Source organism: Methylobacterium sp. Leaf118, from assembly GCF_920984675.1.
Lineage (GTDB): Bacteria > Pseudomonadota > Alphaproteobacteria > Rhizobiales > Beijerinckiaceae > Methylobacterium.
The window spans coordinates 1-112,051 of record NZ_CAKLBV010000008.1 but is presented as its reverse complement, the minus strand read 5'-3'; the positions used below and the strand labels follow the sequence as shown (position 1 = coordinate 112,051).

The 112,051-nt window shown below is 70.3% G+C and carries 101 protein-coding genes, 1 tRNA gene and 3 pseudogenes; 57 read left to right on the top strand and 48 right to left on the bottom strand.

Annotated elements, in window-relative coordinates:
• Positions 1 to 496: 496 nt before the first annotated feature.
• Positions 497 to 2,758 (top strand): calcium-binding protein, encoded by a 2,262-nt coding sequence (locus LW587_RS05880; protein ID WP_232628660.1) that lies wholly within the window; start codon positions 497 to 499, stop codon positions 2,756 to 2,758.
• A 65-nt stretch (positions 2,759 to 2,823) separates the two neighbouring features.
• Here LW587_RS05880 and LW587_RS05875 read toward each other — a convergent pair whose 3' ends face one another.
• The 14 genes and pseudogenes from LW587_RS05875 to LW587_RS05815 form a co-directional block, all read right to left on the bottom strand.
• Positions 2,824 to 3,117 carry a hypothetical protein gene (locus LW587_RS05875; protein ID WP_232628659.1) on the bottom strand — a complete coding sequence of 98 codons (294 nt, stop codon included), beginning with the start codon at positions 3,115 to 3,117 and terminating at the stop codon, positions 2,824 to 2,826.
• A gap of 447 nt (positions 3,118 to 3,564) precedes the next feature.
• Positions 3,565 to 3,837: a hypothetical protein gene (locus LW587_RS05870; RefSeq protein WP_232628658.1), complete on the bottom strand. Its 273-nt coding sequence runs from the start codon at positions 3,835 to 3,837 to the stop codon at positions 3,565 to 3,567.
• Entirely contained in the window at positions 3,834 to 4,205 is a 372-nt protein-coding gene (locus LW587_RS05865) for a hypothetical protein (protein WP_232628657.1), read from the bottom strand. The genes LW587_RS05870 and LW587_RS05865 overlap by 4 nt, the downstream gene beginning before the upstream one ends.
• Positions 4,205 to 4,729, bottom strand: a complete 525-nt coding sequence (locus tag LW587_RS05860) for a hypothetical protein (protein ID WP_232628656.1) — start codon at positions 4,727 to 4,729, stop codon at positions 4,205 to 4,207. The genes LW587_RS05865 and LW587_RS05860 overlap by 1 nt, the downstream gene beginning before the upstream one ends.
• A 12-nt stretch (positions 4,730 to 4,741) precedes the next feature.
• Positions 4,742 to 5,302, bottom strand: a complete 561-nt coding sequence (locus tag LW587_RS05855; protein WP_232628655.1) for a hypothetical protein — start codon at positions 5,300 to 5,302, stop codon at positions 4,742 to 4,744.
• A gap of 493 nt (positions 5,303 to 5,795) precedes the next feature.
• Positions 5,796 to 6,275, bottom strand: coding sequence for an N-acetylmuramidase domain-containing protein (locus LW587_RS23995; protein ID WP_269780298.1), 480 nt, complete (start codon positions 6,273 to 6,275; stop codon positions 5,796 to 5,798).
• Between the two features lie 67 nt (positions 6,276 to 6,342).
• Positions 6,343 to 6,420: pseudogene (locus LW587_RS23990) on the bottom strand (N-acetylmuramidase domain-containing protein); the annotation flags it as partial.
• Positions 6,421 to 6,541: 121 nt separating this feature from the next.
• Positions 6,542 to 6,619, bottom strand: a pseudogene (locus tag LW587_RS23985) (N-acetylmuramidase domain-containing protein); the annotation flags it as partial.
• Between the two features lie 219 nt (positions 6,620 to 6,838).
• Positions 6,839 to 7,387 carry a hypothetical protein gene (locus LW587_RS05845; RefSeq protein WP_232628654.1) on the bottom strand — a complete coding sequence of 183 codons (549 nt, stop codon included), beginning with the start codon at positions 7,385 to 7,387 and terminating at the stop codon, positions 6,839 to 6,841.
• A 40-nt stretch (positions 7,388 to 7,427) separates the two neighbouring features.
• Complete coding sequence (locus tag LW587_RS05840) at positions 7,428 to 7,595, bottom strand: hypothetical protein (RefSeq protein WP_232628653.1); 168 nt, start codon at positions 7,593 to 7,595, stop codon at positions 7,428 to 7,430.
• Positions 7,596 to 7,752: 157 nt separating this feature from the next.
• Positions 7,753 to 8,004 (bottom strand): hypothetical protein, encoded by a 252-nt coding sequence (locus LW587_RS05835; RefSeq protein WP_232628652.1) that lies wholly within the window; start codon positions 8,002 to 8,004, stop codon positions 7,753 to 7,755.
• A 70-nt stretch (positions 8,005 to 8,074) separates the two neighbouring features.
• Positions 8,075 to 8,596 carry a hypothetical protein gene (locus tag LW587_RS05830; RefSeq protein ID WP_232628651.1) on the bottom strand — a complete coding sequence of 174 codons (522 nt, stop codon included), beginning with the start codon at positions 8,594 to 8,596 and terminating at the stop codon, positions 8,075 to 8,077.
• 970 nt (positions 8,597 to 9,566) lie between these two features.
• Positions 9,567 to 9,719 (bottom strand): annotated as a pseudogene (locus LW587_RS05825) (transglutaminase N-terminal domain-containing protein); the annotation flags it as partial.
• Between the two features lie 440 nt (positions 9,720 to 10,159).
• Positions 10,160 to 10,234 (bottom strand) — tRNA-Val (locus LW587_RS05815).
• Between the two features lie 208 nt (positions 10,235 to 10,442).
• Here LW587_RS05815 and LW587_RS05810 point away from each other — a divergent pair.
• The 5 genes from LW587_RS05810 (at position 10,443) to LW587_RS05790 (ending at position 24,376) form a co-directional block, all read left to right on the top strand.
• Entirely contained in the window at positions 10,443 to 11,489 is a 1,047-nt protein-coding gene (locus LW587_RS05810) for a hypothetical protein (protein WP_332839822.1), read from the top strand.
• Positions 11,490 to 11,495: 6 nt separating this feature from the next.
• Positions 11,496 to 13,673, top strand: a complete 2,178-nt coding sequence (locus LW587_RS05805; protein ID WP_232628649.1) for a glycosyltransferase family 2 protein — start codon at positions 11,496 to 11,498, stop codon at positions 13,671 to 13,673.
• A gap of 139 nt (positions 13,674 to 13,812) precedes the next feature.
• Positions 13,813 to 15,117, top strand: a complete 1,305-nt coding sequence (locus LW587_RS05800; protein ID WP_232628648.1) for a UDP-glucose dehydrogenase family protein — start codon at positions 13,813 to 13,815, stop codon at positions 15,115 to 15,117.
• A gap of 476 nt (positions 15,118 to 15,593) precedes the next feature.
• Positions 15,594 to 23,006: a type I polyketide synthase gene (locus LW587_RS05795; RefSeq protein WP_232628647.1), complete on the top strand. Its 7,413-nt coding sequence runs from the start codon at positions 15,594 to 15,596 to the stop codon at positions 23,004 to 23,006.
• Entirely contained in the window at positions 23,003 to 24,376 is a 1,374-nt protein-coding gene (locus LW587_RS05790) for an aminotransferase class I/II-fold pyridoxal phosphate-dependent enzyme (protein WP_232628646.1), read from the top strand. The genes LW587_RS05795 and LW587_RS05790 overlap by 4 nt, the downstream gene beginning before the upstream one ends.
• A 45-nt stretch (positions 24,377 to 24,421) precedes the next feature.
• Here LW587_RS05790 and LW587_RS05785 read toward each other — a convergent pair whose 3' ends face one another.
• From LW587_RS05785 to groES, 3 genes are all read right to left on the bottom strand, one after another.
• A complete protein-coding gene (locus LW587_RS05785) occupies positions 24,422 to 25,093 on the bottom strand; it encodes a spermidine synthase (protein ID WP_232628645.1) in 672 nt (223 codons plus the stop codon).
• Positions 25,094 to 25,200: 107 nt separating this feature from the next.
• Positions 25,201 to 26,841, bottom strand: a complete 1,641-nt coding sequence (gene groL, locus LW587_RS05780; RefSeq protein ID WP_232628644.1) for a chaperonin GroEL — start codon at positions 26,839 to 26,841, stop codon at positions 25,201 to 25,203.
• Positions 26,842 to 26,922: 81 nt separating this feature from the next.
• The gene (groES, locus tag LW587_RS05775) at positions 26,923 to 27,213 is read right to left on the bottom strand and encodes a co-chaperone GroES (RefSeq protein ID WP_060772000.1); all 291 of its coding nucleotides are present in this window, start codon (positions 27,211 to 27,213) and stop codon (positions 26,923 to 26,925) included.
• A gap of 272 nt (positions 27,214 to 27,485) precedes the next feature.
• Here groES and LW587_RS05770 point away from each other — a divergent pair, with 272 nt between their 5' ends.
• Both LW587_RS05770 and LW587_RS05765 read left to right on the top strand, forming a co-directional pair.
• Entirely contained in the window at positions 27,486 to 28,487 is a 1,002-nt protein-coding gene (locus LW587_RS05770) for a magnesium transporter CorA family protein (RefSeq protein ID WP_232628643.1), read from the top strand.
• Positions 28,488 to 28,644: 157 nt separating this feature from the next.
• Positions 28,645 to 28,851 (top strand): hypothetical protein, encoded by a 207-nt coding sequence (locus LW587_RS05765; protein ID WP_232628642.1) that lies wholly within the window; start codon positions 28,645 to 28,647, stop codon positions 28,849 to 28,851.
• A 3-nt stretch (positions 28,852 to 28,854) separates the two neighbouring features.
• Here LW587_RS05765 and LW587_RS05760 read toward each other — a convergent pair whose 3' ends face one another.
• Entirely contained in the window at positions 28,855 to 29,127 is a 273-nt protein-coding gene (locus LW587_RS05760) for a hypothetical protein (RefSeq protein ID WP_232628641.1), read from the bottom strand.
• 290 nt (positions 29,128 to 29,417) lie between these two features.
• On the opposite strand from LW587_RS05760, the gene pstS reads away from it, so the two are divergent.
• From pstS to phoB, 6 genes are all read left to right on the top strand, one after another.
• Complete coding sequence (pstS, locus tag LW587_RS05755) at positions 29,418 to 30,458, top strand: phosphate ABC transporter substrate-binding protein PstS (RefSeq protein ID WP_232628640.1); 1,041 nt, start codon at positions 29,418 to 29,420, stop codon at positions 30,456 to 30,458.
• Between the two features lie 108 nt (positions 30,459 to 30,566).
• Positions 30,567 to 31,544, top strand: a complete 978-nt coding sequence (pstC, locus tag LW587_RS05750; RefSeq protein ID WP_232628639.1) for a phosphate ABC transporter permease subunit PstC — start codon at positions 30,567 to 30,569, stop codon at positions 31,542 to 31,544.
• Between the two features lie 25 nt (positions 31,545 to 31,569).
• Positions 31,570 to 32,463 (top strand): phosphate ABC transporter permease PstA, encoded by an 894-nt coding sequence (gene pstA / locus LW587_RS05745; RefSeq protein ID WP_232628638.1) that lies wholly within the window; start codon positions 31,570 to 31,572, stop codon positions 32,461 to 32,463.
• Positions 32,464 to 32,507: 44 nt separating this feature from the next.
• Positions 32,508 to 33,323 carry a phosphate ABC transporter ATP-binding protein PstB gene (gene pstB, locus LW587_RS05740; protein WP_232628637.1) on the top strand — a complete coding sequence of 272 codons (816 nt, stop codon included), beginning with the start codon at positions 32,508 to 32,510 and terminating at the stop codon, positions 33,321 to 33,323.
• Positions 33,324 to 33,648: 325 nt separating this feature from the next.
• Positions 33,649 to 34,362, top strand: a complete 714-nt coding sequence (gene phoU / locus LW587_RS05735) for a phosphate signaling complex protein PhoU (RefSeq protein ID WP_232628636.1) — start codon at positions 33,649 to 33,651, stop codon at positions 34,360 to 34,362.
• A 179-nt stretch (positions 34,363 to 34,541) separates the two neighbouring features.
• A complete protein-coding gene (gene phoB, locus LW587_RS05730; protein WP_232628635.1) occupies positions 34,542 to 35,246 on the top strand; it encodes a phosphate regulon transcriptional regulator PhoB in 705 nt (234 codons plus the stop codon).
• Positions 35,247 to 35,418: 172 nt separating this feature from the next.
• Here phoB and LW587_RS05725 read toward each other — a convergent pair whose 3' ends face one another.
• Entirely contained in the window at positions 35,419 to 35,964 is a 546-nt protein-coding gene (locus LW587_RS05725; RefSeq protein ID WP_232628634.1) for a GcrA family cell cycle regulator, read from the bottom strand.
• Between the two features lie 497 nt (positions 35,965 to 36,461).
• Between LW587_RS05725 and LW587_RS05720 the strand changes: the two genes are divergently transcribed.
• Positions 36,462 to 37,325 (top strand): cell envelope integrity EipB family protein, encoded by an 864-nt coding sequence (locus LW587_RS05720; protein ID WP_232628633.1) that lies wholly within the window; start codon positions 36,462 to 36,464, stop codon positions 37,323 to 37,325.
• Between the two features lie 117 nt (positions 37,326 to 37,442).
• Here the strand turns inward: LW587_RS05720 and LW587_RS05715 are convergent, their stop codons facing one another.
• A complete protein-coding gene (locus tag LW587_RS05715; RefSeq protein ID WP_232628663.1) occupies positions 37,443 to 38,756 on the bottom strand; it encodes a DNA polymerase IV in 1,314 nt (437 codons plus the stop codon).
• A 60-nt stretch (positions 38,757 to 38,816) separates the two neighbouring features.
• On the opposite strand from LW587_RS05715, the gene LW587_RS05710 reads away from it, so the two are divergent.
• Both LW587_RS05710 and LW587_RS05705 read left to right on the top strand, forming a co-directional pair.
• Positions 38,817 to 39,629, top strand: a complete 813-nt coding sequence (locus LW587_RS05710) for a cobalt-precorrin-6A reductase (RefSeq protein WP_232628632.1) — start codon at positions 38,817 to 38,819, stop codon at positions 39,627 to 39,629.
• Positions 39,630 to 39,709: 80 nt separating this feature from the next.
• Positions 39,710 to 41,164: a cobyric acid synthase gene (locus tag LW587_RS05705; RefSeq protein ID WP_232628631.1), complete on the top strand. Its 1,455-nt coding sequence runs from the start codon at positions 39,710 to 39,712 to the stop codon at positions 41,162 to 41,164.
• A gap of 85 nt (positions 41,165 to 41,249) precedes the next feature.
• Here LW587_RS05705 and LW587_RS05700 read toward each other — a convergent pair whose 3' ends face one another.
• The gene (locus tag LW587_RS05700; protein WP_232628630.1) at positions 41,250 to 44,699 is read right to left on the bottom strand and encodes an AsmA-like C-terminal region-containing protein; all 3,450 of its coding nucleotides are present in this window, start codon (positions 44,697 to 44,699) and stop codon (positions 41,250 to 41,252) included.
• A 142-nt stretch (positions 44,700 to 44,841) separates the two neighbouring features.
• On the opposite strand from LW587_RS05700, the gene LW587_RS05695 reads away from it, so the two are divergent.
• The 4 genes from LW587_RS05695 to glyS all read left to right on the top strand — a co-directional run bounded on the left by LW587_RS05695 (position 44,842) and on the right by glyS (position 50,703).
• Positions 44,842 to 45,309 (top strand): peroxiredoxin, encoded by a 468-nt coding sequence (locus LW587_RS05695; protein WP_232628629.1) that lies wholly within the window; start codon positions 44,842 to 44,844, stop codon positions 45,307 to 45,309.
• 87 nt (positions 45,310 to 45,396) lie between these two features.
• Positions 45,397 to 46,593 carry a M23 family metallopeptidase gene (locus LW587_RS05690; protein WP_232628628.1) on the top strand — a complete coding sequence of 399 codons (1,197 nt, stop codon included), beginning with the start codon at positions 45,397 to 45,399 and terminating at the stop codon, positions 46,591 to 46,593.
• Between the two features lie 84 nt (positions 46,594 to 46,677).
• Entirely contained in the window at positions 46,678 to 48,558 is a 1,881-nt protein-coding gene (locus tag LW587_RS05685) for a PhoX family protein (RefSeq protein WP_232628627.1), read from the top strand.
• A 54-nt stretch (positions 48,559 to 48,612) separates the two neighbouring features.
• Positions 48,613 to 50,703: a glycine--tRNA ligase subunit beta gene (gene glyS, locus LW587_RS05680; RefSeq protein WP_232628626.1), complete on the top strand. Its 2,091-nt coding sequence runs from the start codon at positions 48,613 to 48,615 to the stop codon at positions 50,701 to 50,703.
• Positions 50,704 to 50,971: 268 nt separating this feature from the next.
• On the opposite strand, the gene LW587_RS05675 is transcribed toward glyS, so the two are convergent.
• The 3 genes from LW587_RS05675 to LW587_RS05665 form a co-directional block, all read right to left on the bottom strand.
• Positions 50,972 to 51,223 (bottom strand): hypothetical protein, encoded by a 252-nt coding sequence (locus LW587_RS05675; protein ID WP_232628625.1) that lies wholly within the window; start codon positions 51,221 to 51,223, stop codon positions 50,972 to 50,974.
• A 285-nt stretch (positions 51,224 to 51,508) separates the two neighbouring features.
• Entirely contained in the window at positions 51,509 to 53,323 is a 1,815-nt protein-coding gene (gene ybaL, locus LW587_RS05670) for a YbaL family putative K(+) efflux transporter (protein ID WP_232628624.1), read from the bottom strand.
• Positions 53,324 to 53,817: 494 nt separating this feature from the next.
• Complete coding sequence (locus LW587_RS05665; protein ID WP_232628623.1) at positions 53,818 to 55,620, bottom strand: PHA/PHB synthase family protein; 1,803 nt, start codon at positions 55,618 to 55,620, stop codon at positions 53,818 to 53,820.
• A 125-nt stretch (positions 55,621 to 55,745) separates the two neighbouring features.
• Between LW587_RS05665 and LW587_RS05660 the strand changes: the two genes are divergently transcribed.
• The 4 genes from LW587_RS05660 (at position 55,746) to LW587_RS05645 (ending at position 58,341) form a co-directional block, all read left to right on the top strand.
• Complete coding sequence (locus LW587_RS05660; RefSeq protein ID WP_232628622.1) at positions 55,746 to 56,093, top strand: hypothetical protein; 348 nt, start codon at positions 55,746 to 55,748, stop codon at positions 56,091 to 56,093.
• A gap of 171 nt (positions 56,094 to 56,264) precedes the next feature.
• The gene (locus tag LW587_RS05655) at positions 56,265 to 57,485 is read left to right on the top strand and encodes an LL-diaminopimelate aminotransferase (RefSeq protein WP_232628621.1); all 1,221 of its coding nucleotides are present in this window, start codon (positions 56,265 to 56,267) and stop codon (positions 57,483 to 57,485) included.
• 174 nt (positions 57,486 to 57,659) lie between these two features.
• Positions 57,660 to 57,875, top strand: coding sequence for a hypothetical protein (locus LW587_RS05650; protein ID WP_232628620.1), 216 nt, complete (start codon positions 57,660 to 57,662; stop codon positions 57,873 to 57,875).
• Positions 57,876 to 57,993: 118 nt separating this feature from the next.
• Positions 57,994 to 58,341: a hypothetical protein gene (locus tag LW587_RS05645; protein WP_232628619.1), complete on the top strand. Its 348-nt coding sequence runs from the start codon at positions 57,994 to 57,996 to the stop codon at positions 58,339 to 58,341.
• Between the two features lie 124 nt (positions 58,342 to 58,465).
• Here LW587_RS05645 and LW587_RS05640 read toward each other — a convergent pair whose 3' ends face one another.
• Together LW587_RS05640 and miaB are read right to left on the bottom strand one after the other, a co-directional pair.
• Complete coding sequence (locus LW587_RS05640; RefSeq protein WP_232628618.1) at positions 58,466 to 59,569, bottom strand: PhoH family protein; 1,104 nt, start codon at positions 59,567 to 59,569, stop codon at positions 58,466 to 58,468.
• A 36-nt stretch (positions 59,570 to 59,605) separates the two neighbouring features.
• Positions 59,606 to 60,946 (bottom strand): tRNA (N6-isopentenyl adenosine(37)-C2)-methylthiotransferase MiaB, encoded by a 1,341-nt coding sequence (gene miaB / locus LW587_RS05635; RefSeq protein ID WP_232628617.1) that lies wholly within the window; start codon positions 60,944 to 60,946, stop codon positions 59,606 to 59,608.
• Positions 60,947 to 61,068: 122 nt separating this feature from the next.
• Here miaB and LW587_RS05630 point away from each other — a divergent pair, with 122 nt between their 5' ends.
• Positions 61,069 to 61,509, top strand: a complete 441-nt coding sequence (locus tag LW587_RS05630) for an MEKHLA domain-containing protein (protein WP_232628616.1) — start codon at positions 61,069 to 61,071, stop codon at positions 61,507 to 61,509.
• 3 nt (positions 61,510 to 61,512) lie between these two features.
• Here LW587_RS05630 and LW587_RS05625 read toward each other — a convergent pair whose 3' ends face one another.
• From LW587_RS05625 to LW587_RS05610, 4 genes are all read right to left on the bottom strand, one after another.
• A complete protein-coding gene (locus LW587_RS05625) occupies positions 61,513 to 62,400 on the bottom strand; it encodes a lysophospholipid acyltransferase family protein (RefSeq protein ID WP_232628615.1) in 888 nt (295 codons plus the stop codon).
• A gap of 19 nt (positions 62,401 to 62,419) precedes the next feature.
• Positions 62,420 to 62,941 (bottom strand): GNAT family N-acetyltransferase, encoded by a 522-nt coding sequence (locus tag LW587_RS05620; protein ID WP_232628614.1) that lies wholly within the window; start codon positions 62,939 to 62,941, stop codon positions 62,420 to 62,422.
• Entirely contained in the window at positions 62,938 to 63,618 is a 681-nt protein-coding gene (tsaB, locus tag LW587_RS05615) for a tRNA (adenosine(37)-N6)-threonylcarbamoyltransferase complex dimerization subunit type 1 TsaB (RefSeq protein WP_232628613.1), read from the bottom strand. The genes LW587_RS05620 and tsaB overlap by 4 nt, the downstream gene beginning before the upstream one ends.
• Positions 63,619 to 63,777: 159 nt before the next feature.
• The gene (locus LW587_RS05610; RefSeq protein WP_232628612.1) at positions 63,778 to 64,344 is read right to left on the bottom strand and encodes a NifU family protein; all 567 of its coding nucleotides are present in this window, start codon (positions 64,342 to 64,344) and stop codon (positions 63,778 to 63,780) included.
• 354 nt (positions 64,345 to 64,698) lie between these two features.
• Here LW587_RS05610 and rplS point away from each other — a divergent pair, with 354 nt between their 5' ends.
• From rplS to LW587_RS05585, 5 genes are all read left to right on the top strand, one after another.
• The gene (gene rplS / locus LW587_RS05605) at positions 64,699 to 65,109 is read left to right on the top strand and encodes a 50S ribosomal protein L19 (RefSeq protein ID WP_232628611.1); all 411 of its coding nucleotides are present in this window, start codon (positions 64,699 to 64,701) and stop codon (positions 65,107 to 65,109) included.
• Between the two features lie 581 nt (positions 65,110 to 65,690).
• The gene (gene rpoN, locus LW587_RS05600) at positions 65,691 to 67,226 is read left to right on the top strand and encodes an RNA polymerase factor sigma-54 (protein ID WP_232628610.1); all 1,536 of its coding nucleotides are present in this window, start codon (positions 65,691 to 65,693) and stop codon (positions 67,224 to 67,226) included.
• Between the two features lie 205 nt (positions 67,227 to 67,431).
• Positions 67,432 to 68,037, top strand: coding sequence for a ribosome hibernation-promoting factor, HPF/YfiA family (hpf, locus tag LW587_RS05595; protein ID WP_232628609.1), 606 nt, complete (start codon positions 67,432 to 67,434; stop codon positions 68,035 to 68,037).
• Between the two features lie 120 nt (positions 68,038 to 68,157).
• Positions 68,158 to 68,625, top strand: a complete 468-nt coding sequence (ptsN, locus tag LW587_RS05590) for a PTS IIA-like nitrogen regulatory protein PtsN (protein ID WP_232628608.1) — start codon at positions 68,158 to 68,160, stop codon at positions 68,623 to 68,625.
• A gap of 1 nt (position 68,626) precedes the next feature.
• Complete coding sequence (locus LW587_RS05585) at positions 68,627 to 68,953, top strand: hypothetical protein (RefSeq protein WP_232628607.1); 327 nt, start codon at positions 68,627 to 68,629, stop codon at positions 68,951 to 68,953.
• Between the two features lie 40 nt (positions 68,954 to 68,993).
• On the opposite strand, the gene LW587_RS05580 is transcribed toward LW587_RS05585, so the two are convergent.
• Positions 68,994 to 70,532 carry a sensor domain-containing diguanylate cyclase gene (locus LW587_RS05580; protein WP_232628606.1) on the bottom strand — a complete coding sequence of 513 codons (1,539 nt, stop codon included), beginning with the start codon at positions 70,530 to 70,532 and terminating at the stop codon, positions 68,994 to 68,996.
• A 307-nt stretch (positions 70,533 to 70,839) separates the two neighbouring features.
• On the opposite strand from LW587_RS05580, the gene LW587_RS05575 reads away from it, so the two are divergent.
• The 3 genes from LW587_RS05575 to LW587_RS05565 all read left to right on the top strand — a co-directional run bounded on the left by LW587_RS05575 (position 70,840) and on the right by LW587_RS05565 (position 74,533).
• Positions 70,840 to 72,153, top strand: a complete 1,314-nt coding sequence (locus LW587_RS05575; protein ID WP_232628605.1) for an MFS transporter — start codon at positions 70,840 to 70,842, stop codon at positions 72,151 to 72,153.
• Positions 72,154 to 72,314: 161 nt separating this feature from the next.
• Positions 72,315 to 73,598 (top strand): arsenic transporter, encoded by a 1,284-nt coding sequence (locus tag LW587_RS05570; protein ID WP_232628604.1) that lies wholly within the window; start codon positions 72,315 to 72,317, stop codon positions 73,596 to 73,598.
• Between the two features lie 11 nt (positions 73,599 to 73,609).
• Positions 73,610 to 74,533: a DMT family transporter gene (locus LW587_RS05565; protein WP_232628603.1), complete on the top strand. Its 924-nt coding sequence runs from the start codon at positions 73,610 to 73,612 to the stop codon at positions 74,531 to 74,533.
• 113 nt (positions 74,534 to 74,646) lie between these two features.
• Here LW587_RS05565 and LW587_RS05560 read toward each other — a convergent pair whose 3' ends face one another.
• Positions 74,647 to 75,078, bottom strand: a complete 432-nt coding sequence (locus LW587_RS05560; RefSeq protein ID WP_232628602.1) for a PaaI family thioesterase — start codon at positions 75,076 to 75,078, stop codon at positions 74,647 to 74,649.
• A 43-nt stretch (positions 75,079 to 75,121) separates the two neighbouring features.
• Between LW587_RS05560 and LW587_RS05555 the strand changes: the two genes are divergently transcribed.
• The 10 genes from LW587_RS05555 to glpD all read left to right on the top strand — a co-directional run bounded on the left by LW587_RS05555 (position 75,122) and on the right by glpD (position 83,605).
• Positions 75,122 to 75,685 (top strand): CoA-binding protein, encoded by a 564-nt coding sequence (locus LW587_RS05555; RefSeq protein WP_232628662.1) that lies wholly within the window; start codon positions 75,122 to 75,124, stop codon positions 75,683 to 75,685.
• A 90-nt stretch (positions 75,686 to 75,775) separates the two neighbouring features.
• Entirely contained in the window at positions 75,776 to 76,030 is a 255-nt protein-coding gene (locus tag LW587_RS05550) for a PilZ domain-containing protein (RefSeq protein ID WP_232628601.1), read from the top strand.
• Between the two features lie 257 nt (positions 76,031 to 76,287).
• On the top strand, positions 76,288 to 77,088 hold the full coding sequence (locus tag LW587_RS05545) for a class I SAM-dependent methyltransferase (protein ID WP_232628600.1): 801 nt from the start codon (positions 76,288 to 76,290) through the stop codon (positions 77,086 to 77,088).
• Positions 77,089 to 77,099: 11 nt separating this feature from the next.
• Positions 77,100 to 78,368, top strand: coding sequence for a glycosyltransferase family 4 protein (locus LW587_RS05540; RefSeq protein WP_232628599.1), 1,269 nt, complete (start codon positions 77,100 to 77,102; stop codon positions 78,366 to 78,368).
• Between the two features lie 204 nt (positions 78,369 to 78,572).
• Positions 78,573 to 80,009 carry a lipopolysaccharide biosynthesis protein gene (locus LW587_RS05535; RefSeq protein ID WP_232628598.1) on the top strand — a complete coding sequence of 479 codons (1,437 nt, stop codon included), beginning with the start codon at positions 78,573 to 78,575 and terminating at the stop codon, positions 80,007 to 80,009.
• 87 nt (positions 80,010 to 80,096) lie between these two features.
• Entirely contained in the window at positions 80,097 to 81,287 is a 1,191-nt protein-coding gene (locus tag LW587_RS05530) for an FAD-binding protein (RefSeq protein WP_232628597.1), read from the top strand.
• 12 nt (positions 81,288 to 81,299) lie between these two features.
• On the top strand, positions 81,300 to 81,509 hold the full coding sequence (locus LW587_RS05525) for a hypothetical protein (RefSeq protein ID WP_232628596.1): 210 nt from the start codon (positions 81,300 to 81,302) through the stop codon (positions 81,507 to 81,509).
• 89 nt (positions 81,510 to 81,598) lie between these two features.
• Positions 81,599 to 81,796 (top strand): DUF3426 domain-containing protein, encoded by a 198-nt coding sequence (locus LW587_RS05520; protein ID WP_232628595.1) that lies wholly within the window; start codon positions 81,599 to 81,601, stop codon positions 81,794 to 81,796.
• 7 nt (positions 81,797 to 81,803) lie between these two features.
• The gene (locus LW587_RS05515) at positions 81,804 to 82,100 is read left to right on the top strand and encodes a hypothetical protein (RefSeq protein WP_232628594.1); all 297 of its coding nucleotides are present in this window, start codon (positions 81,804 to 81,806) and stop codon (positions 82,098 to 82,100) included.
• Positions 82,097 to 83,605, top strand: a complete 1,509-nt coding sequence (gene glpD, locus LW587_RS05510; protein WP_232628593.1) for a glycerol-3-phosphate dehydrogenase — start codon at positions 82,097 to 82,099, stop codon at positions 83,603 to 83,605. Before LW587_RS05515 ends, glpD begins: the two co-directional genes overlap by 4 nt.
• Positions 83,606 to 83,620: 15 nt before the next feature.
• Here the strand turns inward: glpD and LW587_RS05505 are convergent, their stop codons facing one another.
• From LW587_RS05505 to LW587_RS05495, 3 genes are all read right to left on the bottom strand, one after another.
• Complete coding sequence (locus LW587_RS05505) at positions 83,621 to 85,048, bottom strand: mannose-1-phosphate guanylyltransferase/mannose-6-phosphate isomerase (RefSeq protein WP_232628592.1); 1,428 nt, start codon at positions 85,046 to 85,048, stop codon at positions 83,621 to 83,623.
• 281 nt (positions 85,049 to 85,329) lie between these two features.
• A complete protein-coding gene (scpA, locus tag LW587_RS05500; RefSeq protein WP_232628591.1) occupies positions 85,330 to 87,495 on the bottom strand; it encodes a methylmalonyl-CoA mutase in 2,166 nt (721 codons plus the stop codon).
• Between the two features lie 90 nt (positions 87,496 to 87,585).
• Entirely contained in the window at positions 87,586 to 88,050 is a 465-nt protein-coding gene (locus LW587_RS05495) for a hypothetical protein (protein WP_232628590.1), read from the bottom strand.
• A gap of 174 nt (positions 88,051 to 88,224) precedes the next feature.
• Between LW587_RS05495 and LW587_RS05490 the strand changes: the two genes are divergently transcribed.
• On the top strand, positions 88,225 to 89,154 hold the full coding sequence (locus tag LW587_RS05490; protein ID WP_232628589.1) for a DUF817 domain-containing protein: 930 nt from the start codon (positions 88,225 to 88,227) through the stop codon (positions 89,152 to 89,154).
• A 4-nt stretch (positions 89,155 to 89,158) separates the two neighbouring features.
• Here LW587_RS05490 and LW587_RS05485 read toward each other — a convergent pair whose 3' ends face one another.
• Positions 89,159 to 89,374: a hypothetical protein gene (locus LW587_RS05485; protein ID WP_232628588.1), complete on the bottom strand. Its 216-nt coding sequence runs from the start codon at positions 89,372 to 89,374 to the stop codon at positions 89,159 to 89,161.
• A gap of 425 nt (positions 89,375 to 89,799) precedes the next feature.
• Here LW587_RS05485 and LW587_RS05480 point away from each other — a divergent pair, with 425 nt between their 5' ends.
• Positions 89,800 to 90,996 (top strand): S1C family serine protease, encoded by a 1,197-nt coding sequence (locus tag LW587_RS05480; protein WP_232628587.1) that lies wholly within the window; start codon positions 89,800 to 89,802, stop codon positions 90,994 to 90,996.
• Between the two features lie 57 nt (positions 90,997 to 91,053).
• On the top strand, positions 91,054 to 91,749 hold the full coding sequence (locus LW587_RS05475) for a J domain-containing protein (RefSeq protein ID WP_232628586.1): 696 nt from the start codon (positions 91,054 to 91,056) through the stop codon (positions 91,747 to 91,749).
• Between the two features lie 179 nt (positions 91,750 to 91,928).
• Here LW587_RS05475 and LW587_RS05470 read toward each other — a convergent pair whose 3' ends face one another.
• The 3 genes from LW587_RS05470 to LW587_RS05460 all read right to left on the bottom strand — a co-directional run bounded on the left by LW587_RS05470 (position 91,929) and on the right by LW587_RS05460 (position 94,454).
• Positions 91,929 to 93,422 (bottom strand): serine hydrolase, encoded by a 1,494-nt coding sequence (locus tag LW587_RS05470; RefSeq protein ID WP_232628585.1) that lies wholly within the window; start codon positions 93,420 to 93,422, stop codon positions 91,929 to 91,931.
• A 417-nt stretch (positions 93,423 to 93,839) separates the two neighbouring features.
• Entirely contained in the window at positions 93,840 to 94,052 is a 213-nt protein-coding gene (locus LW587_RS05465; protein ID WP_232628584.1) for an HVO_A0114 family putative DNA-binding protein, read from the bottom strand.
• 132 nt (positions 94,053 to 94,184) lie between these two features.
• Complete coding sequence (locus tag LW587_RS05460) at positions 94,185 to 94,454, bottom strand: hypothetical protein (RefSeq protein WP_232628583.1); 270 nt, start codon at positions 94,452 to 94,454, stop codon at positions 94,185 to 94,187.
• 252 nt (positions 94,455 to 94,706) lie between these two features.
• Here LW587_RS05460 and clpS point away from each other — a divergent pair, with 252 nt between their 5' ends.
• From clpS to LW587_RS05435, 5 genes are all read left to right on the top strand, one after another.
• Positions 94,707 to 95,105, top strand: coding sequence for an ATP-dependent Clp protease adapter ClpS (clpS, locus tag LW587_RS05455; protein WP_232628582.1), 399 nt, complete (start codon positions 94,707 to 94,709; stop codon positions 95,103 to 95,105).
• Between the two features lie 22 nt (positions 95,106 to 95,127).
• A complete protein-coding gene (clpA, locus tag LW587_RS05450) occupies positions 95,128 to 97,632 on the top strand; it encodes an ATP-dependent Clp protease ATP-binding subunit ClpA (protein WP_232628581.1) in 2,505 nt (834 codons plus the stop codon).
• A gap of 137 nt (positions 97,633 to 97,769) precedes the next feature.
• Positions 97,770 to 98,045 (top strand): hypothetical protein, encoded by a 276-nt coding sequence (locus tag LW587_RS05445; RefSeq protein ID WP_232628580.1) that lies wholly within the window; start codon positions 97,770 to 97,772, stop codon positions 98,043 to 98,045.
• A 73-nt stretch (positions 98,046 to 98,118) separates the two neighbouring features.
• Complete coding sequence (locus tag LW587_RS05440; protein ID WP_232628579.1) at positions 98,119 to 99,501, top strand: MFS transporter; 1,383 nt, start codon at positions 98,119 to 98,121, stop codon at positions 99,499 to 99,501.
• A gap of 68 nt (positions 99,502 to 99,569) precedes the next feature.
• Positions 99,570 to 100,361, top strand: a complete 792-nt coding sequence (locus tag LW587_RS05435; protein ID WP_232628578.1) for an SDR family NAD(P)-dependent oxidoreductase — start codon at positions 99,570 to 99,572, stop codon at positions 100,359 to 100,361.
• A 40-nt stretch (positions 100,362 to 100,401) separates the two neighbouring features.
• Here the strand turns inward: LW587_RS05435 and LW587_RS05430 are convergent, their stop codons facing one another.
• Complete coding sequence (locus LW587_RS05430) at positions 100,402 to 100,746, bottom strand: SWIB/MDM2 domain-containing protein (protein ID WP_232628577.1); 345 nt, start codon at positions 100,744 to 100,746, stop codon at positions 100,402 to 100,404.
• A 157-nt stretch (positions 100,747 to 100,903) separates the two neighbouring features.
• Positions 100,904 to 101,338: a flagellar assembly protein FliX gene (locus tag LW587_RS05425; protein WP_232628576.1), complete on the bottom strand. Its 435-nt coding sequence runs from the start codon at positions 101,336 to 101,338 to the stop codon at positions 100,904 to 100,906.
• A gap of 236 nt (positions 101,339 to 101,574) precedes the next feature.
• Between LW587_RS05425 and LW587_RS05420 the strand changes: the two genes are divergently transcribed.
• The 4 genes from LW587_RS05420 to LW587_RS05405 all read left to right on the top strand — a co-directional run bounded on the left by LW587_RS05420 (position 101,575) and on the right by LW587_RS05405 (position 103,993).
• Positions 101,575 to 102,699: a flagellar basal body P-ring protein FlgI gene (locus tag LW587_RS05420; protein WP_232628575.1), complete on the top strand. Its 1,125-nt coding sequence runs from the start codon at positions 101,575 to 101,577 to the stop codon at positions 102,697 to 102,699.
• A 28-nt stretch (positions 102,700 to 102,727) separates the two neighbouring features.
• Positions 102,728 to 103,084, top strand: a complete 357-nt coding sequence (locus LW587_RS05415; RefSeq protein ID WP_232628661.1) for a rod-binding protein — start codon at positions 102,728 to 102,730, stop codon at positions 103,082 to 103,084.
• The gene (locus LW587_RS05410) at positions 103,071 to 103,559 is read left to right on the top strand and encodes a hypothetical protein (RefSeq protein ID WP_232628574.1); all 489 of its coding nucleotides are present in this window, start codon (positions 103,071 to 103,073) and stop codon (positions 103,557 to 103,559) included. Before LW587_RS05415 ends, LW587_RS05410 begins: the two co-directional genes overlap by 14 nt.
• Positions 103,560 to 103,816: 257 nt before the next feature.
• Positions 103,817 to 103,993, top strand: coding sequence for a hypothetical protein (locus LW587_RS05405; RefSeq protein ID WP_232628573.1), 177 nt, complete (start codon positions 103,817 to 103,819; stop codon positions 103,991 to 103,993).
• A 112-nt stretch (positions 103,994 to 104,105) separates the two neighbouring features.
• Here LW587_RS05405 and LW587_RS05400 read toward each other — a convergent pair whose 3' ends face one another.
• Entirely contained in the window at positions 104,106 to 104,981 is an 876-nt protein-coding gene (locus LW587_RS05400) for a 4-(cytidine 5'-diphospho)-2-C-methyl-D-erythritol kinase (RefSeq protein WP_232628572.1), read from the bottom strand.
• 138 nt (positions 104,982 to 105,119) lie between these two features.
• Positions 105,120 to 105,770, bottom strand: coding sequence for a hypothetical protein (locus LW587_RS05395; RefSeq protein WP_232628571.1), 651 nt, complete (start codon positions 105,768 to 105,770; stop codon positions 105,120 to 105,122).
• Positions 105,771 to 105,994: 224 nt separating this feature from the next.
• Here LW587_RS05395 and LW587_RS05390 point away from each other — a divergent pair, with 224 nt between their 5' ends.
• Positions 105,995 to 107,353: an 8-oxoguanine deaminase gene (locus LW587_RS05390; protein WP_232628570.1), complete on the top strand. Its 1,359-nt coding sequence runs from the start codon at positions 105,995 to 105,997 to the stop codon at positions 107,351 to 107,353.
• On the opposite strand, the gene LW587_RS05385 is transcribed toward LW587_RS05390, so the two are convergent.
• The 5 genes from LW587_RS05385 to bchO all read right to left on the bottom strand — a co-directional run bounded on the left by LW587_RS05385 (position 107,337) and on the right by bchO (position 111,868).
• Positions 107,337 to 107,864 (bottom strand): flavin reductase, encoded by a 528-nt coding sequence (locus LW587_RS05385; RefSeq protein WP_232628569.1) that lies wholly within the window; start codon positions 107,862 to 107,864, stop codon positions 107,337 to 107,339. The genes LW587_RS05390 and LW587_RS05385 overlap by 17 nt on opposite strands.
• Positions 107,865 to 108,224: 360 nt before the next feature.
• Entirely contained in the window at positions 108,225 to 108,365 is a 141-nt protein-coding gene (locus tag LW587_RS05380) for a hypothetical protein (protein ID WP_232628568.1), read from the bottom strand.
• A complete protein-coding gene (locus tag LW587_RS05375) occupies positions 108,362 to 109,426 on the bottom strand; it encodes a phytoene/squalene synthase family protein (protein WP_232628567.1) in 1,065 nt (354 codons plus the stop codon). Before LW587_RS05375 ends, LW587_RS05380 begins: the two co-directional genes overlap by 4 nt.
• Positions 109,407 to 110,933 carry a phytoene desaturase gene (locus LW587_RS05370; RefSeq protein ID WP_232628566.1) on the bottom strand — a complete coding sequence of 509 codons (1,527 nt, stop codon included), beginning with the start codon at positions 110,931 to 110,933 and terminating at the stop codon, positions 109,407 to 109,409. The genes LW587_RS05375 and LW587_RS05370 overlap by 20 nt, the downstream gene beginning before the upstream one ends.
• A gap of 44 nt (positions 110,934 to 110,977) precedes the next feature.
• Positions 110,978 to 111,868, bottom strand: coding sequence for an alpha/beta fold hydrolase BchO (gene bchO, locus LW587_RS05365; protein WP_232628565.1), 891 nt, complete (start codon positions 111,866 to 111,868; stop codon positions 110,978 to 110,980).
• Positions 111,869 to 112,051: the final 183 nt, after the last annotated feature.

The following is a 112,051-nucleotide window of genomic DNA, read 5'->3' as shown; positions in this document are numbered from 1 at the left end:
ATGCTGAGCGGATCCAAGGCCGCGGGCGTTGATGCCCGGCGCGTGATCTTCGGCAACACGTCCGCCTACCGTGATACCCTCGGTGCGCCGGTCGGATTGCCGACCTGGGAGTTCGCGGTGCGATGGAGCGGAAAGTGAAGCGCACCGAGGCCTGCTCCGACCCCAACCAGATACGCAGCACGGATCATGATCTGCGACTGCAATGGCATTGATTGCTTGAAATATTATAGCATTTAATATCGCCCAAACCCAGTCGTAACTAACTCCCCGCCAAGACGAAATCTAGACAATCCAGCATAGGCATCTGGCTGTCGCATGCGCGCCACACGGATGGAGTAAGTACTAATTTTCGTTACCTGCGACTGCTTTCGGTCCGCGAATCGATGCATAAGTACGCATGAGAGGCCGAGCGCATCGTGCCCCGTGAGAAGAGCTAAGTATTTACTACTTACTTGGTTGTTCGCAATTATAAATTCGCACCCGCAGGGGATTAGAGATGGGTACGTTTACAATCCACGCCGCACCAACGGGATTTAAGGGCGATGCGCCGTACGGCGGAAGTTGGGGATACCCGCTAGAATATGTTCATGAGCCACTGAACGATGTAGTTAAATTTCAAGACGTTTGGGCCTCTTCTATGCTGGGGGCATTCTTTACGCTGCAAGGTACCACTCAATTTGTGGGCGGCGTATCAAGCCTTACCTACACAATGGATGTCGCCGCGGCAACATTCTACAGGCCGATGGAGACAATTGACGGTATTCCTCAGGTCGCAATTGAAATCGGCACCGCGACATTTGATCCATTCACGTGGTCTGGTGGCGGCGGTTATGTTTATGGTTGGGATGGGGAAAAAATTGGCTATCGAGCCTACATACAAGGTGGAAACGAGCCGAACGAAGAGCCATCAGGCACGCCGCTCGCGGGCAACGCATTTGGCGGCCATATCGCCTCTATGGATCTGATTTTCAACGGATCAGAAGTGGAGGATTATATTGAGGCTAGCAATTTGAGTGGGGTAGGAAGAATAGCAACATTCAATGGAGGTGGCGGTGACGATACAATAATTGGTTCATATTTTGCTAATAATTACATATATGGTGGATCCGGAGCTGATCATCTCCGAATTTCATCTATGTTTGAGTCTGAATTAAGTCCGCGTTCGAATTTTATCGATGGTGGAGTAGGCAATGACTATATTGATTATAATGAGAGAACCGGCGGAGACGCCCTTCTTCTCGGTGGTGGCGACAATGACACGATCTATGCTGGCGGATCGGGTAATATAACAATCGACGGAGGATCTGGGAATGATGTTATATTCAAAAATGGGACAGAGCTGACTGTTACTGCAAAATATAGCTCAAATATCGTCAATTATGCGATACGGCTAGTGGAGTCGGCGAATGGCATTTACGAAGTTGTTGACATCCGCGCCGGCAGCCCAGAAGGGCGAGATACCCTGAACAGAGTTGATTATGTAAGCTTCGACGGTCAGGTTTATGCGCTGGGTGCCGCTGCTTCCGATAAGGTCGCAATTGTCGGGACCAACCAGCAGGACACCCTTGCCCCAGAAGCCTACGTAGATAATATGTCGTTCATGAGAGACAACATTATATACGCGCATGCGGGCGACGATATTATTGACGGTGGTTACGGCGCAGACGTCATGATTGGAGGGCAGGGTAGCGATATTTACTACGTTGACAACGTCGACGATCGCGTGTTTGAAGCGGCCGGCCAAGGCAACGATACGGTTTATTCATCCGTTAGCTTCAGTTTGGCGGGTCAAGACATAGAAAATCTAACGCTGACTGGCTCAGGCAACGTCAGCGCTACTGGCAACTCGCTAGCGAACACACTTATCGGCAACGCTGGGAATAACAGCTTTGACGGCGGCACCGGTATCGACATCATGAGGGGTTTAGGTGGCAACGATACCTACATCGTCGACAACGCGGGAGATCGGGTGATTGAGGCGGTGGGCGGAGGCCGAGATTCGGTGGTCACCTCGGTGAGTTACGCTTTGGCCGCTGGCCAGGAGATCGAAGAACTCCGGACGGTCGACAAGGCCGCCAAGACCACCATCGCCCTGACCGGCAACCAATTCGTCAACAAGATCGTGGGCGATGCCGGCAACAACCGGATCGACGGCGGCGGCGGGGCCGACAGCCTCCACGGCGGCGCCGGCAGTGACACTTACCTCGTCGATCATGCCGGAGACCAGATCGTCGAAAGCAAGGGCGGCGGCTGGGATTCGGTCGTGACGACCGTGGACTACACGCTGTCGTCCGGCCAGGAGATCGAGGAGCTGCGCATCCTTCAAGCGGCGGGCGACGCTCCGATCAACCTGACCGGCAACGCGCTCGCCCAAAACGTGATCTGCAATGGCGGCGCCAACACCCTCAACGGCGGCTGGGGCAACGACGTGCTGACGGGGCGGGGTGGAGCCGACACCTTCGTGTTCTCGAACGCTCCGGGCACCGGCAACATCGATCGCATCACCGACTTCGCCGCCGAGGACACGATCCAGCTCTCGAGCAGCATCTTCACGACGCTCGCCCCGGGCCAACTCGACCCGAACTCGTTCAAAAACATTACGACGGGCAAGGCCGATGCGGATGACCGCATCATGTACAAGCAATCGACCGGTGAGCTGTTCTACGACGCGGACGGCTCCGGTGCCGGCGCGAAGGTGAAGATCGCGATGCTCGACAACAAGGCCGCGCTCTTCGCTGACGATTTCTTCATTGTGTGAGGCGAGGCGGAACGTGAAAAAGGCCCCGCTCCGGTTTCCCGGGCGGAGCTGAGTCCATCTATCGATCAGTTGTTGCCGCCGCTGGCACCGCCGCCGCTTCCCTGCGGAACGGCTCGAGCTGGCTGGTTGGCATTGCCGCCTGCGGCCGAGTCGGTCTGGATTGTGTCGGCGCCCGTCGCCCCAAGGGGGATGGTCGCGTTCACGTCGCCGCCCGTGTTGTGCTGTCCGCTCGTGACCGCTCCTGTGGTCGCGGGATCAGTACGCAACATCGGCGGCTGCGTCGTGGGGAGGGCAGTCTGCGCAACGCAGGGCGAGGCAAACACCATGGCCCCCGCGAAGGCGAGGTAGAGCTTGTTCATTGCAGATCCTACTAAGGGAGATGCAACGTGAACTTCAGGAAACGAAGAAATATCCCTCGCCTGATCGCACAATATGTCGCATAGGGATGCAATGGGCAAAACGAAAATTCCATGATGACTCAAGCATATGACGCAGAAATTATTTCGAAGGCGTCATACCCGAGTTTGATGCGAACAAAAATTGTCCGATATCGCTTCGTAACGTCGATGCTTGGCGGGTCATTTTGTGGTGTCCTCGCGCTGGGATTGCTCTTGTCGCTCTGGCCTTCGCAGGCTGGCCTTCTCTCTCCCTTGCTGATCGGAGTGACAGCTGTTGTGGGATCGGCTAGCGGCGCATTTGGAGCACTTTTCGCCCTGAATAGGAACTGGCACAGCTGAGCCAGAACGCCTCCGCCGCGGCGAACCGGTCGGGGCTGAGTCTGTCGAGCCCTCTGGAAGGGCATAGGGTCAACGGGCGAGCGGGGGCGGTTCGTCCGTCATGCCGGTGGGGCCACGCTCAACGCACGGCGCCCGCACCACTTCCTCCGGGGTCTCCCTCGCGAAGGTGGTCAGCGGTCCGATGGTGATTTCTGAGCGCGCATGCGGCCGTTCGCTCGGCGCCGTGACCACCGGGCTGATGCGCGTGCTCGGCCCGAGGTAGAGGTAGGCCCGCGCCTCCTTGGCCGGCTTCCCGCTCGCCAGCAGGCCGGCCAGGGTGATCACCACGAAGCAGGGCGTCACGGTCGGTCCCGCTCATGCGCGCGGTTCTCGATAGCCTGCTCGCGCTCAATCTGGCCGAGCAGCACGGTCTGCCGCTTCGTCTCCTCGCGAATGATGCGCACGCACTCGGCGATCCGGCCGGTATCCTCGGTCTGCCGACGCGCCAGATCACGCAGCTCGCGCATCAGGTCGACCGTCTCGCGCGGGCCGTGGAGGAACGGGGGCGGCACATCGGCGATGCTGGCTGCCGCCGGCGGCGGAAGGTGCTCGCGGTCACCCCGCGCCCGGGTGACCATCCACCCGATCAGCATCATGGTGCAGCCGCCGACGAACACCTGGAGGAACTGCTGGGTCGCGATCACGTCTTTCAGGAAGGTGAGCCAATCCATCAGCCCCGAACCTCCTCGAGCGCCGCGAGGGCCTTGCCGATCCGGCTCTTGCGGGAAACGCCGTCCAGCACGGCGATATAGACGGAGATCGCCTCGAACCCGGCCAGCGTCCCGAAGACCGGGATGACGAAGCTCGGGGCATGCGCCACGGTGAAGGCGTCGTAGATCAGGGCCATGGCGAATTGGCCCATGATGATGCAGCCGATGCCGGCGCCGAACGCCCGGGCATAGGCCCCCTTCGGCCCCACCCGGACGTTGTTGATGTAGCCGTTGAGGAACAGCGCCATGATGCGCACGCTCCCGACGCATCCGAAGGTCAGCGCCATGTTGGCCTCGGAGAAGCCCATCTCGGCGATCGGCCTGAGCGCGTTCCGCTCCATGGTGTCGCCCGGCATGGCCAGGGTGAAGGCGATGAGCAGCATCATCGTCGCCATGCACCACTCGAACAGGCGATAGGTGCTGTACGGGCCGGCCGAATGCATGGGCAGGAGTGGCCGGCGCGGGCCGCCGTTCGAATTGGGCATGTGCCCTTCCTCCTATCGCCGGGTCATCTCGTCCATCCGGCGCAACTCGTCGGCATCGACCGTCCCTGCGCCGATCTGCACCCGGGCCGGCACCAGCACGTTCGCCGCGTTGGCGTGGTCGTCGAGATCGAGCTTCCGGAACGTGCGGGCCGCGATGCCATCCGCGCCACCGGCCGCCTTGATAACCGCGGGCGGGGCAGTGTCGATGACGTACTGCGCCCCCTTGGCAATCACGGGCACCGCGACGTTGGTCGACAGAGACTTGCCCTTGGCGGCGCCTTGGACCGCGTTGAGCCCGTAGCCGACGGCGGCCTCCAGCATCATCTCGACGCGCCGCTGCGACAGGAACAGGGCCGCCCACGGGTACACCCGGCGGATGGGCTGGATGATGTAGCCGGCGACGATCGGCAGGAGGATGGTCAGGATCGGCCCGCGCAGGGCGACCGCGAGGGCCGCGACGTAATCGCCCCAGGGCAGGACGACGACGGGCTGGCCGTTGACGGTTACGGTCTCGGCGAGGGCCGGAGAGCAGACGCAGGCGAGCGCCAGCGCCGCGAGAAGGATGCGGGTCATGGTCTCTCTTGATGTGGGAGGGGTGCGCGGCTGGCCCGGCCGGTGCGGATGAATTTTGCCGAACTCAACCTTGGTTAGTTCCCTGCCGAGCGGCACCACCTATGAGATTCTGTCACCGTCGGGTGCCGAATAGGCTTCGAAGGGTGGCCAGCGAGCCGGTCTCATGCCCCGATGGCCGGCTCGCTGTCGTTACGCCTCGTGGTTGTAACGAAAGCGCTGACCGTGAGTCGTGTTAGAGTGCCGGCCAGCGCGGCTGGCCCGGCGCGCTCGGGATCATGAAAATGTCATTTGCTGGTACGCTGGCTTGAGCATGGCCAAGCTTTCAGCCATGGGAGGCAGGCTGCTGCGCCAAGCCCAATGTGCTTCGGATTGGTGGCCGGCGGGCCGGCGTCTATTGCCCCCAAGCGCCCGGCTCGGTGCTTTCACGCCTCGCTGACCCCCGCCCCCGACCGCGCCCCGGCGATCTTCGCCGGCAGCTTGTGCGGAGCGCCCATCACCCGAACCACGGGCGCGACAGCCAGGACCGCAGACGGGCGCCGAGCGAGGGCGCGGCCGGTGCAGGCGCTGTCGGGAGCGCGTTGCCGTTCGCGTCGAAGTAGGTACCTGTCGAAGCTCGCGAGGATGCTCCTCCTTCCGGTGCTGCCGGCGAGATCGAACTGCCGGCGTTCGTCAGCGGAAGCTCGGACACCCACGTTCCCCCGTTGCGCGCCGCGGGGGCGAACACGGGCCCAGCGGACGGCGGCGGGACGGGCTCGATCGTGACGGGCGGAACCGAGACCGGCTTGCCGACGGCGTCCTGATCCGGAGACCACGGTGTGTCCTTGATCTTGCGCCACTTCGCGTAGGCCGCCGCGAGCTTCGTGTGGTAGCCGTGCTGGGCGTAGGCCGACCCGTTGTAGCCGCGGGCGAAGCCGGCCCAGTTGTGGGCGCGCAGCTCGTCGTCCAGCCGCTTGTCCACGATGAAGCGCATCATCGGCGGCCAGGTGCTCGCTCTCGCCGCCCTCCACGAACGCCAGCACCATCTGCTGGGGGCTCTCGTAGCCGGCCGCGACATAGTTCTCGCCGAGGATCTGTCCGAGCCCCCAGGAGGCCGCCTTCAGCGCCGCGGTCTCGTTGATCGCCAGCGCCGACTTGAGGTGGGGGTAGGTAGCTGTCCTTCGGGTAGCTGCCGGGCTTCCACGAGGCGTAGGCGAGACCCGCCTGCACGGCCTGGGCCCGGGCCGAGCCGGTCAGGTTGCGGTAGAAGACGTGGGGCTCGAACAGCATCTTCGGTCGACCGAGCGCGTCGAAGCCGCCGCCCGACGCCTCGACCTCGATGACGGCGTGGATCTCGTCCCCCCCGACGCCGATGGTGTGGCCTGTAGCTGCGCGAGCGTGTCGTACGTGACGCGGCCCGAGGCGATAGCGGCGTGAGCCTGGTCACGGGCAGAGACCGCCACGTCCTGCGCGGCTTGTGCAGTCGCAGCATTGTCCGCCACCTGCGCTGCCGCCACGGTCACAGTCGCGGTGTTGCCCGCGACCTGCGCGCGGGCCGTCTCAACGGCAGCCGATTGCGTCGCCACGAGAGTCGCCGCCGTCACTGTCGCCTCGGTCTTTTCGGCCACCGTGGTGGTGTTCTCGGCGACCTCTGCGCAGATCGATCAGGCCGGGGATCTCGTCGAGCGTCGAGGCACCGGCCTGGACGCGCCAAGCCTTGGCCTCGGCATCGAGGATGACGTGGTAGAACCGCCCTTCGACGATGCGCCCCTCGGCGAGGCGGATACCGCCGGCATCCGTCCCCGGCAGTGGACCGAGCCCATCGACGTTGAGCGTGGCCTGCGCCGTGTTCGTGCGGTCGGCCTGCACGATCAGATCGATGCCGGAGCGGATCTCCGTGATGCCAAGCGCGGCGTCGACCGTGTAGGCGTTGAGCTGGCCGCCGGTTCGCAGCGCGCCGCCGCGTGCATCGGAGTAGCGGCGCACGCCCGCCACCACGGAGCGCACAAGGCTCGGCAAGGCACGAGCCGAAGCGCCGTCAGCGGCGGGAATCGTGGGGTCGGCGACGCTGTTTCGCGCAGGCGTCGCCGACCAGTCGAGCAGTCCCATCGTCGGGCTCCCGGTAATGAGGTGGGTGGGGAAGGAGCAATCAGACCTTGATCGCGAAGTTCACAACCGCGCCGGGCGGCACGTTCAGGTGCGCGCGGCCGCCGACGGTGTTGTCGATCGTCAGGCTATGCGTGTGATCCGACGCAGCCGGGATCGGGTGTGTGGTCCGCCACACCTGAGATGGTATGGCCGTGAGGCTCGGCGTCATTGATTGTTAGCGCATGGATGTGGTCGCCGACCGCATTGAGGGCGACAGTGTGGGCATGGCTGCCCAACAGATCCGCGGCTCCGTTCGTGTCACCGACGCCGATGGAGCCCGAACGCTTCAGGCTCGATCCGTAACACCACATCCCGGGACCATACACCTAGTAGTAGCGCACCTGCCGGACGACGCAGCCGCAGTAGTGGAGGCGGTTGCCCCGTCGGACGTAGCGATGCTCGACGATCACGCCGCGCCGCGGTGCTGCCTGGGCCCGAGCGGCACTGAGCGCGAGGTCGCTCGCGAAAGCAGCAAACCCAAGGCTGCCGTATGGCATCGCCTGCGCCTGCCCGGGTGCAGCAATGGCGATGCCGAGAGTGAGGGCGGCAATTGCCTTTGTGCTCTTGCGAATGAACATGATGGTCTCCTGCGATACTGCTTTTACAGGCGGGTTGCCGGCTGTGGCGCAGGTTTAAAGGCCTTAAATTTCAGCCAAGATGCATTATGCATTTCAGAACGAATGCTTCGTGCAGAACCGCACGCGATCCAGGGGAGGCTTCGAGCGGCTTCCACACGCCCGCCAGCCGCCTCTGTCGGTCCTGCGCCGTCCACGCCGCTTGAGCCCGCTCCAGGGCTTCCTGCGAGCCTCGATCGCGGGCCGGACGGTGCTCGCCGGGGGCAGGGCCGGGTTCCAGCAGGGAGCCGTAGCGGCGCGGGCAGGCCCAGTGCAGGCTGTCGAGCGAGCCGGTGGCGACGCGCGCCTTGTCCGGATGCACCTCGGGACGCACCTCGCGGTTTTCGATCGCGAGCTGCCAGATGGCTTCGATGCGCGCCGCGGCGAGCAGGCGAGCCTCCGGAGGATGGGCCGGATCGCTAGCATAGGCCAGCAGCGCCCAGCCGCCGTAGAGGGCGAACACCGCTTCGATCGCCGGCTTGACCATTCGCTCGACCCGCTCGGCCGGCTGAAAGTCGTGGATACCGACGCCGCGGTACACTCCAACGGTCGGCATGCTGCCTGACGGCTCCCGGTCTCTCAATTCGCCCTCCCTCGGTTCATCAGCGCCAGGGTGCGGCGGTTCAAGGCTTCCTCAGGCGTGTCGGGCTTCGCCGCGCCCTGGCTGGCGACGCCCGCGATCAGTAGCGCCTTGCAGGCCGCGGCTCGGGCCTGAGCGGGCGCGTCCTCGTCGGCGGCGATGCTCGACAGAAGTGCAGTGGGTCCACGATGGCGGGCTCGGGGTGCGGCTGGGGCTTCGACGCCACGACGATCCCGGGCTCGGCCTTCGGCGGACGGCCGCTGGTCTACGGGGAGGGCTGCGAGGCTTCACGGCAAAAACCTCAGGCGGTTTGCCTTTATTTGACAATGGGTTCCAGCATTCACGATCACAAGAGGCACGCTGCCGAGGACGAAAACCTTGGGGTCTTTCATAAGCAATTACAACGACTTGCGGGACTCAACGACGGAGGGCCCGATAGTTGTCCGCCGCGCGCAGCAAATCTCTGGATGGCACCCCATGCGATGCCCGGCCCCTAGATCCGTAGAGTTTGCACCCCGCCCCGGTCAATTGAACGATACCAGTCAGAGACGGTTGAAGCGGCATCAATCTACGCAGTCATTGAGGACGACATGAGGCACGCAACCGCTGCCGTCTTGCTTTGGTTAGGAGGCTTGCATAGCGTCCTAGCCCAGCAGACCAATCCGGCTCCGCCGATCCCGGAGAAAGCACCTTCGGGCTCAAATTCGACAGCCGCCATAGGCGCGGCAATGGATGTAAATTGGATCTGGCTTAGCCTTGTAATAGGCATGGTCGTGTTCGGTTTATGGTATATCGTGAGACGCCGACAATCGTAGCCTTTACCAAGGTCTAGCTTTCTTGATCTGTTGCCGCAGGCCCAGTTGCCGTGCTCGGGCATCTGTCGTCTTTCTCGTGTGACACGATCCACACCGTAGGCGGATGTTGTTCGGATCCAGGCCCGCACCGCCGTCCTGCTTGCATCCGGCGTCACTCGGATGTCGCTCGACAGGAGCCTCAGATCGCGGCTCTCCCGCGGCCGCAGCATCAGCCGGTGCGGTCCCAGCATGACCGGCTGCCCGTAGCGGTACGTCGTCCGGTGGTGGATGAGCAGATCGACCAAGGGTGTGCTTCTCAGGATCCGGTTCGGCCCGGTTTGTCGGTCGTCAGTGCTGGCGCGCCCTGCTGCTCCGCGTGTGAGACAGGAAGAAGCGTAGCATCTCGCGGCTAGGATCCGAACCCGTCGGATCTGTGTGGGAGCCGGCCGGATGGCCGCCCGCCCAGGCATGACCGGCTCCATGCAGGCTTCCAAATCCCTACGCCGACCGCTCGAATCCCGACATCCCGCCCGCAACAGCTTGGAGCTGCCAACGTCGGGGTGAGACGGTAGATCCGTGACTGTCACGGCCGGGCCTCGCGCCCGTGACCCGTGTCGCCGACAACCCCGCCGGAACCGAGCCGTATGGGGGCTACGCACGTGGGTTTCCGACCCAGTTTCCGACCCAACGAAAAAGGCCCCGTCTCCGGGGCCTCAAATTCATCAATCATCCTTGGGGTTAAGGATGGTGGGCGCGACAGGGATCGAACCTGTGACCCCTACCATGTCAAGGTAGTGCTCTCCCGCTGAGCTACGCGCCCTGGCAGGTGACCCTCGGCTTGGCCGCCGGTCACTTGCGAGGCCGCGGCTATAACCGGTGCCGGGCGGCTCCGCAAGCGGGTCGGCCGCGCTTTCGTGAAGCGCTGCGCTGCACGGCCGAGAAAAATCGGGTAAGGCAGCCCGCGGCGCGCCCCGACGCTTCCGCGATCGGCGGCCGGGGCGTCGGAATCGGAAGGACGGCGAGCGCGGATGCGGTTCCTGCACATGTCCGATGAGGGATCCATCATCCGGGGATGGGTGGTCCCGGACGACCCGGAGGCGATCAGCCGGGTCTACGTCACGATCGAGGGGCAGCGGGTGGCCGAGGTCTCCGCCATCCATGCCGACCCGACCTTCATCCAGTACGGCTGGCACTCCACCGGACAGTGCCATTACGAGGTGCGCGAGGACCACATCCCGGGCCTTGCCGCGATCGAACGCCTCGAGATCTACGACGTGGACACCAACGTCCTCGTCTACCGGCGCCTGCCCAGCGACGGGCTCGCCGCCCCCAAGACCATCCTGATCAACGCTCACATCAATCCCGAGACGGTGATCCAGACGGCGTTGTTCCCCCATTTCCGGCAGTGCTATTTCGGGATCGGGCGGTTTCCCGAAGAAATCCTGCGGGCGATGTTCGACACCGACACCCTGACCTCGTGCTTGATGGCAGGGTCGATCATCCTCCCCCGCTACGAAGGCCATTTCGTCCAGGGCGGCGCGCTGACGATGATGCTCGTCCACGATCCCTACGTGGAGATGGCGAGCCGTCTGATGTGGCTGCGGGCGAGAGCGGGCATCGCCGCCGATCCCGTCCAGCACTGGCGGCTGGGCAACCTCGTCGAGGCCTGCGCCTTCACCCTCGATTACGACTACACCGACGCCAAGAGCCTCAAGCGGCTGTTCCGGATGATGCCGGAGCCGGCCTATCACCTGCTCTACAACCCGCTGACCCGCCAGCTCAGCACCCTGGTGGCCGACGACCGGATCGCACCGGGGCACTCGATCATCGCCGTGGAGATCCTGTCCCGCATGGGGCTGGTCGGCCATCGCGACTATTTCGAAGCCTTCATGGCTTCGGTGTTCCACCACCACGGCATCGAGGCGCCGATCCCCCTGCCGCTGCCGATTCCCAACGAGACGCTCGCGCTGGCCGAGCAGCTGCGCAAGCTCCGCTTCCTGCAGAGCTGGGTGGAGTTCGACGTGGTGCTCAGCGACGCGGTGCGCAGCTCCGTCGCCAAGAACTGGGAGGTCTGACCCGTCATGGCGCCGGAGGACCGGCCCCGCGGGGAAGAAACGCGTGCGACGTCGTTGGCACGGCTGGGTCGCCGGCCTCTTCCGGTCTCCGGGACCCCGGGCCTCGATCTGCGCATCGATCTGGCCACGAGTGGGCTCGCCGGACGCTGGGTCACCCTGACCTGGCGGGATGTCGGCAGCGGCGGCCTCCCGCGCGCCCTCGTCAGCGCGGTGACCGAGGCCGGGACGACCGCGCTCGCCGAGGAAGCGGTGGGCGGCGACGTGTTCGTCTGGACCGGGCGGTTGCCCGAGGGCACGACCGCCCTGCGCTTCACGGCGCATGTGCGCGGCAAGCCCTTCGCCCTCGACGGGCTGACCGTGCGCCGCCGCGGGCGGGTCGCGCTCGTCCTGCGGGCGGGCTGGCGCGCGCCCGGCCTGACCGCGCAGGCGGTCGGATGGCGTCTGCTCCGCCTGAAGGTGCGCGCCCGCGGGTACCTCTCCCGGGCCCTCGCCCAGCGGGCCGAGACGGGCTACGCGACCTGGATCGCGCGCTTCGACCGCCGCACGCCCGCCGACCGCGCCCGCATCCGGGCCGAGATCGCCGCCTGGGAGGCGCCGCCCCTCCTCTCCGTGCTGATGCCGGTGTTCGATCCCGACCCGCGGGTGCTCGACGCCGCCATCCGCTCGGTGCGCGGCGGGCTCTACCCGCACTGGGAGCTGTGCATCGTCGACGACGCCTCGACGAATCCGCAGATCGCCCGGCTGATCGCGCGCCACGCCGCGCAGGAGCCGCGCATCCGCACCCTGCGCCGGCCCGAGAACGGCCATATCGCCCGGGCGACCAACGATGCCCTCACGCTCGCGACCGGCGCCTACTGCGTCTTCCTCGACCACGACGATCTGCTGGCCGACATCGCGCTCTACGAGGTGGCGCGGGCCGTGCGGGCGGCGCCCCACCTGATCCTGGTCTATAGCGACGAGGACAAGGTCGACGCCCGGGACCGCCGTTTCGAGCCGCATTTCAAATCGGGCTTCGACCGGGAACTGCTCCAGGGCCAGAACTACGTGAACCACCTTTGTGCGGTCCGCACCGACCGGCTGCGGGCGCTCGGCGGCCTACGGCCCGGCTTCGAGGGCAGCCAGGATCACGACCTGCTCCTGCGTCTGACCGAGGCGATCGACGGCAGTGAGGTTCGCCACATCCCGAAGTTGCTCTATCATTGGCGGGCGGCCGCCGGCTCCGGCACCTTCTCGGACCGGGCCTTGGCGCGGGCCGAGGCGGCGCGCCTGCGGGCGCTGTCGGAGGTCGCGGCGCGGCGCGGCGCCCGGGCCGAACGAGGGGCGGAAGGCTTCAACCGCCTGGTCCGCCCCGTGCCGGTGCCCGCGCCGCTGGTCTCGGTGGTGATCCCGACCCGCGACCGGGCGGAACTCCTGGCGGTCGTGCTCGACGGGCTGTTCGCGCGCACGGACTACCCCGCGATCGAGGTGATCGTCGTCGACAACGACAGCCGCGAGGCGGCGACGCAGGCCCTGTTCGCGGGCTACGCCGAGGATGCGCGCCTGAGGGTGCTGCCCTCGCCCGGGCCGTTCAATTTCTCGCAGCTGTCGAACCAGGGGGCCGCCGCCGCCCGCGGCAGCGTGCTCCTGTTCCTCAACAACGACATCGAGGTGCTGGAGCCGGGCTGGCTCACGGAACTCGTCTCGATCGCCGTGGAACCGGGGATCGGCGCCGTCGGCGCCAAGCTGCTCTATCCGGACGGCACGATCCAGCATGGCGGCATCGTCCTCGGCATCGGCGGCATCGCCGGCCACAGCCATCTCGGACTGCCCGGCGACGCGCCCGGCTACTTCGCCCGCATGGTGCTGACGCAGGAGGTCTCCGCGGTGACCGGCGCCTGTCTGGCGATGCGGCGCGCGGTGTTCGAGGAGGTCGGCGGGTTCGACGCGGAGGCCCTCGCCGTCGCCTTCAACGACGTGGATCTGTGCCTGCGCGTGGGCGCAGCGGGCTACCGCGTCGTCTGGACCCCGCATGCGCGGCTGATCCACCACGAATCGAAGAGCCGCGGGGCGGAGGACACGCCAGAGAAGCGCGCCCGGTTCGAGGCCGAATCACAGGTGATGCGCGCGCGCTGGGAGCCGATCTTGCGGGCCGACCCCTATTACAACATCAACCTGTCCCGGACCGCGGCGCATTACCGCCTGTGAGGCGGGCGGATCGGGCTCCCTCCCCTGAATCGGGAGGGGCGGATGCGTCGCCCGCGATTTGCGGCCCGGCCGAATGCGGTTAGGAGAGTGCGGCGCAGCAAGACGCTTGCGGCTCTTCCAACGGCGTGCGGGAGCATCGATGCGGATCGCGATGATCGGTTCGGGCTATGTCGGCCTGGTCTCGGGCGCCTGCCTGGCGGATTTCGGCCACGCGGTGACCTGTGTCGACAAGGACCCCGACAAGATCGCGGCCCTCGAGGCCGGACGGATGCCGATCTACGAGCCCGGCCTCGACGCGCTGGTCGCCGAGAACGTGCGCCAGGGCCGCCTCTCCTTCTCCACGGATCTCGGTCCCGCCGTGGCCGGGGCCGAGGCCGTCTTCATCGCCGTCGGCACGCCCTCTCGCCGCGGCGACGGCTTCGCCGACCTCTCCTACGTCTACGCGGCGGCCAAGGAGATTGCCGGCGCGCTCACCGGCTCCACCGTGGTGGTCACCAAATCGACCGTGCCAGTGGGCACCGGCGACGAGGTCGAGCGCATCATCCGCGAGGCGCGCCCCGACGCCGAGGTCTCGGTCGCCTCCAATCCCGAATTCCTGCGCGAGGGCGCGGCGATCGGCGACTTCAAGATCCCCGACCGCATCGTCATCGGCGCCGAGGACGACCGGGCCCGCGAGGTGATGCAGGCGGTCTACCGTCCGCTCTATCTCAATCACTCGCCGATCCTGTTCACCGGACGGCGCACGGCCGAGCTGACCAAATACGCCGCCAACGCGTTTCTCGCGACCAAGATCACCTTCATCAACGAGATCGCCGACCTGTGCGAGCGGGTCGGCGCCAACGTGCAGGAGGTCGCTCGCGGCATCGGGCTCGACAACCGCATCGGCCGCAAGTTCCTGCATGCCGGCCCCGGCTACGGCGGCTCGTGCTTTCCCAAGGACACCCTGGCGCTGGTCAAGACGGCGCAGGACCACGGCGCGCCGGTGCGGATCGTGGAGACGGTGGTGTCGGTCAACGACCAGCGCAAGCGCGCGATGGCGCGCAAGGTGGTGGCGGCGGCCGGGGGCTCGGTGCGGGGCAAGACGGTGGCGCTGCTGGGGCTCACCTTCAAGCCGGACACCGACGACATGCGCGACGCGCCCTCGCTGTCGATCGTCGCGGGCCTCCAGGATGGCGGCGCGCGGGTGGTGGCCTACGATCCCGAGGGGATCGAGCAGGCGCGCCCGCTCCTGGACGGGGTCGCCTTCGCCGAGGACGCCTATGCCTGCGCGACCGAGGCGGACGTCCTGGTGATCGTGACGGAATGGGCGGCCTTCCGGGCGCTGGACCTCGCCCGGCTGAAGGACCTGATGCGGACGCCGGTGCTGGTCGATCTACGCAACATCTACGCTCCGTCCGAAGCCGAAAAGCACGGCTTCCGCTATGTCGGCGTGGGAGTTGCATGACGGGAGCCTGGCCGCGTCACGCCGCCATTCGGGCAGTGCGCCGCAGTCGTCGATTCACGCCAGAGGTGCAGCCAAGCCCGATCTCGGTCTCGAATGCGCGATGACAGGCGCTGCATCCAAGTCGGTTCGTGTCATCGCTTGCCCGATTCGGGCACTTCTTCGATCCCAAGAGAAATACATTCGTCAAGTCTTCGTTCTGCCATCGCTGTCATCGCGGCCGAATTGCGGCGGGGATCCCGCGCGCGTTGCTGACGACTGGCCATGTTTGGCAGTTCTACGCTGTCTCGATGGCGGGCAGTTTCGGCAAGCGACTGATGAATACGTGCCACACATTCTCCCAATCTCCGGGATTAAAAGGGGTCGGCACGACCGCTCGGGTTGGAGTGACCCGGCCTCCGTACTACTAGAACGGCGTCCGTGCGGCTGCCTTCGGGCAGGTGCGTGCTCCCGGACCCTACGAGCGTGAACGGATCGACGTGACTCACCGCAAAGACATCGCGATCGTCGGCCGCGCCTGCCGTCTCCCGGGAGCCCCGAGCGTCGAGGGGCTGTGGCAGCTCCTGACCGAGGCGCGCTGCGCCGTGTCGCGGGTCCCGGAAGACCGTTGGTCGCTGCCGGCCTACGCGCATCCGCGGGCGCAGGAACGCGGCAAGAGCTACACCTGGGCGGCGGGCGTGCTCGACGACATCTGGTCGTTCGATCCGGCGGTGTTCGGCATCTCCCCCCGCGAGGCCGAGCAGATGGACCCGCAGCAGCGGCTCCTGCTGGAACTGGCCTGGGAGGCCTTCGAGGATGCGGGTCTGCGCCCCTCCGCGGTCGCCGGCTCGCAGATCGGCGTCTTCGTCGGCGCATCCTCCCTCGATTACGGCAATCTGCGCGTTCTCGACCCGGCCTCCAGCGACGCCTATGCGGCCACCGGCAACACGCTCTCGATCATCTCGAACCGCATCTCCTACATCTACGATCTCAAGGGCCCGAGTTTCACCCTCGACACCGCCTGCTCGTCGTCCCTCGTCGCGCTCAACGCCGCGATCACGGCGATCGAGGCCGGTCAGGTCGACACCGCGATCGTGGCGGGCGCGAGCCTGCTCGCCAGCCCGTTCAACTTCATCTCCTTCTCCAACGCGCAGATGCTCTCGCGCACGGGTCTGTGCCAGGCCTTCTCGGCCAAGGCCGACGGCTACGTGCGCGCCGAGGGCGGCGTCGTCCTGATCCTGCAATCGGCCGAGGCGGCGGCCCGCAGCGGACGCACGGTGCGCGGCGTCATCGCGGCGAGCGGCGTCAATTCCGACGGCCGCACGACTGGCATCACCCTGCCCTCGGGCAACGCCCAGGGCGCGCTGCTGGAACAGGTCTACCGCGAGGCGGGAATCGATCTCGACCGGATCGCCTTCGTCGAGGCTCACGGCACCGGCACCCCGGTCGGCGACCCGATCGAGGCGAGCGCCATCGGCGAGAAGCTCGGCAAGCCCCGCCACGCGCCGCTGCCGATCGGTTCGATCAAGACCAATATCGGCCATACCGAGCCGGTCTCGGGCCTCGCCGGCCTGCTGAAGGCGAGCCTCGCCCTCGAGCACGACCTGCTGCCGCCCTCGCTCCACGCGGCGCAGCTGAACCCCGAGATCCCGTTCGAGGCCCTGAACCTGTCGGTGACCCGGTCGCCGCTGGCGCTGGAGCGAAGCGCGGAGCGTTTCGCGGGCGTCAATTCCTTCGGCTTCGGCGGCACCAATGCCCACGTCGTGCTGACCGACCCGGCGCCCGTCCCGGTTCCCGCCGCGGAGACGGGCCGTAGCCCCGAAATCCTGCTCCTGTCGGCCCAGAGCCGGGCCGCGCTGAACGATCTCGCCCTCGATTACGCCGCCCGCCTCGAGGGTGCCGCGCCGGACGAGGTCGCCCGCGTCGCGGCCGCGGCGGCCCATCGCCGCGAGCGTCTGCCCGTGCGCCTCGCCGTCCCGGTCGGGGCGGGCCTCGATCTTCCCGCGGCGCTCCGCGCCGTCGCCGAGGGCGAGGACATGGATGCCGCGATCGCCGGGACGGCGGTCGAGCGCGGCGCCGAGGTGGCCTTCGTCTATTCGGGCAACGGCAGCCAGTGGGTCGGGATGGGCCGCGAGGCCTATGCCGAGAACGCGGTGTTCCGCGCGCGCTTCGAGCGCACCGACACCTTGTTCGAGACGCTGTCCGGCTGGTCCCTGAAGGAGGCGATGTTCGCCCCCGATCTCGATCAGCGCCTGTCGCTGACCCGGGTCTCCCAGCCCCTGATCTTCGCCATCCAGAGCGCCTCGACGGCGGCCCTGCGGGCCCGGGGCCTCGCGCCCCGCTTCGTCCTCGGCCACAGCGTCGGCGAGATCGCCGCGGCGGAGGCCGCCGGCATCCTGAGCCTCGAACAGGCGGTCCGGGTCATCTTCCACCGCAGCAAGCACCAGGAATCGACCCGGGGCTTCGGCACCATGGCGGTGCTGCTCGGGCCGGTCGAGGAGATGGAGGCGTTCCTCGCCGATTATCCGACCCTCGACATCGCCGCCTACAACAGCCCCAAGGCGATCACGGTGGCCGGCCCCGAAGCCGTGATCGAGGCGGCGATGAAGGCGCTCGCGCGCAAGCGTCGCCGCGGGCGCAAGCTCGACCTCGAATACCCGTTCCACGGCCGGCTGATGGACCCGACCGAACGCCCGCTCCTGCGCGACCTCGACGGCCTGAAGGCTACGGCCGGGCACACCGCCATGGTCTCCACGGTAACCGGCACGGTGCTGCCGGGCGCCCGCTTCGGGGCCGGCTACTGGTGGCGCAACATTCGCGAGCCGGTGCGGTTCTGCGAGGCCCTGCAGGAGGCGACCCGCCAGGGCGCGCGGGTCTTCGTCGAAGTCGGCCCCCGGGCGACCCTGTTGCCGCATATCGGCGACGCGATCGAGCCGCTCGGCATCGAGGTCGCCTCGGTCGGCGTGATGCACCGCAAGCCTGTGGGCGCCGACCCGATCGCCCGGGCCGTCGCCGCCGCCCTCGTGGCCGGCGCGAAGGTCGAGGAGCCGACCGTGTTCGGCGACGATCCGGCCGGCGACGTGCGGCTGCCGCATTATCCCTGGCAGCGCCGCAGCTTCCGCCTGTCCGAGACCGCCGAGGTCACCGGGGCCGTGGTCCCGCGGCTCTACCATCCCCTCGTCGGCGCCCGCGCCTCGGCCGATGGGCTCGAATGGCACGGCCATCTCGACGCGGTCCTCGTGCCCGATCTCGACGATCACCGCATCGACGGCCAGGTGATCCTGCCCGGGGCCGCCTTCGTCGAGATGGCGCTGCATGTCGCCCGGCAGGCTCAGCGCTCCGAGACCGCGACGCTCGCCGATCTCGAGATCCACGCGCCGATGGTCTTCGCCGAGGAATCCCTGCGCGAGGTGACGGTGCGCCTCGCCGGCCACCAGATCCAGATCCTCAGCCGTCCGCGATTGACCCAGGCCCAGTGGCAGCTCCACGCCTCGGCCAAGATCATCGAGGGTGATTTCCTCCCGCTCCCCCGCCGGGACGTGGCCCTGCCCGCCGACCACGCGGTGGCGGGTGACGACCTTTATCGCCGGGCCCTCGCCTCGGGCCTCGGGTTCGGCGCGAGCTTCCGGCAGGTCGCGGCCTCGGCGCGGATCGATGACGTCACCATCGTCTCGGAGCTGACGGCCGCCGAGGCCGACGCCCGCTACGGCCTCGTGCCCGCGCGCCTCGATTCCTGCTTCCACGGCCTGATCCTGCTCTTCGCCGAGCTGATGGGCGAGGGCGCCACCAAGGCCTACGTGCCGGTCCGCTTCGGCGAGATCCGCCTGCTGCGCCCGGGCGCGGTGATCGCCCGGACCGAGATCCGCATCCGCCGCTGCAACGAGCGCTCGATCCTCGCCGATTTCACCCTGGTCGACGCGGAGGGCGAGGTCATCGCCGCGATCCGCGAGGGCCGGTTCCAGGCCCTGCGCGCCAAGGGCGGCAGCGAGCTCGACGCCTTTACGATCACGCAGGCGACGGAGCTCGCCAGCGAGCCGACCGCTCTGGCCCTCGAGCGCCGCCCCTCGCTGAGCGAGCGCCTGCGGCCCGCCCTCGCCGCCGCGACCGCCCCGGACACCGCCGAGCTCGGCCCGGGCCACCTCCTCCTGGAAGGCTGGGCGACGGCGCTCGCCTACCGCCTCGCCGAGGGGCTCACCCGCGGCGGGCGGATCGACCTTGCCGACCCGCGCCTGACCGATGCCCTGCGGCCTTGGGCGCTGAACGCCCTCTACGCCCTCGAGAGCAGCGGGCTCGCCTCGAACGATGGCCGCTCCGGCGCCTGGCGCCTGCGCCAGGACGTGGCGCTGCCCGCGCCCGAGGAGACCATGCGCTGGATCGCTTCGGACCATCCGGAGCTTTCCGCCGAGCTGGTCCTGCTCGCCGACACCACCGCTCTCGTCGGGCGCATCCTCACGGGCGAGGCGACGCACGCCGCCGAGCTGCCGCCGGCCGCCCTCGACGCGTTCCATCTGCGCGGCGCGACCGCCCGCGCCGCCGCCCAGGTCGTCGCCGACGCGATCGCTTCGAGCCACGAGCGCCTGCCCCGCGACCGGGCCCTGCGCATCCTCCAGGTCGGCTTCGGCCCGCTCTCGGCCCGCGCCGCCGCCCTGGCGCGCGCCATCGACGCCCGCCTGACCGTGCTGGAGACCGACCGGCGGCTCGCCGAGCGGGCGCGTCTCGGCCTGCCGACGCAGGTCGAGGTGGTGGAAGCCGCCGAGGCCCTGCCGGGCGGCGCCTTCGACCTCGTGCTGGCCAGCGACGTGCTGCACCGGGGCGGGCGCGGCCTGCCCGGCCAGCTCGCCGACGCCCTCGCCACCGGCGGCCTGCTGATCGCGGTCGAGCCCGGCGCCTCCCTGTTCCGCGATCTCGTCTTCGGCCTCACGCCGGACTGGTTCGAGACCGTCGCCGGCCTGCCCGTGTCGCGCCTCGACGACGTGGCGGGCTGGCAGCGGACGCTGAGCGCGGGCGGCCTCGTCCGCGTCTCCGCCGGCCGGGCGGCCTCCGCCAACGGCGACGACCTGCTCCTCGTCGCCGAGGCTCCCGCCCGTCCGATCGTCGGCCATGGCCAGAGCTTCGCCTTCGTCGTCGGGTCCGACGACGCGATCGGGGCCGAGACCGCCTCGTCGCTGGCGACGCTCCTCGTGGCGAGTGGCGTCCACGTCTCGATCATCCTCGATTCCGCGCAATCCCTGCTCGAACTGGAGCGGGAGACGCCGGACACCGTGGTGTTCCTGGCCGGTGCCTTCACGACCGACGGCGCGGCCGCCGGGCGCCTGCGCGACCGCTGCCTCAGCCTCAAACGCTGCGCCGAGCATCTCGGCAGCCGCCAGACCCGGCTCTGGGTGATCGCGCCCGGCGCGACCCGCGATGCCGGCGGGGACGCCGCCGCCGTCGAGGCCGGCGTCTGGGCCTTCAGCCGGACCCTCGCCAACGAGGCGGCCAACCTCGATGTCCGCCGGGTCGATCTGGCGCCGTCGCTGTCGCCCAAGCACGCCGCCGAGCGGCTGCGTGCCCTGATCCTGTCGGGCACGCTCGAGACCGAGATCGTGCTCGACCCGGACGCCACCCGCGTGGTGCGCTTCCATCCCGGCCGCGCCGTCCGTCCCGTCGGCACCGACGCCGCCCCGGCCGCCCGGCTGGAGCGCTCCAACACCGGCGGCCTCAACGAGATGGTCTGGGGGCCGGCCGAGCGCGTGGCCCCCGGCCCCGGTCAGGTCGAGATCGCGGTGGCCGCCACCGGCCTCAACTTCCGCGACGTGCTCTGGGCGCTCTCGATGCTGCCGGAGGAAATCCTGGAGGACGGCTTCGCCGGACCCCGCCTCGGTCTCGAGGTGTCGGGCCACGTCGCCGCCGTCGGCCCCGGCGTGGTCGATCTGCGCGTCGGCGACGCCGTCGTCGCCTTCGCGCAATCGGGCTTCGCCACCCACGTCGTCGTGCCCGAGACCGTCGTCGCCCCCGCGCCCGCCGGGCTCGATCTCTCCGCGGCCGCCACCGTGCCGGTCGCCTTCCTCACCGCCTATTACGCGCTCTGCACCTGCGCCCGCCTGCGCAAGGGCGAATGGCTGCTCGTGCATGGTGGCGCGGGCGGGGTCGGGCTCGCCGCCCTCCAGATCGCCAAGTGGAAGGGCGCTCGGGTCATCGCCACCGCCGGCTCTCGCGAGAAGCGGGCTCTGGTCAAGGCGCTCGGCGCCGAACACGTGCTCGATTCCCGCTCCCTCGCCTTCGTCGACGACGTGCGGCGGATCACCGGAGACGGCGTCGACGTGGTGCTCAACTCGCTGTTCGGCGAGATGATGGAGCGCTCGCTGAATGTCCTGCGGCCGTTCGGGCGCTTCGTGGAACTGGGCAAGCGCGACTACGTCGCCAACACCCATATCGGGCTGCGGCCCTTCCGGCGGAACCTGTCCTATTTCGGCGTCGACCTCGATCAGGTGCTCCAGCACCAGGGCGAAGACGGGGCGCGGATGTTCCGCGAGGTGATGGCGCTCTTCGCGGAAGAGGGCCTGCGCCCCCTGCCCTACCAGCCCTTCGCCGCCGACGAGACGTCCGACGCGTTCCGGCTGATGCAGCAATCGGGGCATGTGGGGAAGATCGTCGTCACGCCGCCCGCGCCCGGCACCGTGGCCCGGGTGCGGCGCACCGCCTTCGCGGTGAACCCGGACGGCGTCCACCTCGTCACCGGGGGGCTCGGCGGCTTCGGGATCGAGGTGGCGCGCTGGCTGGCCGACCGGGGGGCACGGCGCATTCTCCTCGTCGGCCGCTCCGGCACGCCGAGCCCGGACGGGCGCGCGGCCATCGCCGAGCTGGAGGCCCGCGGGGTGCGGGTCGAGACGCAGGCCTGCGACATCGTCCGCCGCGAGGCCGTCGAGGCTCTCCTCGACGGGATCGAGGCGGCGGGCGACCGGCTCGCCGGCGTGATCCACGGCGCCATGGTGCTGCAGGACGGCCTGATCACGGCGATCGAGCCCGAGACCCTCGCGGCGGTGATCGCCCCCAAGGTGATCGGGGCGGAGCATCTCGACGCGGCGACCCGCGCCCGCGCCCTCGACTATTTCGTGCTGTTCTCCTCGGCCACGACCTTCATCGGCAATCCGGGCCAGGGCTCCTACGTCGCCGCCAACGGCTTCATGGAAGGGCTCGCCCGCCAGCGGCGCCGGCTCGGCCTGCCGGCCCTAGCCGTGGCCTGGGGCGCGATCGGCGATGTCGGCGTCCTCGCCCGCAACAAGGCGGTGATGGAGACCCTGTCCTCCCGCGTCGGCGTGACGCCGATGGAGGCTCGCCGCTGCCTCGACTTCATGGCCGAGGCGCTGGAAGGCCAGGGCGCGAGCCCGGACGAGGGGGTGATCGCCATCGCGGCGATGCATTGGGGCAAGGCGCGCGAGCGCCTCGCCACGCTGCGCTCGCCGAGCTACGCCGCCCTCGCCGCCGACCAGCAGGCCGAATCCGGGGCGGTCGCGACGATCAACATCGTCGCCCTGCTGCGCGCGGGCGACATCGACGCGGTCCGCAAGACCGTGGCCGACGCCATCGTCGAGGACATCGCCCGCATCCTGCGCCTGCCCAAGGACGACATCAGCCGCGTGCGCCAACTCTCCGAGATCGGCCTCGACTCGCTGATGGGCGTCGAACTCGGCGCCAGCCTGCAGGAGCGCTTCGCCCTCGACGCGCCGCCCGCGGGCATCTCCTCGGGGCTCACGGTCAACGAACTGACTGAGACGCTGATCCAGGCGGTCGCGGCCCCGGTCGATGAGGCCGCGGGCGTGACGCTAAGCCTCGCCACGAAACACGTCGGAGACCTCGACGCGGCGACGCTGACGCCGTTCAACGCCCTCGTCGAGAAGAACGTCGCGGACATCAAAGAGATTCTTCCATGACCCAGCCGTCACGTCCGCAGGACGGCCGCGCCGCTCTGGCGAGCTTCGTCACCAACCGGCTCGGCCGCGTGAACGCCCCCCGGCCGGAGCCGACGGCGGAGGCCAAGGCGCCGACGCGGTCCGAGCACCAGAGCTTCGAGCGGCTCACCGGCTACCGCGAGCTGAAGCTCCAGCGTTCGGCCGCCGATCTGATCGGCCTCAACAACCCGTTCTTCCGGGTGCACGAGACCCGCGCCGCCGCGACCACCCGGATCGACGGCAAGGCCTTCACCAACTACTCGTCCTACGATTATCTCGGCCTCAACGGGCACCCGGCGGTGAATGGGGCGGCGCGCAAGGCGATCGAGGCCTTCGGCACCTCGGCCTCGGCGAGCCGGCTGGTGGCGGGGGAGCGGCCGGTCCATCTGCGGCTGGAGCGGGCGCTCGCGGCGCATTACGGCACCGAAGCCTGCGTCATCATGGTGAGCGGCCACGCCACCAACGTCACCGCCCTCGGCGCGATGCTGGAGCCGGCAGACGTGATCTTCCACGACGCGCTGATCCACAACAGCGTCGTCACCGGGGCGCAGCTCTCGGGAGCGCAGCGCCGCTCCTTCGCCCATAACGACCCCGCCGCCCTGGAGAAGCTCCTGGAGGCCACGCGGCACGAGCACCGCCGGGCCCTCATCGTGGTCGAGGGGCTCTACAGCATGGACGGCGACGCGCCGGATCTGGCCGCCTTCGTTGAGCTCAAGCGCCGCTACGATTGCTGGCTGATGGTGGACGACGCCCACGGGCTCGGCGTGCTGGGCCGCACCGGCGCCGGCCTGCACGAGCATTGCGGGGTCGCGGCCGCCGATGTCGATATCTGGATGGGAACGCTGTCGAAGACGCTCTCGTCCTGCGGCGGCTATATCTGCGGCCCTTCGGTGCTGGTCGAGTACCTGAAATGCACCGCCGGCGGCTTCCTCTACAGCGTCGGCATGTCCCCGCCCCTGGCGGCTGCGGCCGAGGCCGCCCTCTCGATCATGCAGGCCGAGCCCGAGCGGGTCGAGCGCCTCCGCCGGAACGGGGGGCTGTTCCTGGCCGCCGCCAAGAAGCGCGGCCTCAACACCGGCACCAGCCTCGGCCTCGCGGTGATTCCGGTCATCATCGGCGATTCGCTCAAGGCCGTGACGTTGTCCGACCGCCTGTTCAAGCGCGGCATCAACGTGCAGCCGATCATCCATCCGGCGGTGCCGGAGCGTGCCTCGCGGCTGCGCTTCTTCCTGACCTCGGAGCACACGCCCGAGCAGATCGCCGAGACGGTCGCGGCGGTGGCCGAGGAACTGGCGGAACTCGAGACCGGCGCGACGCTGATCGAGCAGCTGATGGCGCGACGGGGGGCGTGAGGCCCTCGGCCTCGCGTCATCGACCGAGCGGTGGACGCCTGTCGGTCACCGCTTCCCGGCCAGCCAGATGACGTGGCGCGCCCCGCGCTGGCCCCGCGCCCGGGTCGCCACCGCCTCGACGGAGAATCCCGCCTGTCCGAGCCGCCGGGTGAAGGCGGCGTCGGGATGGGCTGACCACACCGCCAGCACGCCGCGAGGCCGCAGGGCCGCCCGCGCCGTCGCGAGGCCGGCCGCGTCGTAGAGGCGGTCGTTGGCCGTCCGGGTCAGGCCGTCGGGGCCGTTGTCCACGTCCAGCAGGATCGCGTCGTAGGCTCCCGTCCGCTCGGCGATCACCGCCGCCACGTCGGCCCCGCGGAGCGTGACGCGGGGATCGTCGAGGCAGCCCTGGGTCAGCGCCGCCATCGGCCCGCGCGCCCAGGCGATCACCGCCGGCACGATCTCGGCCACGCTCACCTGCGCCGTCTCCGGCAGGCTGCCGAGGGCGGCCCGGAGGGTAAAGCCCATGCCGTAGCCGCCGATCAGCAGCCGCGGCGCGGCGACGCCCGCGATCCGCTCGGCGGCGAGCCGGGCCAGCGCCTCCTCCGAACCGCTGAGACGGCTGTTCATCAACTCGTTCCGGTCGAGCTGGATCGAGAACTCGCTTCCCCGCCGCAGCAGCCGCAGGGTTCCGGATTCGCCGGGGATCGGTGCGCTGTCGAGGTGTTCCCAGGGGATCATGCGGCGCCTGTTCGGGTCGTCTCTCGTCTTGCCGCGGACGTCCTGCAACGGAAAAGGGGCCGCCTTTCGGCGACCCCCTTCCGGTCTCTCGAGGGTGGCGTCGGACGTTAGAAGTCCATGCCGCCCATGCCGCCGCCGCCCGGCATCGCCGGAGCGCCGCTGTCCTTCTTCGGCGCGTCGGCGACCATGGCTTCCGTGGTCACCAGCAGGCCGGCGACGGAGGCCGCGTCCTGGAGGGCGGTGCGCACGACCTTGGCCGGGTCGACGATGCCGGCCTGGATCATGTCGACGTACTCTTCGGTCTGGGCGTTGAAGCCGTAGGTCTCGCCGCCGTTGTCGGTGATCTTGCCGACGACGATCGAGCCCTCGACGCCTGCGTTGCTGGCGATCTGACGGATCGGGGCCTCGAGCGCCTTGAGGACGATCTTGATGCCGGCCTGGACGTCCGGGATCTCGGACTTCAGCTGGGCGACCGCCTTCTTGGCCAGCAGCAGCGCGACGCCGCCGCCGGGAACGATGCCCTCTTCCACCGCAGCGCGGGTGGCGTTGAGCGCGTCGTCCACGCGATCCTTCTTCTCCTTGACCTCGACCTCGGTCGCGCCGCCGACGCGGATGACCGCGACGCCGCCGGCGAGCTTGGCCAGACGCTCCTGGAGCTTCTCACGATCGTAGTCCGAGGTGGTCTCCTCGATCTGCGCCTTGATCTGCCCGACGCGGGCCTCGATGTCGGCCTTCTCGCCGAGACCGTCGATGATCGTGGTGGTCTCCTTCTCGATGCGGACGCGCTTGGCGCGGCCGAGCATCGGCAGGGCGACGTTCTCGAGCTTGATGCCGAGATCCTCGGAGATGGTCTGGCCCTTGGTGAGGATCGCGATGTCCTCGAGCATCGCCTTGCGGCGATCGCCGAAACCCGGCGCCTTCACGGCTGCGACCTTGAGGCCGCCGCGCAGCTTGTTCACCACGAGCGTGGCGAGCGCCTCGCCCTCGATGTCCTCGGCGATGATGACAAGCGGCTTGCCGGTCTGCACCACGGCCTCGAGCACCGGCAGCATCGGCTGCAGGGAGGAGAGCTTCTTCTCGTGGATGAGGATGTAGGGATCCTCGAGCTCGGCGACCATCTTCTCGGCGTTGGTCACGAAGTACGGCGAGAGGTAGCCGCGGTCGAACTGCATGCCCTCGACGACGTCGAGTTCGGTCTCGGCGGTCTTGGCCTCCTCGACGGTGATGACGCCCTCGTTGCCCACCTTCTGCATGGCGTGGGCGATCATCTCGCCGATCTCCTTGTCGCCATTGGCGGAGATCGTGCCGACCTGGGCGACCTCTTCGGAGGAGGCGACCTTCTTGGCGCGGGCGGTGATGTCCTTCACCGCGGCGGCCGTGGCGAGGTCGATGCCGCGCTTCAGGTCCATCGGGTTGATGCCGGCGGCGACGTACTTGGCGCCTTCGCGGACGATGGCCTGGGCCAGCACGGTCGCGGTGGTGGTGCCGTCACCGGCGATGTCGTTGGTCTTCGAGGCCACTTCGCGCACCATCTGGGCGCCCATGTTCTCGAAGCGATCGGCGAGCTCGATCTCCTTGGCGACGGTGACGCCGTCCTTGGTGATGCGGGGCGCGCCGAAGCTCTTCTCGATCACGACGTTGCGGCCCTTGGGGCCGAGGGTGACCTTGACGGCATCCGCGAGGATGTCGACGCCGCGCAGCATCTTGTCGCGAGCATCGGCGGAGAAACGTACGTCTTTCGCTGCCATGTGAGTGAACCTCAAAATGCGGGATGGATGCCCTGAAGCCTGCCGGAGGCGGTCTCGAAGGGCGGTGAGGGGGGCGGCGCCTTAGAGGGCGACCACACCCATGATGTCGGACTCCTTCATGATGAGGAGATCCTGGCCGTCGATCTTGACCTCGGTGCCGGACCACTTGCCGAACAGGACGCGGTCGCCGACCTTGACGTCGAGGGCGTTGATACGGCCCTGCTCGTCGCGGGCGCCCGGACCGACGGCGACGATCTCGCCCTCCTGCGGCTTCTCCTTGGCGGTGTCCGGGATAATGATGCCGCCCTTCGTCTTCTCCTCGCTCTCGATGCGACGGACGACGACGCGGTCGTGCAGCGGACGGAACTTCATGAGCTGCCCTCTTGCTTCGAAATAGCGGTTGGTCTTCATGCGGCCGGCCAGCGACCGCGCCCCAACATGGTTGTTAGCACTCGTGCTCGATGAGTGCTAACGACGGCGGCGAGATAGGCGTGTGGCTTCGCGGAGTCAAGGCGCAGCTTTCTCGCCGCCGCCCGGTTCGGAGGCGAATCTTCGCCTTGCGCCGGGATCGGAACCACGTTCGGACCAACGCGCGGGGCCGAGGCAAGGCCGATTCGGGGCTGAGGACGGGACGCCTTTTTGCGATGATCAGCGTGCATGGACCGCAGGGAGCGGTCGAGGCCGACCACCTCCACGAGGGCGCGCCGCCCAAGCACGCCGTCTGGATCGACCTGAACGATCCGACCGCCGAGGAGGCGCGCCGGGTGGAGCAGGCGACCGGCCTGCGCATCCCGTCGCGCGCGGCCCTGAGCGAGGTCGAGCTGTCGAGCCGGCTGCGGCGCAACCGCGACGGCATCTCGCTCTCGACCCCGATGGTGACGTTCGACCGCTCCGACTTCAGCTTGAAGCCCCTCGGCTTCCTCCTGAACGACAACCATCTTGTGACGGTGCGCTTCCACGAGATGCGGGCCTTCGCGGCGGTGCGTGCGCGCGTGGATGCGGGCGACGGCGACGGCAGCACCGGCGCGCGCATGTTCCTGCTCATCGTCGAGGAGTTGGTGGACAACCTCGCGGACCTGCTCGAAGAGATGTCCGGCGATCTCGACGGCCTCTCCACCCGGGTCTTCGATTTCGACGCGGGCGCCCGGCCCGGCGCCCGCAAGGGTGACGCGAATGCCCCGAAGCGCCGCGATCTGGCGCTTCGCCGGCTGCTCCGCTCGGTCGGGCGGCACGGCAAATCGCTCTCGAAGGTCCGGGCGAGCCTGCTCGGTCTCGAGCGCATCGTCGCCTTCGCCAAGGGCGAGTGCGACGCCTATCTCGACGGCGACGACGCGCCCCGATTCGAGACCCTGGCCCGGGACATCGCCTCCCTCGACGAGTTCGAGACGAGGCTGTCGGAAACGCTGCAATTCCTGCTCGACGCGACCCTCGGGCTCATCAACATCGAGCAGAACAACGCCTTCCGCATCCTCACGGTGGTCTCGGTGGTGGGCGTGCCGCCGACGCTGGTCGCGTCCATGTACGGCATGAACTTCAAGCACATGCCGGAACTCGACTGGGTCTACGGCTACCCCTACGGTCTCGCGCTGATCGCGATTTCGGCCGTGGTGCCGCTGATCTTCTTCCGGAGCAAGGGCTGGCTCTGAGCGCATCCGGGTTCCGCGCCCGCATCGGCCCCGGAGCGACACCGCGGAAATAGGACCAGAGGTAAGGGTTCGTTAACCATCTTCGCGCAGGCTGATGCTCCGGTGCTTCCGTCGCATCGATGGCGATACGAAACCTTCACCCCTGGTCGGGTCCCCCATGGCACAGCTCGCGTCCAATTGCGCTGTCGACCGCCTTGCCGACGCCCCCCTCCCCGGTCTGACCGGCGAGACCCGGGACCGCCTCGGGCGGGCCCTGCGCGAGGTCTATGTCGAGACCTGCGAGAGCCGTCCGATCACCGACGTGCAGGTCGAGCTGCTGCTGCGCCTGCGCCAGAAGGAGCGGGACCGGCGCCGCGGCGCCTGAGCCTCACTGCCAGCGCCGCGCCTGGGGTTGGCTGCGCCGGATCTCGGCGGCCCGGATCAGGGTGAGGATCCGATCGAGATCCTTCAGGAGGGTGGCTTCCGTGGCCTGCGCCTCCTCGGCCGCCCGGGCGTCCGGGTCGAATCGCTGCCGTTGCTGGGCCAGGGTGAGTTCCTGTTCCAGCGCGGCCCGCTCGTCGTGGAGCGCGCGGTAGGCGATCTCCTGCGGATCGCTGATCGCCTCGACCGGCGGGTCGTCCCCGCGCACCGTCTCCGTCACTGCGACGGTCTCCCCGGATGACTGTCGTGAACGCGAGTCGGCCCCGAGGTCCCATCCCCTCGAGGCCACGCGGCATCACTCGTCTCCCTAACGTCCGAACCGCGCAGAGCGGTCCATCCTCAGCGAAAATCCGCGGGGGCCCGCCCCGGGGCGGGCGTTGTCATGCGTCCGTCATGTGCTCGTCATAGAGGCGGCGCGTCGGAGCGATAGGGCTGCCCCGTCGCAGCGGGACCGGCCGCAGGCCTCTTGGGCCGCCCGGCAGCCGCGCACGACCCGTTACGGAGATGCTCGTGAAACCCTTCGCTTACGCCCTGGCCGCCGGCCTCGCCGCCGCTCAGATCGCGACCTCGGCGCTCGCTGCCGACATCACCGGCGCCGGCGCCACCTTCCCCTTCCCGGTCTATTCCAAATGGGCCGAGGCCTACCGCAAGGACAGCGGCATGGGCCTGAACTACCAGTCGATCGGCTCCGGCGGCGGCATCAAGCAGATCCAGGCCAAGACGGTCGATTTCGGCGCCACCGACGCGCCGCTCAAGCCCGCCCAGCTCGAGAAGGACGGTCTCGTTCAGTTCCCGACCGTCATGGGCGGCGTGGTGACCGTGGTGAACATCGCCGGCCTCGAGCCCGGCAAGCTCAAGCTGACCGGCGAAATCGTCGCCGACATCTATGCCGGCAAGATCCAGAAGTGGTCGGACCCGAAGATCGCCAAGCTGAACGAGGGCCTCAAGCTCCCGGAGGCCAACATCACCCCGATCTACCGTTCGGACGCCTCCGGCACGACCAACATCTTCACGACCTACCTCTCGGGCGTCTCCGAGGGTTGGAAGAAGGAGTTCGGCGCGGCCACGACGATCAGCTGGCCGGTCGGCCAGGGCGGCAAGGGCAACGAGGGCGTCACCGCGACCGTCAAGCAGGTCCCGAACGCGATCGGCTACGTCGAGTCGGCCTATGCCAAGCAGAACAAGCTTGCCTACACGCTGATCCAGAACAAGGCCGGCAAGTTCCCGCGGCCCGACGACAAGGCCTTCCAGGCCGCTGCCGCCAGCGCCGACTGGAAATCGACCCCGGGCTTCGGCATCGCCCTGACCAACCAGGCCGGCGAGGATGCGTGGCCGATCACTGCCGCGACCTTCATCCTCGTCTACAAGGAGCCTGCCGACTCCGCGAAGGCCGGTGACGTGCTCAAGTTCTTCGACTGGGCTTACAAGAACGGCGACAAGCTCGCGACCGAACTCGACTACGTGCCGCTTCCCGACAACGTCGTCGGCCTGATCCACGAAGAGTGGAAGACCATCAAGGGCAAGGACGGCAAGGCCGTCTTCGGCATGTAAGCAGGTTACCGAGGCCCCCTTCCCCGAAGGGGGCCTTTTTGTGGGGCCTCGCTCGCCTCCCACGTCTCGGCACGCTACACGCCCCGCACTCGAAGAGCACTTCCGCGGATGACCGCTTTGACTCAGCAGATCGCCCTGGCCCGCGAGAGCGGCACGGCCCCCCGCATCGCCCCCAGCCGAATGGGCGACCGCCTGTTCCAGGGGGCGGCCTACGGCTCGGCCCTCCTGGTCCTCCTGGTCCTGGCCGGGATCCTCGGCTCGATCGTCTATGGCGCCTGGCCGGCCTTCGCCGAGTTCGGCTTCGGCTTCCTCACCTCGTCGGCCTGGAACATCGGCACCGAGCAGTTCGGCGCCCTGCCGGCGATCATCGGCACGGTGGCCGCCGCGCTCCTCGCCCTGCTCATCGGCGTGCCGATCTCCCTGGGGATCGCGGTCTACCTCACGCAGCTCTGCCCGGGCTGGGCCCGCAAGCCGGTCGCCATGACCATCGAGCTGCTCGCCTCGGTGCCGAGCATCATCTACGGCATGTGGGGCCTGTTCGTCTTCGCGCCGCTCTTCGCGCGCTTCGTGCAGGTGCCGGTCTCGAACGTGGTCGAGGGCCTGCCGATCGTCGGCACCATCCTCTACGCCCGCATCCCCTCGGGGGTGGGCGTGCTCACCGCCGGCATCATCCTCGCCATCATGATCGTGCCCTTCGTGGCCTCGATCACCCGCGACATGCTCGACCAGATCCCGACCGTGCTGCGTGAGAGCGCCTACGGCATCGGCTGCACCACCTGGGAGGTCGTGCGCCACGTGCTCGTGCCGCAGGCCTCGGTCTCGATCATCGGCGCCATCATGCTCGGCCTCGGCCGCGCGCTCGGCGAGACCATGGCGGTCACCTTCGTGATCGGCAATGCCAACCGCCTCTCCGCCTCGATCTTCGATCCGGGCTCGACCATCGCCTCGCGCATCGCCAACGAGTTCAACGAGGCCGACGGCCTGCAGCTCTCCTCGCTCATGGCGCTGGGCTGCCTGCTCTTCATCATCACCTTCATCGTCCTGATCGTCGCCCGCCTGCTGGTGCGGCGCGTGAAGGTCGCCTGAGCCGCATCCGGGAAGAGCGCCGACCATGGACGCCACCAACCCCCTCGCCACGACCGGCCGCGGCCCCAGCGCCAGCCGCGTGCGCTCCGGCCGCCGCATCGCCGACCGCATCCTGATCCTGGCCAGCACCGCCGCGACGATGCTCGGCATCGTCGTGCTCGGCTCGATCCTCCTCATGCTCATCGTCGAGGGCGTGAAAGGCTTCACCCCGGAGCTGTTCACGGCGCCGACCCCGGGCCCCGGATCGGAAGGCGGCGGCATCGCCAACGCGATCCTGGGCAGCCTCATCATGACCTTCATCGGCATCGTCATCGCGACGCCGATCGGGCTGATGGCCGGCACCTTCCTCGCCGAGTACGGCAAGACCTCCAAGATCGCCGACGTCATCCGCTTTCTCAACGACGTGCTGCTCTCGGCCCCCTCGATCCTGATCGGCCTGTTCGTCTACACCCTGATGGTGCGGCCGATGGGGACCTATTCGGGCTGGGCCGGCGCCGTGGCGCTCGCCATCATCGCCGTGCCGGTCATCGTGCGCACCACCGAGGACATGCTGCGCCTCGTGCCGAGCCCGATGCGCGAGGCCGCCGCCGCCCTGGGGGCGCCCCGCTCCCTCGTCATCCGCGCCATCACATGGCGGGCGGCGAGCGCCGGCATCGTCACCGGCATCATCCTGGCGCTGGCCCGCATCGCCGGTGAGACCGCGCCGCTGCTCTTCACCGCGCTCAACAACAACTCGTGGTTCAACGCCAACCTGCTGGGCGGCGTGCCGAACCTTCCGGTGATGATCTACCAGTTCGCCCTCTCGCCCTACCCGAACTGGCAGAGCCTGGCCTGGGCCGGGGCGCTGCTCATCACCGTCACCATCCTGGCGCTGTCCGTGCTGGCCCGCTTCGTGATCAAGGAACAGCGGCAGCGCTGACCCCGCGCGCCGCGCCCCCGCCCTCCGACCGACGAGAGACCGAGATGAGCGCCTCCCCCGCGATCCGCAGCCAGATCGACGGCCGCAACCCGGCCGACCTGTCGGCACCCGTGCGCATCGCCGTCAAGGACCTGAACTTCTACTACGGGTCGTTCCATGGCCTGAAGAACATCAACCTCGACTTCCGCGACCGGCAGGTCACCGCGCTGATCGGCCCGTCGGGCTGCGGGAAGTCGACGCTGCTGCGCACCTTCAACCGCATCTACAGCCTTTATCCGGAGCAGCGCGCCGAGGGGCAGATCCTCCTCGACGGGCAGAACGTGCTCGACTCCAAGGTCGATCTCAACGAGCTGCGCTCGCGCATCGGCATGGTGTTCCAGAAGCCGACGCCCTTCCCGATGTCGATCTACGACAACGTCGCCTTCGGCCTGCGCCTCTACGAGCGGCTGCCCAAGGCCGAGCTCGATGTCCGCGTCGAGGAATCCCTGCGCAAGGCCGCCCTCTGGGACGAGGTGAAGGACAAGCTCAAGCAGTCCGGCATGGGCCTGTCGGGCGGCCAGCAGCAGCGCCTCTGCATCGCCCGCACCGTGGCCCAGCGCCCGGAGGTGATCCTGTTCGACGAGCCGACCTCGGCCCTCGATCCGATCTCGACCGGCCGCATCGAGGAGCTGATCGAGCAGCTGCGCTCGGAGTTCACGATCGTCATCGTGACCCACAACATGCAGCAGGCCGCCCGCATCTCGCAGTTCACCGCGTTCATGTATCTCGGCGAGCTGATCGAGTTCGACGCCACGACCAAGATCTTCATGAACCCGGCCAAGCGCCAGACGCAGGACTACATCACCGGCCGGTTCGGCTGATCCGGGTTCCGCCGTCCCGCAAGGCCGGCGAGACCGACGATCTGTCCCCTGGAAGCCTGCCCTGCCGCAGCGGCCCGGTCACAGGACCATCGCTTGAAGGTGCGTCGCAGCCCTGTCCGGGAAGGGTCTCGGCGCCAGCCGAGAGCCGGGAACGTGGCCGCCGGCCACTGAGGCCGACCAGGAAGCAGGGCGATCGCTCCGAGCGATGGCCCTGGGAAAACGAGCAGCGGCTTCCCCGGGGGAGCCGATGGAAGCACGAGGATCAGGCGCATCGTCCCGGCCGCCCGGGACGCGGCTCCGCCGCCCGACCGGAGACTTCGAAACCATGTCCGAGCATATCGTCTCCTCCTACGACAGCGATCTCGAGAACCTGCGCCGCTCCATCGCCGAGATGGGGGGCGTCGCCGAGAAGATGCTGGCCGACGCCACCGAGGCGCTGGTGCGCCGCGATTCCGTCCTCGCCCAGGCGGTCATCGTCGCCGACAAGCGCCTCGACGTGCTTCAGCGCGAGATCGAGGAGCGCTCGGTACTGCTCATCGCTCGGCGCCAGCCGATGGCCATCGACCTGCGCGAGACCATCTCCGGTATCCGCGTCTCGGGCGACCTCGAGCGGATCGGCGATCTCGCCAAGAACATCGCCAAGCGGGTCGTGGCGATCAGCGACCAGACCCAGCCGCAGAAGATCGTGCTCGGCGTCCAGCACATGAGCGACCTCGTGCAGGAGCAGCTCAAGGATGTGCTCGATGCCTATGCGAGCCGTGACACCGCCTCCGCCCACGACGTGTGGGAGCGCGACGGCGCCATCGACGCGCTCTACAATTCGCTGTTCCGCGAACTCCTGACCTACATGATGGAGGATCCGCGCAACATCTCGTTCTGCACGCATCTGCTGTTCTGCGCTAAGAACGTCGAGCGCATCGGCGACCACACCACCAACATCGCCGAGACGATCCACTATCTCGCCACCGGCGAGACCGTCGCGGGCGAGCGGCCGAAGAACGACGCGTCGAACTATGTGACGGTCTCCCCGGGCGCCTGACCGGCCGTTCGGGATCGGGCCTCGATGTGCCCTCACGCGGGCCTTCGGCCCTTGCGCGTGAGGCGGCGCGCGCGACACTCTTCACCGGGTTCGGTCGCGCCGGCACTGGATTCCCGCGCGCCGCTCCGTCACCGTGGACGGAGCGCCCGGGACGAAGAGCAGGGATGGGAAGACGGGCGATGACGAGCGCACGCATCCTGATCGTCGAGGACGAGGAATCGCTGACGACGCTCCTGCGCTACAACCTCGAAGCCGAGGGCTTCGTCGTCGATGTGGCGGTGCGGGGCGACGAGGCGGATCTGCGCCTGCACGAGACCACCCCCGACCTCGTCCTGCTCGACTGGATGGTGCCTGGCCTGTCGGGGATCGAGCTGTGCCGGCGCATCCGCGCCCGGCGTGAGACCGAGCGCCTGCCCGTCATCATGCTCACCGCCCGCGGCGAGGAGGCCGACCGGGTGCGCGGCCTCTCCACGGGTGCCGACGATTACGTGGTCAAGCCGTTCTCGGTGCCGGAGCTGCTCGCCCGCGTCCGCGCCCTCCTGCGCCGGGCCAAGCCCGCCCACGTCGCCGGCATGCTGGTGGCCGGCGACATCGAGCTCGACCGGGTCAGCCACCGCATCCGCCGCCAGGGCCGCGAGATCCATCTCGGCCCGACCGAGTTCAAGCTGCTCGAATATCTGATGCAGAGCCCCGGCCGGGTCTTCTCCCGGGAGCAGCTTCTCGACGGCGTCTGGGGCCACGACGTCTATATCGACGAGCGCACCGTCGACGTGCATGTCGGCCGCCTGCGCAAGGCGATCAATCGCCCCCGCCAGAGCGACCCGATCCGCACCGTGCGTGGCTCAGGCTATTCCTTCGACGAGATGTTCTCGGGGGCGGAGTAGCCGCGTCCGCAGCGACCCGGGCCGACAACCGGGGCGAAGCCGCCGGCCCCTGCCATGGTGCTATGCTGGCGCGCGCCATGACGGGTGCGCAGGCCCCGCGGTGACGGATCGACCCGGAAAACGCCGCTGACCTTGCCCGCCCCGACCCACATCAGCCGGTCGGCGCGCCTTCCTAGCGGAATCCGGCGACGCGACGGTCGCGCTTGCGCTCGGCGGCCGGCTGGTAGGCGACCTGGGCGTGCTGGGTGCAATAGGGAAGCCCGGTGATGGCGCGGCCTCCGCAGAAGCGGAAGTCCGGCGAGGTCGGATCGCCCATCGGCCAGCGGCACATGGAATCCCGCAGGTCCATGATGGTGACCCGCTCGGACACGGCGAGCGCGACCGGCTGCGGCGGGGCCGGCACCGGCTCGAGGGGGAAGTTCGGCGCGGGGCGATGGGTGACGATGGCGGGCGGCTCCGGCAGGGTCGGCTCCTCTGCGGCCAGCACCGCCTCGATCTCGACCGCCGCGTCCTCGTCCCGGCGGCGCCCGTTCACGGGGGCCGGGCCGATCGGCTTGACCCGGCCGGCGAGCCCGAGACGGTGGACCTTGCCGATCACGGCGTTGCGCGAGATGCCGCCGATCTGAAGGGCGATCTGGCTGGCGCTCAGGCCATCGTCCCAGAGGCGCCGAAGCAGCTCCACGCGCTCATCCGTCCAGCTCGGGACCGCTTCCGTCATTGCCCCCTCCACAGCGACCCGACCCTGCACAGGCCGGAAAAGTCGTACCGGTGCCTCCGGCCCGCCCACGGCGTGCCGGCCCGTTGCGCGGGTGATCGCGCCGGCCCGGCACATGTCGGTTAACACATCGCCAACCCGCGGCGGGCGACGTCCGGAGACTACAGGACAGCTCGACCGGGGAGCAAGGGTCGCGGACCGGCCCGGACGGGTTTCCACTGCCAATCGGTCCGAACCCGAAACCCGGCCGGCCCCGCCGCGTGCCGCGTCCCCGACCGAGGGGCGCGCCCCTGACCAAATCTCTGTCAATCAACGTAAAATTTGAGCGATGCGCCGTCTCGTCCCGGTGCGCGCCGCCCGCCCGATCGTCCGGCCCGTCCGGCCCGTCGGCTGGGTCCCGCGACCGGGGCGTTTGCCGGATCGGGCGTATCGACTATCTCTCGGGCATCGGCGGCGGGCCTTCGCCCCCCCGGAGATGAACCATCGACACCGGAGTTCGCATGCGCCTGCGCCTCGCACCGGCCCTTCTGATCCTCGCCGCAACCGGCGCATCGGCGGCGGGGCCGGCCGCTCCGGTCCCGAACGAGACGGCGACCCGGCTCGTCCACCACCGCGCAGTCTACGACCTGACGCTCGCCCGCTCGGAGGGTACGCGGGCGGTCGAGAGCGTGCGCGGGCGCATCGTCATCGACTTCTCGGGCGATGCCTGCCGCGGCTACACCATGCAGACGCGGCAGGTGACGATGCTGACCTCGTCGGAATCCGGCGACCGCACCTCGGACCTGCGCAACACCACCTTCGAGAGCGGCGATGGCGGCCAATTCCGCTTCCGCTCCGAGACCCGGTTCAACAACGCTGCCTCCGCCGCGGGCGTCGACGGCACGGCGGAGGCCGGCCCCGACGCGCTGAAGGTGCGGCTGAAGGAGCCCAAGCGCGACCAGTTCCAGGCCGGCGGCGAGGTGATGTTTCCGGTCCACCACATGATCCGGCTGATCCAGGCGGCCAAGGCTGGCGAGACCACGGTGTCCGCCAAGGTGTTCGACGGCTCGGACGACGGCCGCAAGGTCTACGACACGCTGGCGGTGATCGGCCGTCCGAGCGCCGCGCCGGCCGCCCAGACCGAGCGCGACAAGCCCCTGCGCGAGGGCGACTTCGCCACCATGCGCCGCTGGCCGGTGACGCTCAGCTACTTCACGCCCGGCGAGGGCGAGCGTACCCCGATCTACACGCTCACCTTCGATCTCTACGAGAACGGCGTCAGCGGGCGGCTGAACCTCGATTACGGCGACTTCGCCATTTCCGGCACCATGGCGCAGCTCGACCTGCCCAAGGCGGATGCCAAGGACGGCGAGTGCAAGCGGTGACGGAGCGGGCGCTGCGCGCTAACGCGTGAGACGGTGTTCGGGGGACGCGCGGCGTCCCCGCCAGGTCTTGATGTCTCCCAGCCGCTTTGTCCCGGGCCTCTCGCCCCGAGGCCCGGCCTATCGCGGCGGATCGGCCTTGGTCTCGGGGGCCGGCGCCGTTCGCCGCGGCGCTCCGGTTCCGGTGAAGACCAGGCCCCGCTGGATCGCGCCACTCCCGAATTTTTCGCGCAGGCGGTCGAGGGCCGCCTCGCGGCGGGCCACCCGCTCGATGCCCTGATCGGCGAGGTCGCCCCGGTCGGCATGCAGGCCGGCGCAGAGATCGCCCCCGCCGATGCCGAGCAGCCGGAACGCCGTGCCGTCGCAGGCCGCGCGCAGCATCGGCTCGGCATGGCCGAACAGAGTCTCGGCGAGCTGCGTGGGGTTCAGGCCGCCGCGGGTGCGGGTGCGCAGGCGGAAGCGCGCATCCTTGAGCTTCAGGGTGACGCTGCCGGCCGCGAGGCCCGACCGCTTGAGCCGGGCCGAGACCCGCTCGCACAGGCGCCACAGGATCGGGCGCAGGTCCTCGAACCGGGCGAGATCGGCGGCAAACGTCGTCTCCGCCGAGACGCTCTTGGCCTCGCGGGTCGGGCGGACCGGCCGCCCGTCCCGGCCGGCGGCGAGGCCGACGAGGCGCAAAGCGTCGCGGCCCAGGGCCGTCTGCAGGCGCTCGGGATCGACCCGCGCGAGGTCCCCGACCCGGTGGACGTTCAGGCCGGCGAGCCGCGTCCGGGCGCTCTCGCCGATGCCGGGGAGGATGCCGACCGGCCGTTCCGCCAGGAAGGCGGCGGCCTCGTCGGGATCGAGGATCGCGAAGCCGCGGGGCTTGTCGAGCTCCGAGGCGATCTTGGCCAGGAATTTGTTGGCCGAGAGACCGACCGAGACGGTGATGCCGATTTCGGCCTCCACCCGCACGGCGAACCGGGCGAGGGTCAGCGCCGGGCTCGTGCCGTGCAGCCGCTCGGTGCCCGAGAGATCGAGGAAGGCCTCGTCGATCGAGACCGGCTCGACCAGCGGGGTCAGGGCCAGCATCATCGCCCGCACCTCGCGCCCGACCCGGGCGTATTTCTCCATGTCGGGCCGCAGCACGACCGCGTCGGGGCAGCGCTTGAGCGCCTCGAACATCGGCATGGCCGAGCGCACGCCGGAGATGCGGGCGAGGTAGCAGGCCGTCGCGACGACGCCCCGCTTTCCGCCGCCGACGATGAGCGGCCGGTCGCGCAGGGAGGGGTCGTCGCGCTTCTCGACCGCCGCGTAGAAGGCGTCGCAATCCACATGGGCGATGGCGAGACGGTCCCGGGCCGGGTGCGCCAGCAGCCGCGGCGAGCCGCAGGCGCGGCAGCGCAGGCTGCCTTCGGCTTGCGTCGTCAGGCAATCGCGGCAGAAGGGGGACACGGGGAGCCTGCTCACGCCTCGGCGATCCTCCCGCCGGCGGATCTCGGATCGACAGTACGAATGACGAACGTGGCCGACCAGGGGCAGGCGGCGGAGGGCGGGAGCCCTCCCCTGAAAATTCTCGTGCTCGGCGGCACGAGCGAGGCGAGCGCGCTGGCCGCCCTGCTGGCCGGGCGGCCCGCCTTCGACGTCACCCTGTCCCTTGCCGGCCGTACGCGGGCGCCGCGGCTCGGGCCGCTGCGGACCCGGATCGGCGGGTTCGGCGGGCCGGAGGGGCTGGCCGCGTGGCTCGCCGCTTCGGCGATCGACCGGGTGATCGACGCGACCCATCCTTTCGCGGTCCGCATCTCCGCCAACGCGGCGCGGGCCTGCGCTCAGGCGGGCGCGACGCTGCTCGCCCTGCGCCGCCCGCCCTGGACGCCGCAGGCCGGAGACCGATGGCGGACGGTGGAGAGCGTGGCCGCCTGCGTCCCGGCTTTGGGCGCGGCCCCGCGGCGGGTGTTCCTCACCGTGGGGCGCCAGGAGGTCGGCGCCTTCGCGACCGCGCCCCAGCACGCCTATCTGGTCCGCTCGATCGAGCCGCTCGATTCCCTGCCCCTGCCCGACCTCGCCTGGATCGGCGCCCGCGGTCCCTTCTCCGTGGAGGACGAGGTGGCGCTGATGCGCGAGTTCCGGACGGATCTGCTGGTGACGAAGAATGCGGGCGGTGCCGCGACCTACGCCAAGATCGAGGCGGCCCGCCGTCTGGGACTGCCCGTCTTGATCGTTGAGCGCCCGCCCGTGCCCGAGGTGCCGGTCGTCGCCGACGCCCGGGACGCCCTCGCTTGGCTGGAGGCCGGCGTGACCGCTCCCGCCGGATCGACCGGCGCGTAGGCTGCGCCGACGCGCCCCTCGACGGGCGCGCACCGGAATGCCAAGGCAGACCCGATGCCGCGCCCAGAGGAAACCCGCCGATGACCCGCGCCCTGATGATCCAGGGCAGCGGCTCCGATGTCGGCAAGTCGCTGCTGGTGGCCGGGCTCGCCCGCGCCTTCACCCGGCGGGGCCTCACGGTCCGCCCGTTCAAGCCGCAGAACATGTCGAACAACGCCGCCGTCACGGCCGATGGCGGCGAGATCGGGCGTGCCCAGGCGCTCCAGGCCCGAGCCTCCCGGGTGGCGCCCTCCGTCCACATGAACCCGGTTCTGCTCAAGCCCCAGAGCGAGGTCGGCGCGCAGGTGGTCGTGCAGGGGCGGATGATCGGGACCGCCAGGGCCCGCGAGTACCAGGCCTGGAAGCCGCGCCTGCTGGCCTCCGTCCTCGACAGCTTCGCGCATCTTCGCGCGCAGGCCGACCTCGTTCTGGTGGAGGGGGCCGGCTCGCCGGCCGAGGTCAATCTGCGCCGGGGCGACATCGCCAATATGGGCTTTGCCCGGGCGACCGGCACGCCGGTGGTGCTCGTCGGCGACATCGACCGCGGCGGCGTCATCGCGAGCCTCGTCGGCACCCAGGCCGTGCTCGACCCCGAGGATGCCGCGATGATCCGCGGCTTCATCGTCAACCGGTTCCGGGGCGATCCGAGCCTGTTCGCCGACGGGATGGACCTCATCGCGGCACGCACCGGCTGGGCCGCGCTCGGCCTCGTGCCGTTTTTCCCCGAGGCCGCAAGGCTGCCGCCGGAGGACGCGCTCGCCCTCGACGCGCCTGGCGAGACCCGTTTGGGCGTGCCGCTCGTGGCCGTGCCGGTCCTGCCCCACATCGCCAATTTCGACGACCTCGATCCCCTGCGCCAGGAGCCCGGCCTCGCCGTCCGGTTCGTGCGCCCCGGGGAGCCGATCCCGGCGGAGGCCGCGCTGATCCTGCTGCCGGGCTCGAAGACCACGATCGACGATTTCGCCTTCCTGCGGGCGCAGGGCTGGGACATCGACATCCGCGCCCATCTCCGCCGGGGCGGGCGGGTGCTCGGCCTGTGCGGCGGCTATCAGATGCTCGGCCGCACCATCGCCGACCCGGACGGGATCGAGGGCGAGCCCCGCACGCTTCCGGGCCTCGGCCTCCTCGATGTCGAGACGGTGATGACGGGGGAGAAGCGCCTCGTCGCGGTGACGGGCGCGACGCTGGCCGACGGCGAGCCCTTCACGGGCTACGAGATGCATGTCGGCGACACCCGCGGGCCGGACACGCGGCGGCCGCTCCTGCGCTTCGCCGACGGGCGTTTGGACGGGGCCGTCTCCGCCGACGGACGCGTGGCCGGCACCTATGTCCACGGCCTGTTCGCCGACGACCGCCAGCGCGCGGCCTGGCTCGCCCGGCTCGGGGCGGCCGCCTCGGCGCAGGATTACGAGGCCGGCATCGAGACGGTGCTCGACCGGTTCGCCGACCATCTGGAGACGCATCTCGACTGCGACCGGCTGCTGGCGCTCGCCTGACCGTCGCGGTCGATCGCGGCGGGAGCGTGCCCCGCGCGTTCCATGACACGGGGCGGATCGGGCGACGGGATGAAACCGCGCGGCCTCAGCGCTCCGGCGTCGGCGGCGCGCCGTTGGCGTAGGCGTCGCCGCTTCCCGCGCCGAACAGCTTGCGCAGGAAGCCCGGGGCCACCGCCGAGAGCGGGTTCACGTTCACCGTCGGCTTGGCGATGGGCCCGGAGACGTTGAAATTGACCGCGAACAGGCCCTCGTTGTTGCCGCCCGCCAGCAGCGGTCCGACCAGGGGCACATGCGCCACCACGTTGTTGAGCCCGTAGAGCGGCACGAAGGTGCCGTCGATCTGGGTCCGCTCCTTGGCGGTGTCGAGCCAGCCGCCCGCGGTGAAGCCCATGGCGGCGTTGGAGATCGCCGCGTCGGTGAAGCTCACCCGCGAGCCGCTGCGGGTGAAGTTCGCGCGCATCTTGTCGAAGGCGACATCGTTGGCGTTGGGCACGCCCCGGCGGGCATCCGCCGGCGTCGGTCCCTGCGCCACGATGCTGGACAGGGCCGGCTCGTTGCGCAGGGCGAAGTCCTTGATCTGGACGATCCCGGTCTGGGGACCGTCATTGAGGTAGAGGCTCAGCGCCAGCCGCCCGCCATGCATCCGCCGGTAGATGTCGAAGAAGCGCAGGGTCGCGCCGGAATCGGCGGATTCGAGGGCGAGCAGCGGCAGGCCGCGCTCGCCCTTGGACACGGTGGCCGCGACGGCGGCGCCGCCGAACCGGCCGCGGAACTGGGCCGAGCGCACGTCTCCCCCGCGCAGGCTCGCCTTGAGGGTGGCGTTGGTCAGCGATTCCCCGTTGAAGCCGGACAGGATGTTGAGGCCGATCTCCGCCTCGATGTCCTTGCCGGAATCCTTGCCTCCCTTGCTGTCCGCGCTCGTCAGACTCTTGAGGAAGGGGCGGGCATCGGCCACGGCGCCCTTCACGGCGACCTTGTAGCCACTGCCCGCGCGATCGAGGCTGACGCGCATGTCGTCGCCCGGCGAGAGCTTGAGGCTCGTGAAATCCGCCCGCTCCAGGCCGCCCTCGGCCGAGACCGTCGCGCTGCCGCGGGCCATCGCGGGGGCGGCGTCGAGGGCGATGTCGCGCAGCTCCATCTGGCCGTTCACCCCCTCGACGAGGGAGAGGGTCAGGCGGCCGGCCCGGCCCGCGGCCTTGGACCAGCCGGGCAGGAGCCCGTCGATGGCGGCGCGAGTCAGGTCCGCCTCGACCCGCATCGGCGCCTTTCCGGCCGAGGCCGGGCGGCCGATGGGCACGACGATGCGCGCGGGAATCGTGCCGGCGAGCTGCGGCGCGGCCGGCAGGCCCCGGCGACTGCGAAAGGCGTCGTCGAGGGCGAGCGTCACCACCGCCTCGCCGGGACTGCCGGGCTTCGGCTGGCGCAGATCGATCGCGACCGGGGTGCCGAGCATCCGGCCCTCGCCCTTCAGGGCGAAGCCGCTGCGGTCGAAATTGATCGCGAAGCGGCCGGATTCGAACCGGTCCTTCCCGACCGCCTTGTCCAGGGAGAGGTCGGTCAGGGTGCCGGAGAGCGTGACCGGCAGGTCGGCGAGGTCCGGCACCTGCTTGAGGTTGATCGGCACGTCGATGCGCAGGTCGGCCCGGCCGCGGATCGCGTTCGGATCGATCTCGGCGCCGGTCAGGCCCTTGAACATCCGCGTCTCGAGGAGCGCGGCGAGGGAATCGGCGCTGCCCGCCAGCCGCAGGCCCACCTGGGCGACGATCCGGTCGGGCTGGGGATCGCGGATCAGGAAGGCGCCCTCGGTGATCGACAGGGCGCGGCTGTCGGAGAGCCGGACCTCCGCGGTCGCGTTCTGGATCGTGGTCGTGCGCCCGGTGATGACGCCCGACACGCGGCCGTGGCTGAGCGGCGGCGCGTCGTTGGAGATGGCGAGCATGGCGTCGGAGACGGCGAAGGCGGCGTTGAGGCCGTGGTCCGGCATCGGATCGCCGCGGGTCGCGGCGGCCAATTCGGTGCCGCTCAGGTCGACCCGGATATCCGCCCGGTCGAGCCGGCCGCCGCGCAGCTCGTCGACGAGGTAGTTGCGCACGGCAGGCGCGATGTTCTCCGGCCAGAGCCGCAGGGCGATGCGCCCGTCGGTGTCCTGGGCGAGGATGTGGAGCGTGAGGCCGTCCTCGTCCCCACGGGTGCCGACCGTGCCGCTGAGCCGGCCGTTGAGGCCGTTCCCCGAGACGGCGACCGATTCGATGTTCACGCCGCCCGCGCGGCCGGTGAGCCGCCCCGTGATCTCGCCGACCCGGAAGGACGGATCGAAGCGCGCGGCGCCCCGGAGCAGGGCGTCCTTGCCGGCGAAGTCGAAGGTCCAGGCATCCTCGGCGCCCGCCGGGCCGATGGCGAAGGCCCCGGTGAAATGCACGTCGTTGCCGCCGCCCTTGTAGTCGATGGCGGTGATGTCGAGGACGCGGCGGCCCTCGTCCCACTGGGCCTCGGCCCGCATCTGCTCGACGATGACCGGGTTGAAATCCTTCTCGTCGACGACGAACAGGCCCTCGCCGGTCTTCACCTCGGCCTTCATGCTCTCGATGCGCCCGCCCCTCAGGGCCACGTCGGCCTTGGCCGAGAGCTTCAGGTCGGTCTCGATCGGCAGTTTCGACTGGCCCGACAGGAGCAGCAGGTCGGCGACCGGGAGGTCGTCGAGGGTGATGATGCCGGCCCGACGCCCCTCCCCCTCGTCATGGACCTTGCCGCCGAAGCGCCACTCGCCGTTCGGCCCGTCGATGCGCAGCTCGAAGATGCGCGCGCCGTTCGTCGCGCCCCGGTGGAACAGGCCGTTCACCTGCTCGAACACGGCCCGATGGCGGGCGGTGTCGTCCACCAGGGTGAGGCGGCCATTGGTGATCCGTGCCCGGTCGAGGGCGCCGATGACACCGGCGGGATCGAGCACCACGCCGAAGATCGAGGCGACCGCGGCCGAGATCGGCGAGACCTGACCGCGCGTCGCGTCGACGCTCGGCAGGGTATGGGGCTTGGCCGCGTCCGCCTGCGACGGGGCGGAGGCCGCGAAGGCGATCGAGCCGTCGTCGTGGACGAGGGCCGTCATCTGCAGGTCGCGGAACTCGATGGAGCGCGGCTGCACGGCGAGGCGCAGCAGGCCCCAGGTGTCGAGGCTGACGACGGCAAGCGGCGCGCGCACCACGAGCGCGCCCTCGGGATTGTACACGTCGAGCCCGCCGACCCGCAGGGCCAGGGACGATTCGGCGTCGAGTTCCAGGGCGCTGTCGCGCAGCGTCACCCGCCATCCGGGGCCGACGCTGCTCGCGATCGCCTCGGCGACGCGCTGGGTGAGGCCGTCGATGCGCCAGGGCCCCTGCGAGAGGCGAAACACCGCCAGTCCGGAGCCGAGCCCGACGAGGAAGACGAGGAGGACCGTGCACCACAGGACCGGGCGGCGCCGGGCCGTCCGCTGCCGGCCGCGCAGAGGGGCTGCCTCGACCGCGTCCTGGAGCAGGGTCCTAGCCGTTTCCTGATCCATCGACTCGTTTTCTGCTGCACCTGGGGCGGAAGGCCGCCGCGCCGGGTGCCTGTCCTCAGGATTCGGTCGATCCGTCATGGCGCGTGCGGAGCGATCCGTGCTTCACACAGGCACACCATCAATCGGCCGAAAGGAAGGCATGATGCCCATCGCGCCTGGGGAGACCGCGCCCGACTTTTCCCTACCGGGAGCGGGCGGTGAGACCGTCAGCCTCGCCGCGCTGCTCGGTCACAAGATCGTGCTCTATTTCTACCCCAAGGACGACACGAGCGGCTGCACCCTGGAGGCCCAGGGGTTCAACGGGCTCGCCGATGCCTTCGCGGCGGCGGAGACCCGGGTGATCGGCGTCTCGCCCGATTCGGTGAAGAGCCACGACAAGTTCCGGGCGAAATACGGCCTCACCTTTCCGCTCGCCTCGGACGAGGCCAAGACCATGCTCGAGGCCTACGGCGTCTGGGTCGAGAAGAGCATGTACGGCCGCACCTATCTCGGGGTCGAGCGCACCACCCTCCTGATCGACCGCGAGGGCCGGATCGCGCGGGTCTGGCCGAAGGTGAAGGTGCCCGGCCATGTCGAGGAGGTGCTCGAGGCCGCCCGCGCCCTGGCGTGAAGCGGGTCGCCGCCGGGCCGGGCCGAAGCCTTCCTTAACCTTAATCGGGTGTGATCTGCGGCGTCACCGAGAACGGTCCGACGCGTCATGTCCCCATTCGCCCAGTCCGGCACCCGCTCCCGTCCCGCCCCCGGCCGCGCGGCCGCCCCTTCCGTCCGGCCCCGGGCCCGCCTCGCGGCGGCCCTTGGCGTCGGGCTCGCGCTGACGACCGCCTGGGCCGGGGCGGCGAGCTACTACCTGATCTTCCACGACGAGGTGCTGGCCCGTTTCGTTTCGCGCCAGAGCGCGATGCAGGTCGCCTACGAGGCGCGGCTCGGATCGCTCCAGCTCGCCCTCGACCAGGCGGTCGCCGAGCACAACGCCGCCCGCGGCGCGACCGACGGCCGGCTCCAGGCCATCGCCGAGCGGCAGGCCCTGATCGAGCGGCGCCAGAGCCTGCTCTCCGGGCTCGGACCGGCAGCGGCCGAGATCGACCCGGCGCCCGCGCCGGTTCCGGTCCCGGAGCCCGTCAGCCGCCCGCTAAAACCGTTCCCGACGCCCGAGCTGCGCATGCATTCCGACGACCGCGCCGAGGCGCCCGGTCCCGTTCCCCATGCCCGGATGACCCGGCTGGAACTGGCGCTCGATCGGGTCGCCGCCGGGCAGTCCCGCGCGGTCTCCCGGGCCGCGGCGGCGGCCGGGCGCAGCGCCGACCGGTTCCGCGACCTGATCGCCCGCACCGGGCTGAGCCCCGTCCGGTTCGAGCCCGCCTCCGGCGGGGTCGGCGGGCCGCTGGTGCCGCTTTCGGGGGATGCCTTCGAGATTGCGCTCACCGAGGCGCGCCTGCGTATCGCGGAGGACACCCATCTGCGGCGGGTCGCCGCCGCCCTGCCGATTCGCGCGCCCCTGCCGGGCGAGCCCGCCGCCACGAGCCATTTCGGCACGCGGCTCGACCCTTTCACCCGCGGGCTCGCCCTGCATACCGGCATCGACATGCGGGCCGAGACCGGAGCCCCTGCCCGGGCCACGGCGGGGGGCCGGGTGACGGCGGCGGAATATGCCGGCGGCTACGGCAACATGGTCGAGATCGATCACGGCCGCGGGCTCGCCACCCGCTACGCCCATCTCTCGGGCTTCGCCGTCACGGTCGGCCAGAGGGTCGAGGCGGGCGCCGTGATCGGCTACGTCGGTTCGACCGGCCGCTCCACCGGCAGCCACCTGCATTACGAGACCCGCATCGACGGCGAGCCGGTCGATCCGCAGCGCTTCCTCCGGGCCGGCGCGCAGCTCGTCTTTTCGGATTGACCCATCCCGCGCCGCGCGGCGTCATCGAAGCGACATGCGGCCTGCCTAAGCGCCCCGCAGCCGGTGATCCGCACGAGCGACGCGATGCCCCACGAACCCGCCCCTACCCTCGACGACGTGATCGCTCAGCGGTTTTCGCGGCGCGACCTGATGCGCGGCGCGGCCGCGACGGCCCTCGCCGCCGGGCTCGGCCCGGAGGCGGCCGCCAGCGAGGCGCTACCCGGCTTCGACTTTCCCGAACTCGCGGCGGGCGTCGACGAACACCTCCACGTGGCGGACGGCTACGAGGCGCAGGTGCTCCTGCGATGGGGCGATCCGCTTTTCCCGGGCCTGCCGGCGTTCGACCCCGCGCGGCTGACCCCGGAGGAGCAGGAGCGCCGCTTCGGCTACAACAACGACTTCGTCGGCTTCATCCCCCTCGGCTCCGATGGGGACCGCGGCCTGCTCGTGGTCAATCACGAATACACCAAGGCCGAGCTGATGTTTCCCGGGCTCGGCGCCACCGATCGCAAGGGCGTGATCGCCACCCTCTCGTCCGAGCAGGTGGCCGTCGAGATGGCCGCCCATGGCGGCGCGGTGGTGGAGATCGCCCGACGGGACGGGCGCTGGGCGCCGGTGATCGGCTCCGCCTATACCCGCCGCATCACCGCCCGCACGCCCATGGCGATCACCGGTCCGGCCGCTGGCCATCCGCGCCTCGCCACCGCCGCCGACCCGGAGGGACGCTGGGTCGAGGGCATGATCAACAATTGCTCGGGCGGCGTGACCCCCTGGGGCACGTGGCTCTCGGGCGAGGAGAACGTCCACTACTACTTCCAGGGCGCGCTGCCGGCGGGGCATGAAGAGGCCCGAAACGCCAAGACGATGGGGCTGGGCAAGCCCCAATACGGCTGGGGTCGCTTCCACGCGCGCTTCGACCTGTCGAAGACCCCGAACGAGCCGAACCGCTTCGGCTGGGTCGTGGAGATCGATCCGTTCGATCCGGCCTCCGTCCCGAAGAAGCGCACCGCCCTCGGCCGGTTCAAGCATGAGGGGGCGGCGGGCCTCACCGCGGGCGACGGGCGCTACGTCGTCTATCTCGGCGACGACGAGAAATTCCAGCATGTCTACCGCTTCGTCAGCGCCGGGCGCGTCGGGGCGACCCGCGTCGACAATGCCGACCTCCTCGATGCCGGTACCCTGAGCGTCGCCCGCTTCGAGGCCGACGGCAGCGGCCGCTGGCTGCCCCTCACCCACGGCGCGGGCGGGCTCGACGCGGGGAACGGGTTCGGGAGCCAGGCCGAGGTGCTGATCGAGACCCGCCGCGCGGCCCGTCTCCTCGGCGGCACGCCGATGGATCGGCCCGAGGACATCGAGGCCAATCCGAAGACCGGCCGGGTCTACGTGATGCTGACCAACAACACGGACCGCACCCCCGCCCAGGAGGAGCCGTCGAACCCCCGGGCGGCCAATGCCTACGGCCACGTCATCGAACTCCAGCCCGACGGAGGCGATCACGTGGCGGACGGCTTCCGCTGGGACGTGCTGGTGGCCTGCGGCGATCCCGCCAAAAAGGCCGTAGGAGCCACCTTCTCGACCCTCACCACCGCCGACGGCTGGTTCGGCATGCCGGACAATTGCGTCATCGACGGCCGCGGCCGCCTCTGGATCGCCACCGACGGCAACAGCCGCCGGGGCACCGGCCGCGCCGACGGCATCTGGGCCCTCGAGACCGAGGGGCCGCGCCGGGGCACCTCGCGCCATTTCCTGCGGGTGCCGGTCGGCGCCGAGATGTGCGGCCCCTGCTTCACGCCCGACGACGCCACCCTGTTCGTTGCCGTCCAGCATCCGGGCGAGCCCGACGAGGAGGGCGCGATGGCCCGCTACGAGACGCCCTCGACCCGCTGGCCGGATTTCGCGCCCGGCCTGCCGCCGCGACCCTCGGTCGTCGCGGTGACCCGCAAGGGCGGCGGACGGATCGGGTGAACCCTCGCATCTCCCGTCTCGACGGCGTCGGGCCGGGCGGCTATTCCCGCGCCCATGCCTGACCTCCTCCTCGAACTCCTCTCCGAAGAGATCCCCGCACGCATGCAGCGACGCGCGGCCGAGGATCTGAAGCGGCTCGTCACCGATGCGCTGGTGGAGCGCGGCTTCCTCTACGAGGGCGCCAAGGCCTTCGCGACCCCGCGGCGGCTGGCCCTGCACGTCGCCGGGCTGCCGGTGCGCGGCGAGGCGGTGCGGGAGGAGCGGCGCGGTCCCCGGGTCGGCGCCCCCGAGGCCGCCGTCCAGGGCTTTTTGAGGGGCGCGGGTCTGGAACGCCTCGACCAGGCGACCACCGTCACCGACCCGAAGAAGGGCGAGTTCTACCTCGCGGTGATCGAACGGCCCGGCCGCGAGACGCTGGACGTGCTGGCGGAGATCCTGCCCGGCCTCATCAAAAGCTTCCCCTGGCCGAAATCGATGCGCTGGGGCGCGGCCTCGGCCCAACCCGGCGCCTTGCGCTGGGTGCGCCCGTTGCAATCGATCGTGGCGACCTTCGGCCCCGAGACCGAGACACCGGACATCGTGCCCTTCGCGGTCGACGGGATCGCCGCCGGCACCACGACCCGCGGCCACCGCTTCCTGGCGCCGGACCCGATCGAGGTGCGCCGCTTCGACGATTACGTCCAGGCCCTGGAGCGTGCCCACGTCATCCTCGACACCGACCGGCGCAAGGACATCATCCTGCACGACGCCCGCGACCTCGCCTTCGCCCGCGGCCTCGACCTCGTCGAGGATGACGGCCTCCTGGAGGAGGTCGCCGGGCTCGTCGAGACGCCCGTCGTCCTGATGGGCTCGTTCGACGAACGCTTCCTGGAGATCCCGGCCGAGGCCATCCGGGCGACGATCCGCGCCAATCAGAAATGCTTCGTGCTGCGCAAATCCGGCTCGGAGGCGCTGGCCCCGGCCTTCCTGCTCGTCTCGAACCTCATGGCCTCCGACGGCGGCGCGGCGATCACCGCGGGCAACGAGCGGGTGGTGCGCGCCCGGCTCTCGGACGCGAGATTCTTTTGGGAGACCGACAAGGGCACGTCCCTGGAGGCCCGCCTGCCGAAGCTCGATGCGATCGTCTTCCACGAAAAGCTCGGCACGCAAGGCGAGCGGATCGCCCGCATCGCGGCATTGGCCAAAGACATCGCTCCGCTGGTCGGCGCCGACCCGGCCCTCGCCGAGCGCGCGGCCCGGCTCGCCAAGGCCGACCTCGTCACCGAGATGGTCGGCGAGTTCCCGGAACTGCAGGGCTTGATGGGCCGCAAATACGCCGCGCTGCAGGGCGAGCCCGAGAGCGTCGCCGCGGCGATCGAGGAGCATTACAAGCCCCTCGGCCCGACGGACCGCGTGCCGACCGAGCCGGTCTCCATCGCCGTGGCGCTCGCCGACAAGCTCGACACGCTGGCGGGCTTCTGGGCGATCGACGAGAAGCCGACCGGGAGTAAGGACCCGTTCGCCTTGCGGCGGGCGGCGTTGGGGGTGATCCGAGCCGTGATCGAGCGATCGGCGCGGGTGTCGCTGACCTCGCTGCTGGAGCCGCGCTTCGCCACCGACGCGACCGCGCGCACGGCCGACCTGCTCGCCTTCTTCGCCGACCGTCTCAAGGTCTATCTCCGCGACCAGGGCGCCCGCCACGACCTGATCGACGCCGTCTTCGCCCTGCCGGGCCAGGACGACCTCTTGCTGGTGGTCCGCCGGGTCGAGGCTCTGGGCCAATTTCTCGGAACCGACGACGGCAGGAACCTGCTCGCGGGCTACAAGCGCGCGGCGAACATCCTGCGCATCGAGGAGAAGAAGGACGGGCGTGCCTATGACGCCGCGCCCGACGGTGCCCGTGCGGCCGCTGGCGAGCCCGAGGAGCGGGCGCTGGCCGAAGCCCTCGATGCGGCCCGGGCGGAGGCCTCGGCGGCGGTCGCGGCCGAGGATTTTTCCGGTGCGATGCGGGCGCTGTCGCGGCTGCGGGCGCCGGTCGATGCCTTCTTCGAGCGGGTGACGGTCAACGCCGACGACTCGGCCTTGCGGGAAAACCGCCTCCTCCTCCTCAACGCCCTGCGGGCGGCGACCCGCGAAGTCGCTGACTTCTCGCGGATCGAGGGGTAGGCGCGGCCATCGCTCCCGCTCGGCGGGAGTCTGTCGAAGCGATGGTCGGTCCTGGCCGCGTTGGCGACCGACCGAGGCAACGCAGGCCGATTCCCTGGTTGCCGCCAAGCCTCCTCGCACCGCAGGCGAGGCGACAGGCCCCAACGGCAGCCGAAACGGAACCCGTGTTTCACGACGGGCGGGGGTGAAGCCGTCCGGCGGCGCGCTCCCCTTACGAGGCGGAGGCCTGGAGGGCTCCGCCTCGCGATGAATACGGGCGACGGAGGGATCAGCCCTTCCGGCCCTGCTTGAAGCTCTGGATCGCGTTCTGGCAGCCGGGCGAGAGCTTCGCCATGTTCTTCTCGAAACAGGCCTGCGTCTCGGGGCCGTCCTCGGGGGGCAGGCCGGCGCAGAAGGTCGTGAAGTCGCCCATGCATTGCTGTTGCAGCAGCGCCTTGTCGTCGGCCGACATGGGCGCGGCGAGCGCCGCCTGGGCGAGCCCCGTGAGCAGAGCGGCGGACAGCATGAGACGTACCGACATGATGGGGGCCTGATCCTTCCAAGGAAACCGGCAGGGAAGTCTTGAGCCTGGCAATTCGTTGCATCGGCGGGACGTTTTCGGCCGAGCGGAACGGAGGGGCGACGCTCCGGCGCGCGGTCGCCGCTGCCTCGGACGATCCGGCGGTGTCCCTCGCATCGCGCCGCCGGGCTCTCAGCGTGACCCAGGCCGCAACCGCGATGACCGGCCGCTCGCCCTGATCGACGGGGCATGACCCTGGAGCGTCGGGCCCGTCCGAGAGCCGGCGCCCGCCGCCGGGGCCTCGCTCTATTCCGCCTCGTCCCGGCGCTGGCGCAGTTCCGGGACCGGCAGGTCCGGCTCGGTCGACGGGGCGACCTGACTTTCGGTGCGACTGGTGTCGACGAACAGGCGGGCCTCGCCCTCGCGGATCCCGAGGCTGCGCAAGGCGTAGGTCATCATGCCGAGAGCGAGCTCCCGCTCGGCCATCAGCACGAGGCCGACGCCGTCTTCCTCCAGCCGGCGGCGCTCCGCGTCGCTGTGGGTCCGTACCACGCTGTCGATGCCCGGATTGGCCGAACGCGCCTTCGCCAGCAGGCGGCGGCCCTGGTGCGAATCCGGGGTCGCGACGACGAGGAGATGCGCCGCGGCGATGCCGGCGGCCTCCAGGATGCCCGCGGCGGCGGCGTCGCCGAACACCGCCGTCACGCCCTCCGCCCGCAATTCCTCGACGCGCCGGCGGTCGCGGTCCACCACGATATAGGGCAGGTTCCAGTCGGCCAGCGCCTTGCCGATGGCGCTGCCGACCCGGCCGTATCCGACGATGACCGCATGGCCCTTCAGTCCCGGATCGGACGGGTTGAGCGGCAGCGGAAGCGCGCTCCGGCGCTCGAAGCGGCGGCGCAGCTCCGGCCGCTCGCCGAGCCACGCCCCAGCCCGCTCGGCGAGGGCGAAGAAGAGCGGGTTCAGCGTGATCGAGAGCAGCGCGCCGCCGAGGATCAGGTCGCGGCCCTGCTCCGGCAGCAGCTTCAGCGCGATGCCGAGTCCGGCCAGGATGAAGGAGAACTCGCCGATCTGCGCGAGGCTTGCCGCGATGGTGAGGGCCGTGCCGACCGGATGGCCGAAGGCCAGCACGATCGCGACCGCCGCCAGCGACTTGCCAACGACGATGACGCCGAGGACGCCGAGCACCGAGAGCGGCTCGCGGATCAGGATGCCCGGATCGAACAGCATCCCGACCGAGACGAAGAACAGCACCGCGAAGGCGTCCTGCAGGGGCAGGGAATCGGCGGCGGCCTGATGGCTGAGGTCGGATTCGGCGAGTACCATGCCGGCGAAGAAGGCGCCGAGGGCGAAGGACACGCCGAACAGTTCGGAGGAGGCGAAGGCGATGCCGACCGCGGAGGCCAACACCGCGAGGGTGAACAGCTCGCGGGAGCCGGTGCGCGCGGCCTGCCCGAGCAGGTAGGGCACGAGGCGCCGCCCGCCGATCAGCATCACGGCGATGAACACCCCGACCTTCGCGAGGGTCAGCCCGAGCGTCGTCCAGAGGCCGAGGGCCGCGCCGCCATGGCCGTCGCCCTGCGGCGCCACCCCACCGAGGGACGGGGCGAGCGCCGGCAGCAGCACCAGCGCCAGCACCATGGCGAGATCCTCGACGATCAGCCAGCCGACCGCGATCCGGCCCTTGTCGCTGTCGAGCAGGCCCCTCCCCTCCAGGGCGCGCAGCAGCACGACGGTGCTGGCGACCGACAGGGCCAGTCCGAACACGATGCCCGCCCCGAGCCCCCATCCGAAGGCGGCGGCGAGGCCCGCCCCCATGGCGGTGGCGGCGGCGATCTGCACCACGGCCCCCGGCAGCGCGATGGTGCGCACCGCCATCAGGTCCTTGAGCGAGAAATGCAGGCCCACGCCGAACATCAGCAGGATCACGCCGAGTTCGGCGAGCTGTCCGGCGATCTCCATGTCGCCGACGAAGCCCGGCGTGAACGGCCCGATGGCGATGCCGGCCACGAGGTAACCCACGAGCGGCGGCAATCGCATCCGCTGGGCCGCCATGCCCCCGATGAAGGCGCAGACCAATCCCAGCGCGATGATCGAGATGAGTCCGGTGGCGTGCTGCAACGCGAAAGGGCTCCCGCGGGGCGCCGACCGCCCCAGGGTTCCTTAGAGCAATTTTTTGGCCTTTGTCCGCCTTGGTTTGGCGGTGGGGAGACGGCGCGTGCCGGGCGTCACCCTCGCCCGTCGGAAGGCGGCGGAAGGGGCGGGACCATCGGTGTCGAGGGCGCGCTTTTCGCGGATTCGCACGCACCGGAACCCGGACGACGTGCGGGGCCCGAGACCGGAGCCTTTCCGAGGGGCCGGGGACGGTTGAGCCGTCGAGCCCTGAGGATATCGAGGCGGCTCGCGGCGTCCCCGTCAAAACATCGCCCGCGTTCGATGCGGGTACAGGCGGTGCCGGTTGAGGCCGAGGATTGCCGCACGACGCCGCCGCCCCGGGCGACCCGCCCCTTCGAGGAGGCAGGCCGTTCGCGACGGCGGTCGCCCATTCGGCGCATGAGAGCGCGACACCGGTGATGGAAAGCCGCGCGCTCGTTCCGAACGGATCGAAGACGGCGCTACGCCTTCATCCGCACATAGGTGCCCGGCGCGGGCGCGAGGGAGGGCAGCGCCCCTTCGCCGGGGATCCGCGCGGGCACGCGTTCCGGGGCCTGCTCTTCGAGCCACTTGAACCAGTAGGGCCACCACGAGCCGGGGTGCTCGGTGGCGCTCTCCATCCAGTCCTCGAACCGGCCCTTGGCAGGGCCGCCGGTGCGGAAGCCGTATTTGGCCTTTCCGCCCGGTGGGTTGACGACGCCCGCGATGTGGCCCGAACCCGCCAGAACGTAATCGACCTTGCCGCCGAACTTGCCCGAACCCTCGAACACGGAAAGCGCGGGGGCGATGTGGTCTTCGCGGGTCGCGAGGTTGAAGATCGGTACTTTCACCTTCTTCAGATCGAGGCGCACGTTACCGAGCACCATCTGGCCCTTGGCGAGCGTGTTGTTGAGGTAGCAGTTGCGCAAGTAGAACGAGTGGTTGGCCGCCGGCATCCGCGTGGCGTCGGCGTTCCAGTAGAGCAGGTCGAAGGCCTGCGGCGCCTTGCCCTTCACGTAGTTGTTGACGATGTAGGACCAGATCAGATCGTTGGGCCGCAGCATGTTGAACGCGCTGGCCATGCGCGAGCCGTCGAGATAGCCGCGCTCGGCCATCCGCTCCTCGATGCCCTTGATCTGTCCCTCGTCGGCGAAGACCTTGAGATCGCCCGCATGGGTGAAATCGACCTGCGTCGTCAGGAAGGTCGCGTTCTTGATGCGGCGATTGCCGGTCGCGGCCTGGTAGGCCAGCGTGACGGCGAGCAGCGTGCCGCCGACGCAGTAGCCCGCCGCCGACACCTCGGTCTCTCCGGTGGCGACGCCGATCATGTCGATGGCGGTCTCGATGCCCTCGCGCATGTAGGATTCGAAATCCTTGTCGCGGTGGCGCTCGTCCGGGTTCACCCAGGAGATCACGAACACCGTGATGCCCTGCGAGACCATCCAGCCGATGAGGCTCTTCTGCGGGTTGAGGTCGAGGATGTAGTATTTGTTGATCCACGGCGGCACGATCAGCAGCGGACGCTTCAGCACCGTCTCGGTCTTGGGGGCGTACTGGATCAGCTCCATCAGGTCGTTGCGGAAGATGACCTCGCCCGGGGTCACCGCCACGTCCTTGCCGAAGGTGAAGGCGGTGAGGTCGGTCTGGCGCACACGCAACTGCCCGCCCCCGGCCTCGATGTCCTCCTGCAGCATCTTCATGCCGCGGACCAAGTTGGCGCCGCCCTCCTCCAGGGTCTGGCGCAGCAGCTCGGGATTCGTCATCACGAAGTTCGAGGGGGAATAGGCCGAGAGTAGCTGGCGCAGATAGAACTCCGCCTTGTGGCGGGTATGCGGGTCGATCCCATCCGCCTTTTCGACCAGCTCCTCGGCCCAGCGCCCGAGGATGAGGTAGCTCTGCTTGATGACGTCGTAGACCGGGTTCTTGGTCCAATCCTCGTGGGCGAAGCGCCGGTCCTTCGCCTCCGGCTCGGCGACGGGCCGCGGCGGCCCTCCCTGCATCCGCTGGGCCATCGCCGCCCAGAGGGCGGCGAAGGACTCGGTCAGCCGCGTCTGCGCCCGCAGCGCCTTCTCGGGATCGCTCATCCAGGCCTCCGCCACCCGGGTGAGCGTGCGGGTCATTTCATCGATCTCGTCGGCGCCCTGAAACTTGCCGCCGGTGCGCATGGCCTCGAAAGGCTGCAGGGAAGCGCCCGCCGAATGCCGGAAGCTCTCGACGAGCTGGTTCGCATTGCGCGCGATCGACTCGAAATCCGGCAAAGCCGGGCTGGTCCGCTCCGTAGCCAAGCGACACATCCTCCCAAGCGGCCCGTCATTCGCACTCGCGCGCGCCGCGGGCCTCGTTTCCGACAAATTAACGCTCCACGCCACACATGTCGCCCGCACCCAGTCCCATTTCCAGACCGTTTGTCATGCTCGTGAGCCGCCTTGCCCGCGTCGTCGCCCTGGCTCTGCCGGTGGCGCTTGCCGTGGCCGGCTGCTCCAGTGACGTGAACCCGATGAAGGCCGCGTTCCTCACGGCGGGCTACGGGCCGAAAGAGACGGCGGCCCCGGATTTCGTGGCCGGCTCGCGCAAGGCCGATGCCGGCTTCATGCCCGTCGGCGAATCGGCGCCCAAAACCTTCCGCGCCCGTAACTCCGAGGGGCTCAAGGCGCTCCAGGCGGAGCTCGAGGGCGCCCGCAGCCGCAACGAGGCGCGGGGCCGGGCGGCCGACGGGGCGGCCAAGGCGACCGGCCAAGGACTCGCCCCGGCGCAGTAAGGCCTCGTTCCCGCGCAGTAAGGCCTCGCCCCGGCGCCATCGGACCGCGCTGGCGCGTCCAAAGTTCAAGAAACCGGTCGGCGCGGACCCGCGTCGATGGTAAACAGCGCGATTCCTCACCGCCGAAGCCTGCGCGGGAGGAACGTTCCGCGACACCGGACAGACCCTGCCATGACCGATTTCCATCGCATCAAGCGCCTTCCGCCTTACGTCTTCGAGCAGGTCAACCGGATCAAGGCCGCCGCCCGCGCCGAGGGCGCCGACATCATCGATCTCGGCATGGGCAATCCGGATCTCGATGCCCCGCGCCACGTCATCGCCAAGCTGGTCGAGACGGCGGGCCGCCCGCGCACCGACCGCTATTCCGCCTCGAAGGGCATCGCCGGCCTGCGCCGGGCCCAGGCCGGCTATTACCAGCGCCGCTTCGGCGTGAGCCTCAACCCCGACACCCAGGTGGTTGCGACGCTCGGCTCGAAGGAAGGCTTCGCCAACATGGCCCAGGCGATCACCGCGCCGGGCGACGTCGTGCTGGTGCCCAACCCGAGCTACCCGATCCACGCCTTCGGCTTCCTGATGGCCGGCGGCGTGATCCGCTCCGTGCCCGCCGAGCCGACGCCGGCGATGTTCCCGGCCCTGGAGAAGGCGGTCGCCCATTCGATCCCGAAGCCCGTGGCCCTGGTGGTCTGCTATCCCTCGAACCCGACCGCCTACGTCGCGAGCCTCGACTTCTACCGGGACCTCGTCGCCTTCGCGAAGAAGCACGAGCTCATTCTCCTGTCCGATCTCGCCTATGCCGAGGTCTATTTCGACGACGCCAACCCGCCGCCCTCCGTGCTGCAGGTGCCGGGCGCCATCGACGTGACGGTGGAGTTCACCTCCCTGTCGAAGACCTTCTCCATGGCCGGCTGGCGCATGGGGTTCGCGGTCGGCAACGAGCGGCTGCTCGCCGCGCTGACCCGCGTGAAGTCCTATCTCGATTACGGCGCCTTCACGCCGATCCAGGTGGCCGCGACCGCCGCGCTCAACGGGCCCGACGACTGCATCAAGGAGATGCGCGCGACCTATAAGAAGCGCCGCGACGCGCTGATCGAATCCTTCGGCAAGGCCGGCTGGAAGCTGCCGGTGCCCGAGGCCTCCATGTTCGCCTGGGTGCCGATCCCGGAAAAGTACCGGCCGCTCGGCAGCCTCGAATTCTCGAAGCTGCTGCTGGAGAAGTCCGACGTGGCGGTGGCTCCCGGCATCGGCTTCGGCGAGCACGGCGACGACTACGTGCGCATCGCGCTGGTCGAGAACGAGCAGCGCATCCGGCAGGCGGCGCGCAACATCCGCCGCTTCTTCGACAATTCCGACCGCACGCTCCACAACGTCGTGCCGATGCAGAAGGCGGTGTAGCCGCGCTTGCCCCGCCGCGGGATGTTGCGGCGGGGCGACAGGGACCGGCATTCGCGCCCCCCATCCCCCAGGACGGCACGGCGACGCTTGTCAGCCGCGCCGTCCGTCCGCAGGGTCTCCTCCCGTTCCGCCGCCGGGCCCGGCTCGGCGGCCGGTCGCGTTCCGAGGATTCGCATGCGCCGCCTGAAGCTCTTCGCCGCTCTGGCGCTCGCCGGTGCCGCCGTCGGAGCCTGCGCCCCCCACCCCATCGTGGCCCGCGACCCGGTGCCCGCCCCGTCGCCCGACGAGGCCTATGATTGCTCCACCGCCCCGTTGGTCCTCAACGCCTACCGGGTCGGCTGCGAGCCGCGCCTGCGCGAGCAGCGTCCCGTTCTGCACTCCAAGGGCTGAGTCGCCCGTCAAGCCTTCGTTGTCACGTTTCAGGCTTGATCACCCTCGACACTGCCGTCCCTGCCGCGACCGCTGGTCGCCGCGGGGTTGCCGAGCCCGACAGGAACGGAGCCCGCCCGTGGTCCAGATCCGCATCGTCCTCGCCGCCCTGCTCGGGCTGACCGTCGCTGACGCGGCCCTGGCCCAGGGCCTGGGCGACCGCCCCTATGGCGGCGCGCGCGGGCCGCAGGTGCTGGAGATCGATCCCGATACCGGCCGCTTCCCCGGTCCGCCGATCTCGACGGATGGCCGGGACCTGCGCGCTATCGGCGCCGTGCCGGTGCCGACGGTGATGAACGGCGGCAGCTTCGGCGTGACCGGCAACGACTACTACGACCAGATGACGGTTTTGACGGAACGCGGCCCGCGCCGCCAGTCCGAGACCTACATGCTAGCGCCCGCCTACCGCTCGCCGCCGCTGCGCTGAGGATCGGTCCGCGGCCGCCCGGTTCGGGCCGCGCCGTCCGCTATAGGCCCGCTCGACCCGCGTCTGGCGCGCGCGCCCTCAGCGGGTGAGGCGGACGACGCTGGCGCCGAGACCGGGCTCGGCCTCACGCCAGCGGCCGGCGCCGCGGGTTGGGGTTGCGGTCGGCCTCCTGCTCGCCATGGGCGGCGGATTCGTAGGCGGTGACGATGCGGCGCACGAGGTCGTGGCGCACCACGTCCACGTCGCGGAAGCGGACCCGGCCGATGCCCTCGACGCCGTCGAGCACGTTGACCGCCTCGACGAGGCCCGATTTCTGGCCCGGCGGCAGGTCGATCTGGCTCGGATCGCCGGTGACGATCATGCGCGAGTTCTCGCCGAGCCGCGTCAGAAACATCTTCATCTGCATCGAGGTGGTGTTCTGCGCCTCGTCGAGCAGGACCACGGCGTTGGTCAGCGTGCGCCCGCGCATGAAGGCGAGCGGGGCGATCTCGATGATGCCGGTCTGGAGGCCACGATCGACATGGCGGGCCTCCATGAAATCGTAGAGCGCGTCGTAGATCGGGCGCAGATACGGATCGACCTTCTCGCGCATGTCGCCGGGCAGAAAGCCGAGCCGCTCGCCGGCCTCGACCGCAGGCCGCGACAGGATCAGCCGCTCGGCATGTCCCTGCTCCAGCAGCGAGACCGCGTGGCCCACGGCGAGCCAGGTCTTGCCGGTGCCGGCCGGCCCTTCCGCGAAGACGAGTTCGTTGGCGCGCAGCAGCTTGATGTAGTCGCTCTGCGCCGCGTTGCGGGCGCGCACGGCGCCGCGCTTGCGGGTGGCGATCTGGTCGAACGGCTCCCGACCCGGATCGGCGGCGATCTCGGCGGAGGGGAACAGGTTGCCCTGGACGGTGACCTCCTGGATCACCCCGTCCACGTCGCCGAGGTTGAGCGCGGTGCCGCCCTTCTGGACGCGGGCATAGAGCCGCTCGAACACCCGCCGGGCCTTCTCGGCGGCGTCGGGCGCGCCCTTGACGACGAGATGGTTGCCGAGCGCCGTCCCGGTGATGCCGAGGCGCCGCTCGATATGGGCGACGTTCTGGTCGTACTGGCCGAAGACGAGGCTGGCGAGGCGGTTGTCGTCGAAGGTGAGCGAGACCTCGACGGTCTCGGCGAGGCCGGGGCGCGGCGTCGGGGCGCGGCCCTTCCCCGAAGGACCGCGGGCGGACGCAACGTCAATCGGCACGCTTCTCACCCTGCTCAGTCATGATGCGCATATAGGTCACGCGGCCGCCGCCGCATCGCCCACGATCTCGCCGAACAGGCTGTTCGAGCCCGCGCGGACGATCCTGACCGGCACCAGGGTGCCGATGGTCGCGGTGGGCGCGTCGAACTGCACCGCCTGGAGATGGGGCGTCTTGCCTGCGACCTGGCCCGGATGCCGGCCGGACTTCTCGACCAGGATTTCCGTCACCGTCCCGACGGCGGCCTCGTTGAAGGCGTGGCGCTGCGCATCGAGGCTCTGCTGAAGGGCGGCCAGCCGCTCGGACTTCACCGCCTCGGGCACCGCGTCGTCCCGTTCGGCCGCGGGCGTGCCGGCCCGGGGGCTGTACTTGAACGAGAACGCCGCGGCGAAGCCGATCTCGGAGACGAGCCGCATCGTGTCAGCGAAATCCGCGTCGGTCTCGCCGGGGAAGCCGACGATGAAGTCGGAGGACAGGGCGATGTCGGGCCGGGCGCGGCGGATGCGCTCGATCAGCCGGCGATAGGTGTCACCGGTGTGCCGGCGGTTCATGGCGTGCAGGATGCGGTCCGAGCCCGACTGCACCGGCAGGTGCAGGTAGGGCATCACGAGCGGATTGTTTTCGTGCGCGGCGATCAGGTCGTCCGTGAAGTCGTTCGGGTGGCTCGTCGTGTAGCGCAGGCGCAGGAGGCCCGGCACCGCACGGAGCGCGTCCATCAGATGGCCGAGGCTGGCCGGCGTCCCGTCCGGCCCGTCGCCGTGATAGGCGTTCACGTTCTGGCCGATCAGGGTGATCTCGCGCACCCCGTCCGCGACGAGGCGGCGCGCCTCCTCGACCACCGCCGCGACCGAGCGCGAGACTTCGGCGCCGCGGGTATAGGGCACCACGCAGAAGGCGCAGAACTTGTCGCAGCCTTCCTGAACGGTGAGGAAGCCGGTGACGCCGCGGTTGCGCCGCGCGGGCAGGTGATCGAACTTGTCCTCCAGCGGGAACTCGGTGTCGACGACGCGGCCCTCGCGGGAGCGGCGCAGCAGGTCCGGCAGGCGGTGGTAGCTCTGCGGGCCCACCACCACGTCGACAGCCGGCGCGCGCGCGAGAATTTCCCGACCCTCGGCCTGCGCGACGCAGCCCGCCACGACGATGCGGGTGTCCTGCCCGGCCTCCGCCCGCTCGCCCTTGAGGACGCGCAGGCGCCCGAGCTCCGAATAGACCTTCTCGGCCGCCTTCTCGCGGATGTGGCAGGTGTTGAGGACGACGATGTCGGCCTCCTCCACCGCCTCGGTGGCGCTGTAGCCCTCCGCGGCCAGAACGTCGGCCATGCGGCCGGCGTCGTAGGCGTTCATCTGGCAGCCGTAGGACTTGACGTAGGCTTTCTTCAAGATCGCAAACCCTGCCGCCCGCAGGCGGTGCGCTTCGTCGAAACGAAATGTTTCCGGCTGTTGGGCCCTCTAGCACGCTTCCGCCGGAAGAACGACCTGTTCGGGAATCGGAGAGGCCCACTTTGGACCTGCGCAACGATGCGGCGTTCTTCGCCCTGCTCACCGGAAGCCACCGGCGCCTCGTCGGCCGCCCGCTCCTGCCGGAGCCCGGCCTCGGGCCGGACTGGCTCTACGCGCAGGCGCCCTTCGCCGTTCTGGCGCACGACACCGCCGAGGATCCATGCTTCGTCTACGCCAACCGGGCGGCGCAGCGGGCCTTTGGCTATGCCTGGGAGGAGATCGTCGGGATGCCCTCGCGGCTCTCGGCGGAGGCGCCGGAGCGGGCCGAGCGCCAGCGTTTGCTCGAGGCGGTGGCCCGCGACGGCTTCGTCGCGCACTATGCCGGCCTGCGCATCGACAAGGCGGGCCGACGCTTTCCGATCGCCGACGGCGTGGTGTGGCAACTCATCGACGAGGCCGGCGCTCATCGCGGGCAGGCCGCCCATTTCCCGCTCCCGGGCTGAACCTCACACCGCCGCCACGTCCGGTGCCGAGACGTCTACGTCCTCGGACATCCGCCCCGCCGGCGCGCGGCCGGGCGCAGCCGGCAGGGTGGTCGACGGGCCGCCCCGGGTCGCCCGGAGCGCCTGCCGCACGGTCGCCTCGGCCTGGGCGGTCGCGCGCTTGCGGTCGGTGGCGGCCTCGAAGGCGATCGGCGCCCCCCAGGCGACCTGCACGTCGATGGGGCCGCGGGTCGCGAACAAGGCGAGGTGCGGTGCCAGCTCCATGTCGCCGTACCAGGCCACCTCCGGCCGCTCGGCCCGGGTGATCGGCAGGCCGTTGCGGCGGAGATAGCTGAGCGCCAGGGGCTGCAGCCGGATATGGGCGAGACCGCCGGCCTCGGCGGCGAGGGCCGTGCGGGCGGCGCCGACGAGGGATGAGCGGAACGGCAGGAGATACAGGCCGTCGCCCGTGGTTCCCTCCGCGAACAGCACGATCAGGTCGCCATTGGCGAGCCGCTCGCCGACCGTGGCGTTGACGCTGGCGGTGGCCGCCCGCTTGGACCGCTCGATGAAGACCGTGCGCTGGAGCCGCGCGAGGCTGCCGATCACCGGCCAGCCCGCGATCTCGGACTTCGCCACGAAGGAGAGCGGGCGCAACGAGCCCAGCACCACGATGTCGAGCCAGGAGACGTGGTTGGCGAGCACGAGGGCCGGCTCGCCGCGGGGCGGCGGCGTGCCGGTCTGGGTCACCCGAACGGAGAACAGCCGCAGGAACAGGCGGTGGAACCACACCGGCAGGCGCCCGGCGAGCCGACCGCTCCCGAAGCGCAAGCTCATCCATTGCGGGCCGGCCAGGATCAGGAAGGCTAGTGCCTGGAGGGCCAGACGCAGGCCGTTGCCGAGGCGGGTCATCACGCGCCGGTCGTGCCGCTCACGAGAGCGTCGCGCTCATGGTCAGCGCCGTGGCCCGGCTCCCGTCGGGAAGGGGATAGTAGCCCTTGCGCTCGCCGACCCGCACGAAACCCGCCCGCTGATAGAGCTTGAGCGCGGGCGCGTTGCCCTCGTCCACCTCGAGATGGACCGTGCGCACGCCCCCGAAGGCCAAGGCGGTCAGGTGGTCGCGCAGCAGGCGGGTGCTGTGGCCGCCGCCCCGGGCCGAGGGCGCCAGGACGATGGTGAGGATCTCCGCCTCGTCCACGGCCTTGCGGGAGAGCACGAAGCCGAGCATCGAGCCGCCGCGCCACAGGGCATGCGCCTCCGTGGAGCGCTCGCAGAGCAACCGCTCGAACTCGTGGGCGGCCCAGGGCCGTGCGAAGGCGGTGGCGTGCAGCTTCTCCAGGGCGCGGGCCTGGCCGGCATCGCGCAGAGGGGCGACGAAGGGCGTGGCGCCCCAGGCGTCCCACCACGCCGACCACCAGTCGAGGGCCCAGAAGGGAGAGAGCGGCCGGTTCATGCCCGCGCGATCCTGGCGTGATCCTGCGGCCGGGCATCGGGCCCGCGCAGATAGAGGGGGCGCGGCAGGGCCTGCCCGGGATCGGCCACGAGACCGAGGGAGGCGACCCAGGCGATCTGGGGCGCGCCGGTCCCGGCAATCTCGACCGAGGCGCCCGCCGCCGTGGCCGCCGGAGCCAGCACCGCGGCGCCCGAGCCCGTCAGGATCACCCTGCGGGCGCCGAGCAGCCGGGCCGCCTCCTCGATGGGCAGATGGCGCGGGGGAATCACCACGCCCTCGCCGACGCTCATCGCCTGGAGATAGACGGCACCGTGGCGGGCATCGATCGCGGCCACGATCAGCGCCTCGCCGTTGAGGGCGAGCTGCGGCGCGAGCAGAGCCGAGAGCGTCGTGACGCCGACGACCGGAATGTGGGTGGCCAGCCCGATCGCCCGTGCCGCGGAGAGCCCGACCCTGAGACCGGTATAGCTGCCCGGGCCGACGGTGACGGCGACCCGCGACAGGCTCCCGAACCCGCCCTCGACCCGCGCCATCACCCGCTCGATCAGCGGCAGCAGGGCCTCGGCATGGCCGCGCGAGAGCGCCATCGATTCCTCGGCGAGGAGATCGTCGCTGGCATCGGTGGCCACGCAGGCGGCGCAGGCTTCGAGCGCCGTATCGATCGCTAGGATCCGCAAACCGTCCCCATCCTTCGGTGGCGGGCCGCGATGCCCACCCTTCGGACAGAGTTCTAAGCCGAAACGGCGGCCTCGTCAGCGCCGGGCCCGCCGGCCTCCCCAGGAAGCCGCGCGGGTGTTGCAGGGAGGCCAGCCCGGCTGGGGCCGGACGGCCCCGGATCAGATCGCCTGGACCTCGCGCACGGCGGGCAGGAAGTGGCGGAACAGGTTCTGCACGCCCTGGCGCAGGGTCGCGGTGGAGGACGGGCAGCCCGAGCAGGCGCCCTTCATCTCCAGATAGACGATCCCATCGCGGTAGCCGCGGAAGGTGATGTCGCCGCCGTCGCCCGCCACCGCCGGACGCACCCGCGTCTCCAGCAGGTCCTTGATGGTCGCGACCGTGTCGTGGTCGGCCTCGTCGTAGAACTCTTCCGTATCGTCCTCCTCCAACACCGCGTTGGCATCGAGAACCGGGCGGCCGGACTGGAAGTGGTCCATGATCGCCCCGAGCACCGCCGGCTTCACCTGCGGCCACTCGTTCACGCCGTCGGCCTTGGTGACCGAGATGAAGTCGTGCCCGAAATAGACCCCGGACACCCCGGGCACCGCGAAGAGCGCGGAGGCGAGCGGCGAGCGCTCGGCCCCCGTGGCATCGCGGGCCTCGAAGGTGCCCTCGGGCAGCACCACGCGGCCGGGCAGGAACTTGAGCGTGGCGGGGTTCGGGGTCGCTTCGGTCTGGATGAACATCGGAATCCTCGTGTCCGCTGGCGCCGGTTCAAGGCCGGCCGGGAACGGCGGAGGACCCTTGGGCCCGCCGCCGGTCTTCATGTGGACCGACGGGAACGGATTCTCAACCGCGACCGTCGAAGGCCGGGCGGTGACGCGGGCTCGGACGGGCGCGTGGGGCGCTCGGCCCGGGGCCCCTGCCCTCTCGGTCCGGCACCAGGCCGCGCCGATCCGCGACGGCGTTCGGCCGCCCCGGTCGCGAGCCCATCGACAAGACCGCCGACTTCGGCTAGACGGCCCGCCAACTCACAACAGGATGCCGAAATCCTGACGCCCGGCCCTTGCCGGACGGGCGCGACGGCCGGAGCTTTTCACATGAACGTCATCGAGCAGCTCGAGCGGGAAGAGATCGCCCGCCTCAACAAGACCATCCCGGATTTCGAGCCGGGCGACACCGTGATCGTCAACGTCCGCGTGAAGGAAGGCGAGCGCACCCGCGTCCAGGCCTATGAGGGCGTCTGCATCGCCCGCGCCGGCGGCAGCCTCAACGAAAACTTCACCGTCCGGAAGATCTCGTACGGTGAGGGCGTGGAGCGCGTCTTCCCGGTGCATTCGCCGATGATCGATTCGATCAAGGTGGTCCGCCGCGGCAAGGTCCGCCGCGCCAAGCTCTACTACCTGCGCGATCGCCGCGGGAAGTCGGCCCGTATCGTCGAGCGCACCGATCGCTCCGATAAGGCCAAGGCCGCCAAAGCTCCTGCCAAGGCCCCCGCCGCCGCCGAGTGATCGCGTCGGACGACGCGCCCGCCTCGGGCGGCAGCGCCCCTCAATCAAGCCCGTCCCGGATGGCCCGGGGCGGGTTTTTTTCTGGGGCCTCGGTCGGAGAGAGGGGCGACGACGATCGGCGCGTCCCGCCCCGAAACGCTTCCTCGGGCATCGCCGTCGATGCGATCGCGGACCGCGTCGCGCGACCGGTTCGATCCCCGCACGATGACGGCCGCCCTCCCGGTCCGGCGGCGCGGACGAAGTCAGATCTCGCCACGTGCGATCTCAGTGATCGTCCAGAACGACAGCTGAGGATGCCCGGTAACCTCTGCTGAACCACGCTTGACGGCGATGGGAAGGGGCGAAAGACTTTCTTCGCGCCCGTCGGGCAGTCATGCCCCCCAAGGTCCGTTCGAGTGGGAGGCCCTGTGGCGTTGCCGCCGCGGTGCGCGGGTTTCGCAGGGGAGCCCGGGAAACAGGCTTTGACGTGCGAACCGCTTGACGTTAGACCTCTCAGAAGAGAAGCAAGGATTGTGCCGAACGAGACACGGCTCTCGCACGAGCCGTGATTATCACACGCTCTCCGAGGGTTAGGCGTCCCCATGAGTCTGCTGCAACGGCTGGAGATGCGCCAGGGTCAAGCCCTGGTGATGACGCCGCAGCTTCTGCAGGCGATCAAGCTCCTGCAATTCTCCCAACTCGATCTGGCAGCCTATGTGGATGCCGAGCTGGAGCGCAATCCGCTCCTGGAGCGGGCCGAGGGCGAGACCGGGCCCGAGCGGGAGGCGCCGGAGCCTGCGGGCGAGGCCGAGTACGACGGCGGCGAGGCCCCGGAGCCGGAGGCGTGGCTCAACCAAGAGATGACGGGAAGCCGCAGCGAGATCGAGGGCGACCTCGATACGCGCCTCGACAACGTCTTCTCCGACGAGAACCCGACGCCCCGCGACCAGGGCAGCGGCGACATGCTCTCGCTGACCCCGGCGCCCTACGGCAATACCGGCGGCAGCTTCGACGGGGAGCTACCCGATTTCGAGGCGAGCCTCACCGCCGAGACCTCCCTGCGCGATCATCTGGCGGCGCAGCTCGACCTCGCCACCGCCTCGCCCTTCGATCGGCTCATCGGCAGCTTCCTGATCGATGCCGTGGACGATGCCGGTTATCTGCGCGAGTCGGTCGACGCCGTGGCCGAGCGGCTCGGCGCCCGGCTCGACGACGTGGCCCGGGTCCTGCGGCTCGTCCAGACCTTCGACCCGCCGGGCGTGGCCGCCCGCGACCTCGCCGAGTGCCTGGCGATCCAGCTGCGCGAGCAGGACCGGTTCGACCCGGCGATGCAGGCGCTGATCTCGCGCCTCGACCTCGTGGCCAAGCGCGATTTCCCCGCGCTCCGGCGCTTGTGCGGGGTGGACGACGAAGACCTCGTCGAGATGCTCTCGGAGATCCGCCGCCTCGATCCGAAGCCCGGCCGCGCCTTCGGGACCCACGCCGTCGAAGTGCTGGTCCCGGACGTCTTCGTGCGCGCGGCCCCCGACGGCTCCTGGCTGGTGGAGCTGAATTCCGAGGCGCTGCCGCGGGTTCTGGTGAACCAGACCTACTATGCCCGCGTCGCCAAGGGCGCGGCGGCCGACGGCGACAAGGCCTTCCTCTCGGAATGCCTGCAGACCGCGAACTGGCTCACCCGCAGCCTGGAGCAGCGCGCCCGCACCATCCTCAAGGTCGCCACCGAGATCGTGCGCCAGCAGGACGCCTTCTTCCTGCACGGCGTCGCTCATCTGCGCCCGCTCAACCTCAAGACCGTCGCCGAGGCGATCGGCATGCATGAATCGACCGTCTCGCGGGTGACCTCCAACAAGTCGATCGGCACCAGCCGCGGCACCCTCGAGATGAAGTACTTCTTCACTGCCGCGATCCCCGGCGCGGCGGGGGCGGCCTCCCATTCCTCCGAGGCCGTCCGGCACCGCATCAAACAACTCGTCGATGCGGAAGCCTCCGACGTGCTGTCCGACGACGCCCTGGTGCAGCGGTTGCGCGACGAGGGGGTCGACATCGCTCGCCGCACGGTGGCGAAGTATCGGGAGTCGCTGCGGATTCCATCCTCGATCGAGCGGCGGCGCTCACGGGCCGCCCAGGTCGGCCGCTAAGGGATCCCGTCCCGGAGATCGGTGCGCCGGTCGGCGTCGAATCCGCGCCTTCAGTCTGAGCGAAGCCCCGAGCCCGGCCGTGGCGGCGCGGGTAAAGATCGGCCGATCGCGTCAAGCGATGGCCCCGTGGCGACTCCCGGTTCGCGTTGACTTGCCCCGACCCCCTTTCTAACTCTGAATGCCTCGGGGATGATCGGAGACGTCGATGGCAGGTTTGCGGGTCACGGGGCACGGCCTCGATCTCGGGTCGGCCCTGCGAGGCCGGGTCGAAGACCGGATGGCGGCAACTCTCTCCAAGTATCTCGACCCGCACATGAACTCGACCTGCACCGGCCATGTCACCCTCCGCCGGGACGGGACCGCCTACCGGACCGATTGCGTGGTCCATCTCGCCACCGGGCTGACGCTCGAGGCCTCCGGCAACGCCCACGATCCCCATGCGAGCTTCGAGCAGACGGCGGACCGGCTGGAGAAACGCCTGCGCCGCTACAAGCACAAGCTCAAGGATCACGGTGCCGCGAGCCAGAACGGGGCCGAGATCGAGGCGGCCTACGCCGTCCTCGCCTCCCCCGTCGACGATGTGGACGAGGAGCCGGAGATCGAGGAGGAGGAAGGCACCCATCCTCCGGTCGTCGCCGAGAGCACCCGCACCCTGCGGCGCCAATCCGTCAGCGAGGCGGTGACCGCCCTCGACATGACCGGCGCCCCGGTGGTCGTTTTCGTTCACGCTGGCACCGGGCGCATCAACGTCGTATATCGGCGCAGCGATGGCGCGATCGGTTGGGTCGATCCTCCGGACGACCGCCCCTGAGGCGCGACCGGTATCGAAGCGCCCGAATCGGGGGGAGCGGGCCCGCCACCGGTCGCGGTGGCCGTGCCCGGAAAGCGCGGGTTCCAGGGATGAATCCCGCCGACAGGGCGTTTTGTCTTCATGCCGATCTTGGATTTTCTAAGTCCGGACGCCGTGGTCCCGGCGCTGCGCGCGCGGGACAAGAAGCACGTGCTTCAGGAACTGGCCGCCCATGCCGCCCGGCATCGGCCTGACCTGACCGAGCGCGAGGTTCTCGAGACCTTGATCCAGCGTGAGCGGCTCGGCTCCACCGGCATCGGCGACGGGGTGGCGATCCCGCACGGCAAGCTGGTGCAGCTCGACCGGCTGTTCGGACTGGTCGCCCGGCTGGAGAAGCCGGTGGATTTCGATGCCCTCGACGGCCAGCCTGTGGACGTGGCGTTCCTGCTGCTCGCCCCCGAGGATGCCGGGGCGGTTCACCTCAAGGCGCTTGCCCAGGTGGCGCGCCTGCTGCGTGAGCCCGGAATGCTGGAGCGCGTCCGCAGCGCCCGGGACGGAACGGCGCTCTACGCCCTGCTCGCCCATGGTCAGGCGACGAAGGCGGCCTGACATGCGTCCGTCCGTCCGCGCCGTCCTCGCCCTTGGGGCGAGCCTTTTCCCCACGCTCGCGGTCGCCCAAAGCGACGCGACCTGCGCCCGCGACGTGCTGGTCGCGACCTCGATGCAACGCCAAGCCATCGACCAGCTCGAGACGGCGGGCGATGACGATGCGAGCCGCTGCCGGGTCTGGCGCCGTCACGTCGATACCATGCGCCGGATCGCCGGCGTCTACGGACGCTGCCTGTCCGGACCGGAGCGCACCGAGCGCCTCGCGCAGGTTCAGACCCAGGAGAAGGAGTTCTCCGGCCTGCTGCGCAGCCGCTGCAAGGGACTCTGACCCGGGCGGCCCAGACACCCGGGGCTCCGACCCGTGAGGCTCAGGCCGTCTGCAGCCGGAGCTTCTCCTCAGGCGCGACATCGGCCTGCTGGGCCGACGGGGCGGTGCAGGTCTGATTGCGCCCGGCTTTTTTCGCCGCATAGAGGGCCGCATCCGCCCTCCGGTAGAGCCGCTCGGCCGTGTCCTCGCCGCCGTCGAGCCCGCTCGCGATCCCAATGCTCACCGTGACCGAACCGGCGTCGATCCCGGCCCGCGGGATCGACAGGGCCGAGACGGCCCGGTGCACCCGCTCGGCCACGGGCACGGCGCCATCCAGGTCGGTGTCCGGGAGAAGGATCGCGAATTCCTCGCCGCCGACTCGGCAGGCGAGATCCTCCGGCCGGTGCGCGCCGGCCCGCAGACTGCCGGCGAGCTTCCGCAGCACCGCGTCGCCCACCGCATGGCCGTGGTGATCGTTGATGCGCTTGAAATGGTCCGCATCGATCAGGAGCAGCGTCAGCGGCCGGCTGCTGCGCCGCGCCGCGTTGCTGGCCCGCGCGAACGCCTCGTCGAACCGCCGGCGGTTGGCCAGTCCGGTCAGGCTGTCGGTCCGGGACAGTCGGGCGAGCTCGGCCTGCATCGCGGCGCTGCGGCGTAACTCTCCCCCGAACAGGACGGACAGCGCGATCGTGAGGCCGCACAGGATCAGGACCGAAAGCCCGATCACCACCGCCTTGTTGCGCCACTCGGCCTCGATCTCGTGGATCGCGACCGCGACGTTCAGGACGAGGGGCAGGTCGGCGACCTGGGTGAAGGCGTTGTAGCGATCCACGCCGTCGCGCACCGACGCCCCGCGGAAATGCCCGCTGCGTCGGTCGCGGAAATGTCCGTAGGACGGGGTCTCGACGATGCTGCCGCCGATGTCGCCCTCGATCGCCGGGTGGCGCATGAGCCGCGTACCGTCGCGCAGGTACAGATTGATCGCGCTTCCGGGCCCGAGGCGGACGCGCTCGAACAGCCGGCTGAAATACGAGAGCTTGAGGCTGCCCAGAACGATCCCGCCGAACGAGCCGTCCGGCTTGTCGATGCGGCGACTCACCACGACCACCGGCACGCCCAGCAGCCGCGAGACGACCGGCCGACTCACGTACAACCCGAGATCGGACCGCCGCTTGTGGGCCTGGAAGTAGTCCCGGTCCGCGTTGTTGAGCTGGCGCGGCGGCAGGGCACCGGCGTCGATGACGACGTTCCCCGTCTCGTCGAGCACCAGGACCACGCCCATCTCCCGCGCGGTGACGGCGCGGTCGAACAGGAGGAGCTGGCGCAGCTCCGGACTGAGCGTCGAGAGCCCCGGCGCCTTGAGGTTGTCGACCACGGCGCGCAGCGAGAGGTCGATGATTTCGACGTTGCGGGCGATGTCCCCCTCGACCACCTGAAGCAGGCTGCCGGCGGACCGCTCCGCCTTCTCCCAGGCGTCGTGCCGCAGCTCGAGCAGCATCAGCGCGGAGAGCGCGAGCATGCCCAGCGGCGCCAGGATACCGAGGATGATCCAGGTTCGGGAGGAGCGGAGCCACCGCGCGAGGCGGAGCGGCGGGGACATCGCGATGGCGGCTCCGGTTGTATCGACGGGTCGCACTGTCGTCGGCGCCCCTTAACAAGGGCTTGTCCCCGCGCCGCGCCGACCCGGGTCATCCCCCGTACTCACATGGAGAATGCAATCTAGGGCTGTGTGTGGTGCGCCGCACGAGAACGTGATGGCGGCGTCAGGATTACGTGGCGGCGGCCGCGGAACTGGCCGGACGAAAACTGCTTACTGCTCGGCTACGCGGTCCGTTTCCGGATTCGATGGGCCCCACTTCAAGTTCTCTCACCGACGCCGGACCCGCCATCTTGCCGCGAGATTGCCGATGATTGCCGATACGCGCGCCCCTGCCGAGGTGGCCCCGACCCGCACCCCGTCCCTGAAGGCGCTGCGCGGCCTCGACGTGTTGAACTTCACCCTCGCCGATGTCCGCGACGGGCTCGGTCCCTACCTCGCCATCTACCTTCTGGCCGTGCGCGGCCCGGAGCAAGGCTGGAACGAGGCCACCATCGGTTACGTCATGACCATCGCGGGCGTCGCCGGCCTCATCGCCCAGACGCCCGCGGGCGCCCTGATCGACCGCAGCCGGAACAAGCGCGCCATCGTCATCGCGGCGGCCATCGCCGTCACCGTGAGCTGCCTCGCCCTCCCCTTCATCGCGAACTTCTTCCTCGTCACCGGCACCCAGGCCCTGGCGGCGGTCGCCGGCTCGATCTTCGCGCCCGCCCTGACCGGGATCACGCTGGGTATCGTCGGGCCGAAGCTGTTCTCGAAGCGGGTCGGCCGCAACGAGGGCTTCAACCATGCCGGCAACGCCGTCTCGGCCATGCTCGCCGGCGGCCTCGCCTACCTGTTCGGGCCGGTCGTCGTGTTCTGGCTGATGGGCCTGCTCGCCGCGCTCTCCATCGGCGCCATGCTGTTGGTGCCGGCCGAGGAGATCGACGACGATCTCGCCCGCGGCCTGGACTGCGCCGAGACCCAGGATTGCGACCAGCCGTCCGGCGTGAGCCTGCTCCTGCGCAACCGCCATCTCCTTCTGTTCGCTGTGCTCTGCGCCGCCTTCCACCTCGCCAACGCGGCGATGCTGCCCTCCGTCGGCCAGCTTCTCACGAAGGTGATCGGCAAGGATTACGCGACCTCGCTCATCGCCGTCTGCATCGTGGCCGCGCAATGCGTGATGGTCCCGGTGGCGATGTTCGTCGGCGCCAAGGCCGACACGATCGGGCGCAAGCCGATCTTCCTCGTTGCCTTCGGCGTGCTGGCCCTGCGCGGCGTGCTCTACACCGTCTCGGACAACCCCTATTACCTCGTGGCGGTGCAGTGCCTCGACGGCATCGGCGCCGGCATCTTCGGGGCCCTCTTCCCCATCGTCGTGGCCGATCTCACCCGCGGCACCGGACGCTTCAACGTCGCCCAGGGCGCGGTGGCGACCGCCCAGGGGCTCGGCGCGGCCTTCAGCGCGACGCTCGCCGGTATCATCATCGTCGGCGCGGGCTACTCGGCGGCCTTCCTCACCCTGGCGGCGGTCGCTGCGGCCGGGTTTGTCCTGTACCTCTTGTTCATGCCGGAGACCTACGGCTACGAACCGCGCCGGGCCGACACCCCGCCCAACGCGCCGCTGGCGGTGCCGGCGGAGTAGAGCCTCGTCCCCCGGGCGGCGGAGGCCGGCTCCCGGGCGATCGCGATCCGACCCATGACCCGCGAGCGCTTCGCCCAGGATTCGCGCGTGGATGACGCCCGCGCGCGACGCCGGGATGGTCGATGCACCGGTTTTGACCCCGTCCGGGAGACACGACGCCGATGGGTGCCCTGACCCTGAGCCCCAACCTCGCCACCTGGACGATCGCGGCGCTCGCGACGCTGGGCGTCATCGTCCGGCCGATGGGCTGGCCCGAGGCGGTCTGGGCCGTGCTGGGCGCCGGCGCCCTCGTGGCCCTCGGCCTCCTCTCGCCGAGCACCGCCTGGGAGGGCGTGCTCAAGGGGCTCGACGTCTACCTGTTCCTCGTCGGCATGATGCTGATGTCGGAGGTCGCCCGGAAGGAAGGCCTGTTCGACTGGCTGGCGAGCCGCGCCGTCCGGGCCGCGCGGGGTTCGTCCCACCGCTTGTTCACCCTCATCTACGCCGTGGGCACGCTGGTGACGGTGTTCCTGTCGAACGACGCCTGCGCGGTGGTGCTGACACCGGCCGTCTACGCCGCGGCCCGGGCGGCGCGGGTGAGGGATCCCCTGCCCTACCTCTTCGTCTGCGCCTTCATCGCCAATGCGGCGAGCTTCGTGCTGCCGATCTCGAACCCGGCCAACCTCGTCGTCTTCGCCGAGCACATGCCGCCGCTGACGCGCTGGCTGGCGATGTTCGCCCTGCCCTCCGCGCTGGCGATTCTCGCGACCTATGCGGTGCTGTGGGCGACCCAGCGGCGGACCCTCGACGCGGAGACCGTGGCGACCGACGTGGCGCCGGCCGCCCTGTCCCGAACCGGCGCGGTCGCGGGCTTCGGCATCGTCGCGACGGCGCTCGTCCTGATCGGCGCGTCGAGCTTCGGGCGCGATCTCGGCTTGCCGACCTTCGTCGCGGGCCTCGCCACGACCCTCCTCGTTCTGGCGCTGAAGCGCGGCGGCGCGGTCGAGGTCGTCCGGGACGTGTCGTGGAGCGTCCTGCCCCTCGTCGCCGGTTTGTTCGTGTTGGTCGAGGCCCTGGAGAAGACCGGCGTGCTCGCCCTCATCGCCGGGACGCTGGCGCGGGCCGCCGCCGCGGCGCCGACCGAGACCGCCTGGGGCGCCGGGACCCTGATCGCGCTCGCCTGCAACCTCGTGAACAACCTGCCGGCCGGGCTGATCGCGGGGGCGGCGGTGCAGGCGGCGCAAGGGGCCGGCACCCTGCCCGACACGGTGGCGGGCGCGGTGCTGATCGGCGTCGATCTCGGGCCGAACCTCTCGGTCACGGGCTCCCTGGCCACGATCCTCTGGCTCACCGCGATCCGCCGCGAGGGCCAGGATGTCGGCTTCTGGCGCTTCCTGCGGCTCGGCCTCGTCGTGATGCCGCCGGCTCTGGGGCTAGCGCTCGCCGGCCTCCTCCTCGTGCATTGAAGGCCGCGTCCGTGAACCCCGCCCTGCTCTATCCCTTCATCCTTGTCGCGGGCGTGCTCCAGGCCCTCGGCAACTCGATGAATGCGCAGCTGCGCGGCGCTCTGGTCAATCCGTGGCTCGCCGCGACCGTCTCCTTCGTGCCGATCACCCTGGTCTTCGCGACGCTGTTCCTCGTGATGCCGACGCCGCTGCCGACGGCCGAATCCCTCGCGGCGATGCCGTGGTACGCCCCCCTCGGCGGCGTGGCCGGGGCGGTCGCGGTGTTCGGCGGCCTCGCCTTCGTCGACAAGGTCGGGGCCGGCCCGTTCAACGGGCTCGTCATCACGGCCAACATCCTGACCTCGCTGGCGCTCGACGCGTTCGGCCTGTTCGGGCTCCAGGCGGCGGGGTTCAAGCCGCTGCCCTGGCTGGGCGGCGGGCTGATGCTGGCCGGCATCGTCCTGATCGCCCGCGCGAGTCCCGGCGAGAGCGCGGACCGCGACCACGGCCTCAACCCGCGGCTGCTCTATCCCTTCATCCTCGGCGCGGGCGCCCTCCAGGCGATCGGCGTGGTGTGGAACGCGCAGCTGCGCGGCGCGCTCGTGAACCCCTGGCTCGCCGCCCTGGTCTCGTTCCTGCCCGTCGTCTTCGCCTTCACCCTGCTCGTCCTGCTGCGGCCAAGCCCGCTGCCGGAGCGGGGCGACCTCGCCCGGATGCGCTGGTGGATGCCGCTCGCCGGTCTGACCGGGGCGGTGGCGGTCTTTGCCGGGCTCCTGTTCGTCGACACGGTCGGGGCGGGGGCCTTCAACGGGCTTCTGATCACCGCCAACCTCCTGACCTCGATCGCCCTCGACCATTTCGGCTGGCTGGGGATGCGCCAGGTCCGGGCCGGTCCGGCGCGGCTCGCCGGCGCCGGGCTGATGGGCGTGGGCATCCTCCTGATCTCGCTCGGCTAAAGCGCGCTCCGCCGAAGGGGATGCCGGTTCGGCTCAGAAGCGCGCGACAAAAGGAGAGGCTGAGAGCCGTGCTCACGGTTCACCGTGATGGGGCACGGCTCGAAGGGGGAAGCTCAGCGCTCCGGCGGGATCGAATAGGTGCCGGTGGCGTGGCAGACGATGTCCTCGGACCCGAGGCTCCGGATCGCCACCTCGCCGACGGCGAGCCGCCGCCCGAGCTTGAACAGGCGGCACTCGGCCACGAGGGTGCCGGGGCCGGGCCGACGCAGGAAGTTGAACGCGAGGTTCGTCGTCACGGCGAGCGCCACGGGACCGAGATTGGCCAGGATCGCGGCGTAGAGCGCGTAATCCGCCAGGGCCATCATGGCCGGGCCCGAGACCGTGCCGCCCGGGCGCAGGTGGCGCTCGTGGCCGTCGAGACGCATCCGGGCCGAGAGCGGTCCGACCGCCTCCAAGTGGTAGCTGCGCCCGCCCGCATGCATCTGCGGGAAGTCGCGATCGAGGAAGGCGATCGTCGCCTCGAGGGTCATCGCGGTGTCGCTCATGGGACGTCTTGCAGCACGGGCCGGCATGGCGGACAAGGGCTTCATGATCCCCACCCTCGACGGCGCCCCCGAGGGCATCGCCACCCGGCACGACCGCTACCCGGACGCGCAGATCCGGGAGATCCTGAGGGGCGCGCGCTCGGTCGCGATTGTGGGCGCCTCCGCCAATCCCGCCCGCCCGAGCTTCATCGTCTTCAAGTACCTGTCCGAGCGCGGCTACACGGTCACGGCGGTCAATCCCGGGCTCAGTGGCCAGAGCCTGCTCGGCCGCCCGGTGGTCGCCCGCCTCGCGGACCTGCCCGGCCCGGTCGACATGGTCGAGATCTTCCGCAATTCCGCCGCCGCCGGGCCGCTGGTCGACGAGGCGCTGGCGCTGCCGGTGCCGCCCAAGATCATCTGGATGCAGCTCGGCGTGCGCGACGACGCGGCGGCCGCGCGGGCGGAAGCCGCGGGCCTGACCGTCATCATGAACCGCTGTCCGAAAATCGAGTACGGGCGCCTGTCGGGCGAGATCGGCTGGACCGGCGTGAACTCCCGCATCCTCTCGGCCAAGAAGCCGCAGATGGCCCGGGGCGGCGTCCAGAAGCGGACCATCGATGCACCCTGAAATCGCCCGAACCGCGCAATTTTAGCGGCGCCGTCAGTCTCCTCTTCGCAAGCGCCTGCCATCCTCGGGAGGGTCCAAGGATGGTTTCAGATGTCGGATTTGGGTGAGCGGCGGACCGCACCGCGTCAGCGGATCGGCGAGACCGGTGCGGTGGCCATCGACGAGCACACCTCCCTCGGCTGCCTCGTGCACGACCTGTCCGCGACGGGGGTGCGCATCACGCTGCCGGATGCGGCCGCGATTCCCGAGATCTTCGTGCTGACGGCGCCCTGCCTCGACGCGGCCACGGTGTGCCACGTCGTCTGGCGCGGTGACGAGATGATCGGCGCCCAGTTCCAGGGGTGACCACTTCCCGGGGGTGAGGACACCCAAGCGTGATCCGAACCAAGGCGCGGGTTCGCGTTCGGGGCCGCGATCCCCAGTGCCGCACGCGGATCGAGGCGGTCCGCTTAACCCCAAAAAAAGCATCCCCCGCGATGCCGCCGCCGCCGCCCGGAAGGCGGTGGCCGATTTAATTGTTTCGCAATCGGCCGGTCACATCGTCGAGCCTTGCCCCGCGATCCCGCCTTGATCGTGATGCGGGCCAGATGGGGATGTGCCCGATGACCGTTCGGCCTCACTTCGACGGCGCGCAGCCGCTCCCGGGCTTCGCCGTGCCCCGCGGGCTCAAGGCGATCGCCGACGATCTCGGCTACTCGCCCGACTGGAACTGGAGCTGGGAGAACTACAAGCCGATGATCCTGGCGCTGGCCCGGGAACACGGCCTGCGCCAGCATCTCGAGATCGGCGGCGGGCGCGATCCGGTCTTCAGCCCCGCGGAACTCGCCGAGCACCGCATCGCGGTGACGATCAACGACCTGTCCCAGCGCGAGCTCGACCTCGCGCCGCCCGGCTTCGCCAAGCTCTGCTGCGACATCGCCGCGACCGACACGGTCCTCGCCACCGGCCGCGAGCGCTTCGACTTCGCCTATTGCCGGATGGTGATGGAGCACGTGCCGGACGTGACGCAGATGTGGCGCAACGTCCACGCCCTCCTGACGCCCGGCGGCGTCGCGCTCAGCTTCTTCCCGACCCTGTTCGCGCCCCCTTTCGCCGCCAACCAGATCATGCCCGAGCACCTCTCGCGGGCGGTGCTGCACCGGCTGTTCCCCGACCGGAGCGACGATGGCGACAACCCGAAATTTCCCGCCCACTACAATCTCTGCCGCGGCAGCGAGACGGTGATCGCCCCGGTGCTGCGGGAGATCGGTTTCCGCGAGGTCGTGGTGCTGCCGTTCTACGGCTACAGCTACTTCTGGAAGATCCCGGGCCTGAAGCAGGTCGATGCCGCCTTCACCCGGCTGGCCCGGGCGCGCGACTGGCGCACCTTCACGAGCTTCGCCTACGTCATCGCCCGCAAATAGGCTGCCGCCCGATGCCCATCATCGTCGTGGCGGACCACGCCCACATCAACGGCGGCCAGGCCAAGGTCGCCATCGAAAGCGCGCTCGGCCTCGCGGCGCGGGGGCGCACGGTGATCTTCCTCGCCGCCGTCGGACCCGCCGATCCCCGGCTGGCGCAAGCCGGCGTCGAGACGGTGGTCCTCGGGCAGACCGACGTGACGCTCACGTCCTCGCTGGCCCGGTTCGGGGTACAGTGGCTGTGGAACCAGCGCGCCGCGGCCGCCCTCGGCGAACTCCTGGAGCGGCACGATCCCGCCGACACGATCGTCCACGTCCATGCCTGGGCCAAGGCGCTCTCGCCCTCGATCGGCCCGGTGCTCGCCGCGAGCCGCGCGCCGGTCGTGTTCACGATGCACGAATACTACCTCGCCTGCCCCAATGGCGGGTTTTACGACTACCCGGTCTCGGCCGCCTGCCACCGAGCCCCGGTCTCGATGGCCTGCCTCGCGCACAATTGCGATTCCCGCGGCTACGCCCGCAAGCTCATGCGGGTCGGCCGCCACGTGCTGATGCGCAACACCGGGATGATCGACAACCTCGCGGCGGTCATCACCATCAGCCAACTGCAGCGCGAGGCGCTGAGCCCGCACATGCCCGCCGACACCCGCTGGTACGACCTGTCGAACCCGATCGACGCCGAGCCGCTCGGGCCCAAGCCCGACGGCGCATCGGGGGCCTTCGTCTTCGTCGGGCGGCTCTCGGCGGAAAAGGGGGCCGGCCTGTTCGCCGCGGCGGCCCGGCGCGCGGGCCAGCGCGCGGTCTTCGTCGGCGACGGGCCGCAGCGGGCCGAGCTGGAAGCCGCCTATCCGGAGGCCGCCTTCCTCGGCTGGCACGATCCGGCGGGGGTCAAGAGCGCGCTGCGCGCCGCCCGCGCCCTCGTCTTCCCCTCCGTCTGGTACGAGGGTCAGCCCCTCACGGTGCTCGAATCCCTCGCCATGGGCACGCCGGTGATCGTCAGCGACATCTGCGCCGGCCGGGAGGCCGTGGCGGACGGCGTCAGCGGACTGTGGTTCCGCTCCGGCGATGCGGCCTCCCTCGCTGCGGCGATGACGCGGCTCTGCGACGATGCCACCGCCCGCGCCATGAGCCGGGCCGCCTACGATCGGTTCTGGGCCGATCCCCTGACTCTCGACCGGCATCTCGACCGCCTGGAGGGTGTCTACCGGGACGTGGCGGCCCGGAGCATCGCCGGTACCGCGGCGGAGGGCGCGCGGCTCGACCGGGCGGCGATGCAGCATTGAGGGGATCGCGGGGGCGATCCCGCGATCCGGAGCCCGCCCAGCGCCCCTCATGGTGGGCCGGGAACGGTCGCCCCGACGCGTAAGGGCGAGCGGAGATCGCGCACCCGGCGATCGCCCCATCAAAACCAATCTCCGGGTTCAAGACGCCCTCAAGACCCCGCAGCCGCAACTCCCCGAACGCCGAGCCCCGCGAGCACCTCACCCATGGCGGTCATCGCAGCCTACGTGGTCAACGCGGTCCTGAACCTCGCGCTCGGGCTGTTGCTGGCGCAGATCCTCGGGCCGGCGGATTTCGGTCGCTTCGCCCTCGGCCTCGCCGGCTCGGTCGTGCTGACGACCCTGTTCTTCGAGTGGCTGCGCCTCTCGGCGACGCGGTTCTACTCGGAGCGCGTGCGGGGTGAGGAGCCGTGGATCCGCGCCGTGCTCGATCGCGCCTACGCGACCACGGCCCTGTGCCTCGTCGCGGCGGCCCTGCTCTGCCTCGCCGGGCGGCCGCTCGCCGGCCCGCCCGCGACCTTGGCCGCGGCCGCCGTCGCGACCGCCGTCGGGATCGGCCTGTTCGACTACCAGACGACGTTGGCCCGCGCCCGCTTCATCGGCCACCTCTATCTCAAGCTCATCCTCGTGAAGAGCGGCTTCGCCCTCGTCTTCACGGTCGCGACCGCCTGGGTGACAGGCGACGCCACCGCCGTGATCGCCGCAGCGGGAGTGAGCCAGTTCCTCGCCGCACTTCTCATCCATCGCGGATTGACCGATCCGCGCCATCGTCCGGCCGCCGAGCACGGGCGGGCCTGGCTGCGGACCTTCGTGGCCTATGGCCTGCCGCTGATCGCTGCCAACGTCGTCTATCAGCTCATGCCCTTCGCCAATCGCAGCGCCATCGCGGCGGTCGGCGGCTTCGCCGAATCCGGCTACTTCTCGCTCGCCTCCGACATCGGCACCCGCATCTTCGGCACCCTCGGGGCCGCCCTCGACGTGCTCCTGTTCCAGCTCGCGGTGCGGGCGGAGGAGGAAGGCGGCCGGGCCGAGGGCGAACGCCAGGTCGCCCGCAACGTCGCGGTGGTGGCGGCCCTGATCCTGCCGAGCGCCGCCGGCTTCTGGGCGGTGCTGCCCGCGGTCGAGGCCATCGCGGTGCCCGAGGCGTTCCGCGGCCATTTCGGCGCCTATCTGCTGCCGATGCTGCCGGGCCTCGTCGCCTTCGCCGCCATGAACTACGCCCTCAACCCGATCTTCCAGATCCGCCGCCGCACCGTTCCGGTGATCGCCGCCGCCTTGCTCGGTGCCGCGGTCAACCTCGTCGCGCTGCTGGCGCTCGCCACGCCGCTCGGCCCCGTCGGGATCGCGGTGGCGCAGACCCTGGGCTTCCTCGCGGCCTTCGGCTTCCTCGCCCTGCGCGCGCTGTCCGGTCCCGGGCGGCTGCACCTCCCCTGGCGCGACCTCGCGGCGGCCACGCTCGCCACCCTCGCGATGCTCGCGGTGGTGTGGCCCCTGCGCGGGCTCCCGCCCTGGCTCGCCCTCTCCGCCTGCATCGGGTCGGGGGTGACGATCTATGGCGGGTTCGTCTGGCTCCTCGACATCGCCGGTTTGCGCAGCGCGATCCTCGAGCGGGTTCGCCCGAACCTGCCCGCGGCGGCGGAGTAGCCCCGCTTGCAACCCGGGCCCGATCCGGGCTTTTAGTCCCGGACAGGGGCCGCCGAACAAGGCCCGTCCGGGACGGAAACGCGCAGCATGACCACATACGCGCCGGCGAGCGAGGCGGAGGCGGCGGCGATCGTCGCGCAGGCCGCCGGACGATCCGAGCGGCTGCGCCTCGTCGGCGGGAACACCAAGGCCGCGCTCGGCCGCCCGCCCCAGGACGAGGCGACCCTGGCGAGCACCGGCATGACCGGCATCACCCTCTACGAGCCCGCCGAGATGGTGGTGGCGGCCCGCGCCGGCACGCCGCTCGCCGAGGTCGAGGCCTTGCTCGCCGGGCGTGGCCAGATGCTGCCGTTCGAGCCCGCCGACCACCGCACGCTGCTTGCCTCCACCGGCGCGCCGACCTTCGGCGCCGTGGCGGCGGCCAACAATTCCGGGCCGCGCCGGATCAATGCGGGCGCGGCCCGCGACAGCTTGATCGGCGTGCGCTTCGTCAACGGCCGCGGTCAGCCGATCAAGTCCGGTGGGCGGGTGATGAAGAACGTCACCGGCCTCGACCTCGTGAAGCTGATGGCGGGCTCCTGGGGCACGCTCGGATTGCTGACCGAGGTGACCTTCAAGGTCCTGCCCGTGCCCGAGCGGGTCGCGACCCTCGTCCTGCCCGGCCTCTCCGACGCGGCGGCCGTGGCGGCCTTGTCCGAGGCGCTCGGCTCGCCCTTCGAATTGACCGGGGCCGCCCATCTCCCGGCCGGCCTCGCCGGGTCGGAGGCGCGCACGCTGCTGCGGATCGAGGGCTTCTCGAAATCCATCGATTACCGCCTGGGCGAGCTGCGCCGCCTGCTCCGCCGCCGCGGCGAGGCGGGGATCCTTGAGGGCGAGGAGGGCGCTGCCCTGTGGCGCACGGTCCGCGACGCCTCGTGCCTCGCGCAGCCCGCCGGGACGGCGGTCTGGCGCATCTCCACCGTCCCGGCCTGCGGCCCCGCGGTGACCGCCGCGGTGGCGCAGGCGCGCGCCGCGCGCTGGTTCTACGATTGGGGCGGCGGCCTGATCTGGCTCGCCACCGACGCCTCCGAGGATGGCGGCGCCGCCGCGATCCGCGCCGCTGTCCGGGCCTCCGGGAGCGGGCATGCCACGCTGGTGCGCGGGCCGGAGACCCTGCGGGCCGCTGTGCCGGTCTTCGAGCCCCTGCCCGAGGCCCTCATGCGGATGACGGCGGGCATCAAGGCGGCCCACGACCCCGCCGGCATCTTCAATCCGGGGCGGATGTATGCCGGCCTCTGACGGAGGGCGTCGATGCTGACCCTCGCCCTCGCCGCCGGGCTGCTCGCCGTCCTGGTCGGGATGGTGGTGTGGCAGCGCCAACTTACGCTCCTCATGACGCTGGCGAGCCTGCTCGCCGGAGGCCTGCTCTTGATCTGGATGCAGGCCATGGGCCTCCTGCCCGGCACGCAGGGCCCCCTGGCCGATCGGCGGCCGCACACCCTCCAGGAACCGCTGCGCTGAGGGCGGCCCCAGGGAACCTCTGCGGCACTGGCGCGTCTGCCGCGAAGAGAGCGGCGTCCCGCCGCGCCGACCTGGACCGGAATCCTCCCGTGCGCAGTCTCCTCATCCTCGTCGTTCTCCTCGCGGGCGGTTTCGTGCTGACCGCGATGTACGTCGCCCCGAACCAGCCCGAACTGCGCAGCTGGTACGAGACCAATGCCTGCCCGCATCTGGACAAGATCAGCCCGCAGATCTGTGGGCCGCTCCGCGCCGCCAAGGGCGGCGGCAAGGGCAGTGAACCGACCTGAGACTCCGTTGCGCCGTTTCATCGACTGGTTCTTCCGTGATCGGCGCACCGGCGCGATCGTGATCGGCCAATGGCCGAACGCGCCGCTCTGGATCTTCGCGGCGGCCTCGCTCGCGGAGGTCGTCCTCGGTGCGGTGGCTCCGGGCTTGCCGCCCTGGCTCTTCGCCGGCCTGCGCCTCGCCGCGCTCGGCGCCCTCGCCTACTGGGCGGTCGACGAGATGCTGCGCGGCGTCAATCCGTGGCGGCGCGTCCTCGGGGCGGCGGTCCTGATCGGTCTCGTCCTGAGCTTCGTGGTGCGCTCATGAGCGCGCCCGACCCCTACGATCTCCTGGTCATCGGCGGGGGCATCAATGGGGCGGGCATCGCCCGGGACGCGGCCGGGCGCGGCCTCAAGGTGCTCCTGTGCGAGCGCGGCGACTTGGCCGAACACACCTCCTCCGCCTCGACCAAGCTGATCCATGGAGGCCTGCGCTACCTCGAACGCTACGAGTTCCGGCTCGTGCGCGAGGCCCTCGCCGAGCGCGAGCGCCTGATGCGACTCGCCCCCCACATCATCTGGCCGTTGCGCTTCGTGCTGCCCCACGATTCCGGCCTGCGCCCGGCCTGGATGCTGCGGCTCGGCCTGTTCCTTTACGATCATCTCACCCGGCTGCGGGCGCTGCCGGGTTCGCAGGCCCTGCGCCTGACACCCGACGGCCTCGGGGCCCCGCTCCAGCCGCGCCTGACCCGCGGCTTCGCCTATTCGGATTGCTGGGTCGAGGACAGCCGCCTCGTCGTCCTCAACGCCCTCGACGCCGCCGAGCGCGGGGCCCGGATCCGTACCCGCACGGCGGTCGAGGCGGCCCGGCGCGAGGGGGGCGCCTGGACGGCGACCCTACACGATGGCGAGACCGGCCGGCGCGAGCGCGTGCGGGCCCGGATCATCGTCAACGCCGCCGGCCCCTGGGTCGCCCAGACCTTGTCCCGGGCGCTCTCCATCGAGGCCCGTCCGCAGGTGCGGCTCGTCAAGGGAAGCCACATCGTCACCCGCCGCCTCTACGCGGGCGATCATGCCTACATCCTGCAGCAGCCCGATCGGCGCATCGTCTTCGCGATTCCCTACGAGCGCGACTTCACCCTGATCGGCACCACCGACGTCCCCCATGACGGCGGACCGGGCCCGGTCTCCATCTCGGCGGAGGAGACCCGCTACCTTTGCGCCTGCATCAACCGCTCCTTCGCGCGGGCGATCGGCCCGGACGACGTGGTCTGGAGCTATTCGGGCGTGCGCCCGCTCTACGACGATGCGGCGCAGAGCGCGTCCGCGGTGACCCGCGACTACGTGCTCGACCTCGACGCGGACGGGCCCCCCGTACTCTCGGTGTTTGGCGGCAAGATCACGACCTATCGGCGGCTCGCCGAGCACGCCCTGGAACGGCTGCACCCGCACCTGCCCGGCCTCGCGCGTGCCTGGACCGCCGACGCCGCTCTGCCCGGCGGCGACGTGGCGGGCGGGGATTTCGAGGCGTTCCTCCGAGACCTGTCGGCGCGGCGCCCGTTCCTGCCCGAGGGGCTCGCCCGCCGCCTCGCCCGGGCCTACGGCACCCGCGTCGATCGGCTTCTCGGCGATGCCCGGACCCTGGCGGATCTCGGCGAGCCTTTTGAGGGCGGACTCACCGCCCGCGAGGTGGCCTACCTCGTGCGCGCGGAATGGGCGCGCTCCCCCGACGACATCCTCTGGCGCCGCTCGAAGCTCGGTCTGCGCACCGGCCGCGAGGGCGTCGCCCGTCTCGCCCGCCATCTCGCCACGGAGATGGCCGCCGCGCCTTGAAGGCGGGCGGAGGCGTCAGCGCCCGTAGACATCCTCGACGCGGATGATGTCGTCCTCGCCGGTATAGGAGCCGACCTGGACCTCGATCAGCTCCAGGGGGATTTTTCCGGGATTGGTGAGCCGGTGCAGCGAGCCGATCGGCAGGTAGACCGCTTCGTTCTCGTGGACGAGGATCACCTGATCGTTCAGCGTCACCTCGGCGGTGCCCTTCACGACGACCCAATGCTCGGCCCGGTGGAAATGCTTCTGCAGGGACAGCCGTCCGCCCGGCGTCACCATGATCCGCTTCACCTGGAAGCGCTCACCGATGTCGATGCGCTGATACCAGCCCCAGGGCCGGTACATGCGGCGATGGCTATCAGCCTCCGGATGGGCCTTCTCCCGCAGCAGGCCGACGAGGTCCTTGACCTGACCGGACCGCGCCTTGGACGAGACCAGCACCGCGTCGGGGGTCGCCACCACCACCACGTCGTCGAGCCCGACCACGGTGGTGAGGCCCTCGCTCTCGCTGTGGACGAGGCTGCCCGTGGTCTCCACGAGCTCGACCCGCCCGCGGATGGCGTTGCCGCGGGCGTCGTGCGGGAGCACCTGCCAGACGGCGTCCCAGGTGCCGACATCCGACCACGCGAAGGCGACGCTGAGCACGCCCGCCCGCTCCGTCCGCTCCATCACGGCGTAATCGATCGAGGTCCGGGGGGCCCGGGCGAAGGCCTCGGCATCGAGGCGCACGAAGTCGAGATCGGTGCTCGATCCCTCCAGCGCGCCGCGGGCCGCCTCCAGGATCGCAGGGGCGTAGGCTTCGAGTTCGGCGATCATCACGTCGGCGCGGAACAGGAAGTAGCCTGAGTTCCACAGGGCGCCCTCGGCGATCAGGCGCTCGGCGCCGGCCGCGTCGGGCTTCTCGACGAAGCGCTCGACCCGGTGCACGCCCGGCGCGTCCGGCACCGGCGCGCCGGGGCGGATATAGCCGTAATCGGTGGCGGGCCGGGTCGGCGCGATGCCGAGCGTCATGATCTGGCCGAGCCGGGCTCCGGCGGCGGCACGGCGCGCCGCCTCGGTGAAGGCGGCAGCATCCTCGATGACGTGGTCGGCGGCCAGGACCAGCACCACCGTGTCGGGGCCCTGCCGGGCGGCGTGCAGCGCGGCGACCGCGACCGCGGCGGCGGAGTCGCGCCGGGCCGGCTCCAGCAGGATGTCCGCGGCGATGCCGGCCTGGGCGAGCTGCTCGGCGACGATGAAGCGGGCCTCGCTCGAGGCGATCACCGTGGGCCGACCGAAGACCGCGGCGTCGGCGACGCGGCGGGCGGTGGCTTGGAAGGTCGAGGCGTTCGGGTCGACCAGGGGCGTGAACTGCTTGGGCATGCTCTCGCGGGAGGCCGGCCACAGCCGTGTCCCCGCGCCGCCGCACAGGATCACAGGGAGAATCCGGCCCCCGTCGGACATCGCGCCACCCCTCTCGCCCCGTCGGCCGCGCCGGACCGCGCTTCCGCCGCGGCGCGGCGGGCGGGAAGCGAAATCGAGGCGTCGAGCCGAGCCTCCGCGGCCACGGGCCGCCCGCCCCCGGTGCAACCGGAGGATGGGCGACGGCAGGGCCGTCGATGCTGAAAGTCTTAGCCGAAGGGGCCGCGCCGCACTATCGGATTCGGGCCCGGGCGGGGCCCCGGGAGCGGACAACCGATGTTAGTCTTAAGGGCGGCCCGGGGGACCCCGACGGCGCCGGACGGCTATTCCGCCGCCTGCCGCTCGCCGTAGCCGAGGCGCTCGTTGAGCTCGCCCAGAAGCTTCACCGCGGCCTCGGCGATGACGGTGCCCGGCGGGAAGATCGCCGAGGCGCCGGCGGCGTAGAGCGCGTCGTAATCGCCCGGCGGGATCACGCCGCCGATCACGATCATCACATCGTCGCGGCCCTCTTCCGTCAGCGCCGTCTTCAGCTCCGGCACGAGCGTCAGATGGCCGGCCGCCAGCGAGGAGACGCCGACGATGTGCACGTCGTTCTCCACGGCCTGACGCGCGGCTTCCGCCGGGGTCGCGAAGAGCGGCCCGATATCCACGTCGAAGCCGAGATCGGCGAAGGCCGAGGCGATCACCTTCTGGCCGCGGTCATGCCCGTCCTGGCCCATCTTGGCGACCAGGATGCGCGGCCGGCGCCCGTCATTCTCCTCGAAGGCCTCGACGAGGCCGCGGACCTTCTCCACCACCGGCGACATGCCGCCCACCTCCCGCTTGTAGACGCCCGAGATCGAGCGGATCTCGGCGCGATGGCGGCCCCAGGCCTTCTCCAGCGCCTCCGAGATCTCGCCGACCGTGGCCTTGGCCCGCGCGGCGTTGACCGCCAGTTCGAGCAGGTTCTCCTGCGTGTCGACCGCCTGGGTGAGCGCCGCGAGCGCTGCATCCACATCGGCCTGGCTGCGCTCGGCGCGCAGGCGCTTGAGCTTGTCGATCTGCATCGTGCGGACGTTGTGGTTGTCGACCCGCAACAGCTCGATCTTCATCTCGTCGTCGGGCTTGTACTTGTTGATGCCGACGATGGTCTGGCGGCCGGAATCGATCCGCGCCTGGGCGCGGGCCGCCGCCTCCTCGATGCGCAGCTTCGGGATGCCGGCCTCGATGGCCTTCGCCATGCCGCCGAGGCTCTCGACCTCGCGGATATGCTCCCAGGCCCGCGCGGCGATGTCGTGGGTCAGCCGCTCGACGTAGTAGGAGCCGCCCCAGGGGTCGATGATCCGGGTCGTGCCGCTCTCCTGCTGCAGGAAGAGCTGGGTGTTGCGCGCGATCCGGGCCGAGAAATCGGTCGGCAGCGCCAGCGCCTCGTCCAGCGCGTTGGTGTGGAGCGACTGCGTCCCGCCCTGCGTCGCCGCCATCGCCTCGATGCAGGTGCGGGTGACGTTGTTGAACACGTCCTGCGCCGTCAGCGACCAGCCGCTCGTCTGCGAGTGGGTGCGCAGCGGCAGCGACTTGTCGGATTTCGGATCGAACTCCTTGACGAGCTTGGCCCAGATCAGGCGCGCGGCCCGCATCTTGGCGATCTCCATGAAGAAGTTCATCCCGATCGCCCAGAAGAACGACAGACGTGGAGCGAACTGGTCGATGGTGAGCCCGGCGGCGAGACCCGCCTTGATGTACTCGACCCCGTCGGCGAGCGTGTAGGCGAGTTCGAGATCCTGCGTCGCCCCGGCCTCCTGCATGTGGTAGCCGGAGATCGAGATCGAATTGAACTTCGGCATGTTCTTGGAAGTATATCCAAAGATATCCGAAATGATCCGCATCGATCCCTTGGGGGGATAGATGTAGGTGTTGCGGACCATGAACTCTTTCAAAATGTCGTTCTGGATCGTGCCGGCGAGCTTCTCCGGCGGCACGCCCTGCTCCTCGGCCGCGACGATGTAGAGCGCGAGCACCGGCAGCACCGCGCCATTCATCGTCATCGACACCGTCATCTCGTCGAGCGGGATGCCGGAGAACAGCGTGCGCATGTCGTAGATCGAATCGATCGCGACACCCGCCATGCCGACATCGCCCGAGACGCGCGGGTGATCCGAATCGTAGCCGCGGTGGGTCGCGAGATCGAAGGCGACCGAGAGGCCCTTCTGGCCCGCCGCGAGATTGCGCCGGTAGAAGGCGTTCGAATCCTCGGCGGTGGAGAAGCCGGCATATTGCCGGATGGTCCAGGGCTGGGTGACGTACATCGCCGGATAGGGGCCGCGCAGATAGGGCGGCAGGCCGGGAAACGAGTCGATGCCCTCAAGCCCCTCGCGATCCTCGGGGCCGTAGAATCCCTTCACCGGGATGCCCTCGGGCGTCATCCAGGGCTCGCCCACCGGCGGGGGCGGCGCCTTGAACCCATCGGCCGAGAAGGCGAGCGAGGTGAAGTCGGGGATCCGGGAGCTCATGCGGCGGTCTCGGGGTCTCGGAGGACGGCAAAATTTTGTTTGGCATTATAGGCAAGCCACCAAACGCGGCTACTGTCCATAAGGCGGCTGTCATCCGCGGTTTCGGCGCCGGCCCCCTGTGGGGCGACGGCGCCCGGCCGCGTCCCGGCGCGGGCTCGGCGCCGGTCCGGAGGGGGCGGCGAGCCAAGCCCGGCGTTGCGCGATCAAGCCCTTGAGCCGCTTCATCCGCTCGCGCTGGCCCCCGCACTCCCACGCGCCATCGAAGTCGCTGGCGCTGGTGTCGCCGTCTCCCGTGACGAGGCTCACGATCGCGAGACCGGCGCCGATCAGGAACACGAGCGCCAGCACGGCGACGGGCCATGCGAGCCCAAGCCCGACCGCGACCGCGATGGCGAGTTTCAGCCCGAGCGAGGCCGCGATCTTGGCCTTGAGCAGCACCAGCAGCGTCGCCCCGGCCCCGGCCCCGCCGCGCAGGGTGCGCCACAGGTGTCGCGTGAACCGGGCCCGCGCGATCAGCCCGTCGAGGCGGACGAGCTCGCGCTCGATGCGTCGCACCGCCTGGCCCCGATCCTCTCCCTCGCCTGCCCGCATTTCCGCCCCCGCCCTCCCCCGAGCGACGCCCGCCCACGGCCTGCGGTGCGGTTCGGGCCCCAGCCAACGCCAAACCGCCGTATTCGTCCATTCCGGTGGCCGGCGAAGCGTGACCGGGCGCACGCGGAGCGACGTGGCATGAGAATTTCGAGAGCAGGGAGGCGCCCGAGCGCGGCGCGGACATGGCCGTTCCTGGCGGGTTTCGTCGCGGCGGAGCAGCGGCTCGGCGCGCGGGCGCAGGCGCGGGGACGGCTGGCGGCCTTCGCCTACGAGTTCTTGCGCTTCGGGATCAAGCAGGGCTGGGCCTGCCTGTTCGCCGGCTTGATCTGCGCGCTCCTGATCGGAACCTATCTGGTCTATCCGACGGACGCGGCGCTGACGCGCTACGACTTCCTGACGCTGGCGGCCGTCGCGATCCAGGTCGCGCTCCTGGCCCTCGGCATGGAGACCTGGGAGGAGGCGAAGGTCATCGCGCTCTACCATCTCGTCGGGACGGCGATGGAGCTGTTCAAGACCGCGGCCGGCTCGTGGATCTACCCGGAGGCGAGCCTTTTACGGATCGCGGGCGTGCCGCTCTTCACCGGCTTCATGTATGCCAGCGTCGGCTCCTACATCGCCCGCGTGTGGCGGCTGTTCGATTTCCGGTTCACCCGGCACCCGCCGCTGACCCTCACCCTGCCGCTGGCGGGCGCGATCTATCTCAACTTCTTCAGCCACCATTACGTGGCCGACCTGCGCGGGGTGCTGTTCGTGGCCATCGCGCTGCTGTTCGGGCGCACGGTCGTCCACTTCAAGGTCTGGCACGTGCACCGCTCGATGCCGCTTCTCCTCGGCTTCGGGCTGGTCTCGCTGTTCATCTGGTTCGCCGAGAACATCGGCACGGGCGCCCGGGTCTGGCTCTACCCGAACCAGGCGGCCGGCTGGTCGCCGGTCTCGGCGGCCAAGCTCGGCTCGTGGTTCCTGCTGATGATCGTGTCCTACGTGCTCGTCACCCTGGTCAACCGGCCGGAGCCGGTGCCGGAGGCCGCCCCGGCACCGGAGGCGGGCAAGCTGCGCGTCGCGCCGTAGCCGATCAATTCAGGTAGGTGCGGATCCAGTTCGGGGAGAGGATCTCGCCCTCCTCCGTGATGATCCAGGGCTGCTGGGCCGGATCGTGCAGGGCGCCGCGCGCGGCGGCGAGCGCTTCGCGCAAGGTGCCGTAACGCTCGGGCTGCGCCAGCGGCGACGAGGCCGGCAGGGTGCGCCAGATGGTGAGGTCTGCCGGTCGTTCGAGAGCTTCGGTTTCCATCTCTTGTTCTTCCTTCCGAACCGTATCCGTCCGCAGAAGTCCGCCCCGACGAACAAGGTCGGCGGGCCGGAGGGCGGAGAGCTTCCAGTGTGATCGAAGCATCTCTGGGGCAGTTTTGCGATGAAATCGGGTGCTCGTGGCCAAACGGTCACCGTTTCGTCGCAGTTCCTCGCGTGAACCTTGCCTTGATTTGGCCAAGGATTGGATCACGCCCGCCCACCGATGCCTTTTCATCAGTCGTTCGACACTGCGTGTGAATCAGTGACTAACTGGTTACCTGGGATGTCTCCCGGCGACGGTGCGCTGTCGCACGAGCGCTCCGGCCTCTGGAAAGCGGGGATTCGTTGACGGGACGCCACACCGGACACAGCTAAGGCCGAGCCCGGCGGCGGGCGGATGTCGTGCTGGCTCGAGGGCCGAAACCGGTGCCTGATCGTTTCGTGCGGATCGCCCTCGGGGTGACCCTGGGCCTGCTCATCGCCTTCGTGGCGCAGCCCTACATCCTGGCCTTCCTCTATGCGGCCGACAGCCCTCGCGCGGTCACCGCCCGCGGCGATCTCGCGCCGGCGGAGAAGACCACCGTCGACCTGTTCGCCCAGGCTTCCCCCTCCGTGGTGCATGTCTTCGCCCAGGCCGCCGCCCAGGGGCGCGCCCTGATGGAGCCGGAGGACGAGTACGGCCAAGGGAATGGGCAAGGCTATGGGCAAGGCTACGGCGCGCCCGGCCAGGGGCAGGACCAGCAGCGCCAGGGCGGCGGCTCCCAGACCGGCACCGGCTTCGTCTGGGATGCAGCCGGGCACGTCGTCACCAACAACCACGTGGTCGAGGCGGCGACCAAGGGCGGCGGCACGATCTCGGTGCGGCTCTCCTCCGGCGAGGTGGTCAGCGCCCGCGTCGTCGGCACGGCGCCGAGCTACGATCTCGCCGTGCTCCAGCTCGGACGGGTGGCCAAGATGCCCCCGCCGCTCGCCGTCGGCACCAGCGCCGACCTGAAGGTGGGCCAAGCGGCCTTCGCCATCGGCAACCCGTTCGGCCTCGACCACACCCTGACCACCGGCGTCATCAGCGCGCTCCAGCGCCGGCTGCCGACCCAGGAGGGCCGCGAATTGTCGGGGGTGATCCAGACGGACGCCGCGATCAATCCGGGCAATTCCGGCGGACCTCTGCTCGATTCCGCGGGACGCCTGATCGGGGTCAACACCGCGATCTATTCGCCCTCGGGCGCGAGCGCCGGCATCGGCTTCGCGGTGCCGGTCGACGTGGTGAACCGGGTGGTGCCGGACCTCGTCAAGAACGGCCGCGTGCGCAATCCCGGCATCGGCATCATCGCCGGCCAGGAGGCGACGGCCGCGCGCCTCGGCATCGACGGCGTGGTGGTGGTGCGCGTGCTGCCGGGCTCGCCCGCGGCGCAGGCGGGCCTGCGCGGCATCGATGCCCGCACCGGCGACATCGGCGACGTCATCGTCGGCGCCAACGGGCGCCCGGTCCACCGCCTGTCCGACCTCACCGCAGTGGTGGAGGAGGCCGGCCTCGACAAGCCGGTGACCCTGCTGGTCGAGCGCGATGGCCGGGTCCGGACCGTGCGGGTGACGACGGCGGACGTGGCGCAGACGCGGTTGTAACGACGCACGATCCCCAGACCCGCTTTACCCGCGGGCCGAACCAGCCGATGAGGCAGCATGCTCCTCGCCCTCGGCTGCCTCGCGCTCATCGGGTTCTGGTGGCTCGGCCGTCGCGGCGGGCGCCTGCCGTTCGGGCTCACCCCCCGCCGCCTCGCCGGCTATGCCGCCCTGGCGGCCGCCTTCCTGCTGTCCCTGCGGGGCAGCTTCGTGCTCGCGGGCGTCGTCGGCTTGGCCGGCGTCTGGCTGCACGAGGGGCGCGACGGCGTGTTCCGCCGGATTCCGGGATTGCGGGGAGCGCCGCAGCCGCAAAGGCTGCGCACGGCCTCGGTCGAACTCGAACTCCTGTCCGACGGCACGCCCGCCGACGGCAGCCTGTTCGTCGGGGCCTATGCGGGCCGGTGCCTTTCGGAGGTTCCGCCGGCCGATCTGGCCGAGATGGCGCTGCTGCTCGCCGCGGGCGATCCGGAGGGCGCGCGCCTGCTAGAGGCGTATCTCGACCGCCGGCAGCCCGGCTGGCGTATAGACCGAGATCGCGACGCGGACCCGGGGCCGGGACGCCCGGCGAAGCCAGGGGCGATGACGGAGCAGGAGGCCTATCAGGTCCTGGGGCTTCAGCGCGGGGCGTCCCTGGAGGAGGTCCGCGCGGCTCATCGGTCGCTGATGAAGCGGGCTCACCCCGATCAGGGCGGCAGCGTCGAGGGGGCCGCGCGCGTCAACGCGGCGCGGGACAGGCTTGTGAACCGACATCGCTAGAACTCCACGCGCGTTGTCAGACGAGGGCAGTCGGGTTTGGGATTGGTCGGCCCGGTCGCGCGTGCGCGTCGCCCCTCCCCGCATCGCGGAGAGCGGCCCCTGTCACGGCATCGGCCGGGACGAGGGGAGGCCGTGACACCCGGCCCTGAACGAGGGCCGGATCCGTGTGGCGGAAGCGGTCAGCTCCGGGTCGCGAAGCAGGTGAAGCCGTTCTTCTTCAGTGCGGCGCAGGCATCCTGCGCGGCGCCCTGCTCGGTAAAGCCCGAGAAGCGGGCCCGGAAGAGGGTGGTGCCGCCATGGGTCACCCGCACCGTGTAGGGGGCGGCCTTGGCCAGCGCGCCGGTGCGGCTGCGGGCGTCGGAGAGGATCGACCGCGCCTTGTCCTCGTCGTCCATGGCGCCGAGCTGGATCACCCAGGGGGTCGGCGTGACGGGCCGGGCGCCCTCGGCGCGAGCGTCCTTCGGCGGGGCCTCGGTGCGGGAGGCGACGCCTTCGACGGCGGGGAGCCGGGCCGTCGACTTCGCCCCGCCCGCACTCGGGAACGGCGCCTGGGCCGCGGAGCCGGCATAGGCCTGGGCGGCGCCGGGCAGCGCCTGGGCGCCGGGACGGCGGACCATGCCGGGCGTCGTCGTGGCGGCCGCCGGGCGGATATCGAGCGGGCCGGTCGAGGTCGAGGAGGTGACCTCCACATCATCCTCTTCGGCCGAGGCGACCTCGGTGCGGGTGCGCGATCCGGCCTCGGCGATGACGGCGGGGCGGCCGCGCTCGGCGACCTCCGTCACCGGGGCGGTCTGGCGGGCGCCGGCATAGGCCCGGGGCAGGCTGGAGCGGACGAGGTCGGCCATGATCCGGTCGCGGCTCGCCCCGGATTTTCCGCCGAGCACGATCGCCACGATCTGCCGGTCGCCGAGCCGGGCCGCGGTCATCAGGTTGAAGCCGGAATCGCGGGTGTAGCCGGTCTTGATGCCGTCCACGCCCTCGACGGTCCCGAGCAGGCGGTTGTGGTTGCCGATGGTCCGGCCGCGGAAGGCGAAGGAGCGGGTCTGGAAATAGCGGTAGTAGCGCGGGAAGCGGTCCTGGATGGCGCGGGCCAGGATCGTCAGGTCGCGGGCGGTGGTGATCTGGTCCGGGTCGGGGAGACCCGAGGCATTGGCGTAGTTGGTGCGGCTCATCCCGAGCGACCGGGCCTTGCGGGTCATCATCTCGGCAAAGCGCGGCTCGGAGCCGGCGATGTTCTCGCCGATGGCGCAGGCCACGTCGTTGGCCGACTTGGTGACGAGGGCCTTGATCGCCTCCTCGACGGTGACGGTCGAGCCGGGGCGCACGCCCAATTTGGACGGGGGCTGCTTGGCGGCGTTGGCCGAGATCGACAGCTCCGAATCGAGGTCGTAGCGACCCTTTTCGAGCTGCTCGAACAGCATGTAGAGGGTCATCACCTTGGTGATCGAGGCCGGATGGCGCAGGGCGTCCTCGTTGACCGCGTGCAGCGTCCGGCCCGACTTCACGTCGTAGACCATGGCGGCGAAGGGGGGGTTGTAGCCGCCCCCCGCGGGCTTGTGCCCCCCGCGCTTGCGCGCCTCGGCCGGCGCCACCGCCGCGGTGAGGACACCCGCCGTCAGGAGCACGACGGCGGCAGCACGGGACCCCGTGGTCCGGCCTTGTACGCGACGCATCTCGAAACCTTCGCCTCGACCACCGGACGCACGGTCCGGTTCGCACCAGTCGTTCGCGGAAGGGCCGGACTGGCCGCATTCCGCACTCTCTGAATGTCAGGTTAGGCGCGACGCGGTTACGCGGGCGTTAATGCTGTGCAACATGGAACGGAGATCGTCGTTTCGCCTCAGGGGTTAAGCGGGTGTGAAGGAGTTTTGGCGGATCGCCGATCGCCCAGATGCGCCGCTGGCGCAGGCGGCGCTCGAACATTCTGGCCGAGCAGGCGTCCGTCCTCCTGATCCCTCTCCATAGGCTTGCGGCCGGCATTCTCCGCCTGGGGATCGCCCCGTCGTCCCTCAGCCGCGTCATCGTTGTGGCGCAGGCGCCGGGGGACCGTCCTCGTGATCGCGACACGGATGGCGCGGCGACGGTCGCCTTCAGGCCGCGATCAGGATGGTCGAGGTGATCGCATCGATCTCGCTCGACAGGCGCCCGTCCTCGCCGCGTAGGACGAGGCCGAGTTCGGCGAGCGCCGTCACATTTTCATGCAACCGCCGTACGTCGCAGCCGAGAGCCCGGGCGAGCGCGCGCACGCCGCCCGCGGGCGTGTGCCGGAGATGGCGCAGCAGTTCGGAGCGCTTCGGGGTCATGACGGCATAGCGTGCGGCCCAATCCCGGAAGACGATTCGATCGTCACCCGCGACCGCGTGGCCCTCCTGCGCCGCCTTCAGGCCCCGGCGACGTCCCCGGCCGCAGCGCGCAGATCGCGACCGATTTCGATCTCAGTCGTCGCCTTTGCCATAATCTCTCCTCCAGGCCTCCACCGCCTCGACGAAGTCGCCGAGCCGGCGATCGATCTCCGTGAAGCGAGACGGCCACTCGTCCGCGCCGACGTGACGATGGTCGCCCTTGCCACGCTCGTTGTCGACGCCGACCACCCGCGCGCCATCCACGATGGAGACGGGCCGGTCCTCGAAGCCGTGGGAGGTGGGCGGCACCGGGACCGGCACGCGCCACATCACCCGCTCGGCAAAGTCCCGCTCGCCGAACACCGCACGTCGACGGACGACGCGCTCCGCTCTCACTCCATCGGACGCGCATACGGGGTGTTGTCGTCAAGCGCCGACAGCCACGACACGCGACGTCCTCGAGAACCCGTTCGTCAACTGCGCTACGCGCGTGATGGACAGTTTCACGCACCTCACTGGCGCACTCGTTTTCCGGCCTATAGATTGCCTCGCAAGGGCGTCGCTCCCGTCGGGGGTGGGCACGAAAAGACCGCCAAGAAGGTCGCTACGATTCAGATGACTCTTACGTCGATCCAGGAGGGTGCGGCATCGCGGGCGGAGCGGGGGCTCCGGCCCGTCGTTGCAGCCTCGACTCCCCGTAGCCCGGGCGACGACGACCGGTCCGGCACCGCGATCATCACCCGCACCAAGCCGCGGGCGAAACGGCCGAGCCTGTATCGCGTGCTCCTGCTCAACGACGACTACACGCCGATGGAATTCGTCGTGCATGTGGTCGAGCGCTTCTTCAACAAGAGCAAGGAAGACGCCTACCAGATCATGATGCACGTCCACCACAACGGGGTGGGGGAGTGTGGCGTGTTCACTTACGAAGTGGCGGAGACGAAGGTGACGCAGGTGATGGATTTCGCCCGCAAGCACCAACATCCCCTCCAGTGCGTTATGGAAAAGAAATAGGCATCCAGCGAAGGCCAGAGCATTGCCCAGCTTCTCACGCAGCCTCGAGCAAGCCCTCCACCGCGCCCTGGCCCTGGCCGGAGAGCGCCGCCACGAATACGCGACCCTCGAGCATCTTCTGCTCGCCCTCGTCGACGATCAGGATGCCGCCGCGGTGATGCGGGCCTGCAATGTCGAGCTCGACGCCCTGCGCCGCAATCTCGTCGAGTATGTCGACACCGAGCTGTCGAACCTGACCGGCGACGGGCGCCAGGATGCCAAGCCCACCGCCGGCTTCCAGCGCGTCATCCAGCGCGCCTTGATCCATGTCCAGTCCTCGGGCCGCGAGGAGGTGACCGGCGCCAACGTGCTGGTCGCGATCTTCGCCGAGCGCGAGAGCCACGCCGCGTACTTCCTGCAGGAGCAGGACATGACGCGCTACGATGCGGTGAACTACATCAGTCACGGCATCGCCAAGCGCCCGGGCGCCTCCGAGCCCAAGCCCGTGCGCGGCGCCGACGAGGAGGGTCCCGTCGAACGCCCGAGCGGCGAGGACGGCGAGGCGCGGCCCAAGAAGAAGGGCGACGCGCTGGAGGCCTACTGCGTCAACCTCAACAAGAAGGCGCGCGACGGCAAGATCGATCCGCTGATCGGCCGCCATTCGGAGGTCGAGCGCACGATCCAGGTGCTGTGCCGCCGCCAGAAGAACAACCCGCTGCTGGTCGGCGATCCCGGCGTCGGCAAGACCGCCATCGCCGAAGGCCTCGCCCGCAAGATCATCCAGCACGAGGTGCCGGAGGTTCTGGCCGACGCTACCGTCTTCTCCCTCGACATGGGCACGCTGCTCGCCGGAACCCGCTATCGCGGCGATTTCGAGGAGCGCCTCAAGCAGGTGATGAAGGAGATCGAGGCGCATCCCAACGCGATCATGTTCATCGACGAGATCCACACCGTGATCGGTGCGGGCGCCACCTCGGGCGGCGCGATGGACGCCTCGAACCTGCTCAAGCCGGCCCTTGCCTCCGGGAGCCTGCGCTGCATCGGCTCGACCACCTACAAGGAGTACCGCCAGTACTTCGAGAAGGATCGGGCGCTGGTGCGCCGGTTCCAGAAGATCGACGTCAACGAGCCGTCGATCCCGGACACGATCGAGATCCTCAAGGGCCTGAAGCCCTATTTCGAAGAATTCCATAAGCTCAAGTACACGACCGACGCAGTCAAAGCCGCCGTCGAGCTATCCGCGCGTTACATCAACGACCGCAAGCTGCCCGACAAGGCGATCGACGTGATCGACGAGACCGGCGCCTCGCAGATGCTGGTGCCGGAGGCGCGCCGCAAGCGCACCATCGGGGTCAAGGAGATCGAGGCGACCATCGCCACGATGGCCCGGATCCCGCCGAAGACCGTGTCGAAGGACGACGCGGTGGTGCTCAAGAACCTGACCGAGAACCTGAAGCGCGTCGTCTACGGCCAGTCGAACGCGATCGAGGCGCTGACCTCGGCGATCAAGCTGGCCCGGGCCGGCCTGCGCGATCCCGACAAGCCGATCGGCTCCTACCTGTTCGCGGGCCCCACCGGCGTCGGCAAGACCGAGGCCGCCAAGCAGCTCGCCGCCTCGCTCGGCGTCGAGATGCTGCGCTTCGACATGTCGGAATACATGGAGCGCCACACGGTCTCGCGCCTGATCGGTGCGCCGCCCGGCTATGTCGGCTTCGACCAGGGCGGTCTTCTGACCGACGGGATCGACCAGCATCCGCATTGCGTGCTCCTGCTCGACGAGATCGAGAAGGCGCATCCGGACCTGTTCAACATCCTGTTGCAGGTCATGGACCACGGCAAGCTGACCGACCACAACGGCAAGCAGGTCGATTTCCGCAACGTCATCATCATCATGACGTCGAATGCGGGCGCCTCCGACCTCGCGAAGTCGGCCTACGGCTTTACGCAGTCGAAGCGCACGGGCGACGATGTCGAGGCGATCAACCGGCTGTTCGCCCCAGAATTCCGCAACCGCCTCGATGCGATCATTTCCTTTGGCCACTTGCCCAAGGAGGTCGTCGCCAAGGTGGTCGACAAGTTCGTCCTCCAGCTCGAGGCCCAGCTCGCCGACCGCAACGTCACGATCGAGCTCTCGGACGAGGCCCGCGACTGGCTCGTGGAGAACGGCTACGACGACGCGATGGGCGCCCGGCCCATGGCCCGCCTGATCCAGTCCACGATCAAGACGCCGCTCGCCGACGAGGTTCTGTTCGGCCGCCTGAAGGACGGCGGTGCCGTCAAGGTCGTGCTGAAGCCGGCGGAGGACGAGGACGGCAAGGCCGCGAAGGAGCCGGCGAAGGGCAAGGGCTCCCTCGGCTTCGAGTTCCCGGCCGGGCCGGTCACGCCCAAGCCCGAGAAGGACGTCACCAACGCCGCCAAGCGCCACAAGCGCTCGAAGCCCCGCTCGGCCCCGCGCAAGAAGAGCGGCAAGGGCGATGGCGGTCCGTCCGGCGGGTCGTCGGGTGGCGGCAGCGTCCGCACCGTGCCGAAGGTGCCGCTCAAGGTCTGATCCCTGACCCGCGCCCGATTTTGCTGAATCGGGCGCGGCTTGGCGGCCGGGGCGGGTTGCGTTCCCGCGCCGCCTTGCGGATATGAGCGGCGTCGCGGGCCTGTCGGGCCGACGCGGCGAGTAGAGATGGGGGATCGATGACGAGCGACGCGCAGGAGGAGCCCCTCAGGCCGGTCGCGACGCCGCCCTCCCCGCCGGCCAAGCCGAAGCCGCTCTCGGCCCGCGAACAGCGCCGCCGCCGCCGCCGGTCGCGTCATCGGGGCGAGGAGATTTTGGGCTGGATCCTCGTGCCGGTGATCCTGTTCGGCCTCTACTGGGCCGTCACGGCCGGTCTCGACGCCATGGGGACCAGCCCCGGCGTGGTCTGGGACCAGCTGATGCAGGTCAAGGCGGCTCTCGAGAAGAAGATGTGAGACGGGCCACGCCCGATCCCTTCGGCCTCATCCCGAGGCCGCGGCGCGGCGTCGGGCAGGGCCCGATCCGCCGATGACCGACGGGCCGCGGGCCGGGACCACCCTGCCGGACGGGCTGCCGCCGCGGGACCGCGTCCTGGCCTTCGTCGCCGTCGCCCTCGCCATGACCATGGCGGTGCTCGACGGGGCCATCGTCAACGTGGCGCTGCCGGTGATCGCCCGCGACCTCTCCGTGTCGCCCGCCGACGCCATCTTCGTCGTCAACGCCTACCAGATCGCCGTCACCGCCACGCTGCTGCCCCTGGCCGCCCTCGGCGAGAGTCTGGGCTATCGGCGGGTCTACCTCGCCGGGCTGGCCCTGTTCACGGTCGCCTCCCTCGCCTGTGCGGTCGCGCCCGACCTGCCGACACTCGTCGCCGCGCGGGTGGCGCAGGGCCTTGGCGCCGCCGGGATCATGAGCGTCAACACGGCGCTGGTGCGCTTCATTTACCCGCTGCGCCTGATCGGACGGGGCGTCGGCAACGTCGCCCTCGTCATCGCGGTGGCCTCCGCCGCCGGGCCAACGCTCGGCGCTGCGATCCTCTCGGTTGCGGAGTGGCCGTGGCTGTTCCTCGTCAACCTGCCGGTCGGCCTCGCGGCCCTGGCGGTCGGCTCGCGCACCCTGCCGGACACGCCCCGTTCGGCGCGGCGGTTCGACATCCTCGGCGCCACCCTCAACGCCCTGACCTTCGGCCTCCTGATCGTCGGCATCGACGACCTCGCCGATCCGGCCAAGCATGGCCGGGCCCTGGCCGAGATCGGCGCGGCCTTGCTCGTTGGGGCCGTCTTCGTGCGCAGCCAGATCAACCGGAGCCGGCCGCTCCTGCCGCTCGATCTCCTGCGCATCCCGGCCTTCGCGCTCTCGATGGTGGCCTCGGTCTGCGCGTTCTCCTCGCAGATGGCCGCCTACATTGCCTTGCCCTTCTACTTCCACGACGGGCTCGGCCTGACGGTGGCGCAGACGGGCCTCCTGATGACGCCCTGGCCCCTCGCCATCGCGGTCGCCGCGCCCCTGTCGGGGCGGCTCGCCGACCGCTACCCGCCGGGCCTCCTCGGCGCCCTCGGCCTTCTCCTGCTGGCCGCCGGCATCGCTGCCCTGGCCCTCCTGCCGCCCGCGCCGTCGCATCTCGACATCGCCTGGCGTCTGACCCTTTCGGGGTTGGGCTTCGGGCTGTTCCAATCGCCCAACAACAAGATCATCGTCACGAGCGCGCCGCGGGACCGGACCGGCAGCGCCAGCGGGATGCAGTCGAGCGCCCGGCTCGTCGGCCAATCCCTCGGGGCGGCTCTGGTGGCCGTGTTGTTCGGCCTCTCCGCGGGCGGCCCGGCCGGGGCCCTGGGACCGATCCTGTGGACCGCCGGGGCGCTGGCCTTCGTCGGCGCGGCCGCGAGTGGCCTGCGCCGGACGCGGGCCTGAGCGCCTCGCACCCGAAGGCGGATTGGCGCGTTGTCCGGGCGAGGCGGCAACAGCACGACGGGACGACCATGGATATCGATCTGAAGGGGCGCAGCGCCCTCGTCACCGGCTCCACCGGCGGCATCGGCTACGCGATCGCCGCGGCGCTCGGCGGCCTCGGGGCTTCGGTCGCGATCAACGGGCGCACGGGCGAGCGGGTGAACGCGGCCATCGCGCGGCTGCGCCAGGAGGTGCCGGGCGCCGAATTCATCGCTGGCATCGGCGATGTCGGCACGGAAGAGGGCGCGGCGGATCTGGTCGCCGCCCTGCCGACGGTCGACATCCTGATCAACAATGCCGGCATCTTCGAGCCGAAGCCGTTCTTCGAGATCCCGGACACGGAATGGCGCCGGTTCTTCGAGGTCAACGTGATGAGCGGCATTCGCCTCGCCCGCGCCTACGGTCCCGGCATGGTCGAGCGCGGCTGGGGGCGGATCGTCTTCATCGCCAGCGAATCCGGGGTCAACATTCCCGTGGAGATGGTCCATTACGGCATGACGAAGACGGCGCAGCTCGCCGTGTCCCGCGGGCTGGCCGAGACGGTCGGCGGCAGCGGCGTGACGGTCAACAGCGTGTTACCGGGGCCGACCCTCACCGAAGGCGTCGCCGATTTTCTGGAATCCATGGGCGGGGGCGAGGGCGACCTCGACGCCAAGGGCCGCGCCTTCATCGCCGAGAACCGGCCGACCTCGCTCCTGAAGCGCCTGGCTCGACCGGAAGAGGTCGCCAGTATGGTCGCCTATCTCTGCACGCCCGCCGCCAGTGCCACGACGGGCGCGGCCCTGAGGGTCGATGGGGGCGTGCTGCGCAGCATCGTCTGACGGAGGGCGCCGCGGGCCGGCTTGGCCGGCCCGAACGGCATCAGCTCTTCAGGTGGGCGGCGAGGTGCTTGTTCATCTCGAACATCGAGCACTTGTCCTTGCCGAAGATCTTCTTGAGCTTCTCGTCGGCAACGATTTCGCGCTTGTTCTCCGGGTTCTGGAGATTGTGCTTCTTGATGTGCTCCCACACCTTGCTGACCACTTCGCCGCGTGGCAGCGGCTTGTCGCCGACGATGGCCGCGAGGTCGGCCGACGGCTTCAGCGGCTGCTGGAGGGCGTTCGGCTTCGCGCCGGAGGCGGCCTTGGTCGCGGTGGCCTTCTCGGCCGTCTTCTCGGTGGTCTTCTTGGGGGCGGAGGCCTTCTTCTCCGTCGTCTTGGTGGCCATGGCTTCCCTCCGTTCTACGGTCCGTCAGCAAATCTGCCGCGTGCCCGGGGGTTCCGGGGCGCTGAGGAGCAACAACTAAGCGGTGACGCGCCCGTTCCAAGTGGAGAAGAGCACCATTCGGTGACCATCCACAGCTGACGAGCACATTTCGCGCCGTTCAGGCGGCCCGTGCGGCGTCGAGCTTGGCGAGTTCGACCGCCGCGCGCAACTCGATCTCCGCGACGAGGGCGTCGAGGCGCGGGTCGCCGCTCTCCGGCATCCGCTCGGCAAGGCGCCCGGCAATGGCCCTGAGGTCCCCGCTGGCGACCCGCCCGCCGACCAGGGCGGCCTTCAGGCGGTCGAGCCCGTCGAGCAGATCGTGCCCGCGCTGCACGGAGCGGCGGCGGCGCTCGGCGGGCGTGTCGGCGCGGTCCTGCCCCTGGAGCGCGAGGAGGGAGTCGAGGCCTGCGAGCATGCCGGTCTGGGCCGTGCCCGCGGTGGAGGCGCGCTGCGGCGCGGCGCCCTCCGCGGAGAAGGCGCCCGGGGCGGTGCCGCGGCGCCGACCGGTGGTCGAGCCAGCGGCGGCGGCGGCGAAACGTGGATCGATGCGCATGGGCTCCCGCATCCTCGGCGAAGCCGGAGGATCGGCCGGTATGGTTAAGCACCGGTAAACGACCCGGCAGAACCTGCCGGCCCGGCAGGAACCGGCCCGGCATCCGGCTCGCGCCGGCCATCGCCTCCCCGAAAAAACCATCTCTACGACAGTGACTTACGTTTCTCGGCCGCTTGGCATGGGGCTCGCAACGGGTCCGTCCGGTGCAAGACGCCGAGCCGGTCCCGGACACGCCGATGCCCTTCCCCACCCGCCTGCCCCTCCGCCTCGCCGCGGTGTTCGCCTGCCTGATCCTGGCGATCCCGGGCCCGGCCGCCGCCCTGTCGCGGGTCAAGGACCTCGCCTCGATCGAGGGCGTGCGCTCGAACCAGCTCGTCGGCTACGGCATCGTGGTCGGCCTCAACGGCACCGGCGACACGCTCAACAACATCCCCTTCACCAAGCAGTCGCTCCAGGCGATGCTGGAGCGGCTCGGGGTCAACACCCGCGGCGCCACCATGCGCACGCAGAACCTCGCCGCCGTGATGGTGACGGCGAACCTCCCCCCCTTCGCGACCCAGGGCACGCATATCGACGTGACCGTCTCCTCCCTCGGCGACGCCAAGTCGCTCCAGGGCGGCACGCTCCTCGTCACGCCCCTGCTCGGCGCCGACGGCGAGGTCTACGCCCTGGCGCAGGGCTCCGTGGCCATCGCGGGCTTCGCGGCCGAAGGCGAGGCCGCCAAGATCACCCGCGGCGTGCCGACCAACGGGCGCATCGCCAACGGGGCCCTGATCGAGCGCGAGATGGCGTTCAAGCTCAACGAGGCGCGCTCCCTGCGCCTGTCGCTGCGCAACCCGGACTTCACCACCTCGAAGCGGATCGCCGCCGCGATCAACGACTTCATGGGCGCCGACACCGCCGAGCCGATCGATCCGGCCACCATCACCCTGCAGATCCCGCCGAAATACCGCGGCAACATGATCCGCCTCATCACCGAGGTGGAGCAGCTGAAGGTCGAGCCCGACCAGACCGCCCGCGTCGTCGTGGACGAGCGCTCCGGCATCATCGTGATGGGCCGCGACGTGCGGGTGTCCACGGTGGCCATCGCCCAGGGCAACCTCACGGTGACGATCACCGAGCAGCCGATGGTGAGCCAGCCCAGCCCGCTCTCCAACGGCCAGACCGTGGTGGTCCCGCGCACCGGCGTGAAGGTCGACACCGGCGACGGCAACAAGCTGGCGCTCGTGAAGGAGGGCGTGACCCTGCGCGAACTCGTCGACGGCCTCAACGCCCTCGGCGTCGGCCCCCGCGACCTGATCTCGATCCTCCAAGCGATCAAGACGGCCGGGGCGCTCCAGGCCGATATCGAGCTGATGTGATTTCTCCCAGAGATCGGAGACGACCGTGATGCTGCCCCTCGCGACCTTTGCCGCCTCGGCTGCCGCCGGCGTCGGCAAGAACCTTCTGCAATCGCTGTCGAAGACCGACACCGACACGATGGATACGTCGAAATCCACCGCCAAGGCCCGCAAGACCGCCGACGAGTTCGAGAAGATGTTCCTCGAGGACAGCCTGGAGCGGATGACGAAGAGCGACGGCACCGAGGGGCCCCTCGGCGAGAACGGCTCCGGCGGCGGCGTGTGGCGCTCGATGCTGACCAAGGAATATGCCGGTGCCATCATGAAAAGCGGCGGCGTCGGCATCAGCAACCAGGTGTTTTCCGAGATGATGCGGATGCAGGAGGCGGGTCGTGGCGGCCGATAACGCGAAGAGTCAGGGGCCGATCCGTCTCGCCGATCCCGCCGCGGCGAAGGCCTTCGTGCGGGATCTGCTTGCCGCCATGGGGGCGTTGGAAACCGTGCTCGCCCGCGAGAGCGAGGGCGTGCGCGCCGGGCGCATCGCCGAGGCGATGCAGGGCGCCGCCGGCAAGGCGGACCTCGCCGCCGCCTACATGACCGGGCTGGAGGCGGCGAAGGCCAACGCCATCGCCCTGGCCCGCTTCGCCCCGGAGGGGCTGGAGGCCCTCAAAGCCGCGCAGAAGCGCTTCGCCGCCATCGTCGAGACCAACCAGCAGGTGCTGGCGACCGCCCGCACGGTCTCGGAGGGCCTCATCAAGGCGCTCGCCGACGAGATCGGCAAGGCCCGCACCCCCCTGGTCTATGGCCGTCCGTCGCATGCCCCGTCGCCCTACGGACGCAGTTCCGGCAGCGGTCCGCTGGTGTTTTCGCGAAGTCTGTAAGCGCGCCGGTCCGAGACCGGGGCGCCGGTTCTCGGAAAATGCCGATGCGACACAGGAGCTTAGAGAATCGCCTCAGATACGATATCCGCGACAAAGCCCAAGGCTCGACTGACCACGTCGGTCGATGCCGGCAAGAAAAACCGGCCGGGTCAGGCACGGAGTTCTGATCAGCCGCGGCCTGGCCTGAGACAAAACGAGCCGGAACTTTCGTTTACGCGACCGCTTGCCACCGAACACCATCATCGGAGGAAACGGCCGTGTCGAACGACGTGCTCATACCGCTGCTCGCGATCTTCACCATCGTGGCGGTCGCGGGCTTCGCCATCTGGCAGCGGGGCCGGGTCGCGCAGTCGAAAGGCGATCCGCAGCGTTCCAGCTTCACCCAGGTTCATGGCGAGGCGCCCCGACCGAACCGGCCGGGCACGGATCACTAACGCGCTCTCCGCCGAAATGGAGGCCGGTTCGGCTCGACAGAGCGCGACAACACCGAGACCGGGCGCCGTGCTCACGGTTCACCGGGATGGGGCACGGCTTTAGGGCCTGACCTCACGCCAGCCGGGTCGGCTCGACCCACCAGCCCGGCCGGGCGGCGCGGAGAACGCGCGCCGCCGCCTCGGCCTGCCCGTCGTCTCCGAAGAGGGCGAACACGGTCGCTCCTGAGCCGGACATCCGGGCGAGGCGACAACCCGCCTGAGCGCGCAGGAGTGTCAGCGCCTCGCCGATGATCGGGGCCACCGTCAGCGCGGGCGGCTCCAGATCGTTGCGAGCCGGCGCGATCACCCCGAGGATCTCATCCGCCGACAGGCCCTCCGCGACCGGGGGGTGGTCGGCGCCGTGCAGCCGCTGCCCGACGGCGAGGCCGAGAGCCTTGAAGACCGGCGAGGTGGCGACCGGCACGGCCGGATTGACCAGCAGGGCCGGCAGCGGGGCGAGCCCGAGCGGCGGGCCGAGGCTCTCCCCGGCGCCCCGCATCATTCGCGCCCGCGGATCGAGGCAGACCGGCACGTCCGCCCCCGTCGCGCGGGCCGCGGCGACGACGGCCGGATGGTCAAGGGGCAGGGCGTTGGCCTCGGCGAGCAGGCGCAGGCCGGCCGCGGCATCCGAGGAGCCGCCGCCGATCCCGGCGGCCACCGGCAGGCACTTGTCGAGGTGGAATGCCCCCGTCTTCAACCCCGGAACGGAGGCGGCGAGGTGCCGGGCGGCGCGCAGCACCAGATTGTCGTCCAAGGGCCCCGCCGGCCCCGCGGTCGGGCCCGACACCGCCAGCGACAGGTCGCCGCCCGGATCGAGTGCGAGCGTGTCGGCGACGCCCGCGAAGGCGACGAGGCTTTCCAGCACATGGTAGCCGTCGTCCGGACGCCGCCCGAGGACGTGCAGGGTCAGGTTGATCTTGGCCGGAGCGCGGGTGGAGAGGCGGGACAAGGGGCTCGCAAACCTTCGCTCACGGGTGGATTCATCCCCTCGGGCCTGTGCCCGAGCGCCGGGCACCGTCCCGGACAGGAGACCCGGGCGATCCTCTAGGAGGGCCGGCTCCGCGCGGCAAGCCGTGTTCGCCCGGCCTCAATCCTCGGCCTCGAAGCCGTCGAGCGGCGCGTAGCGGCGCACCACCGTTCCGTCCGGAAAAGCGTAGCTGCGCGTGCGCATGACGAGGTAGCCCGCCGCCCGTGCCCGGGCGATGCGGCGGGCGCGAAACTCATCGGCGGCCTCGTGCCAGGCTTCGGGCGGTGCGCCCATCGGATCCGCGGCATAGACGCGACCGTAGCGGGGGAAGGCCATCGGCTCCGGATCGGCGTATCCGTAGACCGGTCCGCGGAAGCGGGGACGCGGGCTCGCCACCCGCTCGCGCACCACCGCGCGCGGCGAGATCCTGCGTTCGACGAGGCGGCTCGGACGCGGGGCCGGTCGGGAGGCCTCGGCCTGGCGTTCGATCGTGGCCCGGCGCGCGGCCCGGCGGATGGCCTCGCGGCGGCTGGTTTCGCGTCGGGCCTCGACCGGGCGGCGCGCCTTCGCCTCCGCCCGGCGCGTCGCGGGTTCGGTGCGGGGAGGTTCGGGGGCCGCCGCGCGCGTCTCGGCCGGCTTCGGCGCGGGTGTCTCGGGCACCGCGCGCGCCGGGGGATCGGTCCAGCTCCCGCCGGACGGTTCCTGTGCGAGCCCCGGTCCGCCGGTCAGCAGGAGGGCGAGGAGAAGCGGAAGGCGCCGGCGGATGGTCATGGAACGGGCCCTGTCGATTGGGAAGGACGACGCCCGTCCACGCGCCCGCCATCGGGCCCAAGGTCACGCCGCGACACGAAACCAAAAATTAACCCTACCCCGCTGCCCCGTCCATACGAAAGACGGCTTGGGTCCAGGCGCCCGCCTCGCCCCTCGCCCGGCACGGTCGACCGATGACCCGGCATCCAGTAGGCCCGGAGCGTGGAAACCGTCCCGGAGGCGTGATGCGCGCGGATGACAGCTCGGCCCCTCGCCTGTGGATCCGCGATCCGCTCGCGATCCTCGCCGAGGGCGCGGGCGGTGGCGTGGTGGTCGAGGGCAGCCGCATCGCCGAACTCGTCCCCGCGGGCGGAGCGCCGTCGGTGCCCGTGGACGAGACCTTCGCGGCCGGCCGCCACGTCGTGATCCCGGGCCTCGTCAACACGCATCACCACTTCTTCCAGACCCTCACCCGGGCCCATCCGGCCGCCCTCGACAAGCCCCTCTTCCCCTGGCTCAAGGCGCTCTACGGCCTGTGGCCCCGGCTCGATCCGGAGGCCTTCCGCCTCGCCACCCGGCTCGCCTACACCGAGCTCCTGATGTCCGGCTGCACCACGGCCGCCGACCACCATTACCTCTACCCGAAGGGTCTTGAGCGGGCGGTGGACATCCAGGTCGAGGAGGCCCGGGCCCTCGGCATCCGCGCCGTCGTCACCCGCGGCTCCATGAGCCTGTCGGAGAAGGAGGGAGGCCTGCCGCCCGCGAGCCTGGTTCAGGACGACGACGTGATCCTGGAGGACAGCGAGCGGGTGCTGCGCCTGTTCCACGATTCGGCGCCCGGGGCCATGGTGCAGATCGGGCTCGCCCCCTGCTCGCCCTTCGCGGTGACGAAGCGGCTGATGCGCGAGAGCGCCCGGCTCGCTGAGGCGCACGATTGCCCGCTCCACACCCATCTCGGCGAGACCCGCGACGAGGACGCCTATTGCCTCGCTTTGTTCGGCCAGCGGCCGGTGGATTATCTTGAGGAGGTCGGCTGGCTGAACCGGCGGACCTGGCTCGCCCACGGCATTCACTTCAACGACGACGAGGTGCGCCGGCTCGGCGCGGCGGGCGTCGGCGTGTGCCACTGCCCGACCTCGAACATGGTGCTGGCCTCGGGCGCCTGCCGGACCTGCGAGCTGGAGGCGGCGGGCAGCCCGGTCGGCCTCGGCGTCGACGGCGCGTCCTCGAACGATTCCTCCAACCTGATGGAGGGCGTGCGCCACGCGCTGATGGTGAACCGCCTGACCTACGGCGCCGAGGCGGTGACCCACCGCGATGCCCTGCGCTGGGCGACGGAGGGATCCGCCGCCTGCCTCGGCCGCGACGATATCGGCCGGATCGCGCCGGGCCGGGAGGCCGATTTCGCCCTCTTCACCCTCGAGGAACTGCGCTTCTCCGGCGCGCACGACCCGCTCGCCGCCCTCGTGCTGTGCGGCGCCCACCGGGCCGACCGGGTGATGGTGGCCGGGCGCTGGCGGGTCGTGGACGGGGCGCCGTCGGGCGTCGATACGGGGCGCCTGCGCGAGGAGCACTCGCGCCTCGCCCTCACGCTGTTCGGCTGAGCGCTTCCGCGTCTTGCTCCGGCAGGACCCGGTAGCGTCGCCCGGCATAGAGCAGGCCGTCGGCCGGCTCGGCCCGGGTCAGGGCGAGAACCTCGCAGATCAGCACCTCGTGGGTGCCGGCCCGGTTCCGGCCGACGATCCGGCAGTCGAAGGCGGCGAGCGCCCCGGGCAGCACCGGAGCCCCGGTGACGAGGCGCTCCCAGCGCGCGGCGGCGAAGCGCTCCCCCGGCGGCAGCCCGCCGCCGAACGCCTCGGCGAGCGGCGCGTGCTCGGCGGACAGCGTGTTCACGCACAGGCCGTCATTGTCCCGGAAGGCCGGATAGGCGGAGCCGGAGCGGTTGAGGCAGACCAGCAGCGTCGGCGGCGCGTCGCTGACGCTGCAGACCGCCGTCGCGGTGAAGCCGGCCCGACCGCCGGGCCCATCCGTGGTGACGAGATGCACCGCGCTCGCGACCCGCGTCATCGCCTCGCGGTAGGCCGGAGCGGTGAGCGCGGGGTCGGAGGTGGGCATGAACGACGCCTCTGTGCCGGTGGGTCGGGCGAGAGGCCCGCAGAAGGGGCGTGCCGCATCGGCGATCCTGTGGCCCCCGCCGCTCTTCGAGGCAAGGCCGGGCGACGCGAAGGGGAAGAATCGTCTCCGACGGGGCGGATGCGCCGCACCGGGTCGCCCAAGGCGTCCGTGTGCGGGCGGAGCAGATTCCTTCTCCCGTCCGCGCCTCGCCCCGTCTCATCGGAGCGTTGGCCTACGCGTCGTCGGCCCCGTCCCGATCCCGCGCGGCCCTCTCCCGGTCGGCCCGGATGCTCCGGCGCAGTCTGACGAGTTGCCACACGGCCAACCCGATCAGCAGCACTTCGAGAGCGGTCGCGGCGATCATGGTTTGGGCGGACGGCGCGCCTCCTCGCGGTCGCGGCGGATCGAGCGTTTCACCCGCACGAGCTGCCAGATCGCCAGGCCGAGCACGAGCCCGAAGGCGAGACCGATATCGAGGGCGGCGAAACCGTGATCGCTCACGAAGCGGTCGAGCGGCGGAAGGCGTCGCGCTGCTCCAGCGCCTCGATCAGATCGAGCACCCGCACCGCCTGACCCGAGATGTCCCACCACGGCGGGAGGCCGTGCATCGGCTGCGGCGCCGGATGGCGGGCCACCGCCTCGACGAGATAGGCGGTCTCGGGCAGGGGCGGTGCCGCGGCTGCGGCCGGCGACCCGACGGGCCAGACCGCGCCCGCGAGCAGCACCGCCTTTCGGCCGCCGGTGACCCGGGCACGGGACCCGACCGAATCGAGACCGTTCGCCTCCACGGCGCGGCCGATCTCGGCATAGATCAGACGTGCGGCCCGGATCGCCGGGCGACACTTCGCGGGCAGCAGGGCGATCCCGGCCTCCGAGCGCTGATAGAGGCGCTCGGCCGCGGCCAGCAGCCGGGCCACGACCCGGCGAAGGCCGGGGCTCGGGCGCGGGTCCCGCAGGAAGGCGTCCGGGTCGATGCCGGCTTCCTCGAGCCAGTCGAGGGGCAGATAGAGGCGCCCGGCCCGGGCATCCTCGCCGACGTCGCGGGCGATGTTGGTGAACTGCATCGCGACGCCGAGGTCGCAGGCGCGGGCGAGGGCGACCGGGTCGCGCACCCCCATGACGAGGCTCATCATCGCCCCGACCCCCCCGGCGACCCGGGCGGCATAGGCCGTCAGCTCCGACAGGCTCGCGTAGCGCCGGCCGGTCGCGTCCCAGGCGAGCCCTTCGAGCAGGGCGCGCGGCAGCGCCTCGGGAATGGCATGGACCGAGAGCACCTCGGCCAGCGCCCGGTCGGCGGGATGGGACCTCGGGGTTCCGGCGCAGGCCAGGGTCAGACGGCGCTGCAACGCGTCGACCGCCGCGGCCCGGTCGCCCCGGGTCTCGTCCACGGCGTCGTCGGACAGCCGGCAGAAGGCGTAGAGCCCGTAGGCCGGCCGCCGCACCGCAGGGGGCAACAGCAGGGAGGCTGCGAAGAAGCTCTTCGAGCCGGCCCGGATCGCCGCCCGGCAGGCGGCGTGATCCTCGGCGGAGGTCGGGAAAAGGTCAGGCGGGAACGCGCGCATCCGGCACCACGGCATCGAGGACGCGCGCGGAGGAGAGCACGCCCGGAAGGCCGGCGCCGGGATGGGTCCCGGCTCCGACGAGGAAGAGGTTGGCGATGTCTTCCGAGCGGTTGTGCGGACGGAACCACGCGGATTGCGTCAGCACCGGTTCCAGGCCGAAGCCGGAACCGCGGAAGCTCAGGAAGTCGTCGGAGAAATCCTGCGGCGTCGTCACCCGCGAGGTGACGACCGCCTCCGACAGGCCGGGCATCACGCTCGCTTCGAGGGAGCGTTCGATGGCCCGGCGATAGGGCTCGGCGAGACGCGACCAGTCCTGGCCGCCGGCGAGATTGGGCACCGGCGCGAGCACGTAGAAGGCATCGCAGCCCGGCGGGGCGAGCAGCGGATCGGTCGCGCTCGGGCGGTGCAGGTAGAGGCTGAAATCCTCGGCCAGCACCTTGCGGTCGAAGATGTCGCCGAGCAGCTCGCGGTAGCGCGGCCCCATCAGGATCGTGTGATGGTCGACCTGCGGATATTTCCGGCTCGTACCGAAATACCAGACGAACAGACCCATCGACGACGAGGTGCGGGCGAGCTTGCGCGCGCTCCAGCGGCGGGTCTGTCCGCTGAGCAGCGTCTGGTAGGTGAAGGCCGAATCGGCGTTCGAGACCACGATCGCGGCCGGGATCGTCTCGCCGCCGGCAAGCTCCACCCCGGTCGCAGCCCCGCCTTCGACGCGGATGCGCGCGACGTCGGCTCCGCAGCGGACCGTGCCGCCCTGCCCGCGGATCAACCCGACGAGCCCCTCGACCAGGCGGCCCGTGCCGCCCATGGCGAAATGGACGCCCCAGCGCCGCTCCAGATGGGCGATCAGGCAGTAGATGCCGCTCGCCCGGAACGGGTTGCCGCCGATGAGCAGTGGATGAAAGCTGAAGATCGTGCGCAGGCGCTCGTCGCGGATGAAGCGGGCCACCACGTCGTAGACGCTGCGATGGCCCGAGAGCCGCAACAGGTCGGGCGCGATGCGCAGCATCCGCCCGAACCGGTCGAACGGGACGTGGCCGAGTTCCTCGAAGCCGACCCGGCACACGGCCTCGCTATGGGCCATGAAGCGCTCGTACCCGTCGACATCCTCGGGCGAGAAGCGGGCGACCTCCGCCCGCATGGCGGCGCGATCGTCGCTGTAGGCGAAGCTCGTCCCGTCGCTGAAGCGGATGCGGTAGAACGGGCGCATCGGCACGAGGGCCACGTCCTCGGCCATCTCCCGCCCGCACAAGCGCCACAGCTCCTCGAACAGGAACGGCGCGGTGACGATGGTCGGCCCGGCATCGAAGGTGAAGCCATCCTGCCGATGCACTCGGGCGCGCCCGCCCGGTTGATCGAGCCGCTCCAGCACCGTGACCCGGTAGCCCCGCGCCCCGAGGCGCACCGCCGCCGCCAGCCCGCCGAAACCGGACCCGATCACGACCGCGTGGGGCCGGCGATCCGGCCCGGTCACGTCAGTCGGCTTGACGGCGAGTGTCAACATAACTTGACACTATCCCCGGACAATCCGCCGACGCAAGGGGCGTTTCACGCGATCGCAGCGGCCTCGGCCTGGATGATCTCCGCGACCCGCTCCGGGGCCTCCTCGTGGGCGAGATGGCCGAGGCCGCGCAGCAGCTCGAGCCGGGCGTTCGGCAGCCGGTCGCGGAGCACGAAGGCGGTGTCGGGGCGAATCGCCTTGTCGGCACCGCCGACGATGAGGAGCGTGCGGGTGTCGAGCCGCGACAAGTCGCGGTCCAGCGCCGGGAGGTCCCAGTTCGCCATCATGCCGAGCGCGCCCGAGACGTGGCCGGTGCGGCAGAACAGGCGACGGTAGAGGTCGAGCCCCTGCGCGTCGAGGCGCGAGCCGGTCCCGTCGATGAGACGGCGCACCGCCGGACGATCGGCGCTCCAGGCGAAGATCCGGGGGGTGACCGGGTTGAGGAACAGGACCCGCGCGAGGCTGGGGAACAGGAAGCTGGCGGCCCCGGGGAACGGCGTCAGGGCGCCGTTGAGCGCCACGAGCAGGCCCGGCGCGATGCGTCGGTCGAGGCACATCCGCGCGAGGATCGCCGCCCCGGCCGAGTGCCCGACCGCGACCGTCGGATTGAGCCCGAGATGCTGTGCCAGTCCGGTGACCGCGTCGGCCATGCCGGGCAGCGACAGGCGGCGGGGCGGCAGCGGATCGGTGAAGCCGTGCCCGGGCAGATCCGGTGCGACGACCCGGAACTGGCCTGCCAGCTGCGGCGCGAGGCCGCGCCAGGAATGCGTCGCCGCCCCGGTGCCGTGCAGCAGCAGGAGGCCGGGCTTCTCCGGCGCGCCGAATTCCTGGATGTGCCAGCGCAGGCCCGCGGCTTCGACGAAGCGGCTGGCCTCCCGGTGCGGCCAGTCGCGGCCGTCGCGTTCCCAGTCCGGGCGGTCATCGTTGAGGATGGGCAAGAAGGCTCCCGCCGTCATGCGGTCGCGGCGCGCACGGCGGCGCTGAGACTGCCCGCATCCGCCCGAGGCAGGGGACAGTAGCGCGCCTGTGCCGCCTCGGCGAGGGCCCGCGCCCCGTCGGGGCGGGCGCCGGTGTCGATCACCAGCGTCGGCAGCCCGTGGTGGCGCAGGGTCCGGCCGGCC

What these genes read in the sequence shown, in the direction of transcription:
- LW587_RS05880 (WP_232628660.1), top strand. Translation starts at nt 497, where the DNA reads ATGGGTACGTTTACAATCCACGCCGCACCAACGGGATTTAAGGGCGAT.
- LW587_RS05875 (WP_232628659.1), bottom strand. Translation starts at nt 3,117, where the DNA reads ATGAACAAGCTCTACCTCGCCTTCGCGGGGGCCATGGTGTTTGCCTCG.
- LW587_RS05865 (WP_232628657.1), bottom strand. Translation starts at nt 4,205, where the DNA reads ATGGATTGGCTCACCTTCCTGAAAGACGTGATCGCGACCCAGCAGTTC.
- LW587_RS05860 (WP_232628656.1), bottom strand. Translation starts at nt 4,729, where the DNA reads ATGCCCAATTCGAACGGCGGCCCGCGCCGGCCACTCCTGCCCATGCAT.
- LW587_RS05855 (WP_232628655.1), bottom strand. Translation starts at nt 5,302, where the DNA reads ATGACCCGCATCCTTCTCGCGGCGCTGGCGCTCGCCTGCGTCTGCTCT.
- LW587_RS23995 (WP_269780298.1), bottom strand. Translation starts at nt 6,275, where the DNA reads ATGATGCGCTTCATCGTGGACAAGCGGCTGGACGACGAGCTGCGCGCC.
- LW587_RS05845 (WP_232628654.1), bottom strand. Translation starts at nt 7,387, where the DNA reads ATGGGACTGCTCGACTGGTCGGCGACGCCTGCGCGAAACAGCGTCGCC.
- LW587_RS05840 (WP_232628653.1), bottom strand. Translation starts at nt 7,595, where the DNA reads ATGACGCCGAGCCTCACGGCCATACCATCTCAGGTGTGGCGGACCACA.
- LW587_RS05835 (WP_232628652.1), bottom strand. Translation starts at nt 8,004, where the DNA reads ATGTTCATTCGCAAGAGCACAAAGGCAATTGCCGCCCTCACTCTCGGC.
- LW587_RS05830 (WP_232628651.1), bottom strand. Translation starts at nt 8,596, where the DNA reads ATGCCGACCGTTGGAGTGTACCGCGGCGTCGGTATCCACGACTTTCAG.
- LW587_RS05810 (WP_332839822.1), top strand. Translation starts at nt 10,443, where the DNA reads ATGCGGTTCCTGCACATGTCCGATGAGGGATCCATCATCCGGGGATGG.
- LW587_RS05805 (WP_232628649.1), top strand. Translation starts at nt 11,496, where the DNA reads ATGGCGCCGGAGGACCGGCCCCGCGGGGAAGAAACGCGTGCGACGTCG.
- LW587_RS05800 (WP_232628648.1), top strand. Translation starts at nt 13,813, where the DNA reads ATGCGGATCGCGATGATCGGTTCGGGCTATGTCGGCCTGGTCTCGGGC.
- LW587_RS05790 (WP_232628646.1), top strand. Translation starts at nt 23,003, where the DNA reads ATGACCCAGCCGTCACGTCCGCAGGACGGCCGCGCCGCTCTGGCGAGC.
- LW587_RS05785 (WP_232628645.1), bottom strand. Translation starts at nt 25,093, where the DNA reads ATGATCCCCTGGGAACACCTCGACAGCGCACCGATCCCCGGCGAATCC.
- groL (WP_232628644.1), bottom strand. Translation starts at nt 26,841, where the DNA reads ATGGCAGCGAAAGACGTACGTTTCTCCGCCGATGCTCGCGACAAGATG.
- groES (WP_060772000.1), bottom strand. Translation starts at nt 27,213, where the DNA reads ATGAAGTTCCGTCCGCTGCACGACCGCGTCGTCGTCCGTCGCATCGAG.
- LW587_RS05770 (WP_232628643.1), top strand. Translation starts at nt 27,486, where the DNA reads ATGATCAGCGTGCATGGACCGCAGGGAGCGGTCGAGGCCGACCACCTC.
- LW587_RS05765 (WP_232628642.1), top strand. Translation starts at nt 28,645, where the DNA reads ATGGCACAGCTCGCGTCCAATTGCGCTGTCGACCGCCTTGCCGACGCC.
- pstC (WP_232628639.1), top strand. Translation starts at nt 30,567, where the DNA reads ATGACCGCTTTGACTCAGCAGATCGCCCTGGCCCGCGAGAGCGGCACG.
- pstA (WP_232628638.1), top strand. Translation starts at nt 31,570, where the DNA reads ATGGACGCCACCAACCCCCTCGCCACGACCGGCCGCGGCCCCAGCGCC.
- pstB (WP_232628637.1), top strand. Translation starts at nt 32,508, where the DNA reads ATGAGCGCCTCCCCCGCGATCCGCAGCCAGATCGACGGCCGCAACCCG.
- phoU (WP_232628636.1), top strand. Translation starts at nt 33,649, where the DNA reads ATGTCCGAGCATATCGTCTCCTCCTACGACAGCGATCTCGAGAACCTG.
- phoB (WP_232628635.1), top strand. Translation starts at nt 34,542, where the DNA reads ATGACGAGCGCACGCATCCTGATCGTCGAGGACGAGGAATCGCTGACG.
- LW587_RS05725 (WP_232628634.1), bottom strand. Translation starts at nt 35,964, where the DNA reads ATGACGGAAGCGGTCCCGAGCTGGACGGATGAGCGCGTGGAGCTGCTT.
- LW587_RS05720 (WP_232628633.1), top strand. Translation starts at nt 36,462, where the DNA reads ATGCGCCTGCGCCTCGCACCGGCCCTTCTGATCCTCGCCGCAACCGGC.
- LW587_RS05710 (WP_232628632.1), top strand. Translation starts at nt 38,817, where the DNA reads ATGACGAACGTGGCCGACCAGGGGCAGGCGGCGGAGGGCGGGAGCCCT.
- LW587_RS05705 (WP_232628631.1), top strand. Translation starts at nt 39,710, where the DNA reads ATGACCCGCGCCCTGATGATCCAGGGCAGCGGCTCCGATGTCGGCAAG.
- LW587_RS05700 (WP_232628630.1), bottom strand. Translation starts at nt 44,699, where the DNA reads ATGGATCAGGAAACGGCTAGGACCCTGCTCCAGGACGCGGTCGAGGCA.
- LW587_RS05695 (WP_232628629.1), top strand. Translation starts at nt 44,842, where the DNA reads ATGCCCATCGCGCCTGGGGAGACCGCGCCCGACTTTTCCCTACCGGGA.
- LW587_RS05690 (WP_232628628.1), top strand. Translation starts at nt 45,397, where the DNA reads ATGTCCCCATTCGCCCAGTCCGGCACCCGCTCCCGTCCCGCCCCCGGC.
- LW587_RS05685 (WP_232628627.1), top strand. Translation starts at nt 46,678, where the DNA reads ATGCCCCACGAACCCGCCCCTACCCTCGACGACGTGATCGCTCAGCGG.
- glyS (WP_232628626.1), top strand. Translation starts at nt 48,613, where the DNA reads ATGCCTGACCTCCTCCTCGAACTCCTCTCCGAAGAGATCCCCGCACGC.
- LW587_RS05675 (WP_232628625.1), bottom strand. Translation starts at nt 51,223, where the DNA reads ATGTCGGTACGTCTCATGCTGTCCGCCGCTCTGCTCACGGGGCTCGCC.
- LW587_RS05660 (WP_232628622.1), top strand. Translation starts at nt 55,746, where the DNA reads ATGCTCGTGAGCCGCCTTGCCCGCGTCGTCGCCCTGGCTCTGCCGGTG.
- LW587_RS05655 (WP_232628621.1), top strand. Translation starts at nt 56,265, where the DNA reads ATGACCGATTTCCATCGCATCAAGCGCCTTCCGCCTTACGTCTTCGAG.
- LW587_RS05650 (WP_232628620.1), top strand. Translation starts at nt 57,660, where the DNA reads ATGCGCCGCCTGAAGCTCTTCGCCGCTCTGGCGCTCGCCGGTGCCGCC.
- LW587_RS05625 (WP_232628615.1), bottom strand. Translation starts at nt 62,400, where the DNA reads ATGACCCGCCTCGGCAACGGCCTGCGTCTGGCCCTCCAGGCACTAGCC.
- LW587_RS05620 (WP_232628614.1), bottom strand. Translation starts at nt 62,941, where the DNA reads ATGAACCGGCCGCTCTCTCCCTTCTGGGCCCTCGACTGGTGGTCGGCG.
- LW587_RS05610 (WP_232628612.1), bottom strand. Translation starts at nt 64,344, where the DNA reads ATGTTCATCCAGACCGAAGCGACCCCGAACCCCGCCACGCTCAAGTTC.
- rplS (WP_232628611.1), top strand. Translation starts at nt 64,699, where the DNA reads ATGAACGTCATCGAGCAGCTCGAGCGGGAAGAGATCGCCCGCCTCAAC.
- rpoN (WP_232628610.1), top strand. Translation starts at nt 65,691, where the DNA reads ATGAGTCTGCTGCAACGGCTGGAGATGCGCCAGGGTCAAGCCCTGGTG.
- hpf (WP_232628609.1), top strand. Translation starts at nt 67,432, where the DNA reads ATGGCAGGTTTGCGGGTCACGGGGCACGGCCTCGATCTCGGGTCGGCC.
- ptsN (WP_232628608.1), top strand. Translation starts at nt 68,158, where the DNA reads ATGCCGATCTTGGATTTTCTAAGTCCGGACGCCGTGGTCCCGGCGCTG.
- LW587_RS05585 (WP_232628607.1), top strand. Translation starts at nt 68,627, where the DNA reads ATGCGTCCGTCCGTCCGCGCCGTCCTCGCCCTTGGGGCGAGCCTTTTC.
- LW587_RS05580 (WP_232628606.1), bottom strand. Translation starts at nt 70,532, where the DNA reads ATGTCCCCGCCGCTCCGCCTCGCGCGGTGGCTCCGCTCCTCCCGAACC.
- LW587_RS05575 (WP_232628605.1), top strand. Translation starts at nt 70,840, where the DNA reads ATGATTGCCGATACGCGCGCCCCTGCCGAGGTGGCCCCGACCCGCACC.
- LW587_RS05570 (WP_232628604.1), top strand. Translation starts at nt 72,315, where the DNA reads ATGGGTGCCCTGACCCTGAGCCCCAACCTCGCCACCTGGACGATCGCG.
- LW587_RS05560 (WP_232628602.1), bottom strand. Translation starts at nt 75,078, where the DNA reads ATGAGCGACACCGCGATGACCCTCGAGGCGACGATCGCCTTCCTCGAT.
- LW587_RS05555 (WP_232628662.1), top strand. Translation starts at nt 75,122, where the DNA reads ATGATCCCCACCCTCGACGGCGCCCCCGAGGGCATCGCCACCCGGCAC.
- LW587_RS05550 (WP_232628601.1), top strand. Translation starts at nt 75,776, where the DNA reads ATGTCGGATTTGGGTGAGCGGCGGACCGCACCGCGTCAGCGGATCGGC.
- LW587_RS05545 (WP_232628600.1), top strand. Translation starts at nt 76,288, where the DNA reads ATGACCGTTCGGCCTCACTTCGACGGCGCGCAGCCGCTCCCGGGCTTC.
- LW587_RS05540 (WP_232628599.1), top strand. Translation starts at nt 77,100, where the DNA reads ATGCCCATCATCGTCGTGGCGGACCACGCCCACATCAACGGCGGCCAG.
- LW587_RS05535 (WP_232628598.1), top strand. Translation starts at nt 78,573, where the DNA reads ATGGCGGTCATCGCAGCCTACGTGGTCAACGCGGTCCTGAACCTCGCG.
- LW587_RS05530 (WP_232628597.1), top strand. Translation starts at nt 80,097, where the DNA reads ATGACCACATACGCGCCGGCGAGCGAGGCGGAGGCGGCGGCGATCGTC.
- LW587_RS05525 (WP_232628596.1), top strand. Translation starts at nt 81,300, where the DNA reads ATGCTGACCCTCGCCCTCGCCGCCGGGCTGCTCGCCGTCCTGGTCGGG.
- glpD (WP_232628593.1), top strand. Translation starts at nt 82,097, where the DNA reads ATGAGCGCGCCCGACCCCTACGATCTCCTGGTCATCGGCGGGGGCATC.
- LW587_RS05505 (WP_232628592.1), bottom strand. Translation starts at nt 85,048, where the DNA reads ATGTCCGACGGGGGCCGGATTCTCCCTGTGATCCTGTGCGGCGGCGCG.
- scpA (WP_232628591.1), bottom strand. Translation starts at nt 87,495, where the DNA reads ATGAGCTCCCGGATCCCCGACTTCACCTCGCTCGCCTTCTCGGCCGAT.
- LW587_RS05490 (WP_232628589.1), top strand. Translation starts at nt 88,225, where the DNA reads ATGAGAATTTCGAGAGCAGGGAGGCGCCCGAGCGCGGCGCGGACATGG.
- LW587_RS05485 (WP_232628588.1), bottom strand. Translation starts at nt 89,374, where the DNA reads ATGGAAACCGAAGCTCTCGAACGACCGGCAGACCTCACCATCTGGCGC.
- LW587_RS05475 (WP_232628586.1), top strand. Translation starts at nt 91,054, where the DNA reads ATGCTCCTCGCCCTCGGCTGCCTCGCGCTCATCGGGTTCTGGTGGCTC.
- LW587_RS05470 (WP_232628585.1), bottom strand. Translation starts at nt 93,422, where the DNA reads ATGCGTCGCGTACAAGGCCGGACCACGGGGTCCCGTGCTGCCGCCGTC.
- LW587_RS05465 (WP_232628584.1), bottom strand. Translation starts at nt 94,052, where the DNA reads ATGACCCCGAAGCGCTCCGAACTGCTGCGCCATCTCCGGCACACGCCC.
- clpS (WP_232628582.1), top strand. Translation starts at nt 94,707, where the DNA reads ATGACTCTTACGTCGATCCAGGAGGGTGCGGCATCGCGGGCGGAGCGG.
- LW587_RS05445 (WP_232628580.1), top strand. Translation starts at nt 97,770, where the DNA reads ATGACGAGCGACGCGCAGGAGGAGCCCCTCAGGCCGGTCGCGACGCCG.
- LW587_RS05440 (WP_232628579.1), top strand. Translation starts at nt 98,119, where the DNA reads ATGACCGACGGGCCGCGGGCCGGGACCACCCTGCCGGACGGGCTGCCG.
- LW587_RS05435 (WP_232628578.1), top strand. Translation starts at nt 99,570, where the DNA reads ATGGATATCGATCTGAAGGGGCGCAGCGCCCTCGTCACCGGCTCCACC.
- LW587_RS05430 (WP_232628577.1), bottom strand. Translation starts at nt 100,746, where the DNA reads ATGGCCACCAAGACGACGGAGAAGAAGGCCTCCGCCCCCAAGAAGACC.
- LW587_RS05425 (WP_232628576.1), bottom strand. Translation starts at nt 101,338, where the DNA reads ATGCGCATCGATCCACGTTTCGCCGCCGCCGCCGCTGGCTCGACCACC.
- LW587_RS05420 (WP_232628575.1), top strand. Translation starts at nt 101,575, where the DNA reads ATGCCCTTCCCCACCCGCCTGCCCCTCCGCCTCGCCGCGGTGTTCGCC.
- LW587_RS05415 (WP_232628661.1), top strand. Translation starts at nt 102,728, where the DNA reads ATGCTGCCCCTCGCGACCTTTGCCGCCTCGGCTGCCGCCGGCGTCGGC.
- LW587_RS05395 (WP_232628571.1), bottom strand. Translation starts at nt 105,770, where the DNA reads ATGACCATCCGCCGGCGCCTTCCGCTTCTCCTCGCCCTCCTGCTGACC.
- LW587_RS05390 (WP_232628570.1), top strand. Translation starts at nt 105,995, where the DNA reads ATGCGCGCGGATGACAGCTCGGCCCCTCGCCTGTGGATCCGCGATCCG.
- LW587_RS05385 (WP_232628569.1), bottom strand. Translation starts at nt 107,864, where the DNA reads ATGCCCACCTCCGACCCCGCGCTCACCGCTCCGGCCTACCGCGAGGCG.
- LW587_RS05375 (WP_232628567.1), bottom strand. Translation starts at nt 109,426, where the DNA reads ATGCGCGCGTTCCCGCCTGACCTTTTCCCGACCTCCGCCGAGGATCAC.
- LW587_RS05370 (WP_232628566.1), bottom strand. Translation starts at nt 110,933, where the DNA reads ATGTTGACACTCGCCGTCAAGCCGACTGACGTGACCGGGCCGGATCGC.